At 72.7% G+C, this 112,019-nt stretch carries 103 protein-coding genes, 1 other RNA gene, 3 pseudogenes and 1 riboswitch (2 of these 108 running past the window's edge); of the genes and pseudogenes, 52 read left to right on the top strand and 55 right to left on the bottom strand.

From position 1 onward, the window contains the following. The 9 genes from ACL06G_RS11175 to ACL06G_RS11135 form a co-directional block, all read right to left on the bottom strand. Positions 1-641, bottom strand: partial view of an HAD-IA family hydrolase gene (locus tag ACL06G_RS11175; RefSeq protein WP_412786836.1) — the 5' portion only. It extends 28 nt beyond the left edge of the window; 641 of the gene's 669 nt are visible here — the first part of the coding sequence; it begins with the start codon at positions 639-641; its stop codon lies off the left edge, out of view. Between the two features lie 227 nt (positions 642-868). Next, positions 869-1,201 carry an antibiotic biosynthesis monooxygenase family protein gene (locus tag ACL06G_RS11170; protein WP_412786835.1) on the bottom strand — a complete coding sequence of 111 codons (333 nt, stop codon included), beginning with the start codon at positions 1,199-1,201 and terminating at the stop codon, positions 869-871. Between the two features lie 35 nt (positions 1,202-1,236). Then, the gene (locus ACL06G_RS11165; RefSeq protein WP_412786834.1) at positions 1,237-1,848 is read right to left on the bottom strand and encodes a TMEM175 family protein; all 612 of its coding nucleotides are present in this window, start codon (positions 1,846-1,848) and stop codon (positions 1,237-1,239) included. A gap of 52 nt (positions 1,849-1,900) precedes the next feature. Continuing rightward, positions 1,901-2,788: an ECF transporter S component gene (locus tag ACL06G_RS11160; protein WP_412786833.1), complete on the bottom strand. Its 888-nt coding sequence runs from the start codon at positions 2,786-2,788 to the stop codon at positions 1,901-1,903. Continuing rightward, on the bottom strand, positions 2,785-4,605 hold the full coding sequence (locus ACL06G_RS11155) for an ATP-binding cassette domain-containing protein (RefSeq protein WP_412835810.1): 1,821 nt from the start codon (positions 4,603-4,605) through the stop codon (positions 2,785-2,787). The genes ACL06G_RS11160 and ACL06G_RS11155 overlap by 4 nt, the downstream gene beginning before the upstream one ends. Further along, positions 4,602-5,855, bottom strand: a complete 1,254-nt coding sequence (locus ACL06G_RS11150; RefSeq protein ID WP_412786831.1) for a CbiQ family ECF transporter T component — start codon at positions 5,853-5,855, stop codon at positions 4,602-4,604. The genes ACL06G_RS11155 and ACL06G_RS11150 overlap by 4 nt, the downstream gene beginning before the upstream one ends. Before the next feature lie 13 nt (positions 5,856-5,868). Next, positions 5,869-6,573 (bottom strand): SCO2322 family protein, encoded by a 705-nt coding sequence (locus ACL06G_RS11145; protein ID WP_412835809.1) that lies wholly within the window; start codon positions 6,571-6,573, stop codon positions 5,869-5,871. Next, on the bottom strand, positions 6,573-7,856 hold the full coding sequence (locus ACL06G_RS11140) for an SCO2321 family membrane protein (RefSeq protein WP_412835808.1): 1,284 nt from the start codon (positions 7,854-7,856) through the stop codon (positions 6,573-6,575). Before ACL06G_RS11140 ends, ACL06G_RS11145 begins: the two co-directional genes overlap by 1 nt. Positions 7,857-8,089: 233 nt before the next feature. Next, positions 8,090-8,209, bottom strand: a riboswitch (cobalamin riboswitch). Further along, positions 8,204-8,863 carry a TetR family transcriptional regulator gene (locus tag ACL06G_RS11135; protein ID WP_412786828.1) on the bottom strand — a complete coding sequence of 220 codons (660 nt, stop codon included), beginning with the start codon at positions 8,861-8,863 and terminating at the stop codon, positions 8,204-8,206. (Overlaps the previous riboswitch by 6 nt.) Positions 8,864-9,144: 281 nt before the next feature. On the opposite strand from ACL06G_RS11135, the gene ACL06G_RS11130 reads away from it, so the two are divergent. The 4 genes from ACL06G_RS11130 to ACL06G_RS11115 all read left to right on the top strand — a co-directional run bounded on the left by ACL06G_RS11130 (position 9,145) and on the right by ACL06G_RS11115 (position 13,871). Continuing rightward, a complete protein-coding gene (locus tag ACL06G_RS11130) occupies positions 9,145-10,518 on the top strand; it encodes a glycosyltransferase family 4 protein (protein ID WP_412786827.1) in 1,374 nt (457 codons plus the stop codon). A 57-nt stretch (positions 10,519-10,575) separates the two neighbouring features. Further along, positions 10,576-11,331 (top strand): class I SAM-dependent methyltransferase, encoded by a 756-nt coding sequence (locus tag ACL06G_RS11125; protein ID WP_412786826.1) that lies wholly within the window; start codon positions 10,576-10,578, stop codon positions 11,329-11,331. Then, on the top strand, positions 11,328-12,404 hold the full coding sequence (locus tag ACL06G_RS11120; RefSeq protein ID WP_412786825.1) for a prenyltransferase/squalene oxidase repeat-containing protein: 1,077 nt from the start codon (positions 11,328-11,330) through the stop codon (positions 12,402-12,404). Before ACL06G_RS11125 ends, ACL06G_RS11120 begins: the two co-directional genes overlap by 4 nt. Before the next feature lie 111 nt (positions 12,405-12,515). Beyond that, positions 12,516-13,871, top strand: coding sequence for a NupC/NupG family nucleoside CNT transporter (locus ACL06G_RS11115; RefSeq protein ID WP_412835807.1), 1,356 nt, complete (start codon positions 12,516-12,518; stop codon positions 13,869-13,871). Between the two features lie 19 nt (positions 13,872-13,890). On the opposite strand, the gene ACL06G_RS11110 is transcribed toward ACL06G_RS11115, so the two are convergent. The 7 genes from ACL06G_RS11110 to ACL06G_RS11080 form a co-directional block, all read right to left on the bottom strand. Further along, positions 13,891-15,171, bottom strand: coding sequence for a polysaccharide deacetylase family protein (locus ACL06G_RS11110; protein ID WP_412835806.1), 1,281 nt, complete (start codon positions 15,169-15,171; stop codon positions 13,891-13,893). A 93-nt stretch (positions 15,172-15,264) separates the two neighbouring features. Next, a complete protein-coding gene (locus ACL06G_RS11105; RefSeq protein WP_412785650.1) occupies positions 15,265-15,930 on the bottom strand; it encodes a peptidoglycan recognition protein family protein in 666 nt (221 codons plus the stop codon). Positions 15,931-16,067: 137 nt separating this feature from the next. After that, positions 16,068-16,952: a GH25 family lysozyme gene (locus ACL06G_RS11100; RefSeq protein ID WP_412835805.1), complete on the bottom strand. Its 885-nt coding sequence runs from the start codon at positions 16,950-16,952 to the stop codon at positions 16,068-16,070. A 357-nt stretch (positions 16,953-17,309) separates the two neighbouring features. Then, positions 17,310-17,603: a hypothetical protein gene (locus tag ACL06G_RS11095; protein ID WP_412835804.1), complete on the bottom strand. Its 294-nt coding sequence runs from the start codon at positions 17,601-17,603 to the stop codon at positions 17,310-17,312. 115 nt (positions 17,604-17,718) lie between these two features. Continuing rightward, entirely contained in the window at positions 17,719-18,678 is a 960-nt protein-coding gene (locus ACL06G_RS11090; RefSeq protein ID WP_412785653.1) for a hypothetical protein, read from the bottom strand. 116 nt (positions 18,679-18,794) lie between these two features. After that, positions 18,795-19,691, bottom strand: a complete 897-nt coding sequence (locus ACL06G_RS11085) for an N-acetylmuramoyl-L-alanine amidase (protein WP_412785654.1) — start codon at positions 19,689-19,691, stop codon at positions 18,795-18,797. Continuing rightward, positions 19,688-20,275 carry a class I SAM-dependent methyltransferase gene (locus ACL06G_RS11080; RefSeq protein WP_412785831.1) on the bottom strand — a complete coding sequence of 196 codons (588 nt, stop codon included), beginning with the start codon at positions 20,273-20,275 and terminating at the stop codon, positions 19,688-19,690. The genes ACL06G_RS11085 and ACL06G_RS11080 overlap by 4 nt, the downstream gene beginning before the upstream one ends. A gap of 250 nt (positions 20,276-20,525) precedes the next feature. Here ACL06G_RS11080 and ACL06G_RS11075 point away from each other — a divergent pair, with 250 nt between their 5' ends. From ACL06G_RS11075 to ACL06G_RS11055, 5 genes are all read left to right on the top strand, one after another. Continuing rightward, complete coding sequence (locus tag ACL06G_RS11075) at positions 20,526-20,969, top strand: NUDIX domain-containing protein (protein ID WP_412785832.1); 444 nt, start codon at positions 20,526-20,528, stop codon at positions 20,967-20,969. A 110-nt stretch (positions 20,970-21,079) separates the two neighbouring features. Beyond that, positions 21,080-21,922: a DUF1206 domain-containing protein gene (locus ACL06G_RS11070; RefSeq protein ID WP_412835803.1), complete on the top strand. Its 843-nt coding sequence runs from the start codon at positions 21,080-21,082 to the stop codon at positions 21,920-21,922. Between the two features lie 121 nt (positions 21,923-22,043). Then, complete coding sequence (locus tag ACL06G_RS11065) at positions 22,044-23,507, top strand: MFS transporter (RefSeq protein WP_412835802.1); 1,464 nt, start codon at positions 22,044-22,046, stop codon at positions 23,505-23,507. After that, the gene (locus ACL06G_RS11060) at positions 23,500-24,315 is read left to right on the top strand and encodes an SDR family NAD(P)-dependent oxidoreductase (protein WP_412785657.1); all 816 of its coding nucleotides are present in this window, start codon (positions 23,500-23,502) and stop codon (positions 24,313-24,315) included. The genes ACL06G_RS11065 and ACL06G_RS11060 overlap by 8 nt, the downstream gene beginning before the upstream one ends. A gap of 33 nt (positions 24,316-24,348) precedes the next feature. Further along, entirely contained in the window at positions 24,349-25,206 is an 858-nt protein-coding gene (locus tag ACL06G_RS11055; RefSeq protein ID WP_412835801.1) for a MaoC/PaaZ C-terminal domain-containing protein, read from the top strand. A 58-nt stretch (positions 25,207-25,264) separates the two neighbouring features. On the opposite strand, the gene ACL06G_RS11050 is transcribed toward ACL06G_RS11055, so the two are convergent. Together ACL06G_RS11050 and ACL06G_RS11045 are read right to left on the bottom strand one after the other, a co-directional pair. Beyond that, entirely contained in the window at positions 25,265-25,432 is a 168-nt protein-coding gene (locus tag ACL06G_RS11050) for a hypothetical protein (RefSeq protein ID WP_412785659.1), read from the bottom strand. A 202-nt stretch (positions 25,433-25,634) separates the two neighbouring features. Beyond that, positions 25,635-26,780 (bottom strand): hypothetical protein, encoded by a 1,146-nt coding sequence (locus tag ACL06G_RS11045; protein WP_412835800.1) that lies wholly within the window; start codon positions 26,778-26,780, stop codon positions 25,635-25,637. 230 nt (positions 26,781-27,010) lie between these two features. Here ACL06G_RS11045 and ACL06G_RS11040 point away from each other — a divergent pair, with 230 nt between their 5' ends. The 3 genes from ACL06G_RS11040 to ACL06G_RS11030 are packed head-to-tail and all read left to right on the top strand — an operon-like array spanning position 27,011 to position 29,840. Continuing rightward, on the top strand, positions 27,011-27,901 hold the full coding sequence (locus ACL06G_RS11040) for a Nif3-like dinuclear metal center hexameric protein (protein WP_412785661.1): 891 nt from the start codon (positions 27,011-27,013) through the stop codon (positions 27,899-27,901). After that, positions 27,898-28,641: a zinc ribbon domain-containing protein gene (locus ACL06G_RS11035; protein ID WP_412785833.1), complete on the top strand. Its 744-nt coding sequence runs from the start codon at positions 27,898-27,900 to the stop codon at positions 28,639-28,641. The genes ACL06G_RS11040 and ACL06G_RS11035 overlap by 4 nt, the downstream gene beginning before the upstream one ends. Further along, complete coding sequence (locus ACL06G_RS11030) at positions 28,641-29,840, top strand: bifunctional RNase H/acid phosphatase (RefSeq protein WP_412835799.1); 1,200 nt, start codon at positions 28,641-28,643, stop codon at positions 29,838-29,840. The genes ACL06G_RS11035 and ACL06G_RS11030 overlap by 1 nt, the downstream gene beginning before the upstream one ends. Before the next feature lie 71 nt (positions 29,841-29,911). Here the strand turns inward: ACL06G_RS11030 and yaaA are convergent, their stop codons facing one another. Next, the gene (yaaA, locus tag ACL06G_RS11025; RefSeq protein WP_412835798.1) at positions 29,912-30,709 is read right to left on the bottom strand and encodes a peroxide stress protein YaaA; all 798 of its coding nucleotides are present in this window, start codon (positions 30,707-30,709) and stop codon (positions 29,912-29,914) included. A gap of 175 nt (positions 30,710-30,884) precedes the next feature. Here yaaA and ACL06G_RS11020 point away from each other — a divergent pair. The 4 genes and pseudogenes from ACL06G_RS11020 to ACL06G_RS11005 all read left to right on the top strand — a co-directional run. Beyond that, positions 30,885-31,256: pseudogene (locus tag ACL06G_RS11020) on the top strand (Uma2 family endonuclease); the annotation flags it as partial. 45 nt (positions 31,257-31,301) lie between these two features. Then, positions 31,302-31,714: RNase P RNA component class A (rnpB, locus tag ACL06G_RS11015), an RNA gene on the top strand. Positions 31,715-32,311: 597 nt separating this feature from the next. Beyond that, a complete protein-coding gene (locus ACL06G_RS11010; protein WP_412785664.1) occupies positions 32,312-33,211 on the top strand; it encodes a S1 family peptidase in 900 nt (299 codons plus the stop codon). A gap of 25 nt (positions 33,212-33,236) precedes the next feature. Continuing rightward, positions 33,237-33,812: a putative glycolipid-binding domain-containing protein gene (locus tag ACL06G_RS11005; protein WP_412835797.1), complete on the top strand. Its 576-nt coding sequence runs from the start codon at positions 33,237-33,239 to the stop codon at positions 33,810-33,812. A gap of 125 nt (positions 33,813-33,937) precedes the next feature. Here the strand turns inward: ACL06G_RS11005 and ACL06G_RS11000 are convergent, their stop codons facing one another. The 5 genes from ACL06G_RS11000 to ACL06G_RS10980 form a co-directional block, all read right to left on the bottom strand. Further along, positions 33,938-34,849 carry a MauE/DoxX family redox-associated membrane protein gene (locus tag ACL06G_RS11000; protein WP_412835796.1) on the bottom strand — a complete coding sequence of 304 codons (912 nt, stop codon included), beginning with the start codon at positions 34,847-34,849 and terminating at the stop codon, positions 33,938-33,940. A gap of 18 nt (positions 34,850-34,867) precedes the next feature. Next, positions 34,868-35,482 (bottom strand): cell wall protein, encoded by a 615-nt coding sequence (locus tag ACL06G_RS10995; protein ID WP_412785667.1) that lies wholly within the window; start codon positions 35,480-35,482, stop codon positions 34,868-34,870. A 14-nt stretch (positions 35,483-35,496) separates the two neighbouring features. Then, positions 35,497-35,922: an RlpA-like double-psi beta-barrel domain-containing protein gene (locus ACL06G_RS10990; RefSeq protein WP_412785668.1), complete on the bottom strand. Its 426-nt coding sequence runs from the start codon at positions 35,920-35,922 to the stop codon at positions 35,497-35,499. Positions 35,923-36,238: 316 nt separating this feature from the next. After that, positions 36,239-37,411 carry a lactate 2-monooxygenase gene (locus ACL06G_RS10985; protein ID WP_412785669.1) on the bottom strand — a complete coding sequence of 391 codons (1,173 nt, stop codon included), beginning with the start codon at positions 37,409-37,411 and terminating at the stop codon, positions 36,239-36,241. A gap of 24 nt (positions 37,412-37,435) precedes the next feature. Next, positions 37,436-38,338, bottom strand: coding sequence for a PhzF family phenazine biosynthesis protein (locus tag ACL06G_RS10980; protein WP_412785670.1), 903 nt, complete (start codon positions 38,336-38,338; stop codon positions 37,436-37,438). 162 nt (positions 38,339-38,500) lie between these two features. On the opposite strand from ACL06G_RS10980, the gene ACL06G_RS10975 reads away from it, so the two are divergent. Genes ACL06G_RS10975 through ACL06G_RS10960 form a run of 4 tightly spaced genes read left to right on the top strand, consistent with a single transcriptional unit; the run spans position 38,501 to position 42,859 of the window. Continuing rightward, positions 38,501-39,814 (top strand): multidrug effflux MFS transporter, encoded by a 1,314-nt coding sequence (locus ACL06G_RS10975; protein WP_412785671.1) that lies wholly within the window; start codon positions 38,501-38,503, stop codon positions 39,812-39,814. Beyond that, the gene (locus ACL06G_RS10970; RefSeq protein WP_412785672.1) at positions 39,787-40,938 is read left to right on the top strand and encodes a serine hydrolase domain-containing protein; all 1,152 of its coding nucleotides are present in this window, start codon (positions 39,787-39,789) and stop codon (positions 40,936-40,938) included. The genes ACL06G_RS10975 and ACL06G_RS10970 overlap by 28 nt, the downstream gene beginning before the upstream one ends. A gap of 50 nt (positions 40,939-40,988) precedes the next feature. Continuing rightward, positions 40,989-41,744, top strand: coding sequence for an SAM-dependent methyltransferase (locus ACL06G_RS10965; protein WP_412785673.1), 756 nt, complete (start codon positions 40,989-40,991; stop codon positions 41,742-41,744). 56 nt (positions 41,745-41,800) lie between these two features. Further along, positions 41,801-42,859, top strand: a complete 1,059-nt coding sequence (locus ACL06G_RS10960) for a small ribosomal subunit Rsm22 family protein (RefSeq protein WP_412785674.1) — start codon at positions 41,801-41,803, stop codon at positions 42,857-42,859. A 90-nt stretch (positions 42,860-42,949) separates the two neighbouring features. Here ACL06G_RS10960 and ddaH read toward each other — a convergent pair whose 3' ends face one another. Continuing rightward, entirely contained in the window at positions 42,950-43,807 is an 858-nt protein-coding gene (gene ddaH / locus ACL06G_RS10955; protein WP_412785675.1) for a dimethylargininase, read from the bottom strand. 296 nt (positions 43,808-44,103) lie between these two features. Between ddaH and ACL06G_RS10950 the strand changes: the two genes are divergently transcribed. Continuing rightward, the gene (locus tag ACL06G_RS10950) at positions 44,104-44,847 is read left to right on the top strand and encodes a bifunctional DNA primase/polymerase (protein ID WP_412785676.1); all 744 of its coding nucleotides are present in this window, start codon (positions 44,104-44,106) and stop codon (positions 44,845-44,847) included. Positions 44,848-44,893: 46 nt separating this feature from the next. Here ACL06G_RS10950 and ACL06G_RS10945 read toward each other — a convergent pair whose 3' ends face one another. Continuing rightward, a complete protein-coding gene (locus ACL06G_RS10945) occupies positions 44,894-45,883 on the bottom strand; it encodes an SCO2278 family lipoprotein (RefSeq protein WP_412785677.1) in 990 nt (329 codons plus the stop codon). A 225-nt stretch (positions 45,884-46,108) separates the two neighbouring features. Between ACL06G_RS10945 and ACL06G_RS10940 the strand changes: the two genes are divergently transcribed. Then, positions 46,109-46,873: a CDP-alcohol phosphatidyltransferase family protein gene (locus ACL06G_RS10940; RefSeq protein WP_412785678.1), complete on the top strand. Its 765-nt coding sequence runs from the start codon at positions 46,109-46,111 to the stop codon at positions 46,871-46,873. On the opposite strand, the gene ACL06G_RS10935 is transcribed toward ACL06G_RS10940, so the two are convergent. Further along, a complete protein-coding gene (locus tag ACL06G_RS10935) occupies positions 46,827-47,300 on the bottom strand; it encodes an FAD synthase family protein (protein WP_412785679.1) in 474 nt (157 codons plus the stop codon). The genes ACL06G_RS10940 and ACL06G_RS10935 overlap by 47 nt on opposite strands. A gap of 168 nt (positions 47,301-47,468) precedes the next feature. Here ACL06G_RS10935 and ACL06G_RS10930 point away from each other — a divergent pair, with 168 nt between their 5' ends. From ACL06G_RS10930 to ACL06G_RS10920, 3 genes are read left to right on the top strand one after another with little or no spacing between them, the layout of a single operon-like run. Next, on the top strand, positions 47,469-48,743 hold the full coding sequence (locus tag ACL06G_RS10930) for a glycosyltransferase family 4 protein (protein WP_412785680.1): 1,275 nt from the start codon (positions 47,469-47,471) through the stop codon (positions 48,741-48,743). Next, positions 48,740-50,524 (top strand): lipopolysaccharide biosynthesis protein, encoded by a 1,785-nt coding sequence (locus ACL06G_RS10925; protein WP_412835795.1) that lies wholly within the window; start codon positions 48,740-48,742, stop codon positions 50,522-50,524. The genes ACL06G_RS10930 and ACL06G_RS10925 overlap by 4 nt, the downstream gene beginning before the upstream one ends. After that, entirely contained in the window at positions 50,521-51,795 is a 1,275-nt protein-coding gene (locus ACL06G_RS10920; protein ID WP_412835794.1) for an MATE family efflux transporter, read from the top strand. Before ACL06G_RS10925 ends, ACL06G_RS10920 begins: the two co-directional genes overlap by 4 nt. Here the strand turns inward: ACL06G_RS10920 and ACL06G_RS10915 are convergent. Next, positions 51,755-53,134, bottom strand: a complete 1,380-nt coding sequence (locus tag ACL06G_RS10915; protein ID WP_412785834.1) for a hypothetical protein — start codon at positions 53,132-53,134, stop codon at positions 51,755-51,757. The two genes, ACL06G_RS10920 and ACL06G_RS10915, sit on opposite strands and share 41 nt — an antisense overlap. 243 nt (positions 53,135-53,377) lie before the next feature. Here ACL06G_RS10915 and ACL06G_RS10910 point away from each other — a divergent pair, with 243 nt between their 5' ends. Continuing rightward, on the top strand, positions 53,378-54,535 hold the full coding sequence (locus tag ACL06G_RS10910) for a glycosyltransferase (RefSeq protein ID WP_412835793.1): 1,158 nt from the start codon (positions 53,378-53,380) through the stop codon (positions 54,533-54,535). Here the strand turns inward: ACL06G_RS10910 and ACL06G_RS10905 are convergent. The 4 genes from ACL06G_RS10905 to gmd all read right to left on the bottom strand — a co-directional run bounded on the left by ACL06G_RS10905 (position 54,513) and on the right by gmd (position 59,107). Further along, positions 54,513-55,364, bottom strand: coding sequence for a glycosyltransferase family 2 protein (locus ACL06G_RS10905; RefSeq protein ID WP_412785684.1), 852 nt, complete (start codon positions 55,362-55,364; stop codon positions 54,513-54,515). The two genes, ACL06G_RS10910 and ACL06G_RS10905, sit on opposite strands and share 23 nt — an antisense overlap. A gap of 11 nt (positions 55,365-55,375) precedes the next feature. Next, on the bottom strand, positions 55,376-55,906 hold the full coding sequence (locus ACL06G_RS10900; RefSeq protein WP_412835792.1) for a hypothetical protein: 531 nt from the start codon (positions 55,904-55,906) through the stop codon (positions 55,376-55,378). Next, entirely contained in the window at positions 55,903-58,002 is a 2,100-nt protein-coding gene (locus ACL06G_RS10895) for a CBM96 family carbohydrate-binding protein (RefSeq protein WP_412835791.1), read from the bottom strand. Before ACL06G_RS10895 ends, ACL06G_RS10900 begins: the two co-directional genes overlap by 4 nt. Before the next feature lie 91 nt (positions 58,003-58,093). Then, the gene (gene gmd / locus ACL06G_RS10890) at positions 58,094-59,107 is read right to left on the bottom strand and encodes a GDP-mannose 4,6-dehydratase (protein WP_412785687.1); all 1,014 of its coding nucleotides are present in this window, start codon (positions 59,105-59,107) and stop codon (positions 58,094-58,096) included. Between the two features lie 101 nt (positions 59,108-59,208). Here gmd and ACL06G_RS10885 point away from each other — a divergent pair, with 101 nt between their 5' ends. Continuing rightward, entirely contained in the window at positions 59,209-60,168 is a 960-nt protein-coding gene (locus tag ACL06G_RS10885; protein WP_412835790.1) for a GDP-L-fucose synthase family protein, read from the top strand. 12 nt (positions 60,169-60,180) lie between these two features. Here the strand turns inward: ACL06G_RS10885 and ACL06G_RS10880 are convergent, their stop codons facing one another. Then, positions 60,181-61,671, bottom strand: coding sequence for an exopolysaccharide biosynthesis polyprenyl glycosylphosphotransferase (locus ACL06G_RS10880; protein ID WP_412785689.1), 1,491 nt, complete (start codon positions 61,669-61,671; stop codon positions 60,181-60,183). A gap of 309 nt (positions 61,672-61,980) precedes the next feature. On the opposite strand from ACL06G_RS10880, the gene ACL06G_RS10875 reads away from it, so the two are divergent. After that, a complete protein-coding gene (locus tag ACL06G_RS10875; protein WP_412835789.1) occupies positions 61,981-62,994 on the top strand; it encodes a cation diffusion facilitator family transporter in 1,014 nt (337 codons plus the stop codon). A gap of 32 nt (positions 62,995-63,026) precedes the next feature. Here ACL06G_RS10875 and ACL06G_RS10870 read toward each other — a convergent pair whose 3' ends face one another. From ACL06G_RS10870 to ACL06G_RS10840, 7 genes are all read right to left on the bottom strand, one after another. Next, positions 63,027-64,610 carry an FMN-binding glutamate synthase family protein gene (locus tag ACL06G_RS10870; RefSeq protein ID WP_412835788.1) on the bottom strand — a complete coding sequence of 528 codons (1,584 nt, stop codon included), beginning with the start codon at positions 64,608-64,610 and terminating at the stop codon, positions 63,027-63,029. A 107-nt stretch (positions 64,611-64,717) separates the two neighbouring features. Next, positions 64,718-65,746 (bottom strand): serine/threonine-protein kinase, encoded by a 1,029-nt coding sequence (locus tag ACL06G_RS10865; protein WP_412835787.1) that lies wholly within the window; start codon positions 65,744-65,746, stop codon positions 64,718-64,720. A 123-nt stretch (positions 65,747-65,869) separates the two neighbouring features. Next, the gene (locus tag ACL06G_RS10860; protein WP_412785693.1) at positions 65,870-66,961 is read right to left on the bottom strand and encodes a PP2C family protein-serine/threonine phosphatase; all 1,092 of its coding nucleotides are present in this window, start codon (positions 66,959-66,961) and stop codon (positions 65,870-65,872) included. Positions 66,962-67,092: 131 nt separating this feature from the next. Further along, the gene (locus tag ACL06G_RS10855) at positions 67,093-68,112 is read right to left on the bottom strand and encodes a SpoIIE family protein phosphatase (RefSeq protein ID WP_412785694.1); all 1,020 of its coding nucleotides are present in this window, start codon (positions 68,110-68,112) and stop codon (positions 67,093-67,095) included. Then, on the bottom strand, positions 68,109-68,471 hold the full coding sequence (locus tag ACL06G_RS10850) for an anti-sigma regulatory factor (RefSeq protein WP_412785835.1): 363 nt from the start codon (positions 68,469-68,471) through the stop codon (positions 68,109-68,111). Before ACL06G_RS10850 ends, ACL06G_RS10855 begins: the two co-directional genes overlap by 4 nt. Positions 68,472-68,602: 131 nt before the next feature. Further along, positions 68,603-68,992 (bottom strand): STAS domain-containing protein, encoded by a 390-nt coding sequence (locus ACL06G_RS10845; RefSeq protein ID WP_412785695.1) that lies wholly within the window; start codon positions 68,990-68,992, stop codon positions 68,603-68,605. Further along, positions 68,989-69,900, bottom strand: coding sequence for an STAS domain-containing protein (locus ACL06G_RS10840; protein WP_412785696.1), 912 nt, complete (start codon positions 69,898-69,900; stop codon positions 68,989-68,991). The genes ACL06G_RS10845 and ACL06G_RS10840 overlap by 4 nt, the downstream gene beginning before the upstream one ends. Before the next feature lie 318 nt (positions 69,901-70,218). Between ACL06G_RS10840 and ACL06G_RS10835 the strand changes: the two genes are divergently transcribed. From ACL06G_RS10835 to ACL06G_RS10815, 5 genes are all read left to right on the top strand, one after another. Next, positions 70,219-71,043, top strand: coding sequence for a SigB/SigF/SigG family RNA polymerase sigma factor (locus ACL06G_RS10835; RefSeq protein WP_412835786.1), 825 nt, complete (start codon positions 70,219-70,221; stop codon positions 71,041-71,043). Between the two features lie 50 nt (positions 71,044-71,093). Beyond that, the gene (locus ACL06G_RS10830) at positions 71,094-71,357 is read left to right on the top strand and encodes a DUF5133 domain-containing protein (protein WP_412785836.1); all 264 of its coding nucleotides are present in this window, start codon (positions 71,094-71,096) and stop codon (positions 71,355-71,357) included. A gap of 18 nt (positions 71,358-71,375) precedes the next feature. Continuing rightward, positions 71,376-72,617: an FUSC family protein gene (locus ACL06G_RS10825; RefSeq protein WP_412785698.1), complete on the top strand. Its 1,242-nt coding sequence runs from the start codon at positions 71,376-71,378 to the stop codon at positions 72,615-72,617. A 130-nt stretch (positions 72,618-72,747) separates the two neighbouring features. Beyond that, positions 72,748-73,956, top strand: a complete 1,209-nt coding sequence (locus ACL06G_RS10820) for a PP2C family protein-serine/threonine phosphatase (RefSeq protein ID WP_412835785.1) — start codon at positions 72,748-72,750, stop codon at positions 73,954-73,956. 95 nt (positions 73,957-74,051) lie between these two features. Then, entirely contained in the window at positions 74,052-74,918 is an 867-nt protein-coding gene (locus tag ACL06G_RS10815; protein WP_412785700.1) for an AraC family transcriptional regulator, read from the top strand. 24 nt (positions 74,919-74,942) lie between these two features. On the opposite strand, the gene ACL06G_RS10810 is transcribed toward ACL06G_RS10815, so the two are convergent. Then, positions 74,943-75,458 (bottom strand): MarR family winged helix-turn-helix transcriptional regulator, encoded by a 516-nt coding sequence (locus ACL06G_RS10810; protein ID WP_412785701.1) that lies wholly within the window; start codon positions 75,456-75,458, stop codon positions 74,943-74,945. A 257-nt stretch (positions 75,459-75,715) separates the two neighbouring features. Here ACL06G_RS10810 and ACL06G_RS10805 point away from each other — a divergent pair, with 257 nt between their 5' ends. Then, positions 75,716-76,591, top strand: a complete 876-nt coding sequence (locus ACL06G_RS10805; RefSeq protein WP_412785702.1) for a SigB/SigF/SigG family RNA polymerase sigma factor — start codon at positions 75,716-75,718, stop codon at positions 76,589-76,591. Between the two features lie 70 nt (positions 76,592-76,661). On the opposite strand, the gene ACL06G_RS10800 is transcribed toward ACL06G_RS10805, so the two are convergent. Further along, positions 76,662-77,834, bottom strand: coding sequence for a phospholipase D-like domain-containing protein (locus ACL06G_RS10800; RefSeq protein ID WP_412785703.1), 1,173 nt, complete (start codon positions 77,832-77,834; stop codon positions 76,662-76,664). On the opposite strand from ACL06G_RS10800, the gene ACL06G_RS10795 reads away from it, so the two are divergent. Further along, on the top strand, positions 77,767-78,618 hold the full coding sequence (locus ACL06G_RS10795; RefSeq protein ID WP_412835784.1) for a TerD family protein: 852 nt from the start codon (positions 77,767-77,769) through the stop codon (positions 78,616-78,618). The two genes, ACL06G_RS10800 and ACL06G_RS10795, sit on opposite strands and share 68 nt — an antisense overlap. Before the next feature lie 155 nt (positions 78,619-78,773). Further along, positions 78,774-81,038: a HelD family protein gene (locus tag ACL06G_RS10790; RefSeq protein WP_412835783.1), complete on the top strand. Its 2,265-nt coding sequence runs from the start codon at positions 78,774-78,776 to the stop codon at positions 81,036-81,038. 78 nt (positions 81,039-81,116) lie between these two features. Here the strand turns inward: ACL06G_RS10790 and ACL06G_RS10785 are convergent, their stop codons facing one another. Both ACL06G_RS10785 and map read right to left on the bottom strand, forming a co-directional pair. Continuing rightward, positions 81,117-81,794, bottom strand: a complete 678-nt coding sequence (locus ACL06G_RS10785; RefSeq protein ID WP_412785705.1) for a biliverdin-producing heme oxygenase — start codon at positions 81,792-81,794, stop codon at positions 81,117-81,119. An 83-nt stretch (positions 81,795-81,877) separates the two neighbouring features. Further along, positions 81,878-82,735: a type I methionyl aminopeptidase gene (gene map, locus ACL06G_RS10780; RefSeq protein WP_412785706.1), complete on the bottom strand. Its 858-nt coding sequence runs from the start codon at positions 82,733-82,735 to the stop codon at positions 81,878-81,880. Between the two features lie 53 nt (positions 82,736-82,788). Between map and ACL06G_RS10775 the strand changes: the two genes are divergently transcribed. Further along, positions 82,789-83,022, top strand: a complete 234-nt coding sequence (locus ACL06G_RS10775) for a hypothetical protein (protein WP_412835782.1) — start codon at positions 82,789-82,791, stop codon at positions 83,020-83,022. Between the two features lie 51 nt (positions 83,023-83,073). On the opposite strand, the gene ACL06G_RS10770 is transcribed toward ACL06G_RS10775, so the two are convergent. Together ACL06G_RS10770 and ACL06G_RS10765 are read right to left on the bottom strand one after the other, a co-directional pair. Further along, positions 83,074-84,372: an MFS transporter gene (locus ACL06G_RS10770; RefSeq protein WP_412785708.1), complete on the bottom strand. Its 1,299-nt coding sequence runs from the start codon at positions 84,370-84,372 to the stop codon at positions 83,074-83,076. Positions 84,373-84,457: 85 nt separating this feature from the next. Beyond that, the gene (locus ACL06G_RS10765; RefSeq protein ID WP_412835781.1) at positions 84,458-85,099 is read right to left on the bottom strand and encodes a hypothetical protein; all 642 of its coding nucleotides are present in this window, start codon (positions 85,097-85,099) and stop codon (positions 84,458-84,460) included. Between the two features lie 134 nt (positions 85,100-85,233). Between ACL06G_RS10765 and npdG the strand changes: the two genes are divergently transcribed. Both npdG and ACL06G_RS10755 read left to right on the top strand, forming a co-directional pair. Next, positions 85,234-85,932 (top strand): NADPH-dependent F420 reductase, encoded by a 699-nt coding sequence (gene npdG, locus ACL06G_RS10760; protein ID WP_412835780.1) that lies wholly within the window; start codon positions 85,234-85,236, stop codon positions 85,930-85,932. Positions 85,933-86,069: 137 nt separating this feature from the next. Beyond that, positions 86,070-86,294 carry a hypothetical protein gene (locus ACL06G_RS10755; RefSeq protein ID WP_412785711.1) on the top strand — a complete coding sequence of 75 codons (225 nt, stop codon included), beginning with the start codon at positions 86,070-86,072 and terminating at the stop codon, positions 86,292-86,294. Here the strand turns inward: ACL06G_RS10755 and ACL06G_RS10750 are convergent. After that, a complete protein-coding gene (locus tag ACL06G_RS10750; protein ID WP_412835779.1) occupies positions 86,284-87,096 on the bottom strand; it encodes a site-2 protease family protein in 813 nt (270 codons plus the stop codon). The genes ACL06G_RS10755 and ACL06G_RS10750 overlap by 11 nt on opposite strands. An 83-nt stretch (positions 87,097-87,179) precedes the next feature. Then, on the bottom strand, positions 87,180-88,043 hold the full coding sequence (panB, locus tag ACL06G_RS10745) for a 3-methyl-2-oxobutanoate hydroxymethyltransferase (protein ID WP_412835778.1): 864 nt from the start codon (positions 88,041-88,043) through the stop codon (positions 87,180-87,182). 260 nt (positions 88,044-88,303) lie between these two features. On the opposite strand from panB, the gene ACL06G_RS10740 reads away from it, so the two are divergent. From ACL06G_RS10740 to ACL06G_RS10730, 3 genes are all read left to right on the top strand, one after another. Then, entirely contained in the window at positions 88,304-89,281 is a 978-nt protein-coding gene (locus ACL06G_RS10740; RefSeq protein WP_412785714.1) for an endonuclease/exonuclease/phosphatase family protein, read from the top strand. 132 nt (positions 89,282-89,413) lie between these two features. After that, complete coding sequence (gene glnA2, locus ACL06G_RS10735) at positions 89,414-90,775, top strand: gamma-glutamylpolyamine synthetase GlnA2 (protein WP_412785715.1); 1,362 nt, start codon at positions 89,414-89,416, stop codon at positions 90,773-90,775. 70 nt (positions 90,776-90,845) lie between these two features. Continuing rightward, positions 90,846-93,845, top strand: a complete 3,000-nt coding sequence (locus ACL06G_RS10730; protein ID WP_412785716.1) for a bifunctional [glutamine synthetase] adenylyltransferase/[glutamine synthetase]-adenylyl-L-tyrosine phosphorylase — start codon at positions 90,846-90,848, stop codon at positions 93,843-93,845. Here the strand turns inward: ACL06G_RS10730 and ACL06G_RS10725 are convergent. Together ACL06G_RS10725 and ACL06G_RS10720 are read right to left on the bottom strand one after the other, a co-directional pair. Continuing rightward, complete coding sequence (locus ACL06G_RS10725) at positions 93,796-94,728, bottom strand: phosphatase PAP2 family protein (RefSeq protein ID WP_412785717.1); 933 nt, start codon at positions 94,726-94,728, stop codon at positions 93,796-93,798. The genes ACL06G_RS10730 and ACL06G_RS10725 overlap by 50 nt on opposite strands. A gap of 36 nt (positions 94,729-94,764) precedes the next feature. Then, the gene (locus tag ACL06G_RS10720; RefSeq protein ID WP_412835777.1) at positions 94,765-95,823 is read right to left on the bottom strand and encodes a LacI family DNA-binding transcriptional regulator; all 1,059 of its coding nucleotides are present in this window, start codon (positions 95,821-95,823) and stop codon (positions 94,765-94,767) included. A gap of 187 nt (positions 95,824-96,010) precedes the next feature. On the opposite strand from ACL06G_RS10720, the gene ACL06G_RS10715 reads away from it, so the two are divergent. From ACL06G_RS10715 to ACL06G_RS10695, 5 genes are read left to right on the top strand one after another with little or no spacing between them, the layout of a single operon-like run. After that, positions 96,011-97,282 carry an extracellular solute-binding protein gene (locus ACL06G_RS10715; RefSeq protein WP_412835776.1) on the top strand — a complete coding sequence of 424 codons (1,272 nt, stop codon included), beginning with the start codon at positions 96,011-96,013 and terminating at the stop codon, positions 97,280-97,282. A 14-nt stretch (positions 97,283-97,296) separates the two neighbouring features. Then, positions 97,297-98,325, top strand: coding sequence for a carbohydrate ABC transporter permease (locus ACL06G_RS10710; protein ID WP_412785720.1), 1,029 nt, complete (start codon positions 97,297-97,299; stop codon positions 98,323-98,325). Between the two features lie 2 nt (positions 98,326-98,327). Continuing rightward, positions 98,328-99,158 carry a sugar ABC transporter permease gene (locus ACL06G_RS10705; protein WP_412835775.1) on the top strand — a complete coding sequence of 277 codons (831 nt, stop codon included), beginning with the start codon at positions 98,328-98,330 and terminating at the stop codon, positions 99,156-99,158. Positions 99,159-99,205: 47 nt separating this feature from the next. After that, positions 99,206-100,834, top strand: coding sequence for a glycoside hydrolase family 13 protein (locus ACL06G_RS10700; protein ID WP_412835774.1), 1,629 nt, complete (start codon positions 99,206-99,208; stop codon positions 100,832-100,834). After that, positions 100,819-101,847, top strand: coding sequence for a LacI family DNA-binding transcriptional regulator (locus ACL06G_RS10695; RefSeq protein WP_412785723.1), 1,029 nt, complete (start codon positions 100,819-100,821; stop codon positions 101,845-101,847). Before ACL06G_RS10700 ends, ACL06G_RS10695 begins: the two co-directional genes overlap by 16 nt. Before the next feature lie 56 nt (positions 101,848-101,903). Here the strand turns inward: ACL06G_RS10695 and ACL06G_RS10690 are convergent, their stop codons facing one another. Further along, a complete protein-coding gene (locus tag ACL06G_RS10690; RefSeq protein WP_412785724.1) occupies positions 101,904-102,890 on the bottom strand; it encodes an NAD-dependent epimerase/dehydratase family protein in 987 nt (328 codons plus the stop codon). Positions 102,891-103,252: 362 nt separating this feature from the next. On the opposite strand from ACL06G_RS10690, the gene ACL06G_RS10685 reads away from it, so the two are divergent. Next, complete coding sequence (locus tag ACL06G_RS10685) at positions 103,253-104,584, top strand: alpha-amylase (RefSeq protein ID WP_412785838.1); 1,332 nt, start codon at positions 103,253-103,255, stop codon at positions 104,582-104,584. A 132-nt stretch (positions 104,585-104,716) separates the two neighbouring features. On the opposite strand, the gene ACL06G_RS10680 is transcribed toward ACL06G_RS10685, so the two are convergent. After that, a complete protein-coding gene (locus ACL06G_RS10680; protein ID WP_412835773.1) occupies positions 104,717-105,442 on the bottom strand; it encodes a TetR/AcrR family transcriptional regulator in 726 nt (241 codons plus the stop codon). Positions 105,443-105,810: 368 nt separating this feature from the next. Here ACL06G_RS10680 and ACL06G_RS10675 point away from each other — a divergent pair, with 368 nt between their 5' ends. Together ACL06G_RS10675 and ACL06G_RS10670 are read left to right on the top strand one after the other, a co-directional pair. Beyond that, entirely contained in the window at positions 105,811-106,266 is a 456-nt protein-coding gene (locus tag ACL06G_RS10675; RefSeq protein WP_412785726.1) for an SPW repeat protein, read from the top strand. Positions 106,267-106,390: 124 nt separating this feature from the next. Then, positions 106,391-107,362 (top strand): Gfo/Idh/MocA family protein, encoded by a 972-nt coding sequence (locus tag ACL06G_RS10670; protein ID WP_412785727.1) that lies wholly within the window; start codon positions 106,391-106,393, stop codon positions 107,360-107,362. On the opposite strand, the pseudogene ACL06G_RS10665 reads toward ACL06G_RS10670, so the two are convergent. The 3 genes and pseudogenes from ACL06G_RS10665 to ACL06G_RS10655 form a co-directional block, all read right to left on the bottom strand. Further along, a pseudogene (locus tag ACL06G_RS10665) lies at positions 107,346-107,456 on the bottom strand (LD-carboxypeptidase); the annotation flags it as partial. The gene ACL06G_RS10670 and the pseudogene ACL06G_RS10665 overlap by 17 nt on opposite strands. Before the next feature lie 232 nt (positions 107,457-107,688). Then, entirely contained in the window at positions 107,689-108,048 is a 360-nt protein-coding gene (locus tag ACL06G_RS10660) for an arsenate reductase family protein (RefSeq protein ID WP_412785728.1), read from the bottom strand. Positions 108,049-108,082: 34 nt separating this feature from the next. Next, positions 108,083-109,099, bottom strand: a complete 1,017-nt coding sequence (locus ACL06G_RS10655; protein WP_412785729.1) for a sigma-70 family RNA polymerase sigma factor — start codon at positions 109,097-109,099, stop codon at positions 108,083-108,085. A 305-nt stretch (positions 109,100-109,404) separates the two neighbouring features. On the opposite strand from ACL06G_RS10655, the pseudogene ACL06G_RS10650 reads away from it, so the two are divergent. Further along, positions 109,405-111,063 (top strand): annotated as a pseudogene (locus ACL06G_RS10650) (enoyl-CoA hydratase-related protein); the annotation flags it as partial. A gap of 425 nt (positions 111,064-111,488) precedes the next feature. Beyond that, on the top strand, positions 111,489-112,019 hold the 5' portion of the coding sequence (locus tag ACL06G_RS10645; RefSeq protein WP_412835772.1) for a hydrogenase maturation protease. 42 nt of this gene lie beyond the right edge of the window; only the first 531 of its 573 coding nucleotides appear in the window; its start codon is at positions 111,489-111,491; the stop codon falls past the right edge of the window.

Genomic DNA, 112,019 nt, shown 5'->3' with positions numbered 1-112,019 from the left:
CCCCGGGCGGCGGCCGGTTCGAGGCGGAGGGTCCGCAGATCGGGCACCAGCAGGTCCGGTCGGTGCTCCGCGGCGCGTGGACCGACCCCCACGACACGCAGGCCCGCGGCCTTCGCCGCGGCCACCCCGGCCGCCGAGTCCTCGAAGGCGAGGCAGTCACCGGGCGGGAACCCGAGTTCCGCGGCTCCCTTCAGGAAGCCCTCGGGGTCCGGTTTGCTCGCGCTCACCGATTCCGCCGTTACCCGCACGCCCGGCAGCGGCAGGCCGGCCGCCGCCATGCGGGCGGTGGACAGCGCGGCGTCGGCCGAGGTCACCAGCGCGTGCGGCACCGGTGCCGCACGCACCGCCGCCAGGAACGTCTCGGCTCCCGGCACCGGCACCACGCCGTCCATGTCGGCGGTCTCCTCGGCGAGCAGCGCACGGTTCTCGGCGTGGTTGACCTCGGTCGGACGGTCCGGCAGCAGCGCCGCCATCGTCGCGAAACCCTGCCGTCCGTGGACGACGGACAGCACCTCGGCCGCGTCCAGGCCGTGCCGCTGCGCCCAGCGGCGCCACACCCGTTCGACGACGGCGTCCGAGTCGACCAGTGTCCCGTCCATGTCGAGCAGCAGTGCGCGGAAGGTGAGCGGGGCGGAGGTCATGGAACGCGGACTCCCGTCGGCGGGCGGTGGCGGAGGAGGTGCGGGACACGGAGAAGGGCTGGACAGGAACAGGAACAAGGTGGTTCCGCCCTTTCCCGGTCGAGGACGCCCCCTGGCCTCGTCGGATGGTGCGGGGGCTCGGGCGGAACCACTTTGTTTCTCAAAGATACAAAGAAGTCCGCCCTCCGCGCCAGTCCGGTCCACCGACCGCCGCCAGGAACCGTCCGTCAGTCCGCCTTCGGGCCGGTCTGCTGCACCACCTCGAACGACCACACCTCGGAACCGGAGGCCGCCGGCCGCGGACGCTCCCCGCCCTCACCGCCACCGCCGCCCTGGTGGGCCGCCTTCATCGGTCCCTCCATCCACGCCTGGAAGGACTCCTCGTCGCGCCAGCGGGTGTAGACGAGGTACCGGTCGGTCCCCTCCAGGGGACGCAGCAGTTCGAACCCCTCGAAGCCGTCCGAGCTCTCCACCGTTCCCGCCCGGGAGGCGAACCGCTGCTCGAGGGTCTCCCGCTGCGCGTCCGGGACGGTCAGGACATTGATCTTCACGATGCTCATGCGCCCATCGTGCCCCACCGCGCACCGGCACCCCGTCAGCGACGGGAGCGGTATGCCCTCCGGTTGGCGAGGTGCGACAGCGGGATGCTGGCGAGCCAGCTGTAGAGCGCGGCCGTGGGAGCGACCAGGGCGATACCGATGGAGCCGAGGAAGACCGCCGCCTGCGCCGGCAGCGGGACACGGCGCCGCTCGTCGGCGGCCGTCCGCCGTTCCACGCGCACCTCCATCAGGTAGAGGGCGAGCGCCGCGAGACCGATCACCGCACCGTAGAGCCCCGGCCCCAGCGGCTTGTCGCTGTAGTCCTCCAATACCGACGTGGGGAACGGGATGAGCGACAGCAGGATCAGGAACGCGATGTTGAGCCAGAACAGGGCCGGGTCGATCCGTTCCGCCCGCCGCAGCGCGGCGTGGTGGGCGCGCCAGAACACCGCGATGACCACGGCGCTGATCAGGAACGTCCACACCTGCGCGGCCACATGGCCCAGCGCGTCGTCCAGTTCCCGTCCGTCGAGCCGGGCCGGCAGCCGCACGTCGAGGACCAGGATCGTCATGGCGATGGCGACCACGCCGTCCGTCAGGGCGAGCAGCCGCCCCTTCGGTACGTGCTCCCTCTCCGGACCGCCGCCCCCCGGAACCGTCTCGCGCATGCGCGATTCGTAGCACGTGCACGGTGTGCGCCGTGCGAGCCGGAACGTCGTGTCAGGCGGCCCCGCCCCGTCCGGCAGGAGCCTGCGCCCCGTCCGCCGCGTCGCGGAAGGCGGCCGGGGCGTCGAAGGCGGCGCGCCGGGTCGCGCGGCGCAGCGCCGTGAGGATGCTGCCGCCGAGGGTCAGTGTGAGGGCGACCGTGAGCACCGCGCGGGGGAGGTCCCAGCCCAGGGACGTCGCGAGCACGTAGGCCGTGAAGTGGGACAGGTTGTCCGCAAGGGGGGCGCCGGGTTCGAAGGCGAGAGCCGGTGGCAGGCCCCGGTTGTACAGCGTCCACCCCTGAAGGTTCATCGCTGTGCCGTACAGCAGGGACGCGACGGCGCCGTACACGGCCAGCAGCCACCGCTCGGGGCGTCCGCGCAGCGTCGCAGGACGGGGCAGCAGCCCCGCCCCCATCGCCACCCACCCCATGGAGAGCATCTGGTACGGCAGCCACGGGCCCACGCCGCCCGTCAGCAGGGCGGAGGCGAACATCGACACCGCTCCCAGGACGAAGCCGAACCCCGGGCCCAGCACCCGGCCGGACAGCACCATCAGGAAAAACATCGGTTCCAGGCCGGCCGTTCCGCCGCCGAGGGGCCGCAGCGCCGCCCCGGCCGCGGCCAGCACACCGAGCATCGCGACGGCTTTCGCCTCCAACCCGGTGTCGGCGATCGTCGCGACGACGACGCCGATCAGCAGGGGCAGCAGCGCGGCGAACAGCCACGAGGCGCCGGCGGACGCGGCGGAGGGCGCGGCCCGGGTGTCGGCGAACAGTGGCCAGGAGAGGGCGACCGCTCCGATGGCCGAGATCAGTGCCAGGGCGGTCACCGAGCGGGGCCCGAGCCCGATCGGGCGGGCGAGGCCGTCCGGCGTTCCGCTGCGCGCTCCGCCGCCCGTCATCCGGTCGCCCCCGCGGAGACGGTGAGGGCGTCGCGGACCTGGCCGAGGGTGAGCCAGCGTTGCGGGGCGAGGATCTTCGCGATCTGCGGGGCGTACGCGGGGGAGGCGGTGACGACCTCGGAGGACGGGCCGTCCGCGACCACGTCGCCGTCGGCCAGGATCACCACGCGGTGCGCGAGTTCGGCGGCGAGTTCCACGTCGTGCGTGGCCAGCACGATGGCGTGGCCGTCCGCCGCCAGTCCGCGCAGGAGAGCGACGAGCCGGGTCTTGGCGGCGTAGTCCAGGCCGCGCGTGGGTTCGTCGAGGAGCAGCAGCGGGGGAGCGGCGGTGAGCACGATCGACAGGGCGAGGGCCAGGCGCTGCCCTTCGGAGAGGTCCCGGGGGTGGGCGTCCGCGGGTACCCCGGGGAGCAGCCGTTCCACGACCTCCCGGCAGGTGCCGGCGGCGGCGGAGGCGTCCTTGTCGGCGGCCGCGCACTCCGCAGCGACGGTGTCGGCGTACAGCAGGTCCCGCGGGTCCTGGGGGACGAGCCCGACGTGGTGCAGCAGCGCGGACGGCCGTGTGCGGTGGGGTGCCGCGCCGCCGACGTGGAGTGTTCCGGCTGCGGGTTCGTGCATGCCGACCAGGGCGCGGAGCAGCGTCGATTTCCCGGCGCCGTTGCGGCCCATCAGCGCGACGGTCTCGCCCGCTTCGACCGTGAGGTCGAGCTGCCGGAGCACCTCGGTGCGGCCGCGGCGGACGGCGAGGCCGTGCGCCGCGGCGACGGCGGTGCCTCCGTCGGCCGGCGGAGCGCCCGGGCCGTCTGCGGTGCCCGGGGCCGTCCCGCCGGGGGCGGGGCGTCGCCGGGGCGGCAGCAGGGCGCGCAGCATCCGTCGTGCCGGGCCGGCCGTCGGCGTCGTGCGGGAGGAGGTCCCGCCGCGCTCCGCGACCGGCGCTGTCCGGTGACCGTCCGGTCCGGTGTTTTCGGGTGGTGCGGGCGTGGTCGTGCGGGGGTCGGCGGACACGGCCAGGCGTTGCCGCAGCGGAGCGGCCCGTCGTCGTGCGTCGCGGACGGACAGCGGCAGAGGTGACCAGCCCGCGAGCCGGCCGAGTTCGACGACGGGTGGGCGTACCGGGGCCCGTGCCATCAGGGTCGCGGGGTCGCCCAGCGCGGGTGGCGCTCCGGGCGCGGGCAGCAGCAGCACCTGGTCCGCGTACTGCACCACGCGTTCCAGCCGGTGCTCGGCCATGAGCACCGTGGTGCCCAGGTCGTGGACGAGGCGTTGCAGTACGGCCAGTACCTCCTCCGCCGCGCCGGGGTCGAGGGCGGACGTCGGTTCGTCCAGCACGAGGACCTTCGGGTGGGGGGTGAGGACCGATCCGATGGCGACCCGCTGCTGCTGGCCGCCGGAGAGGGACGCGAGCGGGCGGTCGCGCAGCGCGGCGATGCCGAGCAGGTCGAGAGTCTCCTCGACGCGGCGGCGCATCACGGCGGGGGGAAGTCCCAGGGACTCCATGCCGTAGGCGAGTTCGTCCTCGACGGTGTCGGTCACGAAGTGGGCGAGCGGGTCCTGCCCGACCGTGCCGACGACGTCGGCGAGTTCGCGGGGCCGGTGGGTCCGGGTGTCGCGGCCGTCGACCGTGACCCGGCCGTGCAGGGTGCCTCCGGTGAAGTGGGGCACCAGACCGGAGACGGTGCCCAGCAGGGTCGACTTGCCCACGCCCGAGGGGCCCACCAGGAGGCAGAGTTCGCCCTCCGGGACGGTGAGGTCCACGCCGTGCAGCGTGCGGTGCTCCGCGCCCTGGTAGGTGACGCCGGCCTGCTCGAAGCGGATCACTGCGGTGGCTCCTTGCGGGTGTGCGGTGCGGGGTGCGCGTGGGGGCGGGGAGCGGTGGCCGGCCTGCTGCGGGGTACCGGTCGCCTGTCGGGCGGTGCGGGCGCCACGACGGCGGGCAGCAGTCCGGCGAGCAGCGCGGCCGCCGGCCACAGCGGCAGGGGCGGCACGGACGGCGGGACGACCGGGGGCGCGAGGGCGGCGGGCAGCGCGCCCGCCGCCAGCGTCAGTGCCGTTCCGACGGCTGCGCCGGAGGCGCTGACCAGCCACGCGCGGACACCCCAGGCGTCGGGCCGGTAGTGGCTGCGCACGCTGCGGCGGCCGCCCAGCCACAGCCCGGCGAGTGCGGCGAGCGTTCCGCCGACCAGCAGGGCCGTTCCGTATCCGGTGCCCGTCGCGGAGAGCAGTGCGTAGCTGCCGGCGCAGACGCCGAGCAGTCCGCCGAGGGTGAGTGCTGTGGTGGTGTGCCGGACCGTGCGCGGTACGTGCGCGGTCCGGCCGTACCCGCGGGTGTCCATGGTGGCGGCCAGCGCGACGGAGCGTTCCAGGGCGTCCTCCAGGACGGGCAGCCCGATTCCGATCAGGGCGCGGGGGCCCCGGTCCTCGCGGCCGCGCAGCCGGCGGGCGGCGCGGAGGCGCAGGACGTCGGCTACCAGGTTGGGTGCGAAGGTCATGGCGACCACGACGGCAACGCCGACTTCGTAGAGGGCGCCCGGGAGGGACTTGAGGAGGCGTGCCGGGTTGGCGAGTGCGTTGGCCGCGCCGAGGCAGACCAGGAGTGTCGCGAGCCGCAGCCCTTCGTAGAGGGCGAAGAGCATTCCTTCTGCCGTCACCCTGCCGCCGAGGCGTACTCCCTGCGCCCAGTCCGGCAGCGGTACTTCGGGCAGGTCCACGAGGACATGGGTGCCGGGGACGCCGGTGCCGAGGACGAAGGCGAAGCCCAGCCGGATCGTCAGGACGAGGAGTCCGAGCTTGAGGAAGGCGCTGTAGGAGCGTGCCCACGGCGAGTCCGTGCGGCGTACGGCGACCACGTATCCCGCGACGGCGGCGAGCAGCAGCAGGAGCAGGGGGTTGGTGGTGCGCGACGCGGCGACGGCGAGTCCCAGGGCCCACAGCCACCAGGCTCCGGCGTGCAGGGCGTTGCTCCGGGTGGCCTCCGGCGCCCGCAGGGCGGTGAGGGTGTGGCGCGGCACCACCGCGGGCCGTGGTGCGGCCGGCGCGTGCGGGTGGGGGTGTTCCTGTCGGGCGGACATCGGCGGGCCGGTCTCAGGGCCGCCTGCGGCGGGCCTGCCACGTCGCGGCGCCCGCGACGGCGACGAAGGCGGCGATGCCCGCGGCGACTCCCGCACCGGAGCCCTCGTCGTCCGGGGATTCCGTGTCGCCCCCGGAGGTGTTCGGCGTCGCCGCACCGTCGGGCTTCTTGTTCGACGAGACCTGCTCGCCGCAGCCCTTCTCGGGGTATCCGGCGAGGGCGCAGAGCATCGCCGAGGAGTCGTAGCGCAGCGGTTCGACGACGGTTGCGAGGGCTTCGCCGGCGGTGGCGTCCTCGTCCACGCGGGCGCAGGCCGTCCGGCGTTCCGGTGGCCGCTCGCCCTGCGGGGCGTCCGCTGCGGTGCCGGGGTCGATGCTGAGCGCGATCCGCTTGGTTCCCCCGCGGGGTTCGGTGCTGCCGCATATCGCGGCGAACTCCGTCTCGCCGCGCGGCTTCGCCCCGTCGCCGGAGTCCTCGCTGACGGAGAACCGCAGGCCCAGCACGTCGCCGTCGACGGGGCGCAGTGTCGCGATGCCCTGGGTGGCGTACCGCCAGGAGCCGCTGTCGCGCTCCCAGACGGACCAGTACCGGTATCCGGTGGCCTGGGCGGGCGCGGCGCACAGCACGGCGAGCACGGCGGCGAGCACCGCCCCGGCCAGGACGCGTCCCGTGCCGGGGGCGGTGCTGCGGTGCGGGCCGGTCGGCAGCCGGCCGCGCATCAGGCCTTCTTCCGGCGGCCGCTGAACAGGATGCCGATGCCGACTCCGGCGACGAGGAACGCGCCCACCACCGACAGGGTCTGCCAGGTGCCGTCCGAGTCCTCGCTCTCCTGGGCCTCCTGTGCCTGCTGGGCCCCCGGGGCGGGCTGCTGCTGCGTGGTCCCCGCCGGCTTCGGGCCGGTGGAGTTCAGCCGCTGCACCAGGTCGACGCCGCCGAAGTCGCGGGGGTCGGCTCCGACGGAGTGGGCGGCCAGGACGAGTTGGCCGAGTGCCGCGGGCGAGTCCTGGGACGCGTCCCAGTCGTCGACGTGCTTCTTCAGCCATCCCAGGGCGGAGCGGGCGTCCTCGTCGCGGCCACCTGCGGACAGGGCGATGACCGCGTCGGCGGTGTTGCCGTAGTCGGGCTGGTCCTCGGAGCCGGGCAGCGCGGACGTGAGGTGCCAGTCGTTCTTCCGCAGGACTCCGGCCAGGTAGGCGGTGCCGTGGTCGGCGGCGGCAGCGGGGTCGTCGACGGCGTCCTGGCAGGAGGCCTTCGCCGGCCCGCCGTCGCTCTTCCCGCCGCCCGGCTCCACGACGAAGCCCTCGCCCCGGCCGGCCAGGGCGGCCGCGGCGGTGGCGTCGGCGTTCGGTGCCAGTCCGCCCTTCTTGTCCGGCTGGTAGGCGAACGCGCCCCGGTCGGCCTCGTCAGCGTCGCAGCCCAGGCGGAAGTCGAGCAGCGCGTCGTACGCCGAGGCGCCGTTCTTTCCGCTGGTCACCCCGGCGGGGTCCTCTCCCGCGGCACCGAGGGCGCCGACGACCACGGAGACGGAGTTGGCGTCGGAGGGGCTGCCGGGGTTGAATCCCCAGCCGCCGTCGTCGTTCTGGACGGACTTCAACCAGTCCACGGCCTTGCCGACCCGCTCGTCCTGCCCGCCGAGAGCGGCGAGTGCCTGCACGGCGGCGGCGGTGGCGTTCGTGTCGGCCGGGGTCTTCGGTCCGCACGGCTCGGAGGTGTCGGGGCGGAACGAGGTGAACGACCCGTCGGCGCACTGCTGGTCGTCCAGCCAGTCGACGGCCGTGCCGGACGGTGCGACACCGGCGGTGTCCTGTGCCAGCAGGGCGAGGGACTGCCGCCACACCCCGTCGTAGGTGGGGTCCGCGGTGCCGTGGAGGCCGGGGTCCGTGGCCTTCTTGCTCTTGTCGGCGGCGACGGCGGGACGGGGGACGGCGGTTGCCGCCGGGGCTGCTACCGCACAGAGGACGGTGCCGGCGGCGAGGGCCGCTGCGCTGCGGCGCAGGAACATGACAGTTGCCTTTCGGTGAGCGATCACACGGGCGTGATCACGCGGTGGGCGGTCCACGCAGCCGCGCGCGGCCGCCCGCCGCACGCGTTCCGCACCGTGCGGTGGCACACCGGGCTCAGCTCCGCATACCTCGGCGGTGCCGGGGACGCCGGTACGTCCCGGGGGACGGTCGGCGGCTCCGGGAGCCTTGCCTGCGGCCGGGTGCTCCGGCTCGGGGCCCGTGCCCGTCCTGCGCGTGCTCCGGAGGAGCAGCGGGCCGACGGGCACGGACGCCCTCACGGTTGCGGGTCAGCGCCGGATTTGCACCGGCTTCCCCCGGACCGAAGGCGTTCACTTCCGCGCCCACTCTAGCGGGGCTGTCCAGACGGCCCCGGGGCCGTCCCCGCCGCGTGGCCTGTCTCCGGGGACGGGGACCGCGGCGCGATGAGGGCGCACACCGTTTCGATGTCCGCGGTCACCTGCTCGATCGAGGAGCGGCCGGAGAGCCAGGCGACCAGCGCGGAGTGCCAGGTGTGACCGATGACCCGGACCGCCGACAGCTGCTGCGGCGACGGTCGTTCCGTCGTGCCCATCGCGTCGAGGACGAGCGCCGTGGTGAGGCGCGAGACGGCGTCGACCTCGGTGCACACGGAACGGTCGCCGAAGTTGAGTGCCCGCACCATGGCGTCGGCGAGCAGGGGTTCGCGCTGCAGTTGCCGGAAGGCCCGCATGAGTGTCTCGGTGACGCGCGAAGCGGGGTCCGGTGCCGCGGGGGGATGCCGGTGGAGCGTGGTGTGCAGCTGTGCGAGCTGGTCCTGCATGGTGGCGACGAGCAGGTGCACCTTGGAGGGGAAGTAGCGGTAGAGGGTGCCCAGGGCGACCTCGGACTGCTCGGCGACGGTCCGCATCTGCACGGCGTCGTAGCCGCCGCGGCGGGCGAGTCGTGCCGTCGCCTGCAGGATGCGCCGGCGTCGTTCCGTCTGCCGGGCGGTGTGCGGGGCCGCGCCCGGCTTCGTGTGCTTCGTCAACTGCCCTTCCCCCTCAGCGGGCCTTCCGGTCGCTCCCGCCGCGGGAGGCGACTGTCTCGTCCTGCGTCCGCAACCCGGTCCTCGTGCGGGTTTCCGCCTACCGCCTTCCGGCCCTCGTGGTGCGCATCACGCGGCGACACCGCCTCACACCAAGTGACTCGCCGGTAGATTCAGTCGGGTGCCGGTCCGCCGGTGCTCCGGGATGGTATTCCTGAAACTTGTTCCAGCCTAGCGCGAGCGGATACGCTCCGGCGACGGTGCAGTGAAGAAGGGGGTCGTGAATGACCGCAGAGGCCGTGCACGACGCCAGGAACAGCGCTGTTGCGCTGCCGGCCGCTCCGGTCGCCGCCGACGGCGGCAGGCCCCTGCGGATCGCCCTCCTCAGCTACAAGGGGAACCCGTTCTGCGGCGGCCAAGGGGTCTACGTGCGCCACCTCTCCCGGGAGCTCGCCCGACTCGGGCACAGTGTCGAAGTGATCGGCGCGCAGCCGTACCCGGAACTGGACGAAGGCGTCACGCTGACCGAGCTGCCCAGCCTCGACCTGTACCGGCAGCCCGACCCGTTCCGCACCCCGCGCCGCGAAGAGCTCCGCGACTGGATCGACCTCCTCGAGGTCGGCACCATGTGGACCGGCGGCTTCCCCGAGCCGCTGACCTTCTCGCTCCGCGCGCGCCGGCATCTCGCCGCCCGCCGCCACGAGTTCGACCTCGTCCACGACAACCAGACCCTGGGGTACGGGCTGCTCGGCCTGGACCGGTACGACCTGCCCCTGGTCACCACGGTCCACCACCCCATCACCGTCGACCGGCGCCTCGAACTCGAAGCCGCCGGGAGCCGTCGCCGGCGGTTCTCGGTGCGCCGGTGGTACGGCTTCACCCGCATGCAGCGCCGCGTCGCACGGCGCCTGCCGTCGGTGCTCACCGTCTCCGGCTCCTCCCGCCGGGAGATCGGCGACCACCTGGGAGTGAGCGACGACCGCATCCACGTCGTGCACATCGGCGCCGACACACAGCTGTTCGCACCCGACCCCGCGGTGCCCGAGGTGCCCGGCCGCATCGTGACCACCTCCAGTGCCGACGTACCGCTCAAGGGGCTCGTGCACCTGGTCGAGGCTCTGGCCCGCGTCCGCAACGACACCCCGAGCGCCCACCTCGTCGTCGTCGGACGGCGTCCGGCCGACGGCCCGGTGGCCGAGGCGCTGCGGCGCCACGGACTCGAGGACGCGGTGGAGTTCGTCAAGGGGATCAGCGACGCGGAACTCGCGGACCTGCTCCGCGGCGCCCAGGTCGCCTGCGTCCCGTCGCTGTACGAAGGCTTCTCCCTCCCCGCCGCCGAGGCCATGGCCACCGGCACGCCGCTGGTGGCGACCACGGGAGGCGCGCTGCCCGAAGTGACCGGTGCCGACGGCGACTCCTGCCTCGCGGTGCCGCCCGGGGACTCCGAGGCACTGGCTGCGGCTCTGGGCCGACTCCTCGCCTCGCCCTCCCTCCGCGCCCGGATCGGTGCCGCGGGGCGGCGCCGCGTGCTGCGGAGGTTCACCTGGGAACAGGCGGCCCGCGGCACCGTCGAGCACTACCGGGCCGCGCTGGCCGCCCGTGCGGGCAGCGCAGGGGCCGAACCGTCCGCAGCCGCCTCCCCGGGTACCGTCCGCTGACCCCGCCGCCCTGCGCGGCCCGCTCCGCCCCTCCACCGCCGAAAGCCGAGGCAACCCGTGCTGACCGTCGACTTCTCCCGCTTCCCGCTCGCACCGGGCGACCGGGTCCTTGACCTCGGTTGCGGTGCCGGCCGGCACGCCTTCGAGTGCTACCGGCGCGGTGCACGGGTCGTGGCGCTGGACCGCAGCACGGAGGAAATCCGCGAGGTCGCCGGCTGGTTCGCCGCGATGGAGGAAGCCGGTGAGGCACCGGCAGGCGCCACCGCCACCGCGATGGAGGGCGATGCCCGGGCGCTGCCCTTCCCCGACGACAGTTTCGACGTCGTGATCATCTCGGAGGTGCTGGAGCACATCCACGACGACAAAGGCGTCCTCGCCGAGATGGTGCGCGTGCTGCGCCCCGGGGGACGCATCGCCGTCACCGTGCCGCGCTACGGCCCGGAGAAGGTGTGCTGGGCACTCAGCGACGCCTACCACCAGGTCGAAGGCGGACACATCCGCATCTACCGCGCCACCGACCTCCTCGCGCGCATGCGCGAAGCCGGACTCCGCCCGTACGGGACGCACCACGCGCACGCGCTCCACGCGCCCTATTGGTGGCTCAAGTGCGCGTTCGGCGTGGACAACGAGAGGGCGCTGCCCGTACGCGCCTACCACCGGATGCTGGTGTGGGACATCATGAAGCGCCCCCTGGCCACACGTCTCGCCGAGCGCGCCCTCGACCCGCTGATCGGCAAGAGCTTCGTCGCCTACGCCACCAAACCCCACCGTCCGGCGGGCACGACGGGCACTCCCGGGGGAGCCGAGGCATGACGAGCCCCGAACACACCCGGCGCACCGGGCGCCTCGCGCTTCCGGGAGTCCTGACCGCGGAACAGGCCCGCCGCACGGTGCACGGCATCGCCGCCCATCAGAAGGCCGACGGCGCCATCCCCTGGTTCCGCGGCCACCACCTCGACCCCTGGGACCACGTCGAGGCCGCGATGGCGCTGGACGCGGCGGGCGAGCACGCCCGCGCGGAGGCCGCCTACCGCTGGCTGGCCGACCATCAACTCCCCGACGGGTCCTGGTACGCGGCCTACGCCGACGGCGACGCGGACCGCCCCACGGACACCTCGCGGGAGAGCAACTTCTGCGCCTACGTCGCGGTCGGCACCTGGCACCACTACCTCAGCACCCGCGACGACGCCTTCGCCGACCGCATGTGGCCCGTCGTCTCGCGGGCCATGCGCTTCGTCCTCGGCCTGCAGCAGCCCGGCGGGCAGATCGGCTGGAAACGCGAGGACGACGGCACGCCCGTCGACGACGCCCTTCTCACCGGCTCCTCCTCGGTCCACCATGCGCTGCGGTGCGCCCTGGCGCTGGCCGAGCACCGCGCGGAACCGCAGCCCGACTGGGAACTCGCCGCCGGCTGGCTCGGCCACGCCGTGCGGCGGCATCCCGAACGCTTCCTCGACAAGGACCGCTACTCCATGGACTGGTACTACCCCGTCCTGGCGGGAGCGGTGCGCGGCCGGGAGGCGCACCGGCGCCTCGCGGACGGGTGGGACCGCTTCGTCGTGCCCGGACTGGGTGTCCGCTGCGTGGTGCCGAACCCCTGGGTGACCGGAGGTGAGAGCGCCGAACTCGCGCTCGCCCTCTGGGCGGTGGGGGACACCGGCCGTGCTGTGGACGTGCTGCGCTGGATGGCCCATCTCCGCGCGGACAACGGTCTGTACTGGACGGGGTACGTCTTCGAGGACCGCACCGTCTGGCCGCAGGAGCAGACCACCTGGACCGCCGGCTCCGTGCTGCTCGCCGTGGCCGCGCTCGGAGGCGACCCCGCGACCTCCGCCGTGTTCGGGGCCGACGCCCTCCCCACCGGTCTGGCGCCGAACTGCTGCTGACCCCTTCTCGACGACGCGCCCTGGCGCGCTTCCCCTGCTCACGGCCCCGCGTGGGGCAGTGTCGACTCCGACAGGTCTGCCGCAGACGGGACGACAAGGAGTCGACGAGGCATGGACGTGCTCTGGGGACTCGGTGGGATGGCGGGACTGCTCCTGATCGCGGTGGCGCTGTCCACGGACCGGCGTGCCATCCGTCTGCGGACGGTGGCGGGAGCACTCGGGCTCCAGTTCGGGGTGGCCGCGCTCGTCCTCTACTGGGACGCCGGTGCCCAGGCGCTGGAATGGCTCTCCGCCGGTGTCAATGCCGTGATCGGCACCGCCGGGGACGGCATCGACTTCCTCTTCGGCCGTCTCGTCCAGGGTGAGGGAACGGTCTTCGCGCTGCAGGTGCTCCCGGTCGTCATTTTCGTGGCGTCGCTGGTGGCGGTCCTCTTCCACCTCGGGATCATGCAGAAGATCGTGCAGGTGATCGGTGGGGCGCTGCGGCTGGCCCTGGGGACCAGCCACACCGAGTCGTTGAATGCGGCAGCGAACGTCTTCGTGGGACAGACGGAGGCCCCGCTGCTGGTCCGTCCGTACCTGGCACGGACCACTCCGTCCGAGTTGTTCGCCATCATGGTGGGTGGCCTGGCGACGGTGGCCGGCACCGTGCTCGTGGGGTACTCGCTGCTCGGAGCCCGTCTGGAGTACCTCATCGCGGCGAGTTTCATGGCGGCGCCGGGCGGGCTGCTGATGGCGAAGATCGTGATGCCGGAGACCGAGGAACCGGCACTCGTGACCGGCGCGCGGGCCGACACCGAGGGTGAGGACTGGACCCACCACATGCATCACCACCACGAGGGGCACGCCGCTCCGGAGCACGCCGCGCGCGGAGACCGCAGCGAGGTGGGCGGGGTCACGGCGGCAGCTGTCGCCGCCGGCACAGCGGTGGACGCGTCGGAGGACGAGCACCCGCGTAACGTCATCGACGCCGCCGCGCGGGGTGCGGCGGAAGGCCTGCGGCTGGCGCTGAACATCGCCGCCATGCTGCTGGCCTTCATCTCGCTCATCGCTCTGCTCAACCTGCTGCTCGGTGAGGTGGGAGGCTGGTTCGGTCATCCCGACGCCTCGTTCGAGCAGTTGATCGGTTACGTCTTCGCCCCGGTGATGTCGATGATCGGCGTGCCGTGGGCCGAAGCGGTGGACGCGGGCAGCTTCGTGGGCCAGAAGCTGGTGCTGAACGAGTTCGTCGCGTTCGCCGATTTCGGTCCGCAGGCCGATCGGTTCAGTCCGAAGACGGTGGTCGTCGTCACGTTCGCGCTCACCGGGTTCGCCAACTTCTCGTCCCTGGCGATCCTGCTCGGCGGACTCGGCAGCCTCGTCCCCCGCCGCAGGAGTGACATCGCGCGCTTCGGTGTCCGCGCCGTCCTCGCCGGCACCCTCGCGAACCTGATGAGTGCCGCCATCGCCGGGATCTTCATCGGTTGACGGCTGGGCCCTCCTCCGGTCACCCGCCCGCGAGGAATTCCTCCCAGCCTTCGGCGGGTTTCTCGCCGACTCCGAGGGTGCGGAGCCGGGCGAGGACCTCGGGGTCCTGCGCGTCGAGCCAGTCGACGAGCCGGCGGAAGGAGACGCAGCGGACGTCCTCCAGGGAGCACACCTTCGTGATGACGTCCTCCAGGGCGTCCATGTAGATGCCGCCGTTCCACTGCTCGAAGTGGTTGCCGACGATCATCGGGGCCCGGTTGCCGTCGTAGGCGCGGCGGAAGCCCTGCATCAACCCGTCGTGCCACTGCTTGCGCCACGTCGGCCGGTTCGCCGGCGCACCGTTGACGGTGCCGGACTGGTTGGCCAGGAAGTTGTAGTCCATCGACAGCGTCTCGAACGCACGCCCCGGCACGGGGATGTGCTGGAGCGGCAGGTCCCACAGGCCCTGCTCCTTGTCCGGCCAGACCTGGGTGCCGTTGCCGCTGGAGTCGTAGCGGAAACCCGCCTGCGCGGCGGCGGGCAGCAGGTTCTCCCGCCCCTCCAGGCAGGGCGTGCGGCCGCCGACGAGTTCGGCGTCGTAGTCGAAGGGCAGCGGTGGGGTGCCGGTGAAGCCGGTGGTGGTGCGCCAGTGCTGGACGAACCACTTCGCCTGCCGGATCTCGCTCTTCCACTCGTCGCTCGTCCAGTCCTGTGCGCCGTTGGTGCCGCAGAAGTGGCCGTTGAAGTGGGTGCCGACCTCGCTGCCGTCGAGCCAGGCCAGTCGCAGCTGTTCGAGGGTGGCGCGGATGTGGTCGTCGTTGAGGAATCCGATGTCGGAGGCGCCCGCGGTGTGGCGGGGCGGGTGGTAGCGCTCCCGGGAGTCCTCGGGCAGGACGTAGAGGCCGCTGAGGAAGTAGGTCATCGACGCGTCGTGCTCGGCGGCCAGCCGGCGGAAGCGGGAGAACAGCCGGTTGCCGTCCTCGCCCGCGCCGTCCCAGGAGAACACCACGAACTGCGGGGGTTTCTCGCCGGGGGCCAGGCGGGCGGGGACGGGCTGGTTCGGCTGACGCCCGGTCACCGCGGTCGATCCGTCCCCCAGGACCCTCACCTGCCGCTCCGGCCTGCCCCGCGGCGCCTCGTCGTCCGGTTTCCCCGGCCCGTCGGCGACGGGAGGTTCGGCGTCCCGGTGGCCGGCAGTGCCGGGCGTCGTGGAGCGTTGGGGGCCCGTGCCCGCTCCGACGAGGTCCGTGCCCAACCCGAGTGTCGCGACAACCACGGTCAGTACGGCGGTTCGTGCGGCCCAGCGGGGGATGGCGGACACGTGGGGCACCTTACGTCGGGGTGGCGAGGGCGAGGAATTCCAGGAGTGTAGTGGGCATGCCAGCCATGGGGTGTCCGGGTGCTCGTCCGGGCGCTACTGGGCCATCTGTGCGGCCACTTCGCTGCGCAGCTGCGGCAGCATGTCGTGGATGATCCCGGGACAGAGGGTCTGCCCGAAGTCCTTGTGGCCGTAGAGCTCGTCGGGGGAGATGCCGTACTGCTCGCAGACGAAGGCGCAGAGGACGACCAGGACTTCCCACTGGGCGTCGGGGGGTGTCGCGCCGTCGTGGTAGGCGCCCTCGTTGGCGATCCCGATGGCTTCGGTGTTGTGGCCCGCGGTGTGGGCGCCCTGCACGAAGCTCGTTCCGCCGTAGAGGGTCTCCAGGCTCCGGTGCCTGCCCTCCGTGATCCATCCGCCCCGGCTGACGACGAAGTGGTAGCCGGTGTCGGTCCATCCGTTGTCGTCGATGTGCAGGTCCTGGACCCAGTGGGCGTGGGCGTGGGCCTGAGCACGGGAGAAGTCCGTGGTGTTCTCGCCCACGGTGTGGTGGACGATGATCTTCGTCGGGCGCTTGTTCAGGATGTCGACGCCGTACTGCGCCGGCCTGGCGCCCCATTCCGCGGTGCTGTCGATATCGGGCTCCACGGTGAAGCCGCTGCTCCGGCCGGCGGCCCGGGCGGTACCGGGAAGCGCGGTGGCGGCGGCGAGACCGGCCGCTCCGGCGATCAGCAGGCGGCGGGAGGGCTGAGGCAACGTCATGGTCGCTCCCGAAGGTGTGGGGGGTGGCTGCTGGGGAGGTGTCGTGCGGTGGGGCGGACCGGGGTGTCACGCTGTTCCACCCCGGGGGCCCCGCCCGGTGGTCGGGCCGGGCGGGCTGCCCCCGTCCGGGTGTCAGGTCAGGCCGTGTTGTTCGCCAGGGCCACCAGACGGGACCGGTTCCCGTTGAACTTGTTGCGGTCGACGTTGCCGCTGACTCCCGCGACGCTTCCGGTGCTCGTGTACTGCCACACGGTCCAGGTGGGGAAGCCGTTGGGAATGGTGGGGGAGCTCGCCGTCGTCCAGTGCGCCACCCACAGCGGGCTCTTGCTGGACATCCCGGTCCAGTTGCCGGTGCAGGTGTTCCACCAGCTCGCGGTTGTGTAGATCACCACGTCACGGCTGGTGCGGCTCTTGTAGGTGTTGTAGAAGTTCGAGATCCAGTTGCGCATCTGGGTGGTGGACTTGCCGTAGCACATGGCGCCGTAGGGGTTGTGCTCGATGTCGAGCACCCCGGGCAGTGTGAGGTTGTCCGCCGACCACGCACCGCCGTTCGAGGCGAAGAAGTTGGCCTGGTTGGTGCCGCTGGAGACGTCGGGGCGTGCGAAGTGGTACCCGCCGCGGATGACTCCCGCGTTGTAGGCGTTCGTGTAGTTGGTGTTGAACTGCGAGTCCTCGTAGCTGGACCCTTCCGTGGCCTTGATCCACGCGAAGTCGATGCCCGCGTTGCGCACGGAGTTCCAGTTGATGGAGCCCTGCCAGTGGGAGACGTCGATGCCCTGCACACCGTCGGTCTGCCCGAGGATGCCGCCCGACGGCGCGGAGCTCTCCGGGGCGCCGTGGATCTCCTGGCCCACACCCATGTAGGCCTGCCCCTCCTTGACGGCCGGGGCGCCGCTCGGGCTCGGGACTGCGGATGCCGTGCCCGCCGAGCCGATCAGCAGGGCGAGGAGCGCGCCGAGGGTGCCGGCGACGGTGGCGGTACGGGTGCGACGGCGGGACGAGCCGGGTCTGTACGAGAGCATGTCTGCCTCCTGGAGTGTGTTGACGTGTGCGCGTCACTCAAGGAATGGCATCCATGGCAGTCGTGTAAACGGTTGCCACCGAATTTCTGTGGTCTCCACCTGTGGCTTCCCGTAAAAGCCTTGGCAGGGGAGTGCGGGTGTCGAAAACTTTCAGCACCGGGAAAGCGGCGGATGTGGCCGCAGCGAATCGGAGGTGATCCGTCCGGTTCTGGGGTGCTCCGGGGGTTCCGAGAACGCCACGGACTGTCCGGGATGGCCCGAAGCCGTCCTGACGAGCGACCGCCGGGCCGCGGTGGGGGGTGGGGCGCGGCCCGGCGGTCGGTCGGCCGGGGTGAGTACTCCCGGGGGAGTGCTCTCTCAGGAGCGGAGGCGGACGGCGAGGCCGTGGCCGATCACTAGGTAGGCGACTGCGGCAATGCCGTAGTTCACCAGTACGCGGAGCCAGTCCTGGCCGATCGGGAAGAGGTCGTAGGACCAGCCGGCGAGCCAGTGCGCGGCGTCGTGCAGGGCGGCTACCAGATCGTTCGCCGGGTTGGCGTGCAACAGGTACAGCAGAATCCACAGGCCGATGATCCCGGCGAGGATGTCCGCCAGGACCTGTACCGCGACCCCTGCCGTACCGATGCCGGATCGTCTCTGTGCGGCTGACATAACGAACGGATAACCGGAATCCGCTGTCCCAAACAGGTCCGGACACGCCTGCGTTGACGACGGCGCCCTCCACCCGTGGGTGGAGGGCGCCGTCACGGGGATCGATGCGGCGGCATCAGCCCCGCTGGATGCCGGAGGTGTCCTGCAGGACGCCGCGGCGGCCGTCCTGCGTCTGCGCCACCAGGGCCTGTCCGCGCTGGTCGACGGCCAGGTACCAGGTGCCCGGGGCCAGTTCGGCCACTGGGTTGGGAGAACCGTCCTCCGGGAACAGCGGACGCGCGACCGGAACGGCGAACCAGAACGGCTGGAAGTCCGGGGACGGGGCACCGCCGCCCGCCGTGCCGGGCTGAGCAGCCGGCTGCGGCTGCGGCTGACCGGCCTGCGGCTGGGCACCCCCGTGCGGTTGCGCGGCCTGCGGCTGCGGCATCCCCGGCTGCGGCATCCCCGGCTGGGGCATGCCGGGCTGGCCCTGCTGCGGCATGCCCGGCTGCGGCTGGCCGCCCTGCGGGCCGGGGTAGCCGTAACCCCCCGGCGGCTGCTGCCCGTACGGCTGCGGCTGGCCGCCCTGCATGCCGGGGTAGCCGTAACCGCCCTGCGGCTGCTGCCCGTACGGCGACGGCTTCGGGCCTCCGGCGGGCAGCAGACCCGCCTTCAGGGCAGGCACCTGCTCGGTGAGCACGGCGGCTGCGGCGAGCAGCAGCGTGGCGAGCAGCGCCACGATCGACCCCGCCCCGTAGTCGACGTTGTCGGGCACGACGACGAACGACCAGAGCGAGCTCCAGAACGCCGCCACCGTGAGCGGGACTCCCCACTGGGAGAGTGACAGACCGCCGAACTTCACCTGCGGCATGAGGCGGCCGACGACGATCAGCACGGCGGAGATCACACCGAGCAGGAAGACCGTCGCCAGGATCACTCCCATGCGGTCCGTGTCCCAGGCGTTCGGAACGTTCTGTTCGCAGAGCGAGTTGCCGCCGCAGTCGATTGCGTAGAAGTCGAGGAACGAGGCGATGAGCAGCAGCAGCGCTGCTCCGGCCACCGCACCGTCGCCTCGTGTGAGCGAGCGGATGTTCAACGTGGGGTCCTTAGTCGGTGTGTCGTGTTGCCTGGTACGTCTGCCGGGGCGAGCACCATCGTACGGGCGGGCTCCGGCGCTCCGTGCGCGACTGCCCCGGTCCGCCGCCGCGTGTCTCAGCCGTCCGCGGAGTTCTCGCGAGGGCCGAGGAACCCTGCCAGTCCCTGTACGACGCCGTGCGCCGCACGGGTGCGCCACGCGGGGTCCTTCAGCAGGGCGGCGTCCCGAGGGTCGCGCATGTTGCCGCACTCCAGGAAGACCTTCGGAACCGTACTGAGGTTGAGCCCACCGAGATCGTCGCGCGTCACGAGACCGTCCTCCCCGCCGGCGTACGGCGCCGGCCGGGTTCCGGTCGCGCGGCCGAAGGCGTCCGCGAGTTCCCGGCCGAGTCGCCGGGACGGGCCGACGATCGCCCTGGTGTCCGCCGTCCCCGCACGGACCCGTGCCGGGGCGATGACGTGGAAGCCGCGGTTACCGGCTCCCGCGCCGTCGGCGTGGAGCGACACCGCGGCGTCCGCCCCCGCCTCGTTGCCCTGCGCGGCACGCTCGTCGATGCACGGGCCCCAGGGGCGTGCGCCGTTCTGCGTCAGGCGCACGGTCGCGCCGTGCTTCTCCAGTTCGGTGCGCACCCGGCGCGCCAGGTCGAGGGTGAACGCCGCCTCGGCGTACCCGGACGCCGTGGCCGTACCGGTGGTGTCGCAGCGCTTCCTGCCGGTGCCGATGTCCACGGTCCGTGCCGTCTCGGCGGTGTGCAGCCGGTTGGACGGGTTGTGGCCAGGATCGAGGACGATCACCTTTCCGGCGAGCGGACGCCGGTGCTCGTGCCGGTGCGGCGCGGTCGGTGACGGAACCGCCGACGCGGGTACGGAACGCGGCGCCTGCGCCGGAGAGGTGCTCTCCGGGGCAGGCCCGTGGGACACCAGCCACACCAGTCCCGCGCCCACCGCGAGCGGTACCAGCGCCGCGACGGCGGTCCGCCCGCGTCTCCGGGAGCGCGGGCGGTCCTCGGTCACAGTCCCGGCCCCGTCCGCCGCAGCACCCGCAGCGACCGGGTCGCCGAGACCTCCGTGAAGGCACCGGACTCCAGGGCCCGCCGGTAGATCCGGTACGGCGCCCGGCCGCCGTCCGCCGGGTCCTCGAACACGTCGTGCACGACGAGTAGCCCGCCCACGGCAAGATGGGGCACCCACCCCTCGTAGTCGCCGGTGGCGTGCTCGTCGGTGTGCCCGCCGTCCACGAACACCAGACCCAGCGCGCCGCCCCACAGGGACGCGATCTGCGGCGACCGGCCCACCAGCGCGACCACCCGGTCCTCCAACCCCGCGGCGTGCAGTGTGCGGCGGAACGTGGGCAGCGTGTCCATCCTGCCCACCTCGGGGTCGACCAGGGACGCGTCGTGGTACTCCCACCCGGGCTGCTGCTCCTCGCTGCCCCGGTGGTGGTCGACGGTGAGAACCGTCACGCCCGCGGTGCGCGCCGCGTCGGCGAGCAGCAGCGTCGACCGTCCGCAGTAGGTCCCCACTTCCAGCAGCGGAAGGCCGAGTGCGCCCGCCTCGCCGGCGGCCGCGTGGAGGGCCAGCCCCTCGTCGACGGGCATGAAGCCCTTGGCGGCCTCGAAGGCCGTCCTGACGTCCGGTGCGGGCCCGGACTCCCGTCCGGGAGCGGCGCGGTGTGCGGCGTGCATGCACTCATGGTGCCGCACCTGCGTGCGCGCCCGTGCGCCGCCCCGCCCGCCGTGGGCCGCGCGGGCGGGGCCCCACGAATTCGGGTGCGTGCGTCCCGGCCGGTGCGGAACACTGTCCGGTGTGACCGAACCGCCCTCCTCCCTGCCTCCTGCCGTCGATTCCATGACCCTCCTGGTGGGGGCGGTGATCGTGCACGACCGCCGACGGAACCGGGTGCTGCTCCTGCAGCGCGGTCCGCGGGCGAAGTTCGCCCGCGGCCGGTGGGACCTGCCGGTGGGGAAGACGGATCCAGGGGAGGCCGTCACCGACACCGCGGTACGCGAACTGCGCGAGGAGACCGGCCTGGTCGTCGCACCAGAGGACCTCCGCGTGGCGCATGTCGTGCACGGCAGGCAGGGCGTGGAGTCCCCGAACGGCTTCCTCACCGTGGTCTTCGCCACCCAGCGATGGGCCGGCGAACCGGAGAACCGCGAGCCCCACAAGCACGCGGCCGTGCGGTGGTGGGACGCGGAACGCCTGCCCGAGGAGAGCGTGCCCAGCATGCGTGAGGCGGTGGCCGGCTACCTCACGGGCGGTGTGGGCGTCACCGAACGGGGATGGGCGTGACGCCCCTCGGGCCGAAGGCCTGAGAGCGGCCTCCGGCCGCCGCGGGCGGACAGCCGGGGCGTTTCCTCCACGCCGCCCCGGGCACATGGCTGCGCGCGAGGAGGTGGGGCATGAAGGCGTTGTCGAAGGCCCGCAGACGCACGGCCCGCCGGGCCGCACGGAAGGTCGCGGACAGCACGGTGATGGAAGCCGCCGCCCGCTGGGGCTTCGCCGCCCGCGGCGTGGTCTACCTGCTGGTCGGAACGCTCGCGTGGCAGGTGGCCCTCGGCGATGCGCAGCAGCAGGCCGACAGGGGCGGCGCCCTGCACCAACTGTCCGGCGGGCCGTTCGGCGCCACCGTGATCTGGGCCCTGGGCGCCGGATTCGCGGGCATGGCGGTGTGGCGGCTCTCCGAAGCCGCCGTCGGGGCCTCCGGGCACGACGGCCGCAAGGTCACCAAACGCCTCCAGGCCGCAGCGCGGTGCCTCGTGTACTCCAGCATCGCGGTGTCCGTGCTCGCCTATGCGAGCGGCCGGCGGGACGGCAGCGAATCCAGCGACCGCACCTCGCAGGACCTCACCGCGCGGGTCATGGAACTGCCGGGCGGCCGCTGGGCGGTGGCCTGCGCGGGAGCCGGCCTGGCGGTGGGAGGGGCCTGGATCGCCGTACGCGCGCTGCGCCGCAAGTTCCGCAAGCACCTGGACCTGTCCGGCATGCGCCGGCGCGCACGCCGGGCCGTCGATGTGCTCGGCGTCGTGGGCGGCACCAGCCGGGGAGCGGTCTTCGCGGGCGCCGGAGTCTTCGCCGTCCGGGCCGCCCTCGCCTACGACCCGGACCGGGCCAAGGGTGTCGACGACACGCTGCGTTCCTTCGCCCACACCCCCGCCGGCCCCTGGCTGCTCGCCGCCGTCGCCGCGGGCCTCGTGCTGTTCGGTGCCTTCTCCCTCGCCCTGGCCCGCTGGCGCACCGTCTGAGGGCTCTCCCGCCCTCGCGCACAGCGCCGTTCCGTTCCCCGGCCCCTCCGGCCCAGGACCCGGGACCGAGACCGGGATCGGCCGGATATCCGAGTGTGTCGTTCCGGAGAAGGGTGCGACGATGGCCCGCATGGTCCAGACCCCTTCCACCGAGGTGACTGCCGCCCGGAACCCCGCACGACGCCCGCCGCACGTGTGGGCCGTCGTGCTCGCCGCCTGCGCGGGCCAGTTCCTGGTGGTCCTCGATGTCTCCGTGGTGAACGTCGCCCTGCCGTCCATGCGGCAGGACCTCGGGCTGAGTGCGGTGGGCCTGCAGTGGGTGCTCAACGCCTACACCCTCACCTTCGCCGGATTCATGCTGCTGGGCGGGCGTGCCGGGGACCTCTTCGGACGCAAACGGATGTTCCTCGTCGGCCTCGGCGTCTTCGTGGCCGCCAGCCTGGCCGGCGGACTCGCCCAGGACGGCTGGCAGTTGCTCGCGGCCCGGGCCGCCCAGGGCATCGGTGCCGCCGTGCTCGCTCCGTCGACGCTCACCATCCTCACCACCTCGTTCCCGGAGGGCGCGGCCCGCACCCGTGCCATCGCCACCTGGACGGCTGTCGGGGCCGGCGGGGGAGCAGCGGGCGCACTGGTCGGCGGGGTCCTCACCGATGTGCTCTCCTGGCGCTGGGTACTGCTGATCAACGTTCCCGTGGGCGCCCTGGTGCTCCTCGCCGCCGCGCTGTGGGTGACGGAGAAGCGGCTGGGCGGCCGCCGGCGCCTCGACCTCCCCGGAGCCCTGCTCGTCACCGGCGGCCTCTCCACGGTGGCGTACGGCATCGTGCAGACGGAGACCAGCGGCTGGGCCTCCCCGCACGCGCTCGGCCCCCTCGCCGGGGGGCTCCTCGTGCTGGGCCTGTTCCTCGTCCTGGAGGCCCGCACGCGCGTCCCTCTGGTGCCGCTGCAGCTGTTCCGCCTCCGTTCGGTGTCCGCGGCGAACCTCGCCATGTTCGTCAACGGTGCCGCGATGTTCTGCATGTGGTACTTCATGTCCCTCTACATGCAGAACGTTCTGGGCTACACGCCGCTGCGCGCGGGCCTGGCCTTCGTGCCGCAGTCGCTCAGCATCGTCGTCGGTTCGAAGCTGGCCCCCGTGGTGATGCACCGGATCGGGGCACGCCGCCTCGCCGTGACCGGTGCGCTCGTCGCCGCGGTGGGCTATTTCTGGCAGACCGGCATGCACGCCGACGGCACCTATGCCTCCACCGTGCTCGGGCCCGGTGTGCTGATGGCGCTGGGAGCCGGTCTCTCCGCGACTCCGCTCGCCACCGTGGCCACCGCGGGTGCCGACCCGCGGGATGCCGGGCTCGTCTCCGGACTCATCACCACCTCGCGCACCATGGGCGGCGCCCTCGGGCTCGCAGCCCTCTCGACCGTCGCCGCGTCCCGCAGCCACGGCGGTGGCCCGGCCCGCCTGGCGGAGGGCTACGCGCTGGCCTTCGGCACCGGCGGCTGCCTGCTGGTGGCGAGCGCGATCCTCATGATCGCGGTACTGCCCGAAGCGGAGCACGCGAAGCAGGCCGGCGCGGGGGTGCGGAGTGCCTGAGACCTCCGCGGGCCGGGACACGGCAGGGGCCGGAGCGCGGAACCCGTTCCCCGCCACCGGCCGGCGGGTGGTGATCAGCGGGGCGGCACGCGGGCTCGGGCGGGCCCTGTCCCAGGTCTTCGCGGCGGGCGGCGACCGGGTCGCCGTCCACTACAGCACCCGCCGCGCCGAGGCGGAGCGGACGCTGCGCTCCCTGCCCGGCGAGGGGCACACGCTCCTCGGAGCGGACCTGGCCGTCCCCGAGGCGGCGCAGCAGTTGGCGGACGAGGCGGCGGAAGCGCTCGGCGGCCTGGACGTGCTGGTCAACAACGCTGCCGTGAACACCCCGCATCCGCCCGTGGACACCCCGTTCGACGCCTGGGTGGCCGCCTGGCGGCAGCACACCGACGTCAACCTGCTGGGCACGGCTCACCTGTCGCACGCTGCGGCCCGCCACATGATCGCCGGCGGTCGTGGTGGCCGCATCGTCAACATCGGCTCGCGGGGCGCGTTCCGGGGCGAGCCCGATCACCCGGCGTACGCGGCGACGAAGGCTGCGGTGCACGCCCTCGGCCAGTCCCTCGCCGTGGCGCTCGCGCCGCACGGCATCGCGGTCGCGTCGGTGGCGCCGGGCTTCTTCGCCACCGAGCGCGTCGCGCACCGCCTGGCAGGCGCCGAGGGCGAGGCGATCCGCGGCCAGAGCCCGTTCGGCCGTGTCGCCGATCCCGAGGAGATCGCCGCGGCAGTCCGCTGGCTGGCCTCGCCCGGGGCGGAGTGGAGCTCGGGAACCGTCCTGGACCTCAACGGCGCTTCCCACCTGCGTACCTGACACCGCCCCAGCTGCCACCGAGGAGCCGAGCCCATGCCCGTCGACGCCGTCCGTGCCCTGCAGGCCGAGCCCCGTCGCAGCCGTGTCGCCTGGGACCGCGGGGACGTGATGCTCTACCACCTCGGAATCGGGGCGGGGGTGCCCGCCACGGACCCGGCGGAACTGCGCTACACCCTCGAGAACCGACTGCACGTGCTGCCGAGTTTCGCCACGGTCGCCGGTGGGGCGATGGACTGGGCGGACGCCGTGTCCGCCCCGGGGATCGAATCCGACCTGTCGGGTGTGCTCCACGGCACGCAGAGCCTCATCCTGCACCGCCCCGTTCCCGTACGAGGCGACGCCACCCGGACCACCGCCGTGACCGCCGTGCACGACAAGGGGACAGCGGCCGTCGTCGCCCTGCGCAGCGAGCTCGCCGACGCCGGGGGCCCGCTGTGGACCGGTGAGGCCCGCATCTTCCTCCGCGGACAGGGCGGGTTCGGCGGCGAGCGCGGGGCGTCCCCCCGGCCGCCCGCTCCCGGTGGCCGCCCCGCTCTGGTGCTGGAGCGCACCCTCCGCGAGGACCAGGCCCTGCTCTACCGGCTGTGCGGTGACCGGAACCCGCTGCACGCCGATCCGGACGTCGCCCGGCGGGCCGGGTACGACCGTCCGATCCTGCACGGGCTGTGCAGTTACGGCGTGGTCCTCAAGGCCCTCGTCGACACGGAGCTGAACGGTGACGTGACGCGCGTCCGCGGCTACGACGCGCGCTTCACCGGGGTCGTGTTCCCCGGCGAGACGCTGCGCCTCTCGGTGTGGCGCACCGCGCGGGACGCACGGGTGGTGACGGCGTCGGTGGTCGAGCGGGACGATGCCCCGGTCCTCACCGCGACGGTCCACTGCGACCGGTGAGGGGCGCGGGGGGCCGGCGCCGAACACCATTGTCCCCGGAGCCGCCCCGGCGCTTCCGTCAGCTCTCCCCGTTCTGGTGCGGGGCGCGGCGATGGCGGCCCGGCCCGGGGTTCTTGGTCTTCCGTTCCCCCTCGGCGGCCGGCCCGCGGTGCCTGCCGTGTCCGGCGGCGGGGGAGTCGGGCGCGGCATCGGCGGCTTCCGGCGTTTCCGTTGCGGCGTCGGACATGAAGAAACTGAACTCCGTGGCATGACGATCTGTGCAGGGGACGCGCGCCGGATCGGTTCCCGTTCCCCCGGTGGGTCCCGGAGGTCGGCGTACCCGAGGGCGCGGTACGTCGAGAGGCGCCGATCTTCTCACGTCGCGGGCACGTCAGCGGCAGGGGGGCGGCCCTGGTGATCTTGTTCTTCCGGGCCGCTCCGGCTGGTGGTCAGGGAGTCCGCAACGCCATCGGCGCCTGCTGGAGCGGCACCGGGCGCGGCGGGGTGCCCGCAGCCGCCGCCGGGGGCCCGTCGGTTCCGGCCGCGGGGACGGCGCCGCGCGGTACCGGCCCGGAGCGGAGGTCGAGCGCCACCGCGGCCAGCCCGCACGGCGTCTCCTGCGTCGCGTACGGCAGGCGGAGTTCGCCGTCCGCAGTCCACCGTCCGCTCCCGGGCAGCCACCCCTGCGGTGCCGCGACATGCCGCAGCCGACGCTGCGCCGGCTGCCAGACGGCCACCCAGGTGCCGTTCGGGCCGTCCGCCCGCAGCGCGACGGCGCAGGTCTCCGGCGTCAGCACCTTTCCCGGCTGGACGGCGAAGGGGGCGAGCCGCACGCCGTCCGGGCACAGCGAATCCGGGAACCGCACCGGCAGGCTGCTCCCGAGCACGCCCCAGCCCAGGCGCATCCCACCCGGTGCGTCGGACCGCAGCAGCAGCAGACCGCTGTCCGGGTCGGCGAGCAGCAGCCGGTCCTCGCTGTCGTCGGTGATCTGCAGCAGCGGGGAGACGCGGCCCGCGAGGCCGAGGTCCACGACCACCGTCTTCGTGGTGCCGTTCCCGGGGTCGGTGCGATCCAGCGCGAGCAGCCGGGCCTCACGGTCCAGCCACGCGCCGCCCGTGCAGCGCCCCGCGACCTCCGCGACCCGCCGCGGGGCGTCCGCCTCGCCGCTCACCAGCCACACCTGCGAACGTTCCGCGGACGCCACGAGAGCGTACGCCCGCCGCCCGCCGGGGGCGGGCGGAAGAAGGGCCAGCCATTCGGAGTCGACCGTCCCCACGGCGGCCTCCCCGGTGGACGGGCCGCTGGGGTACAGCAGCGCCAGGCGGTGCGCGCCGGTCTCGCGGCGGGCGACCAGCACCCGTCCGTCGGCCAGTGGTTGGACCTGGGTCGCGGGCTCCTCCGGTCGGCCGCAGGGCAGCGGGACCGCGTACGGTTCCGGGCCGTCGAGCGTCCACCGCTCCGGGCGCCATCCTCCGGAGTCCCCTGCTTCCTGCGCGAGCCGGGCACCGTAGGAACCGTCCGCCGTGATCACGAATCCGGCGCGACCCAAGGTCCCGCCGTCCCCCGCAGGGACCTCCACGGCACAAGCAGTCATGGCACGATCACCTCCGGCGACGAAGCTATGCCTCGCACTTCCGCCCGAACAACGTGAGACGTCCGCCTTCACGCATAAGGGTGGACGAGGGTGATTCCGGTGAAACAGCCCTCGGCGTCGAGGTAATGAGTCTCCCGCGCGCGGTGCGGCCGACGCGTCGCACGCACCGGCCGGTGCACGGCCCGGCGGCGGCCGGACACAGGGCCGCCGGTGGAAGGTAGCCTTTCCCCGTGCCCGTACTATCCGACGTCATCGCCGCGCTCGACGACCTCTGGCCCCGCGAGCGAGCCGAACAGTGGGACGCCGTCGGCACGGTCTGCGGCGACCCGGACACCCGGGTGAGCCGGGTCCTCTTCGCCGTCGACCCGGTGCAGGAGATCGCCGACGAAGCGGTCGCTCTCGGCGCCGAGCTGCTGGTCACCCACCACCCGCTCTACCTCCGCGGCACCACCACCGTCGCCGCCGACACCTTCAAGGGCCGGGTCGTGCACACATTGATCCGCCACGGCGTGGCTCTGCACGTCGCGCACACCAACGCGGACCGCGCCGACCCCGGCGTCTCCGACGCCCTCGCCGGCGCGCTCGGCCTGCGCGTGGTGCGGCCCCTGGTGCCCGACCCCGATGATCCCGCAGGACGCCGCGGCCTGGGCCGGGTCTGCGCGCTCGACCGCCCCGTGCCGCTGCGGGAATTCGCCGCACTGGCAGCCGCACGGCTGCCCGCCACCGCGCAGGGCGTCCGCGCCGCCGGTGACGACGACGCCATGGTCCGCACCGTCGCCGTGTGCGGCGGCTCCGGCGACAGCCTCTTCGACCATGTGCGGGCCGCGGACGTGGACGCCTTCGTCACCGCGGACCTGCGCCACCACCCGGCCTCCGAGGCGCGCGAGCAGTCGCCCCTCGCACTCGTCGACGCGGCGCACTTCGCCACCGAGTGGCCCTGGTGCGAGCAGGCTGCCGCCGAGCTCGACGCCGTATCCGACCGCAACGGCTGGGGCCTGCGCACGCACGTCTCCCGCACGGTCACCGACCCCTGGACCGCCCACGCGGTGTCCACCCCATCCGCCTCGGCGGCCCCCGACGGGGAGGCCGCCGCACCGACGATCCCTGGAGCCCCCAACTGAACGCCGCGCCCGCCGACCAGATCCGACTCCTCGACCTGCAGGACCTCGACACCCGCCTGGCGCAGCTCGCGCACCGGCGGAAGAGCCTCCCCGAGCACGAGGAGATCCAGACCCTGGAGGCCGACCTCAACCAGCTCCGCGACCTCCTCGTCGCCGCGCGGACCGAGGAGAGCGACACCGCCCGCGAGCAGACCAAGGCCGAGCAGGACGTCGACCAGGTGCGCCAGCGCGCCGCCCGCGACCAGAAGCGCCTCGACTCGGGCATGGTCACCAACCCCAAGGACCTGGAGAGCCTCCAGAGCGAGATCGCCTCGCTCGCCAAGCGCCAGGGCGACCTGGAGGACGTCGTCCTCGAGGTGATGGAACGCCGCGAGTCCGCGCAGGCACGCGCCGCCGAACTCGGGGACCGCGTGGAGGCCGTCGAAGGGAAGGTGCGCGACGCCACCGACCGCCGCGACGAAGCGCTCCGTGAGCTCGACGACGAAGCCGGGACGGTGCGCAAGCAGCGCGGGACGGTAGCCGGTTCGGTCCCCGACGACCTGCTCGCGCTGTACGAGAAGATCCGCGAGCAGCAGGGCGGCGTCGGCGCCGCCAAGCTCTACCAGCGCCGCTGCGAGGGCTGCCGTCTGGAGCTCAACATCACCGAGCTCAACGAGGTGCGGGAGGCCGCGGCGGACAGCGTCGTCCGCTGCGAGAACTGCCGCCGCATCCTGGTCCGCACGCCCGAATCCGGTCTCTGATGGCTCCGGCGAGCCACGGAGACGGACGCACCTTCGTCGTCGAGGCGGACGGCGGGTCGCGGGGCAACCCCGGACCCGCCGGGTACGGCGCGGTCGTCCGCGACGCGGACACCGGCGAAACCCTCCTCGAACGCGCCGAGTTCATCGGCCGCGCCACCAACAACGTCGCGGAGTACCGCGGGTTGGTCGCCGGTCTGCGGGCCGCCCGCGAGCTGGACCCGACCGCGCGGGTACGGGTGCGCATGGACTCCAAGCTGGTCGTGGAGCAGATGTCCGGCCGCTGGAAGATCAAGCACGACGCCATGCGCGCCCTGGCCACCGAGGCCCGCGACGTCTTCCCGCCGCAGGCGGTCTCCTACGAATGGATCCCCCGCGCGAAGAACAAGCACGCGGACCGGCTCGCCAACGAGGCCATGGACGCGGGCAGGCGCGGCGGCCAGTGGTCGCCGTCCCGTTCCACCGCGGAACTGGACACCGGCCCGCCGGAGACCTCCCCGGCCACCGGCCCGGACGGCGAGGACGAGGCGGTGCCGGCGACACCGAAGGTCCCCTCGGCAGGCTGGGGACCCGACCTCGGCCCGCCCACCACGTTCCTGCTGCTCCGCCACGGCGAGACACCGATGACGCCGCAGAAGCGCTTCTCGGGCAGCGGCGGCGACGACCCCGCCCTCTCGGAGACCGGACGCGCCCAGGCCCGGGCCGTCGCCGCCTCCCTCGCCGTGCAGGGCACGGTCCAGGCGATCGTCAGCTCGCCGCTGCGCCGCTGCCGCGAGACGGCCGAGACCGTCGCCGCCCGTCTGGGGCTGGACGTCCGTGTCGACGAGGGGCTGCGGGAGACCGACTTCGGTGCCTGGGACGGCCTCACCTACGCGGAGGTGCGGGAGCGCTTCCCGGACGACCTGGAGAAGTGGCTGGCCTCCCCGGAGGCCGAACCGACGGGCGGCGGCGAGAGTTTCGCCGCGGTCGCCCGCCGCGTGTCCGTGGCCCGCGACAAGCTGCTCGCCCGCTACCCGGGCCGGACGGTGCTGCTCGTCACGCACGTGACGCCCGTCAAGACGCTCGCCCGCCTGGCGCTCGGAGCACCGCCGGAGTCCCTGTTCCGCATGGAGCTGTCCGCGGGCTCGCTGACGTCGGTGGCCTACTACGCGGACGGCAACGCCTCGCTGCGGCTGCTCAACGACACCGCGCACCTGCGGTAGTCCGTTCCCGGGCCGGGTCGGGCCGGGCCGCCGCCCGGCCCGGGAACGGGGCCTTCCGGACGTGCCGCAGGTCAGACCTGACCGACAACGACGTCGAATCGCTGCGGTCTTCCCGCCGCCACCGGCTTCGAGGTCTCCACGGAGTAGCCCAATGCGCCCAGAACGCGGTGAAGTTCCTCCAGCGTTGCGGGCGCCGCCCCGGCCTCCAGCAGGTCGCGGACGATCCGGCCCTTCGTCGCCTTGTTGAAGTGCGAGACCACGGTGCGCTTCTCGACCCCGTCCACCACCCTCGACTGCAGCACCCGGACGGTGGCGGTGCGTTCGGCGAGAGCCCCCTTGGGCTTCCACATCGAGGCGTACGCCGACGACCGCAGGTCGAGCACCGGACCGTCCCCCGCCGCCCGCGGCAGCTCCTCGGCCAGCACGTCGCGCCAGTGCGCCGCAAGGCCCCCGATGCCGGGCAGCTTCACGCCGCCGGAGAGACGGTACGCGGGGATGGGGTCGTCGAACCCGACGGCGCCCCACAGGGCGGAGAAGACGAGCAGGGAGGCGGAGGCCCGCCGTCGCGCGTCCGCACTCAACGAGGCCGGACCGAGGTTGTCGTAGAGCACGCCGGTGTAGATCTCGGCCGCGGGCCGGGCAGGAGCGTCGCGCAGCCGCGCGTTCTTCCCCACCTCGTCCCGCAGCCCCGGGCTGAGGCCGAGCACCTCGCGGGCCTTCTCGGCGTCCCCCGAGCACAGGTCCACCAGCTCTGCCAGCACCGCCTCCCGCGCGGGTGTCAGCCCGGGCAGCGACAGCGCTCCCAGGTCGAGCCCGGGGCCGCGGTCCACCGTGGCCTTGCCCTCCGACGGCGGCAGCAGCACCAGCACGTGTTCCTCCTGATCTTTCTCGCACGTCGCAGCGGTCCCGCCCGAGCCTACGGGGCGCGTGCGCGCGGATTCCGCGCAGGAGAGCTCAGCTGTGCCACGATCGAGTGAGCAGCCCCTGTTCGCCGGAGTGCCGTCCCCCTCGGCACTCGATCATGGTCGTGACCGAGGGCGTGACATGACCGTCATGGCACATGAGCCGCTTTCGCAGGAAGACATCCTGCACGAGGGTTTCTTGGCCCTGGGGACACCGGAGGGCTTCCGGGCCTTGGCCGAACAGGACGTGTTCCCCGGGGCCGAGCCGTGGATGCCCGTCGACGGTGTGGTGAGGGTGGGGGAGGTGACCTCCGGCAGAGCGGACCGGGACTGCGAGGCCAAGAGACGCTGCTATGCCCAAGGGCTGCTGCCGCTGTACCTGCTCGTCGACCGGGATCGGAGCACGGCCACCCTCTTCAGTCGGCCCGAGGACGGTGACTACATCCAGGCACGTCGGTATCCCTTCGGGAAAGAGGTCCCGCTGCCCGAGCCCTTCGGCTTCGAACTGGACACCTCCGGCCTCACCCGACCACGCCGGGTACCATGGCCGTACGGCAGACGAGTCGTGCGGGCGGTCGCGTCGGGACCTTCACCGGTCCCGCCGAGGAACGTCCGGGCTCCGCAGGGCAGGGTGGTAGGTAACGCCTACCTGGGGCGACCCACGGGAAAGTGCCACAGAAAGCAGACCGCCGGGGCCGTACGGCCCCGGTAAGGGTGAAACGGTGGTGTAAGAGACCACCAGCGGCCGGGGTGACCCGGCCGGCTCGGTAAACCCCACCCGGAGCAAGGTCAAGAGGAGCCGCCGTCCCCCGGGGACGACGGCTCTGCGCGGATGATCGAGGGCTGCCCGCCCGAGTCCGCGGGTAGACCGCTGGAGGTCGTCGGCGACGGCGACCCTAGATGGATGGCCGCCTCCGGGCGGACCGCGAGGTCCGTTCGAGACAGGACCCGGCGTACAGCACGACTCGTCTGCCGGCCGGTTCAACCGGGTGCCGGGTGGGTTCGAAGCAGTCCGGTGCTCAGGCGAGAGCCAGGGGGCGGAGGGGCTGTGCTCGGTGGCGGCCGGGGCCAGGACCAGGCCGCCGACGGTTGCTTCCTGACTCAGGCCGGGTTCGCGACATATGTGAGCTGTTCGCACTCGTGGCCGGGCGTTCGCCACAGTGTGTCGCAGGGGCTGCCGGGTGCTGGACCCGGGCGGGGGACGGCCACACCTCTCTCTGTCGGATGTGGACGAGCGGGCGGTCGGGGACCTGAAGTCCCGAAGCCCGGCGCCGCGACTCGCACCGGCCACATGGGCCGCGCGGGCGGCCGACCTGGCCGGAGCCAGGAGTCGTGCCGGCGGAGCCGTCGCGGTACGTGGACCGTCCTGCGACGAGACTGCCCCGGAGCAGCAGGTCGATGAGGCGCCCCGGGCTCTCCTCCTCCGCAAGCCGGGGCGTGCCGGTCGGGTGGCAGGGCGTGGCGGTGGAGCGGTGCCGGGCGGGGCGAGGGGATACGGCTGTTCCGCGGGGCACCTCTCCCTGCTGCCGGGGCACTCCCGGAGGACCACGCACTCCTGATGGAGGAACAGTGAGCGAGCGCACCCCCCGCACCACCGGCTCCCGCACCGTCGGCCGCCGCATAGCCGTGGCTGCCGTGGCTGCCGCAGCCGTGGCAGCCGTGCTTCCGGCGGCGGCGCGTGCGGAGGCCCCCACGCCCCCCACCGTCGCCGACTTCGCCCAGGCGAGTGATGCGCTGCTCCAGGCGGACGTGGCGGGGACGGCCTGGCACGTCGACCAGGACACCCGGAAGCTCGTCGTGACTGCCGACAGCACCGTCACCGACGAGGAACTCGCCTCGCTCCGGCAGGCCGTCGGGCCCACGATGTCCGGTGCGCTCCGGGTCGAACGCACGACAGGGCGGTTCCGGCCCTACGTCACGGGAGGCGACGCCGTCCTCGACGGCCGGGCGCGCTGCTCCCTCGGATTCAACGTGCGCCGGGGCACGGAGCGCTTCTTCCTCACCGCCGGGCACTGCACGCAGAACGCCGGACGGTGGACGGACGCCGCGCAGCAGGACCTGGGGCCGACCGAGGACTCCCGCTTCCCCGGCGACGACTTCGGCCTGGTCCGGTACGCGGACCAGGACGTGCGCCGTCCCGGGATGGTGGGCGACCAGGACATCCGGCGGTCCGGTGAGGCCGCCGTCGGCAACCGGGTGGAGCGCCGGGGGAGCACTACGGGCGTGCACGACGGGCGGGTCACCGGGCTGGACGCGACGGTCAACTACGGCGGCGGCGACATCGTCAGCGGACTGATCCGTACCGATGTCTGCGCCGAACCGGGCGACAGCGGCGGCCCGTTGTACGCGGGGGCGACCGCGCTCGGCCTGACCTCGGGCGGCAGCGGCGACTGCAGCGGCGGACCGGCCACCACGTTCTTCCAGCCGGTCGGCGAGGCGCTGGACCGCTACGGCGTCGAGGTCTACTGACGGCGGCGCGGAGGAGTGAGCGCGCATGGGTTCTCGACGCCGGGTGCTGACCTGGGAGGTTCCGGCCGGTTCCGTCGGCTGGGAGACGGCGTGGGTGGAAGTGGACGGCACGACGCTGCGCGCCCGCGGGCGCGCGTTCGGCCTGCGGCCGGACCCGTACTGGCTCCGCTACGCCCTCCGCACCGGCCCCGGACGGGTGACGCGGTCCCTCGAGGTCACAGTGGAGTCGGAACTCGCCGTTCGGAAGCTGGAGTTGGCTCGTGACGTGTACGGGGTCTGGCGCGCGGACGGGGAGCCGGTTGCCGGGCTGGAGGACGCGCTCGACTGCGATCTGGGGCTCAGCCCGCTCACCAGCACCCTCCCCGTGCTGCGCCACCGGCTGCACGAGAGTCCCGGCGAACGGGCCCTGGTGGCCGCGTGGGTGTCGGTCCCGGAACTGGTGGTCCGCCCCTCCCGGCAGCACTACACGCATCTGGGGGAGTGGCCCGGCCGGGGGCGGGTCCGCTATGTCTCGGGGGCCTTCCGCAGTGACCTCACCGTCGACCGGGACGGCTTCGTCGTGGACTGCCCGGGGCTGGCCCGGCGGGTGTCGGTGGCCTGAGCCGGGCGCACCGGCACGGCCGCGGGCGCGGCTGCTGCGCCACGCGGACGAGACCCCGGAGGGGAGGGCCGGGGTCTCGTCCGCGGTCGTACGTCGCCGTCCGCCGTAGCCCGCCGCCGTCGTGGCTACGTGACCAGCGGCAGCGGCCGGCGCCCGCTCAGGTCGGGCAGTGCGTCCGGTACCGGGCGCCCGGTCACGTCGTCGACGACCGTGACGCGTACGGCCGGAACTGCCGTGGCGTCGACCGTCGCCGTGGCGTCCAGGGCGAACAGCACCGAGGCCGCCGTCCCGTCCCGGAAGCCGGTGTAGAGCAGGAACCGCCAGCCGTCCTCGTCCCAGTGCTCCTGGAGCCCGGACCGTACGATCCCGGAGGCGGCCTCCCAGGCCAGCGAGCGTTCCAGCAGCTCCACCGAGGCCTCCACCGGCACGTGGCCCGGATCGCCGTCACCGCCCAGCGGGTGACCGAGCAGGTGCAGTCGGAACCGGCGCAGCGGCAGCAGGTAGCTGTCGGGTTCGGTGAACAGCAGGGCCGCTGCCGCCGCACAGACCGCCAGCACGACGGCGGAGGTGAGCGGTGCCGCGGGGATCGCCCGCCACCACGGTGGTCCCGCCGTGCCGGTCACCACCGCTCCGCCCGCCAGGACCAGGCCCGCCCGCAGGAAGGCGCGCGGGCCGATGGGCCGGTCCTCCCGCGCGGTGCAGCCGCAGGAGGATTCGGGGGCCGTGGCCTTCGCCCAGCACAGGTAGCCCACGAAGCCGGCGCCCAGGCATCCGGCTGCCGCTCCGGCCACCGGTTGCCCGGGCAGGGCCAGCAGGGCGCCGGCCACCGCCAGTTCGGCGGTGCCGACGGCCCGCAGCGCACGGACCGCGTTGCGGAGTCCGCCGCATGCGCGTTCCAGCGCCGTTCCCGCCGCCTGCCGTTCGGGGGAGCGGCCCAGCAGCTTCTCCGCCCCGCTCCAGGCCAGCAGCACGCCCAGCGCGAGCGGCACCATCGCGGCGGCGGTTCCGGCCCCGGCCGTCGAGATCACCGTGGTCATCGAGGGTCAACCTCCGTCTCAGTGCCCGACGCTGACGCGGACGACGTCGATGGAGTCGTCGCTCGGCCGCCAGGCGCCCAGGATCTGCGCGTACTGGCCGATGCGCAGCCTCGACAGGTCCGAGGTCAGCGCGGCTCCCGCGTACGACGCCGCCGTGGTGTCCTTGAGCAGACGGCCGACCGTCTCGTGCCCGTTGTGGGACAGGTGGAGCCGGTCCCTGGCGATGCCGCGGATGGTGCAGGGGAGGTTGACGATGTTCACCCACACCGCGTCGGCGGCGATGCTGCCGTCCGGCATGCGCACGCCCCGGGCGTACAGGCCGTCGCCCGGCTCGACCGCGTCGGCCGTGGTGGGGTGGACCTTCCAGATGCTGGTGGCGTTGGTGAGCTGGATGCGGTGGCTCTCGCCCTGTGAGCCCGCCACTTCCAGCATGCTGCCGTTGCGCCCCATCACCCGGCCCTCGGCGAACGAGCTCTCCTTGACGGCCGGGTCGAGCGGCGGGGTGGGTGCGGCGAAGGCCGCGTCCGCGTCGAGGGCCCCCAGCGCGGAGGCGCCGACGATCGTGGCTCCGCCGAGTGCCGCGCCGGTCAGGAAGCGGCGCCGTCCGACGCCCTGTTCGGTGTGCTTGCCCATGCCGGTTCCCCTCCTCACTCGTAGATCCAGACCGGCAGCTTGCCGGAGCTGAGGCTGCCGATCGCCGAGTAGGCGGCCGGTGTCAGGTCGAGGATCCGGTTGACCCGGCACTCGCCGTTGCAGCAGGCGGTCTCGCCGCAGAAGCTCTTGGTGCGCGGTCCGCAGTCCGCGATGGAGATGCAGACGGCGGCGCCGGTGCACTGGTGCTTGACGTTCATGACGCTGCCGCAGCCTCTCTGCGGGAGGTTGCCTTCGCCGCAGAGGTCGGGGCGGGTGATGTCCCAGCAGGCCTGGGAGGCGTACGGCCAGGCGCCGTGGTAGGCGGACGACTGGCAGTTGCCGCAGGCCCCGCCGCCGGCGGAGCTGCAGGGGCCCCAGGCGCTGCCGCAGCAGAACCAGGTGGCTTCACCGCGCCAGAGGTAGGTGGATCCGCATGCCATGGATGGTGCTCCTTTCCCGTCGTGTCCGCCGCCTGCCATGCGTGGCGCGTGCATGACAAACCGACGTCGGACTGCGCTGGTTCGGGACACTCCGCAGGAGACGGACCGGGCGGTGGCCGTGGGCGCAGAGATGGTGCAGGTGTGCCACGGCGAACCGCAGAGGGGTGCGCCGCGGTGGGGCGGGCTGTGCGGTCGAGCAACGCCATGATGCCGCGACGGGCGTGGCACCGGAAGAGGGCGCGCACACGTCCGTCGCGCCACCGGCCCACCGCGCGCCTCGGCGCGGCGGGGTCACGGCGTCACAGCGACGCGCGCGTCACGGCGTCCCGGACGTCAGCGAGTCCGGACCCAGGTGGGAGACCGAGGGGTGCCCCGAGAGGCCGAGCGTCAGCTCCAGATCGGCCAGCAGGCAGCGCAGCACGTGCCGCACCCCCTCCTCGCCGCCGTGCGCCAGCCCGTAGGCGTAGGTCCGGCCGACCAGGACGGCGCGCGCCCCCAGTGCGAGGGCCTTGAGCACGTCCGCGCCCGTCCGCACGCCCGAGTCGAACAGCACCTCCAGCCGGTCGCCGACGGCCTCCACGATCCGGGGCAGCACGTCCAGCGACGCCACCGCCCCGTCCACCTGCCGCCCGCCGTGGTTGGAGACCACGATCCCGTCCATGCCGGCGTCGGCCGCCCGCCGCGCGTCGTCCGGGTGCTGGATGCCCTTGAGCACGATCGGACCTTCCCAGTGCTCCCGCAGGAACGGCAACCGGTCCCACGTCCTGTCCGTGCCCGTGAACATCGGCACCCAGCGCAGCACGGCTGCCACCAGGTCCTCCTCGGGCGGCGCGGTGAGGCCCGCGAGGAACGCCGGGTCGGAGAACGGGATGGCGGTACCCACGCCCCGGATGAAGGGCAGGTACGCGCGGTCCAGGTCGTTCGGTCGCCAGGCCAGCGTCCAGGTGTCCAGGGTGACGACCAGTGTGGAGAACCCCGCGGCACGGGCGCGCTCCAGGATGCTGACGCACACCTCGTCGTCGTTCGGCCAGTACAGCTGGAACCAGCGCGGGCCGTCGCCGCTCGCCTCGGCCACCTCCTCCAGGGTGTGGGAGGAAGCCGTCGACAGCACCGTCGGCAGCCCGAGGGCGGAAGCCGCGCGGGCGGTGGCCAGTTCGCCGTCCGGATGCACGATGGACTGCACCCCCACGGGTGCCAGGAGCACCGGGGCCGGCAGGTCCTGGCCGAGGACGGTCGTGCGCAGATCGCGCTCCGTCGCACCCGTGAGCATCCGCGGCACCAGGCGGTGCCGCTCGAACGCCTCGCGGTTCGCCCGTGCCGTCGAGCCGGACCCCGCGGCGCCGGCCACGTACCGGAACGGGCCGTCCTCCAGCCGCTCCCGGGCCGACTCCTCCAGGGCCGTCAGGTCGGTGGTGAAGGGCGGCAGCCGGCCCTCGAGGCCGTGCAGGTAGATCTCGTTCTGGTAGGTGCCGAAGCCGGATCCACTCACGATGCGGTTTCCTCCACGTCGCCGTCAGTCCATGCGGGCCGCGGTTCCCGAGACGTGCACGCGGGCGTCCCCCTCGCGGAGTTCCACGGTCAGCACCCCCGGCCGGCCCATGTCCTCCCCCTGATGGAGAGTGAGCGTACTACCGGCGCCGACGAGACCGAGTTCGCGGGCGTAGCCCCCGAACGCCGCCGCCGCCGCGCCCGTCGCGGGATCCTCCACCACCCCACCCACCGGGAAAGGATCCCGCACGTGGAAGGTGCGCTCGTCGGTCTCGGACCGCCGGACGAGCTGCAGCGTGGTGAGGCCGCGGCGGGTCATGAACGCCCGGAGCCGCTCGAAGTCGTAGTCCAGCGATGCCAGGCGCTCCCGGCTCGCGGCCGCCAGGACGAGGTGGTGGGCGCCCGCGAACGCGATCCGCGGCGGGATGCGGCCGTCGAGCTCCGAGGCATCCCAGCCCAGCGCGGCCAGCGCCTCGGCGAGGTCCTCCTCGCCGACGGACTCGCTGTGCGGCTCCACGCTGCTCAGCGTCGCCCGCAGCACGGGCCCGTCACGGGCGACGCTCACGGGGATCACTCCCGCCGGCGACGCGAACAGCATCTCGCCGGGCCCGATCCGTTCCGCCAGGGCGACACCGGTGGCCACCGTGGCGTGCCCGCAGAACGGGACCTCGGTCTCCGGGCTGAAGTACCGGATGCCGAAGGCCCGTCCCGTACCGGAGGGGTCCAGTCCGGCGGGCGGCGCCGTGACGAACGCCGTCTCGGAGTAGCCGACATCGGCCGCCACGGCGAGCATCCGCTCCTCGGACAGCCCCTCGGCGTCGAGGACGACACCCGCCGGGTTTCCGCCGTCCGGTGTCGTCGAGAACGCGGTGTACCGCAGGACGTTCACAGGGCGGTGGGGCGCGGGGACGCGCGTCGTCGAAGCCATGCCCCGGTGAACGGGGCGTCCGGCGCGGTTGTTCCGCCCCGGGTGTGCCGGAGAGCGACGACGCCCTGACGTGCCCTGTTCCGGTCCGTGGGACACCGACTGTGCGGTAGCAGAAATCCCTGGAAGACTGTCCGGGCCGTTGACCGTCCCATGGAGAGGTGCATGACCGAGCCCGGCTCCTCCGCCCAGGCCGCCCCACCCGCCGGCCCCGCCGCCGGACAGCACGCCGCCCCCGCCGGGCAGCAGCCGCCCGCAGCGGGCGGGCAGCTCACCCGCCGGCAGCGTGCGGGGCTCCTGTTCACCCTCATCCTCGGCAGCCTCACCGCGCTTCCGGCGCTGTCGATGGACATGTACCTTCCCGCGCTTCCCGCAGTGGGCGGCGACCTGCACACCCCTGCCGCCAGCGTGCAGCTCACCCTGACCACCTGCCTGCTCGGGCTCGCGGTGGGGCAGCTGGTGGTCGGGCCCATGAGCGACCAGTTCGGGCGCCGCCGCCCGTTGCTCACCGGCATGGCCGTGTACGTCCTCGCGTCCGCCGCCTGCGCGGTGGCCCCCAGCATCGGCACGCTCACCGGGTTCCGCCTCCTCCAGGGACTCGCGGGGGCCTCCGGCATCGTCATCGCCCGCGCCGTCGTCCGCGACCTGTACGACGGCCTCGCCATGGCGCGGTTCTTCTCCACCCTCATGCTGATCTCGGGCACCGCGCCGATCCTCGCGCCCGTCCTGGGCGGCCAGATCCTCCGCGTCACCGACTGGCGCGGCGTCTTCCTCGTGCTTGCCGGCATCGGCACACTCCTCCTGCTGATCGTGGCCGGCAAACTCCCCGAGACGCTGCCGCCCGGCGACCGGCACAGCGGCGGCGTGCCCGACGCGCTGCGCACCATGCGGGGCCTCTTCGCCGACCGGGCATTCACCGGGTACCTGCTCGCCGGGAGCTTCGCCTTCGCCGCCCTCTTCGCGTACGTCGCCGCCTCGCCGTTCGTGGTGCAGGAGATCTACGGCGCCTCCCCGCAGACGTTCAGCCTGCTCTTCATGGCGAACTCCATCGGCCTGGTGGGCTTCGGCCAGATCAACGGCCGGCTCCTCGTCGGCAGGGTCCCTCTCGACCGCGTGATGGCGGTGGGCCTGCTGCAGACCTTCTCCGCGGCCGCCGCGCTGCTGCTCATGACCGGCGGCGTGTTCGGCCGGGTCGGTCTGCTGCCTGTGGCCGCCGGACTGTTCGTGCTGATGTCCGGTATGGCGCTCATCCTGCCGAACGCCAACAGCCAGGCGCTCATGCGCGCCCCGCACGCCGCGGGGTCCGCCTCGGCGCTGCTGGGCACCTCGCAGTTCCTCGTCGGCGCGGTCGCCTCTCCGCTCGTCGGCATCGCCGGCGAGCACACCGCCGTCCCCATGGCTCTCGTGCAGCTCGGCGCCCTGACCGTCGCCGGAACCTGCTTCCTGGGGTTGTGCAGACCGTGGCGTACGCGAGACTGAGGCGTGCGGTCTCGCCCGGACGGGCCGGGCTGCGCGCCGAAGAACTGGACGCCCTCGTGGCCCATGTCGACTCCCTGCCGGGGAGGTGGTGCGCCGGAGCGGTGATCCTCGCGGGACGCGGCCCCTACGTCGCCGTGCAGCACGCGGCCGGCTGGGCCGTCCGCTACTCCTCCTACGACGCCCGGACCGACCGGGGCACCGAACTGCCGCGGCGCCGCTGGGTCCCCGCGGAGACCGGCACCGTCTTCGACCTGGCCTCCCTCACCAAACCCTTCACCGCCCTCGCCGTCCTGCAGCAGGTGGAGCGGGGCACCCTCGACCTGGACACCGAGATCCGGCACTACGCCGGCGCCCACCCGGTGCCGGAGCACGGCATCACGCTGCGGCACCTGCTCACGCACACCTCGGGCCTCCGCCCCGAGATCCCGCTGTACGGTTGCGGCAGTCGCGAGGAGCGGACCGCCCTGCTGTGGCAGGAGCAGCCGGAGACCCGGCCCGGGACGGCCACCCGCTACTCGGACATCAACCTGCTGCTCGCCCAGCAGGTGCTGGAGACGGTCACCGGGCGCAGCCTCGACGTGCTGCTGCGCGACGGCGTGTTCGGGCCGCTGGGCATGGCCGACACCCGTTTCCGCCCTCCGTCGGGATGGCGCCGGCGCATCGCCGCCACCGAGGACCAGCGCACTCCCTGGGCGAAACTCGACCGCGGCATGCTGCGCGGCAGCGTCCACGACGAGAACGCCCATGCGATGGGCGGCGTCGCCGGGCACGCGGGCCTGTTCTCCACGGCCGGTGATCTGGCGGTGCTCTGCCGCACGCTGCTCTCGGGCGGCGCGTACGGCACGGCCCGCATCCTCGCCCCCGCGTCGGTGGCGGCGCTGCTGGCTCCGCCGGGACTGGGCTTCGCGATCGACCAGCCGTGGTTCATGGGCGAGTTCGCCGGACCGCTCAGCGAGGGCCGTGCCGCGGGCCACACCGGGTTCACGGGCACCAGCCTGATGCTCGACCCGACGAACGACGCGTACCTCGTCCTGCTCGCGAACACGGTGCACCCGGTGCGGCGGCCGCCGGACTCGCGGCCCCGGGCCGAGGCGGCCACGCATTTGGCGCGTGCGCTGCGCTGACACGGAAATCCGGTGGACGGTCCGCAGCCCGCCGCTGCACCATGCGCGCCATGGACCGCCGCCGGATCAGCGCCCTCGCCCATCGCCACCACCCGATCGCCGCCCCGCTGCACGACACATCCGTGACCGCACTCCTGGAACGGGCTCTGCCCCGCTCGGGAGGGCGGGTGCTCGACCTCGGCTGCGGCAGCGGGGCGTGGCTGCGGCAGGCACTGCGCCTGCGGCCCGAACTCCGCGCCGAGGGCGTCGACGACGACACCGCCACCATCGAGTGCGCCCGTGCGGAACTCGCCGCCCTTCCGCAGGCTGACCGGGTCGTGCTCCACGCCTGTGACGCCGCCGGGTTCCGCGCGCAGACCCCTGCCGACACCGTGCTGTGCGTGGGGGCCACGCACGCGTTCGGCGGCCTGCTGCCCACTCTGGACGCCGTGCGTCCGCAGCTCGCCGACGGCGGGACCGTCCTGGTCGGCGACGGCTTCTGGGAGCGGGAGCCCGGCCGGGAGACCCTCGACGTGGGGTTCGCGGCGGACGAGTTCACCGATCTCGCCACCACCGTCGACCGGGTGGTCGCGGCCGGCTGGGCCCCGGTGTACGCCCGCACCAGCACCCTCGACGAGTGGGACGACTACGAATGGTCGTGGACCGGCAGCCTTTCCGCATGGGCGCTGGACAACCCGGGGGATCCGGGCGCCGAGGACGCGCTGCACGCGGCAGCCCGGCACCGCGAGGACTGGCTCCGCGGATACCGCGGGACGCTCGGTTTCGTCACCCTCCTGCTGCGCGACCGCACCCCACCGGCGTCCTGACCCCGGCGGGCCGCCTCCCGGTGAGGGCACCCCGCAGGGCACCGTAGACTGCGGCGGTGCACCACCCCAGTCCGCCCCGGAAGGCAGAGTCACTGCGCGCCGCGCTCGACGCCCTCGTGGCGGGCCTGCCGCCGCGGCAGGCCGCCGCTGCCGTGGAACGCCTCATCACGCACTACCGCGGCACCACACCGACCGACGCACCGATCCTGCGCGACCGCGCGGACGTGGCCGCCTACGCCGCCTACCGGATGCCGGCCACCTTCGAGGCCGCCACCGCCGCCCTCCGGGCCTTCGCCGCCCGGACGCCCGGTTGGTCACCGGCCACGCACCTGGACCTCGGGGGCGGCACGGGAGCCGCCGTCTGGGCCGCCGACGGCGTGTGGGGCGACGGGCCGCAGGGAGCCGGGACCCGGAGCACCACCGTGCTCGACTGGTCCGAGCCCGCACTGGCACTGGGCCGGGACCTCGCCGCCTCCGGCGGCACCCCCGCACTCACCGCGGCCGGCTGGCACTCCCGCAGGCTCACCGCGGGCCCGGAACTCCCCCGCGCGGAACTCGTCACCGTCTCGTACGTGCTGAACGAGCTGGCCGCCGAGGACCGTCCGGCCGTTGCGGAGGCCGCCCTGGCGGCGGCGGAGGGCGCGGTCGTGTTCGTCGAACCGGGAACGCCCGACGGCTACCTCCGCATCCTCGACGTCCGCAGCCGCCTCGTGGCGGCGGGGCTGACCCTGCTCGCCCCCTGCCCCCACAACGCCGCCTGCCCCATCGAACCCGGACGGGACTGGTGCCACTTCTCCGCCCGGGTCAGCCGGTCCTCGCTGCACCGCAGGGTCAAGGGCGGTTCCCTGCCCTACGAGGACGAGAAGTTCTCCTACGTCGCGGCGGTCACTCCCGCACTCCTGGAACGCCTCGGGGCGGCGCCGGCGCCCGCCCGGATCGTGCGCCGGCCACAACTGCGCAAGGGGCAGGTCCTGCTCGACCTGTGCGCCGCGGACGACGGGCTGCGCCGCACCACAGTGACCAAGCGCCACGGCGCCCGGTACCGGACCGCGCGCCGGGCGGAGTGGGGCGACGTCTGGCCGCCCGAGGAGCCGGGCCCGACCGCGGACCCCTGAGCGTTCCCGGTGCCGGAGGGCGGCCCGCGGGGCTCCGGCCGTTGTCCGGGACGGCGGGAGGGCCCGTCCCGGACAACGCCCGGCCGCGGTCTACGGCCGCAGTTCCGCGGTGCAGCACTTCACGCTGCCACCGCCCTTCAGCAGTTCGCCGAGGTCGATCGCGATCGGCTCGTAGCCCCGTTCCCGCAGGGGTGCGAAGAGGCCGGTGGCCGCCTGCGGCACCAGCACGTGGTGCCCGTCGCTCACGCAGTTCATGCCGAAGGCGCGTGCGTCCGCCTCGGTGGCGATCACCGCGTTCGGGAACAGCCTCTCCAGCACGGCGAGGCTGCCGCGCGAGAACGCACCGGGGTAGTACATGACCTCGCTGTCGCCGCCGTCGTCCAGCACGCACAGTGCCGTGTCGAGGTGGTAGAAGTGCGGGTCCACCAGATCCAGCCCGATCACCGGACGTCCGAAGAACTCCTGCACCTCGCCGTGCGAGAGCGGACTGCTGCGGAAGCCGCGACCCGCCAGCAGCCAGGACGCCGTGACGGCGAAGTCCCCCTCGCCCTCGTTGACGTGCTCCGGCTCGCCGAAATCCGTGAAGCCGTGCTGCCGGTACCACTCGGCGTGCGCGGCGGCCTCCCGCTCGCGCTCCGGATGCGCGAACCGCGCGCCCAGCACCCGCCCGTCCACGACGAGCGCGCCGTTCGCGGCGTACACCATGTCGGGAAGGTCCGGGTCCGGCGTCAGTTCCTCGACGGTGTGCCCGAGCGCGCGGAACCGGTCCCGCAGGTCCTCCCACTGGGCCACGGCCAGCGGAAGGTCCACCGGCTTGTCCGGATCCATCCAGGGATTGATGGAGTAGGTCACACGGAAGTGCTCGGGTGGGCACATCAGGTAGCGGCGGGCTCTGAACAATTCCTGCTCCTCACGGGATCGCCGTGCACTGGTGCGACCATGGTCCACGTCCCGGGCCGCTTCTGCCGAGTCTTCGGCAAACTTCCGCGGATTGTCACGTTCCGTTCCGCCGCCGGCGGTGCCCGCGCCGCGCCGCAGGCACCCCACTGCGCGCCGGCCCGTCCCGGAGGGCAGGATGGGAGCAGGCATCCGCAGTCCGTCCCCCGATGGTCGTGCGATCCACGGATTGCGCATCGCGGCGGCCCGCCGCTGCGTACCCTCGGTCTTCCGGGGAGCGTCGGGCGTCCGAGGGACGGGCCCGGCGCCACGGCAGACGTTCGCGTGAGTGAGACGGTGGGCGGTAGATGGAACGCGAGAGCAGGTTCTCCCAGTGGTTGCGCCGGCGAGTCCGCAGCACCGCGCGCGACGCCGCCGCAGGGGAGGCCGCCCGCGCGCGCACCGCACTGCTCCTCCGGGCCGCCGAGGCGGACTTTCCGCTGGCGCCCGCGGCCCACCCCTCCGGGTACGGCTGTTCGTGCGTCCGGATCGGCTGCCCGACTCCCGGCCGGCACCCCGTGTCCTTCGCCTGGCAGACCCAGGCGACTACCGATCCGCAGCAGATCGAACGCTGGGCCGCGACACAGCCGCAGGCGAACTTCGTCACACCGACGGGCCGCACCCACGACGTCCTGGACGTGCCGCTGGAAGCGGGACGGATGGCGCTCGAGCGGCTGGACGAGGAGGGCGACGACGCGGCCGCCGGTCCGGTGGCCGTCTCCGACGGTGCCCGGATGCTCTTCTTCACCACCACCCGGGGCACGCCCGAGGACGAGGACGAGTGGTGGCCCTGCGAACTCGACTGCCACCCCGAGACCATGGACGAGCATCCGGGACTCCGCTGGCACTGCCGCGGCAGCTACGTCCTGGTGCCGCCCGCCACCCTCCCCGGGGAGCACGACGCGGCGGACGTCCACTGGCTCAGGCCGCCGGTCCCGGGGGAGCCGCTGCCCGAGCCGCTGTCGCTGCTCGAGGCTCTGACCGACGCCTGCGCGCTCCATGCCGACGCGCGGCCCGAGGAGGAACCGAGCGCGTCCTGGCCCTCGCGGTAGTCCTGCGGGCGGCCGTGGCGCGGTGCCCCTTCGGCCCGGCCCGGCCTCAGGAGCCCTTGACCTCCACCGGCCAGGCGACCCGGCTGAGGAACTCCGCGTCGCCGCCGTCGGCTGCCGACGGAACCAGCACCGCCTGCTCCGAGAGCTGGAGGTAGGTCACGGACTGGCCGGGATCGCCCTGGAGTATCGCCTTGAGGTACGGGTCGTCGATCTTGGGGCTGTAGCCCTTGGCGACCGTCTGCTTCTTGTGGTGCTGCGAGGCGAAGAAGACCAGCGCGCCGCCGTCCCGGGTGCGCAGCGCGAAGGGCTCGAACCGCGGCGGCTCGGCGGGGACGTCCGCCCATTCGGTGCGCAGGCCCGGCTTCTCCGCGTTCGCCTCCCGCTCGGAGCGCCAACCGCTGGTGTGGGGGCCGTCGGCCCAGCCGCTGCCGCCGTTCTGCAGATAGTCGGTGTACGCCTCGCTCATGGCACCGGGGGCGATGGCCGTCCCGGGCTTCGAGGACTTTCCGCCCGGAGTGCCCTCCAGCGGCACGTCCTCGACGTGGCCCTTGCTGTCGAACCGGAATTCCGGCGCCTTTTCCTCGGCCACCACCGCCAGGTAGGTGACCTTCCAGTCCTCGTCGACCGCGTTCCGCTGGAACACCAGGTACCAGCGGCCGCCGTTCCCCCGGTTGCTCTCGGTGTCGGCGACGAAGGACTTGGGCCAGCCGGCCTGCTTCGGAATGAGGAAGCGGGCGTCGGTCAGCTCCAGCGGGGTGAAGTCCTGGTTGCCCTCGGGGTGCACCTTCTTGTGCGCGCGGAGCCCCGACTGGTCGATCGCGCCGATCGCGCCCGCCTCGATGGTGGCGTTGAGCTCGGCGTCGTAGGTCCGGTTCGCCTCGTTGTTGACCTCGGTGAAGTTGTCCAGGACCTTCTTCGCCTCGGCCCTGCCGATGGCGGGCACCACGGCGGTCTCGCCGTGCACCGTGATGCAGCCCGACAGCGTCGCCGCCAGGACCGTCGCGGACATCGCCGCCGCCAGCAACCGGGACCTCATTCCTGGGCTCCTCCCCATGCACTGCCGTCGCAGCGGCACCCTACCGGTGCCGGGACGGGCACCCGCGCGCGGATCCCGGGTGGAGTGTGCGCCCGCTCCCGCGTTCGAATGTCGCGACGGGGGTCGCGCGCCCGCGGGGCCTGCCGTCCGTAAGGCCTGCGCCGACCGTCGTCCGGCTGACACGATGGGGCGACACGGTCGGGGCGGGCTGCGAAAGGGCCATCGATGGGGCGGACCACGGTGCATGCGGAAGCGGGGACAACCGGAGGCGACACCTTCGGCGGCGCCCTGGAGCAGCTGCGCGCGGCGCAGAAGACCGCGAAGGGTGTTTCGCTGTACTCGCGCTGGGTGAACCGGCCCGCGGGCAAGGTGCTGGCCGCGGCGGCCCACCGTGCCGGACTCGCACCCAACGCCGTCACGCTCGCGAGCGGTGCCCTCAGCTTCACCGGCATCGCCGCCGTCGCCCTCGCCGAACCCTCCTGGCCGCTCGCCCTCGCGGTGTACGCGGCCCTCGCCCTCGGCTTCGCCCTCGACGCGGCGGACGGCCAGCTGGCCCGGCTGCAGCGGGTCAGTTCCGCCGCCGGCGAGTGGCTGGACCATGTGGTGGACTGCGGAAAGATCACTGCCCTGCACGCAGCCGTGCTGATCGCCTTCCACCGGTTCTTCGACCTGCCGTCTCCCGGCTGGCTGCTGCTGCCGCTCGCCTTCCAGTTCGCAGCCGTCGTGATCTTCTTCGGCGGTCTTCTGGCCGACAAGCTGCGCCCCCGGACGAGTCCGAGGGCTCCGGCCGCCGGGCCCTCGCGGGCACGAGCCTTCGCCCTGCTGCCCGTCGACTACGGCGTGTTCTGCGGCGTCTTCCTGCTGCTGGGCGACCGGACGGCGTTCCTGTGGGGATACACCGCGCTGTTCCTCGCCCATGCCCTCTTCCTGGTGCTGTTCCTCGTCAAGTGGTTCCGGGAGTTGAGCGCGCAGCCGCCGCCGGCGACGTGACGCCCGCAGGGGCCAGCGCGTCCAGGGCGCGGCGCAACTGCGTGCTGGAGGTGTGGACCGTGTACGGGAAGTAGACGACGTCCACCCCGACCGTGCGGAAGTCCGCCTCCAGCCGCTGCCCCTTCGGAGTCCCCCGCCAGTCGTCGCCCTTGAACAGCACGTGGAACCGGATCTGCTGCCAGGTCTCGAGCTTGTCCGGAACGGTCTCGACGAACGCGGCATCCACGAAGCGGATACTGCGGACGATCTCCAGCCGTTCCACGAGCGGCACCACCGGCGGCCGCCCCTTCGCCCGCTCCGCCATCTCGTCCGAGACCACCCCGGCGACCAGGTAGTCGCACCGATCGCGCGCGTGGCGCAGCAGATTCAGGTGGCCGACGTGGAACAGGTCGTACGCCCCCGGTGCGTAACCGACGGTGTGCGTCATCGATCCCCCACGGATTTCCGTTGCCGAAACCGGCCGCGGTCCCTCCCCCGTCCGCGGACCCGGCGGAACGATCCTTGCACAAGTCGAGGAAATCGGGAGCTTGTTGTGCAGATGATGTGTCCGTGACGCTAGGGTGCATCCCGGATGCCGAGGGGGAGGGGAACACGCATGCCGAGGCTTGCCGGGGCGCACGGGCTGCGCGGTCGCAGACTGCTGCTGGTCTCCACCAACTACGCGCCGGAACAGGCGGGCATCGCGCCGTACGCCACCCAGACCGCCGAGCACTGGGCCGCGCAGGGCGCGGTGACGCACGTGCTCACCGGGATGCCGCACTACCCGGCCTGGCGGGTCGATCCGGACTACCGCGGGGTGTGGCGCAGGACCGAGGCCCGCGGCGGCGTCCGCGTCCACCGGCGCCGCCACACCGTTCCCGCCCGGCAGACCGCATCGCGGCGGGCACTGTACGAGGCGTCGATCCTGGCCCACGCGCTGACCGCCCCGCCGCGCATGGGCAGACCCGACGCGGTCGTCGCCCAACTGCCCAGCCTCGCGGGGGGCCTCGTCGGCGCCCTGCTGGCCCGCCGTTACGGAGTGCCGTTCGTGCCGGTGGTGCAGGACCTGATGGGGGCCGCTGCCTCGCAGAGCGGCATCCGCGGCGGCGACCGGGCGGCTGCCGCGGCCGCCGCAGCCGAGCGCCGCGTACTGCGAGCGGCCCGGCTCGTGGGAGTCATCCACGAGACGTTCGTGGAACGGGTCGCGGCGGCCGGAGTACCGCGCGACCGCATCCGGCTGGTGCCCAACTGGTCCCATGTCGGCGCCCCGTCGCAGTCCCGTGAGGCGACCCGCGCCCGTCTGGACTGGCCCGGCGACCGTCCGGTGGTCCTCCACTCCGGGAACATGGGCCTCAAACAGGGGCTCGAGGTACTCCTCGACACGGCCCGCACGGCACCGGAACTTCTCGTCGTCCTGATGGGAGACGGCAACCAGCGGGCGCACCTCGCCCGGCTGGCCGCGTCGCTGCCCAACGTGCGCTTCCTGCCACCCGCGGAGGACGCCGAGTTCCCCGACATCCTCGCCGCGGCCGACGTGCTGACGGTGACCCAGCGGGCGTCCGTACTCGACATGAGCGTTCCGTCCAAGCTGACGTCGTACTTCGCGGCGGGGCGACCCGTCCTCGCCTCCGTCGCCGCTGCCGGCGGAACCGCGCAGGAGGTGCGCCGCTCCGGGGCGGGCGTGCTCGTGCCCCCGGAGGACCCCGCCGCTCTCGCCGGGGCCGTGCGGCAGCTCGCAGCGGACCCGGACCGTGCCGAGGAGCTCGGGGCGCGCGGTCCCGCCTACGTCGACGGCCGGCTCAGCCGCACCGCGGGACTCGCCCGCATGACGGAACTGCTCGAGGAAGCACTGACGGCGGACGGTTCCGCCGCGAGGGAGGCACGCCCGTGAGGGACGGCGGACCCGGCGACGCGGCAGGACGTGTCGTGCACCCCTACGACGAACCGGACCTGCTGCGGGAACAGTTCCGACAACTGCTCCGCTACCGCCTGATCATCACCCTCGGCGTGGTGCTCGGCGTCCTCGGAGGCGGCTGGCTGGCCGTCTCCCGCGGCGATTCCTACACCGCCGTGACCGAGGTCGCCCTGCGCTCCGACACCAAGGCGCTCCAGGAGACCGGCAGCGGAGGCGACGTCAGCATGGCCTCGGAACGCCGCACGGCGCTCAGCAAGATCGTCTCCCGCCGGGCGGCCCGGAAGCTCGGAGCGACTGCCGACCGGTCCGAGGAGCTGGCGAAGGACCTCCAGGTGACGAATCCGCCCAACACCTTCGTGCTGGAGTTCTCCAGCACCGCCGACTCGCCGGCCGCCGCCGCCCGCCGGTCGGACGCCTTCGCCCGGGCCTACCTCGCCCACCGCAAGCAGGAGACCGACGACCGCCTCGCCCACATGGTGCGCGCCTACCAGGAACAGCGGAAACCGCTCATCACCGAACGGGACCGCCTCGCGGACCAGTTGGACTCCCTCGGCTCCGGCGACGGATACGACTCCGTCGTGGCCTCGCACACCTCCCTCGTGGGGCGCATCGCCGACATCGACGGGGAGATCAACCATCTCCGCGCACTGGACACCACGCCCGGCAGCATCGTGTCGGAGGCGACTCCGCCCGAGGCACCGTCGGGACCGGGCCTTCCCGCGCTGGTCGGGCTGGGAGCGATCGTCGGTGTCGGGCTCGGTCTGCTCGCGGCATGGGTCCGGCTGGTGTTCGACCCCACCGTGCGGTCCTCCGGCGATGTCGTTCGGGCACTGCGGGCACCGGTCCTGGGGGTGCTGCCGCGGCGCCGGCGCGGAGCGCCGGTACCGCTGCTCGCGGAGGGCCGGCTGGCCGAGGAGTACCGTTCCGTCGCCTTCCGGCTCGCGTACGACGAGACCTTCGCCCGCCGCAGGCGGCTGCTGGTCGTGGCTCCCCGCGGGGGCATCGGCACGGTGCTGGGGGCCGCGGTGAACCTCTCCGCGTCGTTCGCCGAGATGGGCAAGGACGTCCTGCTGGTCGAGGCCAACCTGCGGACCCCGGTGCTGAGCGAGGAACTCCAGCACGTCGAAGGCATGCGGCCCGCCTGGTCGCAGCACGAGGGCGACGGGCCCGCCGACTGGCCGACGGGCAGGCGGGTCCCCATCGACGCGGGCGAGTCCGGCGTGTTCGACCTGGTGCCGGGACGCCGGGTGCGCAACGTCCCGCGTGCCCTCACCTCGTCCCCCGCGACCCGTCTGATCGGCCAGGCGGACGCCCGCAACGCGGTCCTCGTCGTGGTCGCCCCGGCCGTCCTGTCGTACGCGGACGCGATAGCCCTCACGGACCGGGTGGACGCGGTGCTGGTGGTGTGCGATCCCCGCGAGGTGCGCCGGGACGACCTCAACCGGGTCCGTGAACTGGTCGTCGGCGCCGGGGGCGTGCTGCTCGGCGCCGTGCTCCACTCGGAGGGCACCGGTGCCCGGGAGACCGCACCGGACGCCGCGCGCCGCTCCGGACGGCGGCGCAGCCCCGACGGCCCCGCCACCCCCCGCCCGGCCCCGGACCGTCAGCCCTCGGTCACCCGCGAATGGGACCGCAGGCAGCGCGGCGAGGACCCCGGCGGACGGGAACCGCTGTCCGCGCGGGAGGTCGGCGTCGACACCGTCGGCCTGCGGGTCGTCGACCGCGCGGACGTCGAGGACCGCGCCCCGCGCGGGTGAGCGCGTCCTCCGGGCCGGGCCCCCGCGGCACCCGGACCGCCCTGGTGTGTTCGGTCGCGGACCAGGGCGTCACGGCACTCACGAACATCGCCGTCCTGCTGGTGGCGGCCCGCCGGTCCACCGCCGACGGGTTCGCCGTGTTCTCCGTGGTCTACCTGGTCTTCACCGTCCTGCTCGGCCTGACCACCGCCTACGTCGGGCAGGCCCTTGTGCTGGAACGGGGCTCCGCGCAGGGCGTGCGCACGGCCTGCCGGTCCGCGGTCTCCTTCACCGGCCGGGCCGCGGTCGCCGTGGCGATCCCGGCCGCGGTCCTGCTGTTCCCGGCCGTTGGCCCGGGGCGGCCGCTGGCCGGGGGACTGCTCGGCCTCGCCCTGGTGCTGCCCGTCGTCCTGCTGCAGGACTCCCTCCGGTACGCCTTCTCCGCCCTCCGCCTGCCGCACCTCGCCCTCACCGCCGATCTGCTGCGGCTGCTCGCCGCCCTCGCGGTGCTCACCGCCCAGCCCCACCGGCCGGAACCGTTCCGGCTGGTGACGGCCTGGGGACTCTCCGCCCTTCCCGCACTCGTCGTCGGACTTCTGCTCCTCGCCCCGCGACTGAAGGGGGCCGCTGCCGAACCCTCGCGCCACCTGCGCCGCGGGCACCTCGGAAAACGGTTCGCCGTGGAGTTCGCCGTCGGCAACGCGGGCACCCAACTGGCCGTCGTGGGGCTCGGCCTGTGGGCCGACGCGCTCGCCGTCGGGGCGCTGCGCGGCGCCACCGCGCTCTTCGGCCCGCTCAACGTCCTGTTCAACGCGGCGAACGGATTCGGCCCGCCCCTGCTGTCGCGGGTCGGCGGGGAAGGCCGGACGGCACGCGTGGCGGCAGCCACCGGGGCCGTGTTCGCCTGTACCGCCGCCGCCTGGGCGGTGGTGCTCGCGATACTGCCGGACACCGTCGGGGAGATGCTGCTCGGCGCCACCTGGGCCGCGTCCTCCTCGCTGCTGCCCGCCACCGGGAGCCAGTACGCCGTGATGGGGCTGGGTACCTGCGCCCTGTTGTCGCTGCGGGTGCTCCGCCCCCGGGCGACGCTGCCGCTGCAGGTGGTCTTCTCCACGCTCTCCGTCGGCCTGCTGCTGGGCGGCTATCTGCTGGGCGGTGTGACGGGGGCCGCCTGGGGCCTGTGCGCGGGCTCCGCCGCCAAGGCGCTGGCCGGGTGGTCGCGCACGCACCGGGTGGTGCGCGCGGCATCCCTCAGCGCAACGACCGGCGCGGGGACGGGCGGAAGGTCGTGACCAGGGCGAGGCACAGCACCGCGACGGCGATGCGCCCGGCGGCCTGCAGCAGCGGCCCGCGCAGCAGGATGAAGCTGTAGCCGGCGAGGAGCGGGACCACCACGGCCGTCACGTTCCCCGGCCGGGTGTCCTCCACGGTCGCGGCGACGTAGCGGCGGTCCGTCCTTGCAGCCGCGTACCCCAGGCCGAGAAAGCCCAGGCCCATGCCCGGAGGGCCGAAGTCCAGCCACAGTTCGGACCAGAGAGGGGCGGAGAGGTTGGTGTTGTCCATCCCCATCCACTCGCCGACCCGCACCCCGGAGTCCTCCGGCTTCCCCTCCCAGGCCGACCGGGGGACGAAGAAGAGCAGGGTCCCCGCCAGCTGCCGGCCATAGCTGTGCCCCTCGCCGGACTCGGCGAACGACACCGTGTTCGCGAACATGCCGGTCTGGTCGTAGTCCTTCAGCGTCAACGGGGCCAGTACGGAGGCCGTTTCCCGTTGCGGCCCGCTCTCGGCGTAGCGGAACCGGTCCGCGAACGGGAACAGCACCAGAGCCGTCACCGCACCCAGCGCCAGCGCATTCCGGTACATCACGGGGCTGCGGGGGAACGCCGTGAACAGCAGCGCGAACAGCACCGTGAGGAACCAGTAGCGGGGGTTGGAGACGGGGTTGTTGACGACGGCGTTCACGCCCAGCATGAGCGTCCACAGCAGCGGCACCAGCGGGGTCCGCCGGGCCGGGCGGGACGTGACGAGCCAGCGGGTGAGGAGCAGCAGTGCCAGCAGCGCCGGAACGGTGCCGAAACCGCGCAGCAGCGCCGAACCGGCCTGCGACGGGGCTGCCGATCCGGCAGCAGGGGCGACGGCCTGCGCCAGGCTGTCGCCGATCTCCTCGCGGCTGCTGAAGAACACGCCGGGGCCGCCCAGTTGCATCACGAACAGGGCACTCGCGGCGCACGCGAACCCCACCAGGAGCCAGAGGCGTCCGCGGTGCACCGACGCTTCCGGCCGGGGCGCCGTGGCACGGAGCGACGGCCTGTGCCGCGCCAGCAGGGCACCGAGGTCGAAGGCGACCACCCCGACCAGCACCAGCGCGATGGCGAGCACGGTGTGCGCCCTCGGTCCCACGACGGGAGTCGGCGTGCGGTCCAGCACGAGCTGGGCGAGCGGCGCGATGCCCATCGCGATGTACACGAACAGCCAGAACGCCCCCTGTACCAGCCGTCTGCGGCTCGCCAGGACCATCGCGGTCAGCCGGGAGCCGGCGTAGGCGCAGAGTGTCAGCTGCAGCCAGAACGCCTCGTCGTGCGGGCCTGGCCCGGTCTGCGCCGCTACCCAGCCGGGCAGCACCACGACCATGGCGAGGGCGAACGGGACCGCGAGCGCGCGGGACAGTGCCGCTCTCGGCCCGGCCGGAGCGGTAGCCCGTCCCGGATCGCTCCGTGCCTCGACGGCCACGACGCCCCCCCTCCGCCCCGTCCTGTCCGGTCCTGTCCGCAGTGTAGTGATCCGCTGACGGAGTGCGTGCGCCGTGACTAAGCTGCAACGGACGGACGCGGCACCGGCCTTCGGGCCGAGCCGCACTGGGGGAGGGGAGTCCCGTTGAGGGTTCTGCACGTCGTCACACTGCACACGCCCACGCACGACTTCGGCGGCCCGACACGGGTGGCGCTCAACCTCTCGCGCGGGCTGCGGCAGCGCGGTGTGCACAGCGCGATGGTGGCCCTCGGCGAGGGGTTCGACGGCGCCATGCCCCGGGTCGTGGACGGCGTGCCGGCCCGCCTTTTCCCTGCGCGGCACGTGCTGCCGCGGTTCGAGGTCAGCGGCATCACCTCGCCGACCATGCTGGCACGCGCCGGCAGCCTCGTGCGCTCGGCGGACGTGGTGCACGTCCACCTGATGCGCGACCTGGTCACGCTTCCTTTCGCGCTGGCCGCGCTGGCCTGCGGCCGTCCGCTGGTGCTCCAGACGCACGGCATGGTCGATCCGGGGCGCAACAGGGTGGCGCGGCTGGTGGACGTCCTCGGACTGCGGCGCGTCCTCGAACGGGCCGACGCGGTGCTGCACCTGACCGAGCAGGAACGGCGCGACACCGCTGCGGTGGTCCCCGGGGGGCGCATGGGGCCGGCGTACCGGCTCGTGAACGGCGTGCCGCTGCAGGAACGGCGCCCGGTGCGGGAGGGCGGGCCGGCGACGGTGCTCTACCTGGCGCGGATCCAGGAGCGCAAGCGCCCGCAGGACTTCGTCTCGGCCATCCCCACCGTCCTCGCCGCCCGCCCGGACACCCGCTTCGTCATGGCCGGCCCCGACACCGGCGCGATGGCGGACGACCTGCTGGCCCTCGCCCGGAAACAGGGAGTGGCGCACGCCCTGGAGTACGTGGGCCCGCTGGACCACGAAGCGGTGAAGGCACAACTGCGGGCCTCCGACGTGTACGTGCTGCCGTCGATCGTCGAGCCCTTCGCGGTCTCCGTGCTGGAGGCGATGTCGATCGGCGTGCCGGTCGTCGTCACCCGCACCGGCGGCCTCTCCCCGGACGTGGAAGCGGCGGGCGCCGGGCGTCTGGTGGACAGCAGCCCCCGGGCCGACAACGGGGAGCGTGTGGGGAAGGCGATCCTCGATCTGCTGGAGCCGGCCGCGAACGCGCGGGCGTCGGCCGCGGCGCACACGCTCGTGCGGGACAGTTTCACCCTGGAGGGTGTCGTCGACACCCTCCAGGATGTCTACGCCCGTGCACTCACCCGGGCCGGGCGCCGCTGACGCGCCGGAACTCCCGGGCCTTCACTCCGATCTGCCAGCGGTAGAAACTCATCGCCAACGCGTAGTCGAGCCCGGCCCGGCCGTCGAGGAAGCCGCCCTTGCAGAGGTATCCGTAGGCGAACGACAGGAACGGTTTGAACGGGGCACGGTGGAACAGCTGCCCCTGACGCGTCTTCGCCCGGCGGATCTGCTCCCGCACGTCGGGACGGACCTCCAGCCACGCTTCCCAGTCCGCGTAGCGGTTGTGGCGCGTGAACCAGGTGTGCACAGGGTCCCTGTCGTGGTGCTCCAGAGTGCCGCGGAGCCTGGCGACCGGATCGGCGAGGGCCTGGTAGTGGCCCTCCACCTCGCCCATGCCGGGTGCCGCGAGGTCGTCCGGTTCCGGGAAGCGGCAGCGTGTGCGGTCCAGCAGCGCCCGCTTGACGATGGTGTAGCCGTGCCGGAGGCGCCGGCCGGCGAACCAGTACCCGAGCGGGATGTCGAACGCCGCGGGACGCAGCGTCTTCCCCGGCGGCACGGCGAAGACCTGCCGGAGCTCCGCGAGCAGTTCCCGGCTGACCCGTTCGTCGCCGTCGAGGTGGAGCAGCCAGTCGATGTCGGGCCGGACGTTGTCCAGGCACCACTGCTTCTTCTTCGGGTACCTCCCGTCCCAGGTGTAGGGGACCACCTCCGCGCCCGCCTTCTCGGCCAGGGCACAGGTGTCGTCCGTGCTCCCGGAGTCGACGACGACGACCGCACGGAAGTGGTCCACGACGGAGCGGACCGCCGCCGTGATGTTCTCGGCCTCGTTCAACGTCGGTATCGCCACGACGACGGGCAGTCTGTCCACGGGGTCCCTCCTCATCGGCCGGTGAGGCCGGCGGCCTCGAGCAGCGGTTCGTGTTCCGGGCAGAGCTGGACGACGGCGTCCACCGGGTCGGCGATCTCTCCGGACCTCAGGGCCGAGACGGCGGCCTGGCGGTCCACCTCCACGGTCCGGGTGATCCGGTCGCACACGGCCTGTCCGGCCTCCAGCACTGCCGCGGGATCCGTGCCCCGCGGCACCCGGTCGACGAGGTACTTCTTCTCCTTCCGCGTGAAGCTGCCCGTTGCGGGGGTCAGTTCGGACTTCGGTACGGAAGGCGGGTCCTTCGAACCGTCCCCGGACGACGGGGTCCCGGTCGGCGCGGCCCCGGGACCGGTCGACGGATCCCGGCTGCCGCCCCCGGCCCCTCCGGAAGGTCCGTGGGTGCTGACCGGACCGGTTCCCGTGCTCGGGGCCCGCTCCGGGGCGGGTGCCGCAGTGTCGGCGCCGCACGCTGTTCCGGATGCCGCCACGGCGGCGGTCAGGACGGCGGCCGCCACGGCGTTCCGGATTCCCCGCCCGGTCATGACTTCTCGAAGGTCAGCGTGAGCCGGGGACCGCGGGGGCTGCCGGCCTCGTGCGCCCACAGCCACAGGCTGTCGGTGCCGGTACTGGTCAGTGCCAGGTCCGCCGGGCCGTCCAGCGATTCGGAGAGGCCGCCGGGCGCCAGCTCCACCGGGTTGGCGGTCTGCAGCTCCGAGGGCGATGCGAGGGTGCCGAGCACCGTGCTGCCCAGCGCGGGCCGGGACGCGTACGTGGTGCCGGTCTCGGACCAGTCGCCCGTGACGGGAACGACGGTGTGGGTCGACGCCGATCCCGCATAGGAGTCGCCGCTGGTGGTGACGGTGAGCGTGGCGCCGGTCAGCTCCATGCCGTCCGGGGCCGCGGGCAGGTCGAACCGCAGGTACGTCTCGTACGGCGAGTCGCCGCGGACCGCGAGCTGCTGGTGCGTGCCGTAGTCGGAGGAGGTGGCGGCCCCGTTCACGTACGTGTCCGCGGTCGCCTCCACCTCGACGGTGAGCTGCGAGGGGCTGCCCGGTGTGGTGACCGAGGCGCCCTGCGAGGTGTTGCTGACGTTGGCGTCGTCCGCGTCGGCCGCGGTCACCCGGTAGGTGTAGCTGGTGCCCGAGTCCACTCCGGTGTCGGTGAACGACAGGGTCGGGCGGTCCCAGAACAGCGAGTCCGCCGTCTCCGTGTGGACGGGGGTGGCGGAGCCGTTGCGGTAGACCCGGTACGTCAGTGCACTGTCGTCCTCGTCGAGCGAGGCTCGCCAGCTCACCTCGACCCCGTCCGCGGTGTTCCGTGCGCTGACCTCGTCCGGCACCGAGGGAGCGCCGGTGTCGGGTCCCGAGGCGAAGCGCACCAGACCCTGCTGCTTCATGTTGCCGTGCGTGACGATGCGCGTGAACTCGCCGCCCACCCACATGTAGTCGGTGCCGCCGGAGGAGGAGACGACCATGGCGCGGGGACCGATCTGTTCTGTCCCCGCCGGACCGTCGTCGGTGTCCGGGAACCAGCTGAGCAGCGGAGCCGGATCGTGCACCGACTCGGCCAGCAGGTGCTGCCGCTCGTGCAGTTCGTCGAACTCGCCCATGCTGCTGCAGTCGTGCGCGTGGGAGGAGCTGTACAGCACCTCGCGGTGCACGACGACGGACTGTGTCGCGCCCAGGCAGGTGTCCCGCCAGCGCTGCCCGAAGTCGTCGAGGTCGAGGGCGATGCGTCCGTCGAAGACGCCGCTGCCCGTCCCCTCGTTGGCGGTGTAGATCCCGTTCGGGTCGGCGGCCAGACCCTTCACCACCGACGTGCGCGGGAGGAAGCCCCAGCCGTACCGCTTCGTCAGTTCCCCGGTCGCCGCGTCGACCACGGCCAGGGCGTGGGAATAGCGGTTCTGCACGTAGAAGAAGTCGCCGCCCAGGACGACGTCTTCGCCGTCCGGTGTGACCTGCAGTGCTCTGCCCACCTCGTCGGCGTCCGGGTCCCAGGGCTCGAGCCCGCCCGAGGTGCCGACCGCTGCGTAGAAGCCCCGGTCCCGGTTCTCCACGGAGGTGAAGTCGCCGCCCAGGTAGACGGTGTCTCCGGTGACGGCCAGGGCCCGCACGGTCGCGGAGACCGCCACCTTGAAATCGGTCCGGACCGAGCAGTCCGAGAGGTCCACCGCGGCGAGGTTGCTGACGGACTCGCCGTTCACCGCCCCGAACCGGCCGCCCGCGTAGAGGGTGCGGCCGTCCGGGGACACGGCAAGGGCGCGGACGGTCGCGGTGCCGCTCCCGATGGTGAACGACAGGTCGCAGCCCGCGGCGGGTGCGCCCGTCGCGGCGTCCAGGGCGACGAAGTTGAGCGCCCCCTGCTCCTGCTGCCCGGGCTCCGCACCCGGTGGCCGGACCGCGGAGAACGTGCCGCCCGCGTAGACCACCCCGTGCGACTGGGCCAGGGCCCACACCACGCCGTTGGTCTGCCACGTCGGCAGATCGTCCGCGGTGAACGCCACGGGCGGGGTGACGGCCTCCGCCTCCGGCGCGCCCCCCGCCTGGGCGCCCGTCCACAGCGCCGCCGTCAGGACCAGCAGCGTCCCGAGCGCGGTCCGCCGCCGGCGTCCGCCGCCGCGTCGTCTCCGACTGTCCATCGCCTGCACCTCGTTCGTGGTTCCGTCGTGTGTAGGTACGCGGGTGCGACTGCGCGCCCGCGGGGGCCGGAGTGACACCCCGGCCCTCGGTTCAACGATCGATGCGGACCGTCTCGCCGGAGAGTTCCGCCTCCAGGGCGCTGATGTCCGCCTCGACCATCACCCGTGCCAGTTCGTGCCACAGCACCTGCGGCTTCCAGCCCAGGGCCTCCTCCGCGCTGCGGGGGTCGCCGATCAGCGCGTCGACCTCGGTGGGGCGTTCGTAGGTGGGGTCGAAGCGCACGTACTCCTGCCACTCCAGTCCCGCGGCGCCGAAGGCGGCGCCGAGGAAGTCGCGCACCGACGCCGCCTCGCCGGTCGCCACCACGTAGTCGCCGGGTTCGTCGTGCTGGAGCATGCGCCACATGGCCTCGACGTACTCCGGTGCGTACCCCCAGTCGCGCACCGCCTCCAGGTTCCCCAGGTACAGGTGCTCCTGGAGACCTGCGCGGATGCGGGCCACGGCGCGGCTGATCTTCCGTGTCACGAAGGTCTCACCGCGGCGCGGGGACTCGTGGTTGAAGAGGATGCCGTTCACGGCGAACAGGTCATAGGCCTCGCGGTAGTTGACCGTTGACCAGTAGCCGAACACCTTCGCGCAGCCGTACGGGCTGCGCGGGTGGAAGGGCGTCCGCTCGTTCTGCGGAGGAGGGGCCGAGCCGAACATCTCGGAGGAGGATGCCTGGTAGATGCGGGTCTCGATGCGGCTGGCGCGGATCGACTCGAGCAGGCGCAGCGTGCCCATGCCGGTCGCGTCACCGGTGTACAGCGGCGCGTCGAACGAGACCCGTACGTGCGACTGCGCCCCCAGGTTGTACACCTCGTCCGGCTGTATGTCCCGCAGCAGGTTGACCAGGGCGACGCCGTCGGTGAGGTCGGCGTGGTGCAGGACCAGGCGTCGGCCCGCGTCGTGCGGGTCCTGGTAGAAGTGGTCCAGCCGGGCCGTGTTGAAGGAGGAGGAGCGGCGCATCAGGCCGTGCACCGTGTAGCCCTTCGACAGCAGCAGTTCGGCGAGGTACGAGCCGTCCTGGCCGGTGATCCCGGTGATCAGCGCGCTCTTCGACATGGGCTCCCCTTGGTGGGTGGTGAAGCGGTGGAGTGGTGGAAAACGGGGTGATCCGTCAGTAGTCCGGCATACGGGGCGAGGGCCTGGCACAATCCCGTGCCATGACGCCTTCGATACCGCTGCTTCCGGCCCGCGCCCGGGTCTTCGTCGCCGGACACCGCGGGCTGGTCGGCTCCGCCGTGGCCCGCCGGCTCGCCGCCGAGGGACACGAGGTGCTCACCCGCCCCCGTTCCGCACTCGATCTCCGCGACGCCGAACGGACGGAACGTCATCTGCGGGACCTCCGCCCCGACGCGGTGGTGCTGGCGGCGGCCAAGGTGGGCGGCATCCTGGCGAACCGCGACCAGCCGGTGCCCTTCCTGGAGGACAACCTGCGCATCCAGTTGAGCGTGATCGCCGGGGCGCACGCGGCGGGGGTGCCGCGCCTGCTGTTCCTCGGCTCGTCGTGCATCTACCCGAAGCACGCGCCGCAGCCGATCACCGAGGACGCGCTGCTCACCGGCCCGCTGGAGCCGACGAACGAGCCCTACGCCCTCGCCAAGATCGCCGGGATCACCCAGGTGCGCGGCTACCGTCAGCAGTACGGTGCGTCGTACGTGAGCGCCATGCCGACCAACCTGTACGGGCCGGGCGACAACTTCGACCCGTCGACCTCGCACGTACTGCCCGCACTGATCCGGCGTTTCCACGAGGCTCGTGCGGCCGGCCGCAGCGAGGTGGTCCTCTGGGGCACCGGAACACCGCGACGGGAGTTCCTGCACGTGGACGACCTGGCGCGGGCGTGCACCCTCCTGCTGCGGGAGTACGACGACGACGCGCCGGTCAACATCGGCTGCGGAGAGGACCTCACGATCCGCGAACTCGCGGAAACCGTACGGGAGGTCGTCGGTTTCGAGGGCGGGATCGCGTTCGACTCGGACAAGCCCGACGGCACCCCGCGGAAGCTGCTGGACGTCTCCCGCCTGCACCGGCTCGGTTTCCGGCCGCGGATCCCGCTCGCGGAGGGCATCCGGGACACCTACGCGTGGTGGCTGGGCCGGCAGGGCCACGCCGGGGGATGAGGGTCGCACGGTCTAGTACGCTCCGCGTCCGGCGAGCACGGCGCGGAACGTACGGGCCAGCACGTCCAGGTCGGTCGTCAGGGACCAGTTGTCGGCGTACCGCAGGTCGAGTGCGAGGCCCTCGTCCCACGAGAGGTCCGAACGCCCGCTCACCTGCCAGGGGCCGGTCATGCCGGGCTTCACACCGAGGCGGCGGAGTTCGACCGCGCCGTAGGAGTCGACCTCGCCGGGCAGCGGTGGACGGGGGCCGACCAGGGACATCTCCCCGCGCAGGACGTTCAGCAGTTGCGGCAACTCGTCCAGCGAGGTGCGGCGCAGCACCCGGCCGACGCGGGTGACGCGCGGATCGCGGCGGATCTTGAACAGCGGGCCGTCCTGCTCGTCCGCGGCGGCAAGGGCGGGGCGCAGTTCCTCGGCCAGCGGCACCATCGACCGGAACTTCCACATCACGAAGCGGCGGCCCCCCTGGCCCACCCGGACCTGGCGGTACAGGGCCGGTCCCGGCGAGTCCAGCCGGACGACGGCGGCGACCAGGGCGAGCAGGGGCGCCAGCAGCAGCAGGCCCAGCGCCGCGCATGCCCTGTCCGCCAGGTTCTTCACGGCCGACTGCAGGCCGTCCCGGACGGGAGGAGCGATGTGGAGCAGGTTCAGCCCCGCGACGGCTGCGGTCCTGACCCTGCGCAGTGCCACCTCGGTCAGTCCCGAGGCGACGACGAGCGGAAGCCCGGCATCCTGCACGGCCCAGGTGAGCCGCCGCAGCCGTTCACCCGTGAGTGCAGTCCCCGGCACGACCAGCACCGTCTCGGCAGCGTGCCGGTCCACCGCCGCCAGGACCGCTTCGCCGTCGCCGGACCCGTCGTCGTGGAGGCGCCCCGCGCGCGGGACGCCGCTCGGCAGTTCCGCCACGCCGCCTGCCGTGACCGCTCCCACCACCACGTAGGCGTGGTCGGTGCCGCCCGCCAACTGCTCGACGACGCGGTCCACCGGCCCGGCCTCGCCCACCACCAGGGCGCGGTGCAGCGCCTGCGCCGCGCGCCGCCGGGCCTTCAGGTGGCGATGCGTCAGCGTGCCGCACAGGCCGGTCAGCACGGGCGCCGGGGCCAGTGCGAGCAGGGCCGTGCCGGGAGCCGGGCCCTCCTCCGTGAGCACCTGCAGCACGGCGAGCAGGCCGAGCAGCGTGAGCCAGTCCTGGAGTGCGAGGAGCACGCCCCGCGACTCGCCGACCGACTCCCGGGCGTAGCGGCGTCGGGCGGCCCTCACCGCCGGCCAGATCGCCGTGGTGAGCAGGGCGGCGGCCACGGGCCGCGGCTGCCCGGTGCCACCGAGGACGAGGAGGACCGGCAACGCGGTCCCGGACACGTCGGTGGTCAGGGCGGCGGGCACGTACCAGCGTGCCTTCCGCCGTTCCCCGCGGAAGCCGCTTCTTCGGCGTCCCGCCCCTCGCGGAGCGGGTCTGTTCGTCCGGCGTCCGCCTTCGGAAAGACCCAGCGCGTCGCGCTGCATGTACCCCCCACGTCCTGGACCGTCGACGTCGGTGCGCCGCCTGCTTCCCCGACAGGCGGCGCACCAACGCGGTACAACGGCAGTGACCTTAAGTCATATGAGCGCCGTGTCTCCGGCGTTTGCGGAAGATTCTCTTCGATGTCCGAAAACGCGCGTTCCTGTTCCTTCCGTTGCGGGCGGCCCCATCCGTCCCACTGGTCCCGGCGGCGGCCCGCCCCACCCCGCCGGCACGCCGGATCGAGCGGATACGCCGGCCGGTTCCGGGTACTCCGGTCGCCGTCCCCCGCACGACGTCAGGAGAGGCCCGGCATGTCGCTGTCCCCGTCCCGTTCCGCAGCACCTCCCGAAGCCACGCCGGCGACCGGCCCGCCCGGGGGAGAGGAGGAGACGCGCGGCACGGTGTACGTCGCGCTGGCCGCCAACCTCGCGATCGCGGCGGCGAAGGTCGTGGGCGGCGTCCTGAGCGGTTCCTCGGCCCTGCTGTCGGAAGCGGCCCACTCCGTCGCCGACAGCCTCAACGAGGTCTTCCTTCTCGCCTCGCTGCGGCGCAGCCGCAAACGCCCCGACCGGAAACACCCGTTCGGCTACGGCAAGGAGCGGTACTTCTGGTCGCTGCTGGCCGCCGTGGGCATCTTCGTGACGGGCGGTTGCTTCTCGTTCTACCAGGGCGTCGAGGCCCTCGGCAGCACCTCGGACAGCCCCTCCGGCGGCTACGCCGTCGCCCTCGCGGTCCTGACCGTCGCCGGGCTCGTGGAAGGCGCCTCACTCGCCAGGGCGCTGTGGCAGGTCCGGCGCGAAGCCGCGGCGAACGGGCGCAGGTTCGTCCGCCAACTGCGCCTCACCGACGACCCGGCGCTCCGCACCGTCCTCGGGGAGGACGGTGCGGCCGTGGCCGGTGTCGTCATGGCCCTGGTGGGCGTGCTCGGGCACCTGATCACCGGCGACGCGGCATGGGAGGGCGGGGCCTCCCTGGGGATCGCCGCGCTCCTCGTCTACGTCGCCCACCGCCTGGGGAAGGAGGCCCGCGGCCAGCTCATCGGAGAGGCACTCGGACACCGGACCCAGCAGGAGATCCACGACTTCCTCACCCGGCAACCCGAGATCGACGAGGTCACCGCACTCCTCACGATGCGCCTCGGCCCCGGAGCCGCGCTGCTCGCGGCCCGCGTCGACCTGGTCGGTGGCACCGACAGCGAAGAGGTCGAGGACGTCTGCGTCCGCATCAAACGGGAGCTCGCCCACCGGTGGAGCGAACTCGACCACGTGTTCCTCGACATCACCGACGCCCGGTCGGCCCGCCGCTCCGGCCCGACCCAAGCCTGACCCCGGGGACCGGCCGGCCCGGTCCCCGGCGACTACGCGGTGAAGGAGTCCGGGTCCGCCGCCTTCCAGTCGGACGCCCAGTCCTCGGGAGGAGTGCCGAGCAACTCCCCCGGAGCGAGGCGCGGATACACCTCGTCGCTCGCGCGGACGGTGACCGCGTCGACCCTGCGGCGCAGCATGTGCGGCCGCAACTCGTCGGGGTGCCGGACCCCCATCGCGCCCATGATCCGCAGCGCGGAACGCACGGTCGCCTCGTGGTAGCGCCGGACCCGGGCGGACTTGTCCGCCACGTCGAGGGCGCGGGCGCGCCGCGGATCCTGCGTCGCGACGCCCACCGGGCAGGCGTTCGTGTGGCAGCGCTGCGCCTGGATGCACCCCACGGCGAACATCATCGCGCGGGCCGCGTTCGTGAAGTCGGCGCCGTGGATGAGGCGTTTCACGATGTCCGCACCGGTGGCGACCTTTCCCGAGGCGCCGATCCGGATACAGTCCCGCAGCCCCGTCCCCACCAGCGCGTTGTGCACCGTCAGCAGCCCCTCGGTGAGGGGGTACCCGACGTGGTCGGCGAACTCCGGCGGAGCCGCGCCCGTCCCGCCCTCCGCGCCGTCGACCACGATGAAGTCGGGGGTGACGTCCTCCTCCCGCATGGCCTTGCAGACGGCCAGCACCTCCCGGCGCGAGCCGACGCAGAGCTTGAAGCCGGTGGGCTTGCCGCCCGCCAGTTCCCGCATGCGGGCGACGAAGCGTACGAGTTCCCGGGGAGTGGAGTAGACGCGGTGGTACGGCGGGGAGACCACGGTCCGCCCCTCCGGGACGTCCCGCACCCGCGCGATCTCCGCGTTGACCTTGCTGCTGGGCAGCACACCGCCGATGCCCGGCTTGGCGCCCTGCGAGATCTTCAGCAGGACGCAGCGCACGCTGTCCTGGGACGCCTTGCGGCGGAACTCCTCCTCGTCGAAGCCGCCGTCGTCCGTCCGGCAGCCGAAGTAGCCGGTGCCGATCTCCCAGACGAGGTCGCCGCCGTGCCGGAGATGGTGGTCGGAGATGCCGCCCTCACCGGTGTCGTGTGCGAATCCGCCCTCCGCCGCACCCTGGTTCAGGGCGAGAACGGCATTGGCGGACAGCGAGCCGAAGCTCATGGCGGAGATGTTGAGGAGCGACATGTCGTACGGACGGGTGCAGCCGGGGCCCCCGACGCGCACGGTCGGCGGGGTCTCGGGCGCCTCGACAGGCGCCATGGAGGGGACGAGATACTCGTACCCCTCCTGGTGCACGGCGAGTTCCGTGCCGAACGGGTCCTCGGAGGACGTGCCCTTGGCCCGCTGGTACACCAGGCTCCGCACGTCGCGGGTGAACGGGCGTCCGTCGTAGTCGTGCTCGACGAAGTACTGCTGGATCTCCGGGCGGATGCTCTCCAGCAGGAACCGCAGATGCCCCACCACCGGGTAGTTCCGCAGCACCGAGTGCCGGCGTTGCACCAGATCGTGCACGCCGACACCGGCGAGCGACGCAAGGGGCACGGCGGCGCACAGCCACCACGGGGACACGAACAGCGCCGCGGCGACCGTACCGGCGGCCACCGCGGCGAGCCCTGCCACACATGCCTTTCTGATCACGAAGAAGACTCCTCGAAGGGTTCGCGCACTCCCGGCGCCCGAACGGTCGTTCTGCTGCACGGGTCCGCGTGCCCCGCGGTGCCGAGCGCACACGTGGAGCCGCGCGGTCAGGGAACGGGAGGCATCGGCCTCGTGGTGCGGGACGCCCGCCAACGGGAGGCCCGGTTCCCGTCGGCGCGCACGGTCCCCCGGGCGCGGGGGACGAAGAGGGGTGCGGTGACCTGCCGTGGCCCCGAGGGCGGCGCGGCAGGCCGCTTCCGGCGCCGTTGCGGCGCGACCGTTCCGTGGCCGGTGCCCGCCGGGCCGGACCGGAGGCGTTCGGCGCAGGCACGGGCGGTGGGGCGGTTCCGGGGAGCCGTGCCGGTCATCTCCGTCAGCAGCCCCCGCAGCGCGCCGGAGAGCCCGTCCGGCACCGCGGGAGCACGGTGCAGCCGTGCGACGGCGGACTCGAGAGGCGTCCCGGTGTAGGCCAGTTCACCCGTGAGGCACTCCAGCAGGACCAGGCCCAGGGACCAGACGTCCGACGGCGGGCCCGGTGGATCGCCGTTCACCTGCTCGGGAGACATGTAGGCCGCGGTTCCGCTCAGCACCCCGGCCCCGCCCGCCGGGTGCGGGGCTCCGATCCGGCGTGCGATGCCGAAGTCGACCAGATGCGGATGTCCGCGGCGGTCCAGCAGGATGTTCGACGGCTTCACGTCGAGGTGCACGATCCCCGCCCCGTGGACATGCGCCAGCACGCTTGCGAGCTGCTCCCCCAGACGCACCACTGCACCGGGGTGCAGCACCCCGTCCCGGAGCCGTTCGTCGAGGGTGACGCCGTCCACCAGGCCCATCACGACGTACGGTCGCCCCTCGTACAGCCCCGCGCCGTGCACGCCGACCAGCCCGGGATGGTCCAACCGGGCCAGCAGATCCGCCTCGTCCTCCACGCCCCGACGCAGCTGCGGTCCGCCGTCCGGCCGGAAGACCTTGACGGCGACGCTGCGGCCGAGGACGGTGTCGACGGCGCGCAGCACGTCCGCCGCGCCGCCGGAGCCGATGCGTTCCCCCACCAGGTACCGGCCGGCCAGCGTTCTGCCGGTCAGCTCGTCGCCGGACCGGCCGGAGGAGGGCCGTTCACCGGCAGGGGATGTCATGGAAAACCTCCGTACGGGCCGGACAAGTGCCGCGGTACGTCTCCGCGTTCTCTCGTGTGCCCGCCTTCGGCCCGGGCATCCGCCGGTTTCCGGCCATGCGCGGGCGCGGTCCGCCCTCCGGTGTCAACCCGGCCTGCGGAGCGTCAGGGCGAGGGTGTCGTCGGCGTGCAGCACCACCGACCGCATGTCCTCGGCGATGGCGCCGGGCACCTCGCGGATGGGGCGTCCGGAGTGGCGGCGGGCGGAAGCCGCAAGTCTCCGCTCGCCCTCCAGCGGATCGCGCCGGCTCTCGGTGAGGCCGTCCGTGTACAGCACGAGCAGGTCGCCCTCCCCGAGATGCGTGCGCAGCACGCTCTCGCTCCCCGGCATCGGGAACCCGATGCCGCGGCCCCGTACTTCCAGGAAGTCGGCCGCACCGTCGGACCGGACCACCAGGGCGGGCGGATGGCTGCCGTTGGCCAGCAGCACTTCGCCGCCCGCGGGATCGATGCGGACGATGAGCACCGTGGCCATCGCCTGGGCGTCCATGGCGCTCACGATCTCTCCGGCGCGCTCCACGAGCGTCTTCGGAGGATGCCCCTCGAGCGCGAGTGTCCGGACCGCATGGGTGACGTCGAGTGCGCTGCGGGTGCTGCGCACCCCGTGGCCGAGAGCATCGACGACGGTCACGTGGACGCTGCCGTCGGGGAGCACGAACCAGTCGTAGAGGTCGCCGCCGGTGGGCGCGTGGACGTCCGCCGGGACGTAGTGCACGGCGAGCTCCAGCCCCGGAACCGCAGGCGGGGCGGGGCGCAGCGCGTCCTCGAGCTCCTGCAGGATGCGTCCGTGCGCGCGCCGCAGTTGCTCGTCCCGCTCCTCCAGTTCGACGTAGAGCGCCACGACACCGCTGTTGGTCTCGGCCAGTTCGTCGGTGAGGCGGCGGTGCTCCGAGCCGAGCGCGTCCAGGCGGCGCAGCACCTCCCGCACCTCCTCCTCCGCCGCTTCCGTTCCGTCCCGGGGAGTCCGCGCGACCGCTCCCTCGGGCCCGGGGGAGTCCGGGAGCCCCAGGTGCCAGGAGCACGAGCCGTCGGGGTGGTGCCGCACGGGCAGTGGGAGGTCGGTGACCGGGTCGGAGGCAGCGGCGGGTTGCGGGCTCAGCGTGAGCGTCAGGCCCGCCTTCGCCGCCGGATCCCCGGTCCGTTCCGCGGTGAGCAGGAACGCGTGCCCACGGTCCATGCGAGCACCGCACATCAGCGCGGCAGACGCGGTGAGCCTGGCTCTCGTCTCGGTCGGAAGACCATGCTCGGCGGACAACCTGCGTACGGCGGCGCGCAGTTCGCTCGGTGTACGGAAGGGGCCGTCGGTGATCATCGTGGTCCTGACAGGCTGAGTGCGGTGGCGTCGTCGCGGTGACGGCGGTGGTGGTGGGTCAGTGCGGCGGGGAGCAGCGGCGGTGGCAGGCGCAGCAGGAACCCGTCCGTCCGGCGTGCCCACCGGGACTCGATGCCGTCGCTGTGCATCACGGTGACCTGCCCGGACGCCAGCGGGAGGGTGTGGGTCCGCGGGGTCGGCATGTTCCAGCCCACGATGCCGGGCCTGCCGTCCACGCTGCGTTCGATCTCGTGGGCAGAGAGCAGGCACAGGCGGATGTTGCCGACCCCGCAGTACTCCGCACGGCCCGGGGAGAGGCGGAGCAGGCCGACCGCCGCTCCCCGGGTGTGGCGCAGCGCCCGGTGCAGCGTCTGCATGATCCCGGTCAGCGGCTGGTCGTGGACGCCCCGCAGGGCACGCAGCGCGAGCCGGGCCGCCTGCGCGGCGTCCGCGCCGTGGCCCAGCCCGTCCACGACTGCTGCGGTGCAGCCGCCCTGGTCCGCCGGGTGCACGGCGTAGCCGTCTCCGCAGACGTCCTCGCCGCGGGCCGGCAGGCACACCGCCCCCGCCCGGTCCCCGGCCCCGGTGGGGGAGGGGACGCCGGGGCGGGTGATGCGGGCACCGGCGACCGTGCCGTGCCCCGGTCGGCTGCGGAGGGAGAAGCGGTCTGCGATCCGCCGTACGGCGCCGAGGCCGGTACCCAGCGTGCCGGTCGTGGAATAGCCGTCGACCAGGCAGCGTTCGGGCTCGGCCATGCCGGGCCCCCGGTCCACCGCGAGCACCTCGACGCCGACGGCGTCGGGCAGAGGCTGGACGTACACCACGCCGTCCACGGCGTGCTTGTCGAGATTGCTCGCCAACTCGCTGGCCACGGTGGCGGCCTGGTCGGGCAACGAGCCCGGCAGGCCGCAGTCCAGAGCTGCCCCCCGCGCCGTCGTGGCGGCGAGGTGCACGGCGCTGCGGTGGTCTATCGGCACGGCCGCGGTGACCGGGGGCGCGGTGGGCCTCCCGGTCACCGGGTCGCCCAACGCACCGCGGTGACGACCGTTCCGTCGCCGGGCGTGGAGTGCACCTCGAAGTCGTGCATGAGCCGTCGCGCCCCGCCCAGACCGTGCCCGAGGCCGGCGCCGGTGGTGAATCCGTCGGTGAGCGCGTCCTCGAGGTCGGGGATGCCCGGTCCGCGGTCGCGGGCGATCAGCCGCAGTCCCGCGGCGCCGTGCCGGCCCAGCCGCTCCACCGTCAGGGTTCCGCCGCCGCCGTGGATGTAGGTGTTGCGGGCCAGCTCGCTCGCGGCCGTCACCACGCGGGTCTGGTCGACCAGCGAGAAGCCGATGTCGACGGTGGCCGCCCGCACGGCGTGCCGAACCGTCAGCAGGTCCTGCTCGGTGCGGACCGGGAGGGTCTCGGGGCCGGTCCGCCCCCGAACGTGATGTTCTCCGCCGGCGGTGAGTCGTCCGCCGCCTCCTTCGCCCCTGGCCGGTTGCGGCGAGAGGGTCCCGTGGGACGTCACGCCGACGGCCCTCCGGCGGTGTTGACGGACTGCCGCCATCCCAGGGCGGCCATCCCCTGCTCCGCGTTCAAGGCCGTCTCCACTCCGTTCAGCTCGATGCCGAGTTCCACCAGTGTGATGGCGACGGTCGGCCGCATGCCGGCAACGATGACGCGCGCGCCGAGCAACTGTGCCATGCCGCTGAGCTCCATCAGGGTGCGTGCCACGAAGGAGTCGATGATCTCCACCCGTGAGATGTCGATCAGTACGCCGCTCGCACGTTCGGACGTGATGCGTGCCGTCAGCTCGTCGGCGAGGGCGAGGGCGGAGGTGTCGTCCAGTTCGTTGAGCAGGCCCGTGAGCAGCGTGCTGCCGAGCCGCAGGATGGGTACGGCCGACGGCGTCATGGGACCTCCTGCGAACCGTTGTTCTCACCGCCGGCGGCGGGGTCGGTCTCCGAGGGGCCGTCGTCGGACGGTGTGATTCTCAGCGCCGTCGCCAGCGCATCCGCCAGGTTGGCGCGTGTTGCCGTGTCCGAAAGGTCGATGCCCAGTTGCACGATGGTCTGCGCGATCGCCGGCCGGATCCCGCTGATGATGCATTCGGCGCCCATCAGCCGTACGGCCTTCACCGTCTGCATGAGGTGCTGTGCCACGGAGGTGTCCACCGTCGGCACGCCCGTGATGTCGATGATCGCCACGGCCGCTTCGTGCCGCTGGATGGCTTCCAGCAGGCTCTCCATCACCACCTGGCTCCGCGCGGTGTCCAGCGTGCCGATGAGCGGCACGGCGAGCACGTGGCGCCACAGGCGGACGACCGGGGTGGAGACCTCCAGGAGCTGCCTGCTCTGCCGCCGGATGATCTCCTCACGGCCCTCGACATAGGTCTCGAAGACGAGCGCCCCCGCGGAGTCCAGCAGCCGGTTGACCGTGAGCGTGGTCGCGAACATCTCGCGGGTCTGGAGTCCCTCCTCCTGCACGGCCTCGAGCAGGACCTCCTTCAGGGAGAGGATCGCGAGGGAGGTGGCCGTGGGCGCGCCTCCCGCCCGCGCGCGACGCAGCGACATCTCCGTGACCGCATCGGCCAGTCCGCGGTGCTCGCGGACGATCCGTTCGGCGGGGACCTGCAGCGACAGGCTGTCGGCGAGGGCGCCCACCAGGGCGTCCGACTCCTCCCGCAGATCCGCTTCCGCGAGGCCGCCGTCCACCACTTCCCGTCGGGACTGCAGTGCGACCCAGCGGTCCGCGATCTCCGCGCTGCGCTGCCGCAGCACCTCCAGCAGTTTCGCCCTCACCGTAGCCTCGTCGCTCCTCATCGCCGGCCTTTCGCCGTGACCCGCGCCAAACACTTGCCTCGCGGACACCTTTGCAGTCCTGGGAGATGGTAGCTGCGAGGCCTCGGCAGGGCGACCACGGGCCGACCAGCGGCCTTTCCGCCCGGCCGCGCCCGACCGGCGCGGGGAGTCCGCGGCGACTTCGTTGTTTGCCCTCCTTCCGGCGGGACACCAGGAGGATCAGTGCTTCGGACCAGGAGGCACCCCACGCGCCGTCGCGCGCACCCTCCGGGCCCGGGGTGCGCCGTGGCGGCTTTCGGTACCTGTCCGGATACGAGATGTGCGAGGAGAGCCTTCCCGATGACCGCCGTGCGCCTGCCTGCCGGGCCCCGACGCCGCCACGAGAACACCCCCGACACCGCCCCGCTGTTCGCCCGCCTCTCCGGCCTTCCCGCGGGGCCGCGGCGGGAGGCACTGGTCGACGAGCTGGTACGCGCCTGGCTCCCCCTGGCACACCGGCTGGCCCGCCGGTTCCGCGACCGCGGGGAGACCCTGGAGGACCTCCGGCAGGTGGCTGCGCTCGGGCTGGTGAGGGCCGTCGAGCGGTTCGACCCGGCACGGGGAAGCACGTTCGAGCAGTACGCCGTGCCGACGATCGTCGGCGAGATCAAGCGCCACTTCCGCGACCACACCTGGGACGTCCACGTGCCCCGTCGGGTGCAGGAGTTGCGCAGGCGGGTCCGCACGGCCCTGGGAGAGCTCGCCGTCTCCGTCGACGACCGTGTGCCGGATGTCGCCCGGATCGCCCGGCAGGCCGGTATCAGTGAGGACGAGGTGGTCACCGGGCTGGGGGCCATGGGCAGCTTCCGTGTCCTGTCCCTGGAAGCCGCGGTGGGAAGCCCGGGACAGGACGAGCACTACACCCTCGCGGACACCCTGGGAGAGCCCGAGCACCGGTACGACGTCGTACTCGCCCGTGTGGCGGTGCAACCCCACCTCGCCGGGCTGCCCGAGCGCGAGAGGCGCGTCCTGGCGATGCGCTTCTTCCACGGCATGACGCAGGCCCGCATCGGCGCGGAACTCGGGCTCTCGCAGATGCAGGTCTCACGTCTGCTGTCCCGCAGCTGCGCCCGGATCCGTGCCGCTGTCGAGTCCCCCGCGGCCGACGTGCCGGCCGCCGCCTGACCTCCCGCCCCGTCGGTCGAACACCGAAGCGAAAGGACGATCCCGTGCTCATGGCACACCCGGCGGTTCTCGCCGATCTGCTCGAGCAGTACGAGACCCTGGTCTCCCTCGGTGCCGCGGAGGGCGGCCCCGAGGCTCGCAGACGCCTGCACGACGTTGCCCGCTCCCTCTGCGTGGCCACCGGCACCGCCGACGTCCGCGCGGCCGCGGTGGCCGCCCGGTACGGACTGCCCGGAGCCCGCACGGAGGACGACTCCGTCCTTGCCGGGCGGCGGTCACCGGCCGCTGCCGCACCCGAACCCGCACGCCCCTGAGCAACGAGGAACACCCGCATGACCGAGAAGAACACCGAGACCGGCGCCTCCGGCCCACGGCGGGCGGCCGCCCTGGGCCACCGTGCCCGGACCGTCCAGTGGGTGCATCGGGCCGTCGGCGCCGACGGCCACGAACGACACACCGTGCTGATGGTGGTCAAGAGCGCACTGGCCGCAGTGGTGGCCTGGTGGATCGCCCATCGACTGATGGCCGCGGGGTCACCGTCCTTCGCCCCCTTCTCCGCCGTGTTGATCATGCAGGTCACGGTGTACCAGTCGATGATCCAGACGCTGCGCTACATCGGGGCCGTCTCCGCCGGCGTGGCGGTGCAGGGCGTGCTGGGCTACCTGGTCGGGCCCGATCTGTTGACCTTCGCGCTGGTGGCCGTGATCGCCCTGGTCATCGGCCGATGGCGCGCTCTCGGCTCCCAGGGCTCGCAGGTCGCCACCGCGGCGTTCTTCGCGTTCTCGACCTACATCGCCGCCACCAGCTCCGGCGAGCGCTGGAGCCGGCTGGGGGAGATCGTGCTCCTCGTGCTCGTGGGGTGCGGCGTGGGCGTGCTGGTGAACACCCTCGTGGCGCCGCCGCTGCGCCACCGCAGTGCGGAGAGCGGCGTGCACACCCTCGCCCACTCGTTGTGCAACCTGGTCGGGGACATGTATCCGGCGTTGCGCGAGGGGCAGCTGCAGGAGGAGCGGACCACCCAGTGGCGCCGGCGCGCCTCCCAGCTCAGGCCCATCGCCGAACAGGCCCAGTCCGCCGTGAGTACTGCGTGGGAGAGCACCTACTACAACCCGCGGAAGCTGCTGAACCGCCACCGCGAGATCCGGTTCGACGGCTACCACGCCGTCGTGGACGCTCTCGAACGTGTGGCGTACCAGGTGGGGTCGATGACCCGGAGTTTCGACCAGGCCCGCGAGGACGACACCGACGTCTCGGCCCAGCGCGTGTTCCTGCGCCACTACGGCGACCTGCTGGCGGCACTGGCGCACATCGCCGATCTCTTCGCCCAGGTCGACGAGCGCCGCATCGAGGAGCAGTCGCGGGAGTTGTGCTCTGCGGCCGAGGACGCCCAGCGGGAGAAACGGGAGCTGACCCGCTCCGCCGAGGAGGCGGACCTGCCGCTGTCCGACCCCTCGCGTCCGTACGGCATCCTGCTTGCCGAGGCCGTCCGGCTGACGGACGAACTGCAGTACAGCTGCGATGTGCTGCAGGACGCCGTGCGGACACGGCCGGCCCGCACGACGTCGGCGGCATGACCGCCTGAACGGTCCTGCTGCCGGGAGCGCCGCCCGGGAGCAGGACCGGCCGCCGGTCACCGCGGGTGACAGGCGTGCGGAGCAACGGTACGGTGAAGGAAATCCTGCTCTGAAGTGGAGAAACGGCGCAGTGGACGGGAATGCCTCGGTGGAGCACGCCCTGCGCGGCGCCGCCCCGCACCAGTTGGTGGATGTCGTCACGGCGGCGTTGAAGGAGCAGTACGGCGCGTCCAGCGTGGAGCTGTACATCGCCGACTACGCGATGCGATCCCTCCAGCCCGTCGGGGCGCCGCAGGGCGAGGCGACGTCACTGGCCCTCCACGACAGTCCCGAGGGCCGGGCCTTCGGGGCGCAGGAACCGCACGTCGTTCCCTGCCCGCCGGGCCGGGTGACCGTGCACCTGCCGGTGACCGTCCGTGGCGACCGTACGGGAGTGCTGTCGGTCGCCGTGCCGGAGGACCGCCTCACCGACGAGGTGCTGGGCGACCTGGACATCCTGTGCACCGCCCTCGGCCACGAGATCCAGGTGGCCGAGCGCGACACCGACCTCTTCCAGATGGCCCGGCGAGCCACGCGGCTCACCCTGGCGGCCGAGATGCAGTGGCAGCTCCTGCCCGGACGGGCCTGCTCCCGGAGTGAGTTCACCCTGGGCGGCCACCTGGAACCGGCATATGCGATCTTCGGCGACAACTTCGACTGGGCGGTGTCCCCCGAGACGCTCACGCTCTCCGTGACCAACGGCATGGGCGACGGCATCGAAGCTGCCCTGCTGACCAGCCTCGCGGTCAACGCCCTGCGCAACGCCCGCCGCGCGGGTCTGGGCATCGCGGACCAGGCGGCATTGGCCGACCAGGCTCTGTACGGGCAGTACGGCGGTTCCCGCTACCTCTCGGTCCTGCTGATGGAACTCCATCTCGGGACCGGGGAGATGGACGTGGTCGAGGCCGGGTCGCCATGGGTGCTGCGCATGCGCGACGGCGCCGTCGAACCCCTCGCGTTCGACGCCCAACTGCCGTTGGGGATGTTCGAGGAGACCCCGTACGTGACGGAGCGCCTCTCCCTGCGGGCCGGGGACCGGCTCCTCATCACCAGCGACGGGGTCGACGGCGCGGTCTCGCCCACGGGCGAGACGTACGGCGAGCAGGCACTGGCCCGCTCACTCGCCGCGTCCCGCATGCTGCCCGCCCCCCAGGTGCCGGGCGCACTCCTCCACGCGCTGACGGGACACCGGGGCAGCGGTCCCCTGGAGGACGATGCCCTCGTGGTCTGCCTCGACTGGCACGGGCGCGTCGACCATGGCGCGCACCCGCAGCCCGCCCCCGTCCGATCCCTCGGGTGACTGCCACGTACCCGACCGGATCGGGCACAGGATGTCGGGCGGAGCGTGCGGCTGCTTCCTAGCGTGGTGAACGCGCAACAGGAAGGAGACGGGGCATGCTCGAGCGCCTCAACCGGGCTCTGGACCACATCGAGTGCCACCTCGACCAGCAGCTCGATGCAGGAGAACTGGCCCGTATCGCGGCCACCTCGGAGTACCACCTGCGCCGGATGTTCTCCACGCTCGCGGGCATGCCGCTGTCGGAGTACGTGCGCCGGCGCCGGCTCACCGTCGCCGGGGCCGAGGTGCTCGCGGGGCGGGAGCCCCTGCTGGCGATCGCGGTGCGCTACGGCTACGGCTCGGGGGAAGCGTTCGCGCGAGCGTTCCGGATCCTGCACGGAGTCGGACCGGGCGAGGCACGGCGTACCGGTGCCGCGCTCGTCACCCAGCCCCGGTTGGCCTTCCACCTCACCGTCGAAGGGAACAGAAGCATGCGGTTTCGCGTCGTCGACAGGCCGGATTTCCGCGTCGTCGGGCTCATGTCCCGGGTGCCGTTGGTGCACGAGGGGCCGAATCGGGCGATCGTCGATTTCGTCCGCGGGATCGACCCGCGGATGCTGAACCATCTGGAGAGCCTGTCGGACCAGGAACCACGGGGCATCGTCGCGGTGTGCGACGATCTGGATCCGAGCCGGGTCGAGGGCACCGAACTCGACTACTACCACGGGGTGATCACGTCGGCGGCCGCTCCCGACGGCACCACGGTGCTCCCTGTTCCGGCCGGCGCCTGGGCCGTCTTCGGCGTCCGCGGCCCCGCGCCGCAGGCCATCCAGGACCTGTGGCGGGACGTGTTCACCCAGTGGTTCCCCTCCACCCCGTACCGCAGCCGACCCGGTCCCGAGATCCTGCGGAGCCGTCCGTCCGCCGACGGGACCGAGATCGACGCCGAACTGTGGCTCCCGGTGGAACAGGAAGAAGGCTGAACCACGTCCCGTGCCCGGAGGGCCTCAGGCGGAGCGGGAATCCGACGACCGGGTGTCCTCCGCGCCGGGGGCCATCAGGACGGCGTCCTGTTCCTGCGCGGCGAAACGCAGGGCCTGCAGGCCTTTCGTGAGGTCCTTCCGGGCCCGTGCAGGCATGCGGTCCAGAACCGTCAGCAGCGCTTCCTCGCGGCGCGCGCGGAGATCGACGAGGTACCGCTTGGCCTTGCGCGTCAGGTGGAGTTCCAGTTCTCTGCGGCTGACAGGGCTCGGCGTGCGCTCCAGCAGGCCCATGGCCTGCAGCCGGTCACACAGTCTGCTCACCGAGGAGGGGGCGGAGTCCAGGAGCTCCCCCAGGCGGCGCAGGTTCATGCCCTCCTCGCGGTCGAGGCTGTACAGGACCCGCAGCTGGGACGGCGAGACCGGCGCGGTGGGCACCGTGTCGCGCCCCCGTTCCCAGAGCACCTCGAGGAGTTCGATGACGTCGGAGGCGGCCTGCGCCGTGTCGTCGGGAGGCAGCTGAGAGTGGGGGTGCGCGCCCATGTCCCTGACCCTCCGAAACGTACGCCCTACGAGCCTGCGCGGGCCCGTTGCCGGTAGGCCGCCGGGCCGTCACCGCACGACTTTATCTCTCGGTCCTCGGTTGCCCCGCATCCGTGTCGCCATACGTGTCGGTAGTGGGGGAGACAGTGCTGCGCGGCTCTCGGGAGATCGGTCGCGATTTCGCAGGTGTAAGGCGATCGCTCCTGGGCAGGCGCACGTCTGTCAGGAGGAAACAGTTTCCTAGAGGGGAGTGTCTGATGAGCGGCGCCATCCGGGAGTGGGCCGAGGCAGATGTCGAGAACCAGCGCCGGACACCGGAGGACGACGGGTTCGCCCTTCCGCACATACCGGAACCGTCCGCCGTCGCGCCGCAGGATGCCCGCGAGCTCTCCCAGATCTTCTTCCGCCGGCTCCAGGTGCTCGAGGAGGGAACCCACGAGTACCAGTACGCGCGGAACACTCTCATCGAGATGAATCTGACCCTCGTCCGCTTCGCGGCCGCGCGCTTCCGGCACCGCAGCGAGCCGGAGGAGGACATCGTGCAGGTCGGCACCATCGGGCTGATCAAGGCCATCGACCGGTACGACACCGAGCGCGGGGTCGAGTTCGCCTCGTTCGCCGTGCCGTACATCGTCGGTGAGATGAAGCGTTTCTTCCGCGACCACACCTGGGCGGTGCACGTGCCGCGGCGGTTGCAGGAGCTGCGGATCCGACTGGCCATGGCGACCGAGGAGCTGACCGGGGAGTTCGGGCGTTCCGTCACCCCCCGTGAGCTCGCGGACCATCTCGGACTCTCCGTGGAGGAGGTGGTCGAGGGGCAGATGGCGGCCAACGGCTACGCCGCCGAATCACTGGACCTCGCCGTCGACGACTCGGACGACCGGAAGGGCCAGAGCCTCGTCGACCGCATCGGGTTCCTCGACCCCTCCTTCGAGGCCGTCGAGGGACTCGAAGCGCTCAAGCCCCTGGTGGAGAACCTGGGAGAGCGGGATCGCCGGATCCTCGAACTCCGCTTCGGCGCGGAGATGACCCAGGCCCAGATCGGGGCCGAGCTCGGCATCTCCCAGATGCACGTCTCCCGGCTGCTCTCCGGCTGCCTCCGGAGGCTGCGCACGGCCATGTCGGAGGACTGACCCTTCTCGGGATCCCGGGGCACGGCAGGTGCCCCGGGATCCCGAGTCCGTGCGCTCGGTCCGGCCCGGTTCACAGGAACCGGCGGATCGGTGCGACGGCTGCTTCCTTGGCCCGCTGCACGACGGCCCGCCGGCGCCAACGCCCGGGCCTGATCCGTTCGCTGTGGCGCAGGTCCTCCGCGAAGTGCTCGTCCAGGACCGAGGTCAGCGACGCGTCCATCACGGCCATCATGACCTCCTCGTCGTGGTCCAGCGAGCGGCGGTTGAAGTTGCTGGAGCCGATCAACGAGGTCTCGCCGTCCACCGTGATCACCTTCGCGTGCAGCATCGTCGGCTGGTACTGCCAGATCTCCACTCCGCAGGCCAGCAGTTCGTCGTAGTGGTACTGCCCCGCCAGTCGGCACACCCGTTTGTCGGTGTGGGGGCCGGGCAGCAGGATCTCCACCGTCACCCCGCGCCGGGCCGCGGCGCACAGCAATTCCACGAAGTCGTCGTCCGGAGAGAAGTAGGCCGTCGTCAGCCTGAAGTTCTCCCGGGCGGATTCGAGCATCACGCGGATGAGGGTCTGCATGTCCTGCCATCCGAAGCCGGCCGATCCGCGGACGACCTGGATCACGGTTTCGCCCGCCGGGTCGGCTTCGACGAACCGGTCGCGTGCGTCGAAGAGGGTGTCGTGCGACTCCGCCCAGTTCTGCGCGAACGCCGCCGCGAGGCCGTCGACCGCCGGTCCCCTGACCTCGACGTGGGTGTCGCGCCATTCTCCGGGGTGGCGTGCGTTGCCGCACCATTCCTCGGCGATGCCGACACCGCCGGTGAACGCGAGACGTTCGTCCACCACGAGCACCTTCCGGTGGCAGCGGTGGTTCTGCTTGAAGGGGGAGAGCCGCGTCGGCTCGCGGAACCAGACCACGTCGACACCCGCACGCCGCATGAGGGCGAGCTGATCCTCCTCGATGGGGCGGCTGCCGAAACCGTCGAGCAGCACCCGCACCCGCACTCCGGACTCGGCACGCTCGGCGAGTGCCTCCGCGAAGCGGCGGGCGACGTCCCCCCGCCAGTAGACGAAGGTCATGAGGTCCACGGTGTGCTCCGCGGCTGCGATCGCGTCCAGCATCGCGGGGAAGATCTCGTCGCCGTTGCGGAGCGGACGCACCGCGTTGCCCTCGGTTGCGGGTATGCCGATGAGGCGTTCCAGGCGGCGCCGTATGCGTTGTTGGTCCTGGGTCAGGGGCGTCGTCGTCACGTCGGTCCTCGGGGTGGTGGCGCGGACGCCGTGGGGAGGCGCCCGGTCGTGGGCTGCTGGGTGGTGTGCCCGGATGCTGCGGCGGGTGTCGTACTTGTGCCCATTGCATCGGGCGGGATGCCTGCCGCACAGAGGGTCTGCGTCACACCCGCGCGGGCGCCGGCGATTGGCCTGTAAGTCCCGGGTGGCGGAGGCGGGCCGCCGTTTACAGTGGGCGGGAGTGATCTCTCCACCGAACCGTTTTCCGGGGGGAAGGACAAGCGACATGAGTGGTCTGAACAAGGGGCTCGGCACGATCCAGGCGCGACTGCGGTGGGACCCGAGCCCGATGGGGGAGCCGGACCACGATCTGGACCTCGTCGCTGCCGTCTTCCGGCGCGACGGCGAACTCGCCCACCTCGTCCACTTCGACAGCCGCTCGCCCGACGGGACCATCATGCTGGACCGGGACAGTCGCACCGGCCAGGGCCTGGGAACCGACGAGGCCATGACACTGGAGCTCGAACGGATGCCCTCCTCCAGCACCCGCGTCGTGGTGGGGGTGGTCGTTCAGCAGACCGACGGCCGCAAGACGTTCGGGCAGGTGCCGAACGCCGCGGTGCAGATCGTCGAGGAGTACGACACGCTGGCCGATCACACTCTGGGCGCACTCGAGGGTGACACGGTCGCCGTGATCGCGGAGTGCGTGCGCCGTGCGGATTCCGGAGTGTGGGAGTTCCACCCGGCGTTGCGCGGTTTCGACGCCGATCCGGAATCCTTCGTCCGGCTGGCGGCACACGACTGACCGCACGGCACCAGGGATACGGCGCGGAAACGCGAACACCCGGCACGCCTCCGTTTGACTGCGGGGGCGTGCCCGCGCGTATATTGGTCTTTTCTGTCGCGGCACAGAAAAAGCCCTCAAAAAGGGCTTGTAGGAATCACGATAACGCGCAGGGAGTGGCATTGTCAAACGGGGTCGAGGAGAACGGAAACCCGGAACTCGCGGCGGAGCAGGAATTCGTCTCCCGGCTCTATCGGCGTGTCGACGCGTTGCGCGGCCGGACGGAGTCCACCGTGCGGCGGACCCTGGCGGAGACCGGTACCGGGCAGCAGGCCCGCCTGGAGCGGGACATCACGGTCCACGAGCAGGGCAACCTGCTGGCCGCGCTCAATGCCGTGGACTCCGGACTGTGCTTCGGGCGCATCGACTTCAGCGCCGGCGGGCACCACCACATCGGCAGGCTCGGCATCCGGGAGGACGACGACGACCGCACCCCGCTGCTGATCGACTGGCGTGCCCCGGTGGCACGGCCCTTCTACCTCGCCACCGGCCACACGCCGATGGGCCTGCGCCGCCGTCGGCACCTGAGCACCGACGGCCGTGACGTGGTCGGACTCCACGACGAGATCCTCGACCTCGACGACACCGAGCGCACGGGGTACGAGTCCCACGACGCCGACGCGGTGCTGCTGGCGGCACTCGATGCCGCCCGCACGGGTCGCATGCACGACATCGTGCAGACCATCCAGGCCGAGCAGGACGAGATCATCCGGGCCCCGCACCGCGGCGTCAGGGTGGTCGAAGGAGGTCCCGGAACCGGCAAGACCGCGGTGGCCCTGCACCGGGCCGCCTACCTGCTGTACGAGTACCGGGAACTCCTGGCCCGCCGCGCGGTTCTCATCGTCGGACCCAACCCCGCGTTCCTGGGCTACATCGGCGAGGTCTTGCCCTCGCTGGGCGAGACCGGGGTCCTGCTCGCCACGGTCGGGGAACTCTTCCCGGGAGTGACGGCGACCGGGACCGACAGCGAGGAGGCCGCGGAGATCAAGGGCCGCGCCGGGATGGCCGATGTCGTCGCCCGTGCCGTGCGCGACCGCCAGGCCCTCCCCGAACCCACCCTGGAGATCGACCACGAGGGCGACGTCCTGGTGGTGGACCGGGAGACCGCCGCTGCCGCCCGTGACAAGGCACGCGCCACCGGCCTCCGCCACAACCCGGCGCGGGAGCACTTCGAGGGGCATCTCCTCAACGCCCTCACCGACCAGCTCGCCGAACGCATCGGCGCGGACCCCTTCGGCGGTCCGAACCTCCTCGACGAGAGCGACGTCTCGCAGCTCCGCAGCGAGTTGGACGCCAACCCCGGGGTGCACGCCGCGATCTCCGCGCTGTGGCCCGAGCTGACGCCGCAGCGCCTCGTGGCGGACCTGCTCGAGGATCCGTCGGGGTACCTGTGCGAGGAGGACGCCCGCGCGGTCCGCCGCCCCGTCCCGCCCGTCCCGGGCACCGCGGAGTGGACACCGGCCGATGTGCCGCTGCTGGACGAGGCAGCGGAACTGCTGGGCGAGGACGACCGCGCCGCGCAGGCCGCGGCGGCGGCCGAGCGGCTGCAGCAGGTCGAGTACGCGCAGGGTGTCCTGGACGTCGCGTACGCCTCCCGCACCTACGAGTTCGAGGACATCGACGAGGAGGAGGCCGAAATCCTCGGGGTGCAGGACATCATCGACGCCGAGGGCATGGCGGAGCGGCACGAGGAGGCCGACCACCGCAGTGCCGCCGAGCGTGCCGCCGCCGACCGCACCTGGGCGTTCGGGCACATCGTCGTCGACGAGGCCCAGGAGGTCTCGCCGATGGCCTGGCGCCTGCTGATGCGGCGCTGCCCGACACGCTCCATGACGCTGGTGGGAGACCCGGCGCAGAGCTCCGGCACCACACGGCGCTGGGAGGAGATCCTCGCGCCGTACGTGGGGGAGCGCTACGAGCACATCCGTCTCGGCCTCAACTACCGCACACCGGCCGAAATCATGGCCTACGCGGCGGAGGCCAGGCGGGTCGAGGATCCGGACTTCGTGCCCCCTCGGTCGGTGCGGTCCACCGGGGCGGAGCCCTGGGAGCGCACGGTGCCGCCCGCCGAGCTGCCGCGCACCGTCGCGGAGGCGGTCGCGCAGCAGGCGCCCGCGGATGAGGGACGTCTCGCCGTGATCGCGCCCCGCGCGCTGCACCCCGGCCTGGCCGCCGTGCTGCCCGAGGCGGCACGGGGCGCCAACCCGGATCTCACCCGTCCGGTGGTGCTGCTGGACGCCCGGCAGGCCAAGGGACTGGAATTCGACACGGTGCTGGTGGTGGAACCCGAACGCTTCCCGGTGAACGACCGCTACGTGGCGCTGACCCGGGCGACACAGCGGTTGGGCGTGGTGCGGTGCGCCCCCGCGGTCACGGACTGAACGCCGGGCGGCCGCCGCCCCGTCCGGGACCCGCCGTCGTGCACGCGGGGGCGGGCAGGAAGGCGCCGGAACGGGGCGTCAGGCCGTCACCGCGGTGCGGTCGGCGAGCTCGGCGAACATTGCGGTGTTGAGACGGAACGCCCTCCGGCACTCGTCCACGATCCGCTGCCGCTCCGGACCGTCGGCCGGCAGGGCATCGAGCCGCTCGCGGTACGCGCGCTTGAACGCGGCGGGGTTCCCGATGCCCTCGAACACGTAGAACCGCACGCCGTCGCCCTTCCGCGGCAGTCGCCACAACCGCTCCGCACGGCCGCGGATCACTTGGCCCCCGGACAGGTCACCGAGGTACCGCGTGTAGTGGTGGGCCACATAGCCGCCGGGCCAGCTCCGCCCGACCTCGGTGATCCGCTCCGCGTAGGCCCGGGTGGCCGGCAGCGGGCGCGCGCCCGTCCGCCAGCCGTCACCGCCGTGCAGGTGATCCAGGTCGCGGCGGAGCGCCGGCCGGCGCAGCAGTGCCGGGTCGAGGAACGCGCCCGCGAGCGGGTCGTCCGCCAGCGCACTCGCCGCCTCCTCCAGCGCCTCGTACACGAACCAGAGCTGCTCGGTGTAGAGCCGGTACGCGGTCACGGGCAGCGCGCCGCCGAGCAGATCGGTCATGAAGCGGGAACTCTCCGCCTCGGAGTGCTGCTGCTGGGAGGCGGTGCGGAGCAGCACGGAGAACGGTGTGCTGCCGATCGATTGCCGGGACACGGCCATACGCGGGCCTCCGTGGGGGAGGGACGGTGGTGTGCCGACACCGTGTCGGCAACCTCACCCTTCCCTTCCCGCGCTCGGGGCAATCACGGCAGGGTGAGGATGTCGGCGCCGTCGTCGGTCACGACCAGGGTGTGCTCGAACTGTGCCGTGCGCCGGCGGTCCTTGGTGACGACCGTCCAGCCGTCCTCCCACATGTCCCACTCGTGCGTACCCAGCGTCAGCATGGGCTCGATGGTGAAGGTCATGCCCGGCTTCATCACGGTGGTGGCGCGCTCGTCGTCGTAGTGCGGGATGATCAGGCCCGAGTGGAACGAGGTGTTGATGCCGTGGCCGGTGAAGTCGCGGACGACTCCGTAGCCGAAGCGGCGGGCGTAGGACTCGATGACCCGGCCGATGATGTTGATCTGCCGGCCCGGCCTGACGGCCTTGATCGCGCGGCGCAGCGCCTCCCGGGTGCGCTCGACGAGCAGCGTCGACTCCTCGTCGACGTCCCCGACGAGGTAGGTGGCGTTGTTGTCCCCGTGGACGCCGCCGATGTAGGCCGTCACGTCCAGGTTCACGATGTCGCCGTCGTGCAGCACCGTGGAGTCGGGGATGCCGTGGCAGATCACCTCGTTGACCGAGGTGCACAGCGATTTGGGGAACTTCCGGTAGCCCAGGGTGGACGGGTAGGCGCCGTGATCGCACATGTAGGTGTGCGCGACCTCGTCCAGCTTGTCCGTGGTCACGCCCGGTGCGATGTGGCGGGCCGCCTCCTCCATGGCGCGGGCCGCGATGCGGCCGGCCGTCCGCATGCGCTCGATCGTCTCGGGGTCCTGCACCTCGGGGCCGGTGTACGGCGTGGGTGAGGGCTTGCCCACGTACTCGGGGCGGGCGATCGAGGACGGAACGGCGCGCTGCGGGGAGAGCGTGCCGGGAACGAGAAGCGACTGGCCAGACATGTGCGCGAGTCTAACCGGGGTGCGTTCCCCGGCACTGGGGCAGCATGGAGTGCATGGCACTGTTCAGGAAGAAGACCGCAGGCAGGCCCGGCGAATGGTTCTACTGCCTCGAGCACCGGAAGGTCGAGGAGGGTCCCCAGTGCCCGGGCAGGGACCGCATGGGGCCCTACGCGAGCCCCGAGGAGGCGGCGGAGGCGATGGAGACGGCGCACGAGCGGAACGCCGAGTGGGAGAACGATCCGCGGTGGTCCGACCCGTCCTCCCGGGGCGCGGCGGACGACGGCTGAACGCCGTGCCGTCCCCTTTCCGTCGCACGCCCGGCGGAAAGGGGACGGGGGTCAGGCCGGTGCCGGATTCTCCTCCGGCGGCGGGGTGGTGCCGGATCGGCGCTTGGCCTGTGCATGGGGGTTCGTGCGTGCGTCGTAGGCCATCAGCGCCGGCAGGGCCACCATCAGTGCGCCCACCGCTGCCACGCAGAGCAGGCCGCCGCCCCACACCGATGTGCGGACGGAGGTGAGGGCGGCCATGCCGCCCGATCGCAGCTGGCCCAGTTGGGGGCCCGCGGAGAACGACAGCAGTTCGATCCCGGCGAGTCGCCCGCGCAGCCCGTCGGGAATGGTCTGGTTCCACAGCGTGCTCCGGAAGATGCCGCTGACCATGTCGCAGGCTCCGGCCAGGGTGAGGAGGAGCAGGACGAGCCAGATGTTGTCGGCCGCCCCCGCGAGCGCCACGGCAACGCCCCACCCGAGGGCCGCGACCGCGACCATGCGCCCGTGCCGGTGCATCCGTCCCGTCCAGCCGCTGGTGGCGCTGACCAGCAGGCCGCCCAGGGGCAGCGCGGCGTACATCATGCCCAGCGCCCACCGGGCGTCCAGCCGGTCGGCGAGGAAGGGGAACAGGGCGAGCGGGAAGGCGAACAGCATGGCCGTCACATCCACCACGTACGTGCCGAGAAGCTCCTTCCGGCTCCAGGCGTACCGTGCGCCCTCCAGGATGCGGCGCAGCGACGGGCGGTCCGCGTCGTGTCCGGCGGGACAGGCGCTCAGCCGCAGCGCCAGCAGGAGCGACAGGGCGAAGCTGGCCGCGTCCAGGGCGTAGGCGGTCGCCACGCCGCTGTAGGCGATGAGCACTCCGGCGAGGGCGGGGCCGGCGACGCCGCCGAACTGCCAGCGGAGCGAGTTGAGCGCGGCGGCGGCCCCGAGCTGCTCGTGCGGGACGATCCGGGGGACGACGGCGTCCAGCGCGGGCCGTTGCAGTCCGACCAGGGAGCTCGTCAGGGCGCCGGCGGCGTACAACGGCCAGACGGCGGGGTGCGGGAGCAGTGCGTTCCCCAGCAGCCCCAGAGCCACCAGCCCGAGGGCTGCCTCCGTCCACACGATCACCGTGCGGCGGTCGACGGCGTCGGCGAGCGCGCCGCCGTAGAGGCCGAAGAGAATGAGGGGCACCAGTTCGGCCGCGCCGAGGGCTCCCACCGCCACGGGGGAGTCGGTGAGTTCCTTGAGCTGGAACGGCAGGGCGACGTAGGACAGGAAGCTTCCGAAGAGCGTGACGGCGCCCGACCACCACAGGGTGCGGAAGTCGCGGGACGATCGCCAGGGACTCAGGTCGGGGAGCAGGGCGCGCGGGTCGAGGGACACGGCAGGTCATGTTCCGCCGGGGCGGTGGCGGCGACAACCGGTTTTCCGCAGGGGGCGCCCCGTCCGCCGGGACGGCCGTTCCGGCTCACCAGCGGGGCGGTGGCGGGGAGGTGAGCTGGTCGGCGAGCCGGGAGAGTCGGTCGCGGAACCGCCGTGTGCGGTGTGCGGTGGGCAGGTGCGGTGTGCCGGAGTGCCCTCCCGGGCCCGGTCCGGCCTCGCCCGCGGCGGCACTCACCAGGTGCTGGAGTGTGTCCAGGTCCAGTTCCCCGGGGTTCGCGGTGAGCGCGTCGTGCGCCATGTCGCGCAGTTCGGAGGGCTCGGCACGGGCCTGCTCCAGCGTCAGCACGGTGGCCCCCTCGCGGCGGGCGTCGTGCACGCGTTCCAGCAGACCTGTGCCGGGTGTGTCCGGCGCGACGACCAGCAGTGTCTCGTTCCGTCCGGCGGCCTCCAGCCGGCGCAGACCGTAGGAGAGGTGTGCCGGAGCCCCGTGCGGCACCCGGTGGCGCACGAGGGTCGGGGAGAGTTCCGTCATGCCCGACCAGGCGGCCTCGTCGTCCAGGTGGGCCGCCAGGTGCCACGGTTCGTGCCGTTCCGTGCCGACCAGCAGCAGCCCACCGCCGCGCGGGGTGACCGAGGCGCGCAGTGATCCCGCGAACCGGCGGGTCGAGGGCAGCCACTCGGTGCCCGAGAGGACGTCACGCAGCAGGGCCACACGAACCGCATCCATGGCACCGCATGGTGCCGCAACCGGCGCGGTTCCGGCGGTGGTTTCCGGGGATGTCGCCCGATGGGGGGAGGGTGCCCGGGAGTGGGGCTACTGATCAGTAGCATCGAGAGGGCGCAGGTCGTAGGATCGCCCGCATGACTTCTCCTGCTGCACCCGCCGCCAAGAAGGACCCCTGGGAACTCCCGGACGTCTCCGGGCGCGTCGTCGGCGTGCTCGGCGGAACCGGCGATCAGGGGCGCGGTCTCGCCCACCGGCTGGCCCGTGCCGGCCAGACGGTGATCATCGGCTCCCGCTCCGCCGAACGCGCCCGGCAGGCCGCCGACGAACTGGGAGCGGGGATCGAGGGCGCCGACAACGCCGCGTGCGCCCGGCGCTCCGACATCGTGATCGTCGCCGTGCCGTGGGACGGTCACGCCGCCACCCTGGAGGCGCTCCGCGAGGACCTGGACGGCAAGCTCGTCGTCGACTGCGTCAACCCGCTCGGCTTCGACAAGAAGGGGGCCTATGCGCTGACGCCGGAGGAGGGGAGCGCGGCCGAGCAGGCCGCCGCCCTGCTGCCCGGGTCCCGGGTCACCGCCGCCTTCCACCACCTCTCGGCGACCCTGCTGTCCGACCCGCGGATCGACGCGATCGAGACGGACGTCATGGTCCTGGGCGAGGTGCGCGCGGACTGCGAGATCGTGCAGGCGCTGGCTTCGCGAATCCCGGGCATGCGCGGTGTGTTCGCCGGCCGGTTGCGCAACGCCCATCAGGTCGAGTCGCTCGTGGCGAACCTGATCTCGGTGAATCGGCGCTACCGGGCCCATGCCGGAGTGCGGCTGACCGACATCTGACCGCCGCACCGTCCCCGGGCAGCGCCCGCGGGGCCCTCCCGCAGGCACGGGGACCTCCGGGAGAGGGCCCCGTGCCCGTGAGGGACAATGGTCCGGTCCGTCCGCCCGCTCGTCCCCGACGGGAGTCACCCGGCCCGATGCCCGCTCCGCGCTCCACCCGTCCCTCCCGGGCGATCGCCCTGACCGCCACTCTGCTCTGCCTGCTCGCCGTCGCGGCCGCGGTCGTCTCCTTCCTCGACGGAAGCTGGTTCGGACTCGTCTGGCTGCTGCTCGCCGGTGTCACCTCGAACATGGCCTGGTACCACTGGCGCCGGCTGCGCGCGCTCTCCGACCGACGACCCCCGGACGACGTCAGCCGCTGAGGCCCCGCCCGGGGCTGCCGAAGGCGCCGTCCCAGAACCGGAAGAGCTCCCAGCCGGTCCAGGACTCCGCGGGCGCGACGTCCAGGGCCGCGAGCCCGGTGTGCACCACCGACCAGAAGACCCCCGAGACCGCGGGAATCCAGAGGCAGGCGAACACGATCAGCAGGCCGAACGGTGCGAACGGCTGCGCCTGCCGCCGCACCGCCTGCGGCAGCCACGGTTCGACGACGCCGTAGCCGTCGAGTCCCGGCACCGGGAGCAGGTTCAGGACCGCCGCCGTCACCTGGAGGAGCGCCAGGAACGCCAGCGCCGCACGGAACGCCAAGGGCGCGCCGTCGATCCCCCCGAGCCACCAGGGGGCCGTCAGGGTCACGGCGAGGAAGGCGTTCGTCAGCGGACCGGCCACCGAGACCAGGCTGTGCCGCCACCGCCCGCGGATGCGCCCGCGTTCGACGAACACCGCCCCGCCCGGCAGGCCGATCCCGCCCATGATCAGGAAGAGGACCGGCAGCACGACGCTGAGCAGGGCGTGCGAGTACCGCCGCGGGTCGAGTGTCAGGTAGCCCTTCGCCTCGACGGAGGTGTCGCCGCTGTGCAGCGCGGAGCGGGCGTGGGCGTACTCGTGCAGGCAGAGCGAGACGACCCATCCCGAGACCACCAGGACGAACACCGCGGGACCCGTGGCCGCTCCCGCGGCTCCCGACCACACCGACCATCCCGATGCGGCGGCCACCGCCAGCAGACCGAGGAAGACGGGACTCGGTCGGCGGTGCGCGCGGGAGCGGGCTGCGGCGGACGTCATGGAGCCCGACGGTACCGCCTCTCCGTGCGGGTGCGGCGTGGCCCGCGCATCCGCGGCCGCGCCGCACCCGGGGCGCTCCTGGGTCAGGAGAAGGTGTGCTCCGCCTGCGGGAACGACCCGCCGGCGACGTCCTCGGCGAACGCCGCGGCGGCGTCACCGAGCGTCTCGCGCATCCGGGCGTACTGCTTGGCGAAGCGCGGCATCCGGCCGGGGGTGAGCCCGGCCATGTCCGTCCACACCAGGACCTGCGCGTCGGTGTCCGGGCCGGCGCCGATGCCCACGGTGGGGATGTGCAGGGATCGGGTCACCTCGGCCGCCAGCTGCGCCGGGACCAGCTCCAGCACCACGGCGAAAGCCCCCGCGTCCTGGGCCGCCTTGGCGTCGCGCAGGAGGGTGTGGGCGTCCTCCTCGGACCGTCCCTGGACCCGGTAGCCCATGGCGTTGACGGACTGCGGTGTCAGCCCGAGGTGGGACATGACGGGAATGCCGGCGGAGACCAGCAACTCGGTCTGGGGCAGCGAGCGTTCGCCGCCCTCGAGTTTGACCGCCCCGACCCCCGCCTCCTTCACCAGCCGGGTCGCGTGGCGCAGCGCCTGCGCGGGGCCCTCCTGGTAGGAGCCGAACGGCAGGTCCCCGACCACCAGCGCCCGTTCGGTGCCGCGCACGACAGCGGCGGACAGCATGGCGACCTCGTCCATCGTCACGGGCACGGTCGTCTCGTACCCGAGGTGGCAGTTGCCCATCGAGTCGCCGACGAGGAGCACCGGGATGCCGGACTCGTCGAAGACGGAGGCGGTCATGGCGTCGTAGGCGGTGAGCATCGGCCACTTCTCGCCGCGTCGCTTGGCCGCCGCGAGGTCGCGGACGGTGACGCGACGGTTCCGCGAGCCGCCGTACAGCGACGTGGGCTCTTTCGGTGCTGACTGTGCAGACTGGGCAGGCGTCATCGCACTGGCTCCCGTGTGTCGTCGTCTCGAGGCGCCCTGACGGCGTCCCCGGATCCGCAACCCATGCTGGCACGGCCGCAGGACGGGGGAAAGCCCGAGGGAGCATGACGTCCCGCACGCGATGCCCCCGTCCCCGGGGCCGTCGCGGCGGAGAGCCGGGAACCCTGCGGACCGCCGGGCTCGTCCTCCCTCCGGAAAACGATCAACGGTCCGCGGCATCCCGTAGGGTCGCGGACAGGTGAAACGAGTGAGGAAGGTGCATGGGACCGGCGTTCTCGGCTCCGACAGGTGGGAGCGGGCGATGGAGCTCCCCGGGCCTCTGGCGTCGCGGCCTCGTGACGGCGGCCGCCGCCCTCGGGCTCGGGGCCGCTTTCCTGCTGCACTCCCGGGTGCCCAACGCAGTGGGGAACCTCGGATCGCTCTGGGAGACCTTCCTTCCCTGGGGCGGCCTGCTGATACCCGTGCTGCTCGCCACGGCGCTGCTGCGCAGGTCGGTGACCGCGCTCGTCGCCCTGCTGGTGCCCGCGTTCGCCTGGTGGAGCCTCTTCGGCGGTCTCCTCGGCGACAGGTCGGGAGCGGGTGGGGACCTGACGGTGGTCACGCACAACGTGAGCGCGGCCAATCCGGACCCGGCCGCGGCCGCCGCGGAGCTGGCGGACACCGGCGCGGACGTGATCGCACTGCAGGAGATCGCGGGCGACCGCATCCCCGTGTACGAGCGGGAGCTGTCGGACGCCTACCCGTACCACGCCGTCCAGGGCACCGTCGGCCTGTGGAGCACCGAACCGCTCCGGGACACCCGGCACGTCGAGATGGACGTCGGCTGGAAGCGGGCGCTGCGCAGCACCGTGAGGACCCCGAAGGGCGACGTCGCCGTGTACGTGGCGCACCTGCCGTCGGTGCGGGTGCAGTTCCGCTCCGGGTTCACCGCGGGGCAGCGTGACGACGCCGCCCGCCTGCTCGGGAGGGAGATCGCCGGCGACCCCGTGGGCCGTGTCGTGCTCCTCGGAGACCTCAACGGCACCATGAACGATCGAGCCCTGGCCCCGATCACCGCCCAGCTGCGCTCCACCCAGGGGGCGGCGGGCGACGGCATGGGGTTCAGCTGGCCCGCGTCCTTCCCGATGGCGCGCATCGACCAGATCATGACCAAGGGTCTGCATCCGGAGTCCTCCTGGACCCTGCCGAGTACGGGCAGCGACCACCTGCCCCTGGCTGCGTCCGTGCGGATCCCCTGAGCCCGGGAGGGCGCCCGGCGGCAGGTGCCGCGTGTGGCGGGCGACACCGCGGAAACACTGTGGTGGGATGATCGTGGTACCCGGTGTTGCCGGCGGCGCAGGAAGGGCTCTGAACAGCGAGGATGGGTGGCTATGGACAAGCAGCAGGAATTCGTGCTCCGCACGCTCGAGGAGCGTGACATCCGGTTCGTCCGCCTCTGGTTCACGGACGTCCTCGGCTTCCTGAAGTCCGTGGCGGTCGCCCCGGCGGAACTCGAGCAGGCTTTCGACGAGGGGATCGGGTTCGACGGTTCCGCCATCGAGGGCTTCGCACGCGTCTACGAGTCGGACATGATCGCCAAGCCCGATCCGGGGACCTTCCAGATCCTCCCGTGGCGCGCCGAGGCACCGGGCACGGCGCGCATGTTCTGCGACATCCTCATGCCGGACGGCTCCTCCTCGTACGCCGATCCGCGCTACGTGCTCAAGCGCACCCTGGCGAGGGCCTCGGACCTCGGCTTCACCTTCTACACCCACCCGGAGATCGAGTTCTTCCTCCTCAAGGACAAGCCCGTGGACGGCCGGCGGCCGGTCCCCGCGGACTCCTCCGGCTACTTCGACCACACGCCGCAGCACGTGGGGCACGACTTCCGCCGCCAGGCCATCACCATGCTCGAGAACATGGGCATCTCCGTGGAGTTCTCCCACCACGAAGGCGCGCCCGGCCAGCAGGAGATCGACCTCAGGTACGCGGACGCGCTGTCCACGGCCGACAACATCATGACCTTCCGCCTGGTCATGAAGCAGGTCGCGCTGGAGCAGGGCGTGCAGGCGACGTTCATGCCCAAGCCGTTCTCGGAGTACCCGGGCTCGGGCATGCACACCCACCTGTCGCTGTTCGAGGGCGACCGCAACGCCTTCTACGAATCCGGTGCGCCGTACCAACTGTCCAAGGTGGGCCGCTCGTTCATCGCCGGACTACTGCGTCACGCGGGTGACGTCTCCGCCGTGACGAACCAGTGGGTGAACTCGTACAAAAGGATCTGGGGCGGCGCGCAGCGCACCGCCGGCGAGGGCGGCGAATCCCCGTCGTACATCTGCTGGGGCCACAACAACCGGTCCGCACTGATCCGGGTGCCGATGTACAAGCCGGGGAAGACGGGGTCCACCCGCATCGAGGTGCGGTCGCTCGACTCCGGCGCCAACCCCTACCTGGCGTACGCGGTGCTCCTGGCAGCCGGACTCAAGGGCGTCGAGGAGGGGTACGACCTTCCCGAGGGTGCCGACGACGACGTCTGGGCGCTGTCGGACGCGGAGCGGCGCGCGATGGGCATCGAGCCGCTGCCGCAGAACCTCGGTGAGGCGATCGCCCTGATGGAACGCAGCGAACTCGTCGCGGAGACTCTCGGGGAGCACGTGTTCGACTTCTTCCTCCGCAACAAGAAGCAGGAGTGGGAGGAGTACCGGTCGGAGGTCACGGCCTTCGAGCTCCGCAAGTCCCTCCCGGTGCTGTAGCAGTGGGTCCCCGTGTCGTGAGAGGCCGGCCGGCGACGTTGCAGGACGGACGACGGAAGGGCGGAGTGCAGTGACGACGCAGGGCGGCCGGCGCGACACCCGGTTCGGACGACTGCTCCGGCGCGGGTTCACCGACCCGACGACCGCCGGGCGGTTCCTGGACGTACCGGAGATGGCTCCGGTACGCGACGACACGCTGTTCCTGGACGCACTGGCCGCCACGGCCGATCCCGACCAGGCGCTCCGCAGCCTGGTGCGGCTGGTGGAGAGGCTCGACGCGCACGGGGGCGACGGCAACGGCGCCCGCACACTGCTCGACACCCTCCTCACGGCCAAGCCGCTGCGCGACCGGCTGCTCGGCGTGCTCGGCGCGTCCGAGGCACTCGGCGACCACCTGACCGGGCACCCGCAGGAGTGGGAGGCACTCGTCACCTACGAGGCAGCCGACCTCCACCCCGGGCTGCCGGAGTTCGAGCAGGAGATGGCCGGGGTCACCGACCCGGACGGGCTGCGCGTCGCCTACCGGCGCTGCCTGCTGTCGGTGGCCGCACGCGACGTGTGCGGCACCACCGGACTCGCCGAGACCGCCGCGGAACTCGCCGACCTGGCCACCGCGACGCTCCGGGCGGCACTCGACATCGCCGCACGCGAGGAGCCCTCGGACGCGGCCGCCTGCCGCCTCGCCGTGATCGGCCTGGGCAAGTGCGGCGGCCGGGAGCTGAACTACGTCTCCGACGTCGACGTGGTGTTCGTGGCCGAGCCGGCCGACGGGAACGAGGACAAGGCGCTCCAGGCCGCCACCCGCCTGGCTTCCCGCATGATGCGCATCTGCTCCGACACCACCAACGAGGGCACCATCTGGCCCGTCGACGCCAACCTCCGCCCGGAGGGCCGCAACGGCCCGCTCGTCCGCACGCTCTCCAGCCACCTCGCCTACTACCAGCGCTGGGCCAAGACGTGGGAATTCCAGGCGCTCCTCAAGGCCCGGCCGGTGGCGGGGGACAGGGCGCTGGGCGAGGAATACTGCGAAGCCGTCGAGCCGATGGTCTGGCAGGCTGCCGACAGGGAGAACTTCGTGCCCGACGTGCAGCAGATGCGCCGCCGCGTGGAGGCCGCCATCCCTGCCGCGCATCTGGACCGGGAGCTCAAGCTGGGGCCGGGCGGCCTGCGGGACGTCGAGTTCGCCGTCCAGCTGCTCCAGCTCGTGCACGGCCGCTCGGACCGCAGCCTGCGCAGCTCCACCACGCTGGACGCCCTGGACGCGCTCGCCACCGGCGGATACGTCGGACGGCGGGACGCCGCCGCACTCGACGCCTCGTACCGGTTCCTGCGCACCATGGAGCACCGCATCCAGTTGCACCGGATGCGCCGCACGCACCTGATGCCCGAGGACGAGGCCGACCGGCGTCGGCTCGGCCGCTCGATGGGCTTCCGGACCGAGCCGGTCAGCGAACTCGACACGGCCTGGCGGCGACACGCGGCCTCCGTGCGGCGCCTGCACGAGAAGCTCTTCTACCGGCCGCTGCTGGACGCCGTGGCCCAGCTCGCGCCGGGCGAGATCCGGCTGTCCACCCGGGCCGCGACCCAGCGCCTGGAAGCCCTGGGATACGCCGACCCGGGCGCGGCGCTGCGGCATCTGGAGGCGCTGGCCAGCGGCGTGAGCAGAAAGGCCGCCATCCAGCGGACCCTGCTGCCGGTGCTGCTCGGCTGGTTCGCCGACTCCGCCGACCCCGACGCCGGACTCCTGGGATTCCGGCAGGTCTCCGACGCTCTGGGGCAGACCCCGTGGTACCTCAGGCTGCTGCGGGACGAGGGTGCTGCGGCCGAGAACCTGGCCCGGGTGCTCTCCGCGGGCCGCATGGCACCCGACCTCCTCATGCGGGCCCCGGAGGCGGTCGCGCTGCTCGCCTCCCCGGAACGCCTCGAACCCCGCGGCCGCGAGGCGCTGACGCAGGAGGTGCTCGCCGCCGTGAACCGGGCGGACGACCCCGAGCAGGCCGTCGCGGCAGCCCGCGGCGTGCGGCGGCGCGAGCTGTTCCGCACGGCCGCGGCCGACATCATCGGCGCCTACGGCACGGAGGAGGCGCCCGTGGTCGAGGACCGCGGGCAGGCCGTGGACCGGGTGGGCCTGGCGCTGTCCGACCTGAATGCCGCCACACTGGCGGGGGCCCTGCGCGCCGCCGTGCGCGCCCGCTGGGGGGACGAGCTCCCGACGCGCTTCGCCGTCATCGGCATGGGGCGCTTCGGCGGCAGGGAACTGGGCTACGGTTCGGACGCCGACGTGCTGTTCGTCCACGAGCCGCGGGAAGGAGTCGCGGACGAGGAGGCGTCCCAGGCGGCCTTCGCGGTGGCCAACGAGATGCGGCGGCTGCTGCAGCTCCCCTCCACCGACCCGCCCCTGCTGGTCGACGCCGACCTGCGGCCCGAGGGCAAGACCGGCCCGCTGGTGCGCTCACTCGCCTCCTACGCCACCTACTACCGGCGCTGGTCGCTGACCTGGGAGAGCCAGGCGCTGCTCCGCGCCGAGCCGGTGGCGGGCGATGCGGACCTCGGACGCCGGTTCATCGAGCTGGTCGATCCGCTGCGGTACCCGGAGGAAGGACTCGCGTCCGACGCGGAACGGGAGATCCGGCGACTCAAGGCCCGTATGGAGGCGGAGCGGCTGCCGCGCGGCGCCGACCCGACGACGCACACCAAGCTCGGCCGCGGTGGACTGTCCGACGTGGAGTGGACCGTGCAGTTGCTGCAGCTCCGTCATGCCGGCGAGCGGTCGGCGCTGCGCACCACCCGCACCCGGGAAGCACTGACCGCCGCCCGCGACGCCGGCCTGGTGGAGAGGGAGGACGCCGCGGTCCTCGACGAGGCCTGGCTGCTGGCCACCCGGGTGCGGAATGCGGGCATGCTGGTGCGCGGACGCCCCTCGGACACCTTCCCCTCCGACCCCCGGGAACTCGGTGCCGTCGGACGCTACCTGGGCTACGAGGGCGGCACCGGCGAGATGCTCGACGACTACCGGCGTGTCACACGCAGGGCCCGCGCCGTGATGGAGCGGCTGTTCTACGGCGAGTGAGCGCGGGTCGGTTCCGGGAGGGGAGCGGCTTCGCCACCGGGGCCCCGGCGACGCGGCGCGGCATGCTGTGGGGGGAGCCGCCGTACCAGGCGTAGGCGAGACCGTAGCCGAAGCCCAGGCACAATATGCCGCCGAGCGCGTCCAGCCAGAAGTGGTTGGCGGTTCCCACGATCACCGCCAGGGTCGCCACCGGGTACAGCGCGCCCAGCACCCGGGCCCACACGGGCCTCGCCAGCACGGCGATCGTGACCCCGCACCACACGGACCAGCCGATGTGCATCGAGGGCATCGCCGCGTACTGGTTGGACATGTCCGCCAGGTTGCCGGAGGCCATCGAGCCCCATGTCCCGTGCACCCGGACGGTGTCGATGAAACCGCCGTCCATGAGCCGCGGCGGGGCGAGGGGGAAGAGATAGTAGCCCACCAGGGCCACGCCCGTCGTGGCGAAGATGACGGTCCGGGTCGCCCCGTACCGGCCGGGATGCTTGCGGAAGAGCCACACCAGCACGCCGATCGTCACCACGAAGTGCAGGGTCGCGTAGTAGTAGTTCATGGAGACGATCAGCCACGTCACACCGTTCGCCGCGTGGTTGACGGTCCGCTCCACCGCGATGCCCAGCGCGTGCTCGGCCTGCCACACCCAGTCTGCGTGGCGCAGGGCGGCAGCTCGCTGCTCGGGCACCGCGTTGCGGATGAGGGAGTACGTGAAGTAGCTGACCGCGATGAGCGCGATCTCGAACCAGAACCGGGGACTTCGGGGGGCGCGTTGCCGACGGACGGATCCCTGCTTCTCCTCGGGCGGACCGGTGGTGCGTCTGTCACCGGTGGACGTCGTTGCGGCCGACGGGCCGAGGTCATTGATCTTTGTTGACGGTGCCCCCATGCAACGACAGTCTGCCAGAAACGCCCCCTTCGTCGATCATCCCCCGGGCGGGTCGTCGTGCCTTTCGCTCCTGCCCGAGGAGGAGGGCGCCGCCGCGGTCGAGCCGCGTACCACCAGTTCGGGAAGGAAGACGAACTCGCTGTGGGGCGCCGGCGTCCCCTCGATCTCCTCCAGCAGCGCACGCACCGCGGCCTGGCCCATCGCCTGGACGGGTTGCCTGACGGTGGTCAGCGGCGGGTCGGTGAAGGCGATGAGCGGAGAGTCGTCGAAGCCGATCACCGAAACGTCCGTGGGAACCCGGGCGCCGCGTTCCCGCGCGGCCCGGATGGCGCCGAGCGCCATCATGTCGCCTGCGCACACCACCGCGGTGCAGCCGCGGTCGAGCAGTGCCGAAGCTGCGGCCTGGCCGCCCTCCACGGTGAACAACGAGTGCTCCACGAGGCGCTCGGCGTCCCCGCTCGACAGCCCGATCCGTTCCTCGACCGCGCGGAGAAAGCCCTCCGTCTTCCGCTGCACCGGGACGAACCGCCGAGGACCGAGTGCCAGCCCGATCGAGCGATGCCCCAGCGACGTCAGGTGGGTGACGGCGAGTCGCATCGCCGCCCGGTCGTCGGGGGAGACGAACGGGGCCCGCACCTCGGGGCAGAAACCGTTGATGAGGACGAACGGCACGCCCTGGCCGCGCAGCCGCTCGTACCGCTGCGGGTCGGCCGAGGTGTCGGCATGCAGCCCCGAGACGAACACGATGCCGGCGACGCCGCGTTCCACGAGCATCTCCGTGAGCTCGTCCTCGGTGGAGCCGCCCGGAGTCTGGGTGGCGAGGACCGGGGTGTACCCCTGACGTGTCAGAGCCTGTGCGATCACCTGCGCGAAGGCGGGGAAGATCGGGTTCTCCAGTTCGGGCGTGATCAGCCCCACCAGCCCGGCGCTGCGCTGCCGGAGCCGGACCGGTCGCTCGTAGCCGAGCACGTCGAGGGCGGCGAGGACGGTCTCGCGGGTGGCGGAGGACACGCCCGGCCTGCCGTTGAGCACCCGGCTGACCGTAGCCTCGCTGACACCCGCATGGGCTGCGATGTCGGCGAGGCGTGCGGTCACGCGTCCGCACTCTACCGGCCGTGCCGCACCCTGCCCAGGAGGCTCCCGGAGCGCCGCAGGTCTCCGGCGCATCACGACTTGCGGAAAAGTGTCGCAAACTCTTTCGCAAGGACTTGCACGCTGTTACGTTCCTCCGCAGCCGGCGGCCGCTGCAGGCGGCCGGGACATCCATGCAGGGAGGAACGACATGCGGCGTGGCATAGGGGCCACTGCGCTGGTCGCGGTGCTCGCGCTTGCGGCAACGGCTTGCGGCGGGAGCGACAGCGACGACACGAAGGGTGCGGACGGGGAGATCTCCGGCACCGTCACCTACTGGGACACCTCCAACGATGCCGAGAAGGGCGTCTACAAGAAGATCGCCGAGGACTTCGAGAAGAAGCACCCGAAGGTGGATGTGGAGTACGTCCACGTCAACTTCGGTGACGCCAACGCCAAGTTCAAGAACGCGGCCGGCAGCAACTCCGGCGGTGCCCCCGACGTGATGCGCACCGAGGTCGCCTGGGTCGCCGACTTCGCCAATCTCGGCTACCTCGCGCCGCTCGACGACACCCCGGCCCTGAAGGACACCGGCGACTACCTCGATGCCCCGGTCGGCAGCACCCGGTTCGAGGGGAAGACCTACGCGGTGCCGCAGGTCACCGACACCCTCGGCCTCTTCTACAACGAGAAGCTCCTCGACGAGGCCGGCGTCGAGGTGCCGACGACCTTCGACGAGTTGAAGAAGGCCTCCCTGACCGTCCGGCGGAAGACCGACGCCGAGGGGTTCTACCTGCGCGGCGACGACCCGTACTGGTTCCTGCCCTACCTCTACGGCGAGGGCGGCGACATGGTCGACGCCGAGAACAAGAAGATCACCGTCGACGACGGCGGCGCCGCCCGTGCCTTCGCCACGATGAAGGACCTGCTGGACTCCGGGGCCGCGATCAGCGATGCCACCGGCGGCCAGGACAACGGCCTGAAGAGCTTCCAGGACGGCGACGTCGCCATGATGATCGACGGTCCCTGGGACATCGCGGGTGCCCTTGAGGGGAAGGCGTTCTCCGACCCCGGCAACCTCGGTGTGGCCGCGGTCCCCGGCAACGGTGAGACGCAGGGAGCGCCGCAGGGCGGCTGGAACCTCTCCGTCTACGCCGGCTCCGAGAACCTCGACGCGTCCTACGCCTTCGCCGCCTACATGAGCTCGGCCGAGGTCCAGCAGCGCACCACCGAGGAGCTCAGCCTGCTCCCCACCCGTGTGTCGGTCTACCAGGAGCCGTCCGTCCAGAAGGACGAGATGGTCCAGTTCTTCAAGCCGGCCGTGGACAAGGCCCATCAGCGTCCGTGGATCCCCGAGGCCAACTCGCTCTTCGAGCCCATCCGCGTCCAGATGAACAAGGTGCTCTTCGGTGACACCGCACCGAAGGCCGCAGGACAGAAGATCGGCGACGAGTACGCCGAACTGCTCGAGGACTACAAGTAGAGGCTGAACCACTCATGGCTGTGGAAACCGGCCGGTCGGTGGTGAAGGTCGCGGGCGGAGAGGACTCCGCCCGCGACCGCAGCCGCGGGACCGGGACGAACAACCCCGGGAGCGCCCCCGGGCCGCTGCGCCGTGCCGCGGCACGGCACTGGTACGCCTGGGCCATGATTGCGCCGGTGGTCACCGTCATCACGGTGATCATCGGCTACCCGCTGGCCCGGGGCCTGTACCTGTCGCTCACCAACGCCGACGACGCCAATGTGGAGCGCCATATCGGTGTCAACACCATTCCGGCCACCTACGAGTTCGTCGGCCTGGACAACTACGCCGACATCCTGTCCGGCAGTGTCTTCTGGGACCGCCTCGGCTGGACCCTGGTGTGGACCGTCGGGTGCGTCGGCGTCACCTTCCTGCTGGGCCTGACCCTCGCCAACCTGCTGAACCGGAAGGTGAGGGGCCGCACCTTCTACCGCATCGCCATGATCGTCCCCTGGGGCGTGCCGGCCTTCGTGTCGGTCTTCGCCTGGCGCATGCTCTACAACGAGAGGTACGGCATCCTCAACCGGATCCTGCAGGGCGGAGGCGTCGACGCCCTGCCCTGGCTGTCGGATCCGACCTGGGCCAAGCTGTCCGTCATCGCCGTCAACGTCTGGCTCGGCGTGCCCTTCATGATCGTCGCCATGCTGGGCGCGCTCCAGTCCATTCCCGGCGAGCTGTACGAGGCGGCCGAGATGGACGGCGCCAACGCCTGGCAGCGCTTCACCCACATCACGCTCCCCGGCGTACGCTCCGTCAGCACCACCGTCGTGCTGCTCAGCACCATCTGGACCTTCAACATGTTCCCCGTGATCTTCCTCCTCACGAGGGGCGGCCCGGGCGACTCGACCGAGATCCTGGTGACCTACGCCTACCGGCTCTCCTTCATGAACAGCCCGCGCGACTTCGCGACCTCCGCGGCCTGGGGCGTCCTCATCCTCCTGCTGCTCTCGCTGTTCACCGTCCTCTACCGCCGTACGCTCCGCAGGCAGGGAGAGGTGTGGTGAGCATGCGCACCCACAACAGGAGCCCGCTCGCCTCCGTCGGCCTGCACGCCGCGCTGCTGCTGGGCACCGTGATCGCCCTGTTCCCCCCGCTCTGGCTGCTGGTGACGTCCTTCAAACCGAAGAGCGCCGCCTTCACCACCGCGCTGGTGGAGGACTTCACCCTCGAGAACTACCGGCACGTGATCGCCGGGACCCACTTCCTCGACTGGTTCGGCAACTCGCTGCTCGTCGTCCTCGGCACGACGCTCATCGGCGTGCTCATCGCCTCCACCACCGGCTACGCCCTGAGCCGCTTCCGCTTCCCCGGCCTGCGGCCGCTGATGTGGACGCTGCTCATCACGCAGATGTTCCCCATGGCGGTGCTCATCGTGCCGCTCTACAACACTCTCGGGAACCTCGGGCTGCTCAACCAGCCGGTCGGCCTGGTCATCACCTACCTGACCATCGCCGTACCGTTCTGCGCGTGGATGATGAAGGGCTTCTTCGACACCGTGCCGACGTCGATCGACGAGTCGGGCAGGGTCGACGGCCTCTCACCGTTCGGCACGTTCTGGCGCCTCATCATGCCGCTGGCCAAGCCCGGCCTCGCGGTCACCGGCTTCTACACCTTCGTCACCGCCTGGGCCGAGGTCGCCTACGCGACGGCCTTCATGACCGGCGAGGAGAACATGACGCTGGCCGGCGGCCTGCAGACCTTCGTCAACCAGTACGGCTCCGACTGGGGTTCGATGACCGCCGCCGCCGTCGTGATCGCCGTGCCCGCAGCGCTGGTCTTCGGCTTCGCGCAGCGCTACCTCGTCTCGGGGATGACCGCCGGAGCGGTGAAGTCCTGAACCCCCCCGCTCCGCCCCCGGACCACGCTTTCGAACCCAGGGAAGACATGACCCAGCTTTCACCGGCCACGACGACCACCCCCACCGGCGGTGCGCCCGGCGCCGAGACCGGCTGGTGGCGCGACGCCGTCATCTACCAGGTGTACCCGCGCTCCTTCGCCGACGGGAACGGCGACGGCATGGGGGACCTCGCCGGCATACGGCAGCGCCTGCCCTACCTTGCGGAGCTCGGCGTCGACGCCGTCTGGCTCAGCCCCTTCTACGCCTCGCCGCAGGCCGACGCCGGGTACGACGTCTCCGACTACCGCGTCATCGACCCCATGTTCGGCGAACTGGCCGATGCCGAGACGCTCATCCGCGACGCCCACGGTCTCGGTCTGCGCGTCATCGTCGACCTGGTGCCCAACCACTCCTCCGACCAGCACGCATGGTTCCGGCGGGCCCTGTGCGAGGGGCCCGGCTCGCCGCTGCGCGACCGCTACCACTTCCGCCCCGGCAAGGGCGCCCACGGCGAGGAACCCCCGAACGACTGGGAGTCCGTCTTCGGCGGCCCCGCCTGGACCCGCACCAGCAACCCCGACGGCACGCCCGGCGAGTGGTACCTCCACCTGTTCGCCCCCGAACAGCCCGACTTCAACTGGGAGTGCCCGGCCGTCCGGGACGAGTTCCGCACCGTGCTCCGCTTCTGGCTCGACATGGGCGTGGACGGCTTCCGCATCGACGTGGCGCACGGCATGGTCAAGGCCGAGGGCCTGCCCGACATGGGCCGCGGCGGGCAGCTCGAACTCCTCGGCAGCCAGGTGCTCCCGTTCTTCGACCAGGACGGCGTGCACGAGATCTACCGCGACTGGCGGGCGATTCTCGAGGAGTACGGCGGCGACCGCATCGGCGTCGCCGAGGCCTGGACGCCCAGCGCCGACCGCACCGCGCTCTACCTGCGTCCCGACGAGCTCCACCAGGCGTTCAACTTCCACTACCTGGGCGCCGACTGGGACGCGGGGCAACTGCGCCGCGTCATCGACGAGTCCCTGGACGCCATGCGACCCGTCGGCGCCGCGACCACCTGGGTGCTCTCCAACCACGACGTGGTGCGGCACCGCACCCGGCTGGGCGGCGGACTCGACCGCGCACACGCCGCGACCCTGCTGATGCTCGCGCTGCCCGGATCGGCGTACGTCTACCAGGGCGAGGAGCTCGGACTGCCCGAGGTGGAGGACCTGCCGGACGAGGTGCGGCAGGACCCTTCCTTCTTCAAGGCCGACGGCCAGAAGGGCCTCCGCGACGGCTGCCGTGTGCCGTTGCCGTGGACCGCGGGAGGCGCGTCGTACGGCTTCGGCGGGGGCGGCGCCTGGCTCCCGCAGCCGCGGGGCTGGGCGGACCTGAGCGTCGAGGCGCAGACCGGCGACCCGGAGTCGACGCTGGAGCTGTACCGCCGCGCCCTGCGGGTGCGGCACGACCACCCCGACCTGGGCGCGGGCGACGCCGTGCAGTGGCTGCCCGCTCCGGAGGGGGTGCTGGCGTTCCGGCGGGGCAGCTTCGTGTGCACCGCGAACACCACCGAGGACGCGGTGGACCTGCCCGCCGCGCCGGGGCGAGCCCTGCTCTCCAGCAGGACCACCGAGTCCGCCGGCACCCTGCTGCCGGGGGACACCACCGTCTGGTGGACGACCTCGTGACCACGCTCCCGACGGCCCGCCTCGCGGACCTGGCCGTGCAGGCGAACGTCAGCGAGGCCACTGTCAGCCGCGTGCTCAACGGCAAGTCCGGCGTCGCGGCGGCCACCCGGCAGCGGGTGCTGGCCGCGCTGGACGTCCTCGGCTACGAACGACCGGTACGGCTGCGCCGACGCAGCGCCGGGCTGGTCGGGTTGGTGATCCCGGAACTCACCAACCCGATCTTCCCCGCCTTCGCCCAGGTCATCGAGCAGGCACTCAGCGGCTACGGCTACACGCCGGTCCTGGGCACCCAGATGCCCGGCGGAGTGACGGAGGACGAACTGGTCGACCAACTGGTCGAGCGCGGAGTGTCCGGCATCATCTTCCTCTCCGGGCTGCACGCCGACCTCTCCGCAGATCCCGAACGCTACGCCCGGCTCACCGGCCGTGGCGTGCCGCACGTCCTGATCAACGGGTACAACGAGCGGGTGAGCGCCCCCTTCGTCTCGCCGGACGACCGGGCCGCCGCGCGCATGGCCGTGCAGCACCTCGCCGAGCTGGGGCACCGGCGCGTGGGCCTCGCGGTGGGCCCGGCCCGGTTCGTCCCCTCGCTGCGCAAGACGGAGGGGTTCACCCGGGCCGTCGCCGGGGCCGACGGAGTGGAAGGGCACGTCCAGCACACCCTGTTCACCGTCGAGGGGGGACACGCGGCGGCCGGTGCGCTGCTCGACCAGGGGTGCACGGGCATCGTCTGCGGCAGCGACCTGATGGCGCTGGGCGTGGTACGGGCGGCGCGGCAGCGCGGGCTGCAGGTGCCCCGCGAGGTTTCGGTCGTCGGCTACGACGACTCCCGACTCAACGCCTTCACCGATCCGCCGCTCACCACTGTCCGCCAGCCGGTGCGGTCCATGGCCAACGCCGCCGTCCACACCCTGCTGGAGGAGATCGGCGGCAATCCGGTGCAGCGCACCGAGTTCGTCTTCCAGCCCGAGCTCGTGGTCCGCGGCTCCACCGGTGCGGCTCCGGCCGTCTGACATTTCGGCGTCGGAGCGGAGGGCGTGCCGCGGTCCGGTGTGCCGCGGGCCCGCCGTCAGCGGAGCGCGCCGAGCAACACCTCCTCGCGAGGGGCGCTGAGGCCGGCACGCCGGATCCGGTCGAGGCCCTCCGTGCGCTCCCAGGCCAGGGTGTCGCGGAGCAGCTCCGCACGGGGCCGGTGGTGGAGACCGGCGGCGCGGGCCGCAGCCCCGGACCGGGCGGACCACCCCTCCCAGCCCGGCTTCACCAGCCACATCGGCAGGGACTCGTGGCCCATGTACTGCGCCACGCCCTGTTCCAGGAGCCACTGCGAGGGTGCGGCGACCACAGGACCGGTGTGACCGCCCACCGCACGGGAGAGGGCGATCCAGTCCTGGAAGGCGAGCGTGGGGCCCACGGCGTCGTAGGTGCCGGTGAGCGAACCCTCCGCCGCGTCGATCAGCCACGTCACGAGATCCCGCACGTCGACGGTCTGGGTCGGCGCGGCGGGTGTGCCGGGCACCAGCAACGGTTCTTCGGGTGCGCGGGCGGCGCGGGCGACCCAGTAGCCGGAACGGCCGCTGCCGTCCCCGGGGCCGCCGATGAGGCCCGCACGGGCGACGAGGAGACGGCCGTTCACGGCAGCGCGGGACGCGTCCTCGCAAGCCACCTTCGCGCCGCCGTACGAGGACCGGTCCACCGTCGGGAGATCGGTCGGCGGCAGCAGGGCGGCCGACTCGTCGGCCTCGGGGGCCGCGTGCGCAGCGTAGGCGTTGATCGAGGAGAGGTAGGTCCAGTGCCGGGCCCGGGTGCCGAGTGCCTCGAGCGCCTCCCGCACGAAGCCCGGTTGCCACGACACCTCGATGACGGCGTCCCATTCCCGACGGCGCACCGGTTCGTAGGCCGCCGGGGCGCTGCGGTCCGCGACGATCAGTTCCGCGCCGTCGGCGACGGTGCCGCTCTCGCCACGGGCGAGGCACGTCACGCGGTGGCCGCGGGCAAGCGCCTGCCGCGACACCTCGCGCCCCACCCAGGCTGTTCCACCGAGAACCAGGACGTCCATGGCCGAATTCGAGCAGGAGCACCTGCCCGTGCGTGGACGCTTCGCGGAGAGCGGAACGCGGGCGGGCACGGGCAGCCGATGAACGGCATGGTCGCGACGGGCGCCCGTGCGCAAGGACTTCCGCAACTTTCAGCAAGCTGTTACGTTCTCGTTCCGTCCGGCCCGGTCGGCCGGGGCTCCTCGTCGGGGTCCACGCGCTCGGCCGGCCGGGCCGGGTCGACGAACGTCGCCCCGGCAACGGCCTCACGGGCTGTGGCGCGTGGTCCGAGGCCCCACCCGCATCCGCTTCCTCTCCAGGAGCCAACGTGGCCAGAAAACGGACTTTCGCGGCGCTGACGACGGCCGCCGCGACCCTCGCCGGCATGCTGACCCTCGCGCCCGCGCCTGCGGCACAGGCCTCACCCCCGGGTGCCGAGGACGTCACCGCCGTCCTCTTCGAGTGGGACTTCGACTCGATCGCCCATGAGTGCACCGACACCCTCGGCCCTGCCGGCTACGGCTTCGTGCAGGTCTCGCCGCCGCAGGAACACATCCGGGGCAGCCAGTGGTGGACCTCCTACCAGCCGGTCAGCTACCGGATCGCCGGACGGCTGGGCGACCGCGCACAGTTCGCGAACATGGTGGACGCCTGCCACGGCGCGGGCGTGAAGGTCGTCGTCGATTCCGTCGTCAACCACATGACCGCCGGTTCCGGCACCGGCACCGGCGGCTCGTCGTACACGCACTACGACTATCCCGGTACCTATTCCGGGGCCGACATGGACGACTGCCGGTCCGACATCTCCGACTACACCGACCGCTGGCAGGTGCAGCACTGCGAACTGCTGGGCCTCGCCGATCTGGACACGGGGGAGTCCTACGTCCGGGACCGCATCGCCGCCTACCTGAACGACCTGCTCTCGCTCGGCGTCGACGGCTTCCGCATCGATGCTGCCAAGCACATACCGGCCGGTGATCTGTCGCAGATCAAGGCCCGGCTGAGCGACCCGAACGCCTACCTGAAGCAGGAGGTGATCAGGGCGGCCGGCGAGCCCATCACCCCGGAGGAGTACACCGGCGTCGGCGATGTCCAGGAGTTCCAGTACGCCAGGGACCTCAAGCGCGTCTTCGAGAACGAGAAGCTCGCCTACCTGAACAACTTCGGCGAGGACTGGGGCTACCTGCCCGACGGCTCGGCAGGGGTGTTCGTGGACAACCACGACACCGAGCGCAACGGTGAGACCCTGAACTACCGGAGCGGGGCGAACTACACCCTGGCCAACGTGTTCATGCTCTCCTGGCCCTACGGCGCACCCGACATCAACTCCGGCTACGAGTGGTCCGACAAGGACGCCGGACCTCCCAACGGCGGCCGCGTGGACGCCTGCTGGCAGGACGGCTGGAAGTGCCAGCACGCCTGGCCGGAGATCGAGTCCATGGTGGCCTTCCGCAACACCACCCGGGGTGAGCCGGTGACCGGCTGGTGGGACAACGGCAACGACCTGATCGCCTTCGGGCGCGGCAGCAAGGGCTATGTGGTGATCAACCACGAGAGTTCCTCGGTGAGCCGGTCCTACGACACCGCGCTCCCCGGGGGCACGTACTGCGACGTGCAGAGCGGTACGACGGTGACGGTCGACGGCGACGGGTGGTTCACCGCAACCCTCGGCCCGAACACCGCGCTGGCCCTGCACACCGGCGCCCGCAGCTGCTGAGGCAGGTCCGCCCGTTCCCGGACCGCCCGGCGATGCACGTCCTCGCCGGGCGGTCGGCGCACTTCCGCTCCGCCTTCCGGCCCGCCTTCCGGTCCGCGTGAGGGCCCGCCCGTGGTCGGTACGCGGCGGAGGTCAGGTGCGCGGCATCCCGAGGGGGTGCGGCAGCAGGGCGAGCAGCCCGGAGACGAGATCGCCGAGCGGCCCGTCGTGGGGCTCGCTGTCGACGATGCCGCGGACCACCTCGGCCGTCTCCTCGTCGTGCACCGCGGTCACCGCCGCCAGTGCCATGAATTCGTGCACCAGTTGGGTCTCCAGCGCCCGGCGCGGCAGCGAGCGTTCCTCCAGCCAGGCCAGCGCCGTCGTCTCGGCCAGCCCCACCCAGGAACGCACCACCAGCCGCAGTTGCGGGCCCGGTGCGTCGGCGGCGAGCTGGGCCAGGACCTCGTCCTGGGCGGTCTGCCGCACCTCGTCGATCACCGCGCCTGCCTGCGGCGAGCCCACGGTGGAGCCGCCGCGGAGAAGGGCGGAGAAACCCGGCCCGTGGTCGGCGACGAAGTCGAAGTAGCGGTGCATCACCCGCAGCAGACGCCTGCTCAGCGGTCCTTCCCGCGGCTCGACGAAGCGGGAGGCGAGCTCCCGGGCCGCGATGCTGACGGCCGCTTCGTACAGGCTCTGCTTCCCCGGGAAGTAGTGGTAGACCAGCGGGCGGGAGATCCCGGCGGCGCTCGCGATGTCGTCGATGGAGACATCGTCCGGAGGGTTGCGGCTGAACAACTCCAGTGCCACCGCCGTCAGCTGTCTTCGTCGTTCCTCGACGCCCATTCTTCGGCGGGCACGGGTGGTCGGGGGAGTGGTCATGCCCCTCAGCCTAGGCGGCGCCCCTCCGGTTGACTGATGTTCCGTCAGGCCGCCCGGCGCCCGCGGAGCCCGCAGGGGAGTGCCGCACCGGCCCCGGTGTCACCGACGGTGCACGGGCCGGTCCTTTCGGTCGTCGGGTGCCGTCGCTCGGCGGTTTTCGGGACGGACGGCTGCCCTGCTCGGCCCTTCCGTCCGACGGCGCCGGATGGTGTCGGCAGTGACCCGGAAAATCCTTATGCTCTATTTATCCGATATGCCTACCGATGCGGCTTCTGTGCGCGCACAATGAAGACGCGGCATGCAGAGAAGTGCCGTGCGACTGGATGACAGCGCGGTCGGACTTGCGCACAGAACAGGAGGCGAGTCACATGGCCGACGTGTCTCACCGGGGTGACATAACGGGTCACCCCGACGCGATGGAGATGCGGGAACGCTACTCCCGAATGCTCCACGGGCGGGACGTGGCCCTGGTGGACGGTCCGATCTTCCTGGTCGGCCTCTACCTCGCGGTGTCCCCCTGGGTGGTCGACTACACGACCACGCAGCCCGCGCTCACCGTGCACGCGCTCGTCGTGGGCATCGCGATCGGGCTGCTCGCCCTCGGATTCACCGCGAGGCCGGAGCGCATGGCCGGCCTGAGCCTGGCGATGAGCCTGGTGGGTGTGTGGGTGATCATCTCGACCTGGGTGGTGGGCAGCGGTCCCACCGCGAGCATCATCGTGAGCAACTGCATCATCGGCGGCCTCACCTTCGTACTGGGACTTCTGGGGACAGGCGCGTCCGTGAGGAGTGCTCGGAAGAAAGCTTCGGCGTCTTCCGGCTGAGGCAACCGTACCGACTGAGGAGGACCCGTCCGGCGCGTCACCGCCCGAGAGGTGACGCGCCGGACGACGTCCGTGCCGACCCCGCCCAGGATCGGATGCGCGCCCCCCGTTCTAGGGTGGCGGCATGCCACACCGCAGCGACGCAGCGCGCCACCCCTCCCCGGACGCCGGTCCCCTCCGCTTCGGCCTGCTCGGCACCGGGCCGTGGGCGGCCTCCACCCACGCGCCCGCACTGCGGGCGCACCCGGACGTCGAGTTCGTCGGCGTCTGGGGCCGTCGCGCCGAGGCCGCGGACGTCTTGGCCGAGCGGTTCGGCACCCGGCGCTACGACGAGGTCGACGCGCTGCTGGACGACTGCGACGCCGTGGCCGTCGCCCTGCCCCCGGACGTCCAGGCGCCGCTCGCCGTACGCGCCGCGGAGGCCGGCTGCCACCTGCTGCTCGACAAGCCCGTCGCCACCGAACCGCGGGCGGCCGCCCACATCGCGGACGCCGCCGAACGGAACCGGGTGGCGTCCGTCGTCTTCTTCACCCTGCGCTTCGCCACCGCCACCGCAGACTGGATCGACGCCCGCGCCGCCGCGGACGGCTGGCTGCTGGGCCGTGCCGACTGGCTCTCACCCGTCTTCGGCGGCGCCGACTCGCCGTACTCCGCCTCACCCTGGCGTCAGGAGAAGGGTGCGCTGTGGGATGTCGGCCCGCACGCGCTCTCCGTCCTCCTCCCGGTACTCGGCGACGTCACGGAGGTCGCCGCCGCGGCGGGCCCCGGCGACACCGTCCACCTGACACTGCGCCACGAGGGCGGTGCCTCCAGCACCGTCTCCGTCAGCCACACCGTGCCGCCCGAGGCCGCCGGAGTCACCGCCGAGGTGCGCGGGCCCGCAGGCGTCGCCACCCTCCCGGAGCGGGACGCACCGCCCACCGAGGCGTTCGCGAACGCCGTCGACGCCCTGCGGGACGCGGCGCGCACCGGGGTGCCGCACGACTGCGACGTGCACATGGGACGCCGGGTCACCGAGATCCTCGCCCGCGCCGAGGCCGAGCTCGACACCCCCGGCCGTGCCGCCGGCGCCCGCCCCGTCAGTACCGGACGGTGACCCTTCCGGCGATGCCGTCCACCCGCACCCGGCCGCCGTACGGGATCACCTGCTGCGGGTCGGTGTGGCCCAGGTCCACGTCGAAGACCGCCAGCCCGAAGTCCTCGCGAAGCCGCCGCAGCCCCAGCTCGTAGGGCAGCGGCGAGACTTCGGGCAGGCCACCGGACGGCGAGACGACCGCGACACGGTCGCCCGGTACCGGTTTGGGCGGATACAGGGGCGCGGTGGCTGACATGCCCGGGACGCTACTGGTCCCGCACCGCAGATGCACCCGCATTCCGTCACGGCCGGGCCCCGCGGCCGCCCGCCCACCGGGGCCCCGAGCGTCAGCGGGACAGGGCGTCCTCGACCGCTTCCTCGGTGCGGGCCACCACGGCCGAGCCGTCCCCGGCGGTGATGATCGGGCGCTGGAGGAGCTTCGGGTGCTCTGCCAGCGCCGCGACCCACCGGTCGCGTGCGCCGTCGTTGCGGGGCCAGTCCTTCATGCCGAGGTCCTTCGCCGCCGCCTCCTGGAGGCGCGTGATGTCCCACGGTTCCAGCCCGAGCCGGTCCAGCACGGAACGCACTTCCGCCTCGGACGGCGGGTCGTCGAGATAGCGGCGGACGGTGTACTCCACGCCCGCCGCGTCGAGCAGCCCAAGCGCACTGCGGCACTTCGAGCAGGCCGGATTGATCCAGATCTCCATGCCGGGCAGCGTATCCGGACCGCCCCGGCGCCCCTCAGGACCGGGCGAAGCGCCTCTGCGCCGGCCCGGTGTCGGCGGGCAGGTGGTCGGGGAGGCCGAAGGTGGCGAACAGCCGCCGGTCGAAGAACGCGACCGCGTGCGACACCCGCGAGCCCGACAGCGTCAGCGCCACCATGTTGAAGGGCAGGAACCGGCGGTCCTCCCCGCGCATGTAGAGGCCGAACGCGGGCCGGCCGTTGAGCGCGATCGGCACCAGCCGCATGTCGTCGGGACCGCCGGGGCACCGGGTGTCGATCAGCACGCCGATGTCCTCCGGTCCCCGGTACCAGCCGGTGAACGGCGGCATCTCCCAGACCGCGTCCTCGGTGAAGAGGCCGACGATCGCCGCCATGTCCTTCTTCTCGAACGCCGCGACGTAGCGGTCCAGCAGTTCCCGCTGCCCGGCATCCTCCGGCTCGGTCACCGCGTTCTCGGACGGCGCCACCCGGCCCAACTGCGCGCGTGCACGCTGCAGGGCGCTGTTCACCGAGGCGGTGCTGGTGCCCAGCAGGTCGGCCGCCTCCGCGGCCTTCCACCTCAGCACCTCGCAGAGCAGCAGTACCGCCCGCTGCCGCGGCGGCAGATGCTGCAGGGCGGCGACGAAGGCCAGCCGGATGCTCTCCCGCGAGGTCACGATGGCCGCCGGGTCGGCACCGTCCGCGCCCACCATGGCGTCCGGGACGGGTTCGAGCCACGGCACCTCGTGCTGCTCCACCAGCTCGTCCGACGGGTCAGCGTTCGGCGCCCCCAGCCCCGTCGGCAGCGGCCGCCTGCCGCGGCTCTCCAACGCGTCCAGGCAGGTGTTCGTCGCGATCCGGTGCAGCCACGTCCGCAACGAGGAGCGGCCCTCGAACTTCTCGTACGCCCGCCAGGCCCGCAGATAGGTCTCCTGCACCAGATCCTCCGCCTCGTGCACCGAGCCCAGCATCCGGTAGCAGTGCGCCAACAGCTCCCGCCGGAACGGATTCGTGAGCGCCGGGAAATCCTCGACCGCCGAACCGCCTGCCATCATCCACGCCCTCTCCGACGCCGAACCCCGAGAACTCCGGGAGATGCCGTCATCCTGGCACCCGCCACCGACAAGCGCTCCGCGGAACACCCCCGGGCCCTCGCCCCCTTCCCCTCCTCCCACCGTCCGCCCTTCCGCCCCGCTCCGCAACGGCGGCGTCTCGTACAGCCCGACGGCGGTACCGCCGCCCCGCGATCGGGTGACCCGCGGCGGGCCCTCCGGGAGGGCGCGGGCCTCTCGGGGCAGGGTCGCCACGGAACCGGGACCGGAGGCCTCCCGGGCAGTGCGCGACCACCGGGAGGGTCACGATGCGCATCCTGCTGGTGGCGACGGCGTTCAACAGCCTGACCCAGCGCGTCTTCGCGGAACTCTGCGACAGGGGCCACCGGGCAGCGGTGGAGCCCGTCGCCGACGGTGCCGCGATCCGCGCCGCCGTGCACCGCCACGCACCGGACCTCGTGCTCGCGCCCATGCTCCGCACCGCCATCCCCCGGGACGTGTGGCGTGCGCACACCTGCCTCGTCGTCCACCCCGGACCTCCGGGGGACCGCGGTCCGTCCTCGCTCGACCGGGCCGTGGGCGAGGGAGCCGGCACCTGGGGCGTGACCGTGCTCCAGGCCGAGGAGGAGATGGACGCAGGACCGGTGTGGGCGTGGGAACCGTGCGCGCTGCCCCCGGCAGGGAAGAGCGACCTGTACCGCGGCGAGGTCGCCGACGCCGCCCTCGCCGCCGTGCTGCGCGCCGTCGACCGGTACGCCTCGGGCCGCCACACGCCGCAGACGCAGCACGCCACCGCTCCCGATGTCCGCATCCGCACCCGTCCGGCCCTGCGGCAGGCGGACCGGTGCATCGACTGGCGGCACGACAGCACCGCGACGGTGCTCCGCGCACTGCGCGCCGCCGACTCCCAGCCCGGCGTACGCGACGAACTACTGGGCGGGGAGTGGTTCCTCCACGGCGGGCACCCCGAGCCGGACCTGCGCGGACGCCCGGGCGAGCTGCTGGCCACCCGCGACGGCGCGGTGTGCCGCGCCACCACCGACGGCGCGGTGTGGCTGCCGGTCCTGCGGGAACGCCGGACCGACGGCCGTCGCGGCATCGCCCTCCCGGCGACCACCGCACTCGGCTCCCTGCTGCCCCGGCTGCCCGCGGCGGACCTGCCGCCGTCCCCGGACACCGACCCGCGCGCCTGGACGCCGTTCCGCTACCGGGAGACCGGGAGCGTCGGCTTCCTGGAGTTCACCCTGCCCGGCGGTGCGCTGTCGGCCGTCCACTGCCGCCGGCTGCTGCACGCCTACCGGTACGCGTGCAGCCGCCCCACATCCGTTCTGGTGCTCGGCGGCACCCGCGACTTCTTCTGCAACGGCATCCATCTCGGCGTCATCGAGGCCGCGGCCGACCCGGCCGCCGAGTCCTGGGACACCATCGTCGCCATGAACGACCTGGTCGAAGCGGTGCTCACCACGACGGACCGGCTCACCGTCGCCGCACTCGGCGGCAACGCGGCGGCCGGGGGAGCGATGCTGGCGATCGCGGCCGACGAGGTGTGGTGCCGCACCGGTGTGGTCCTCAACCCCCACTACCGCTTGATGGGGCTCCCGGGCTCCGAGTACTGGACGGCGACGCTGCCCCGGCGCGTGGGCGCAGAGACCGCACGGTCCCTCACGGAACGCGCCCTCCCGGTGAGCGCCGCGACCGGGCAGCGCCTCGGTCTGGTGGACCGGCTCGTGGCGTGCGTTCCGCAGCGGTTCCGCGAGGAGGTCGCCGCACGCGCCGCCGATCTCGCCACCGACCCCGGGACGCAGCGGCGGATCGCGGGGAAGAAGGCCGCCCTGGAGGCGCGCGAGGCGCGGCACCCGCTCGCCGCCCACCGCCAGGAGGAACTGGCCCGCATGCGAGCGGTCTTCACCGACCCCGAAGCCCCCTACCACCGGCTGCGCCGGGCCTTCGTGCGCAAGGAGCCTCCCCCCGTGGACGCACCGCGGCCCCGCTTCCCCGACACCCTCCCCGAACGACGCCTCCGACCGCACGCGACCGCACCACGGAAGGAAGGACCGCCGATGGCGAGCACGGAACCGACGACGGGCGACACCCCCTGGTGGCATCCCGAGGCCGAAGCGGCCGTCGACCCCGCGACGGACCGCGTCACGGTCGAAGGCGTTCCCGTGGGTGCCGGCGACCGGGTGGTCCTCCGCCCGGGGAGCCGCCGGACGGACGCCCAGGACGCCTTCCTCCACGACCGCCCGGCCGTCGTGGAGGAGGTCCTGCACGACGTGGACGGCGGAATCCACCTCGCCGTCACGGTCGAGGGCGATCCGGCCACGGAACTGCGCCGCGAGCAACGGCGCTTCTGGTACTTCCAGCCCGACGAACTGGCCCTTCCGGAGGAGGAGTGACGGCCGCGGCGGCCGGAGCCGCCGCCGGAACGGACCGCGACGTGCTGGTCGCCGGTATCGGCAACATCTTCCTCGGCGACGACGGCTTCGGCGTGGAGGTCGCGCGCCGCCTGGCCGAGTGGGAGGTGCCCCCGGGAGTCGAGGTGCAGGACACCGGAGTCCGCGGAGTCCACCTCGCCTACCAGCTGCTGGACGGCTACCGGGCCGTCGTGCTCGTCGACGCGGTGCCCGGCGACGAACCGCCCGGCACGCTGCGGGTCCTCGAACCGGACCTCGCGCAGCAGCAGCCGGACGCCGGAGCGGCCGTCGACGGGCACCGCATGACGCCCGACGCGGTGCTGGGCCTGCTCGGCACCCTCACCGAGGGTGTCGGCGGCACCGGGCCGCGCCGCGTCCTGATCGTCGGCTGCGTCCCCGCTTCCCTGGAGGAGGGAATCGGCCTCTCCGTCCCCGTCGCCGCCGCTGTCGAGGACGCTGCCCACCTCGTGCGGGGACTCGTGGACGACCTCGTGGCCCCCCGGGACGGA

This window comes from Streptomyces callyspongiae (assembly GCF_047200695.1).
In the GTDB taxonomy this organism is placed as follows: domain Bacteria; phylum Actinomycetota; class Actinomycetes; order Streptomycetales; family Streptomycetaceae; genus Streptomyces.
Note: the sequence above shows the minus strand (reverse complement) of the source record. Positions and strands in the feature narration are given on the sequence as shown.

Coding starts and splice junctions, on each gene's coding strand:
- ACL06G_RS10980 (WP_412785670.1), bottom strand. CDS start 38,338: ATGGCTTCGACGACGCGCGTCCCCGCGCCCCACCGCCCTGTGAACGTC.
- ACL06G_RS11145 (WP_412835809.1), bottom strand. CDS start 6,573: ATGCGCGGCCGGCTGCCGACCGGCCCGCACCGCAGCACCGCCCCCGGC.
- ACL06G_RS10815 (WP_412785700.1), top strand. CDS start 74,052: ATGCTCGAGCGCCTCAACCGGGCTCTGGACCACATCGAGTGCCACCTC.
- ACL06G_RS11095 (WP_412835804.1), bottom strand. CDS start 17,603: ATGTCAGCCGCACAGAGACGATCCGGCATCGGTACGGCAGGGGTCGCG.
- ACL06G_RS11005 (WP_412835797.1), top strand. CDS start 33,237: ATGGGTTCTCGACGCCGGGTGCTGACCTGGGAGGTTCCGGCCGGTTCC.
- ACL06G_RS10825 (WP_412785698.1), top strand. CDS start 71,376: ATGACCGAGAAGAACACCGAGACCGGCGCCTCCGGCCCACGGCGGGCG.
- ACL06G_RS11160 (WP_412786833.1), bottom strand. CDS start 2,788: ATGACGGGCGGCGGAGCGCGCAGCGGAACGCCGGACGGCCTCGCCCGC.
- ACL06G_RS11030 (WP_412835799.1), top strand. CDS start 28,641: ATGGCTCCGGCGAGCCACGGAGACGGACGCACCTTCGTCGTCGAGGCG.
- ACL06G_RS11115 (WP_412835807.1), top strand. CDS start 12,516: ATGGACGTGCTCTGGGGACTCGGTGGGATGGCGGGACTGCTCCTGATC.
- ACL06G_RS10700 (WP_412835774.1), top strand. CDS start 99,206: ATGACCCAGCTTTCACCGGCCACGACGACCACCCCCACCGGCGGTGCG.
- ACL06G_RS10915 (WP_412785834.1), bottom strand. CDS start 53,134: ATGGTCGTGGTGCTGCCCGGCTGGGTAGCGGCGCAGACCGGGCCAGGC.
- ACL06G_RS10860 (WP_412785693.1), bottom strand. CDS start 66,961: ATGGACCGTGGGCACGCGTTCCTGCTCACCGCGGAACGGACCGGGGAT.
- ACL06G_RS11105 (WP_412785650.1), bottom strand. CDS start 15,930: ATGACGTTGCCTCAGCCCTCCCGCCGCCTGCTGATCGCCGGAGCGGCC.
- map (WP_412785706.1), bottom strand. CDS start 82,735: ATGTCTGGCCAGTCGCTTCTCGTTCCCGGCACGCTCTCCCCGCAGCGC.
- ACL06G_RS10840 (WP_412785696.1), bottom strand. CDS start 69,900: ATGAGGAGCGACGAGGCTACGGTGAGGGCGAAACTGCTGGAGGTGCTG.
- ACL06G_RS11080 (WP_412785831.1), bottom strand. CDS start 20,275: ATGCCCGTCGACGAGGGGCTGGCCCTCCACGCGGCCGCCGGCGAGGCG.
- gmd (WP_412785687.1), bottom strand. CDS start 59,107: ATGTCGAAGAGCGCGCTGATCACCGGGATCACCGGCCAGGACGGCTCG.
- ACL06G_RS10935 (WP_412785679.1), bottom strand. CDS start 47,300: ATGACGCACACCGTCGGTTACGCACCGGGGGCGTACGACCTGTTCCAC.
- ACL06G_RS11075 (WP_412785832.1), top strand. CDS start 20,526: ATGACCCTCCTGGTGGGGGCGGTGATCGTGCACGACCGCCGACGGAAC.
- ACL06G_RS10895 (WP_412835791.1), bottom strand. CDS start 58,002: ATGGACAGTCGGAGACGACGCGGCGGCGGACGCCGGCGGCGGACCGCG.
- ACL06G_RS10675 (WP_412785726.1), top strand. CDS start 105,811: ATGGCCGACGTGTCTCACCGGGGTGACATAACGGGTCACCCCGACGCG.
- ACL06G_RS11065 (WP_412835802.1), top strand. CDS start 22,044: ATGGCCCGCATGGTCCAGACCCCTTCCACCGAGGTGACTGCCGCCCGG.
- glnA2 (WP_412785715.1), top strand. CDS start 89,414: ATGGACAAGCAGCAGGAATTCGTGCTCCGCACGCTCGAGGAGCGTGAC.
- ACL06G_RS10835 (WP_412835786.1), top strand. CDS start 70,219: ATGACCGCCGTGCGCCTGCCTGCCGGGCCCCGACGCCGCCACGAGAAC.
- ACL06G_RS10765 (WP_412835781.1), bottom strand. CDS start 85,099: ATGGATGCGGTTCGTGTGGCCCTGCTGCGTGACGTCCTCTCGGGCACC.
- ACL06G_RS11100 (WP_412835805.1), bottom strand. CDS start 16,952: ATGCTCTCGTACAGACCCGGCTCGTCCCGCCGTCGCACCCGTACCGCC.
- ACL06G_RS10775 (WP_412835782.1), top strand. CDS start 82,789: ATGGCACTGTTCAGGAAGAAGACCGCAGGCAGGCCCGGCGAATGGTTC.
- ACL06G_RS11140 (WP_412835808.1), bottom strand. CDS start 7,856: ATGTTCCTGCGCCGCAGCGCAGCGGCCCTCGCCGCCGGCACCGTCCTC.
- ACL06G_RS11130 (WP_412786827.1), top strand. CDS start 9,145: ATGACCGCAGAGGCCGTGCACGACGCCAGGAACAGCGCTGTTGCGCTG.
- ACL06G_RS10660 (WP_412785728.1), bottom strand. CDS start 108,048: ATGGAGATCTGGATCAATCCGGCCTGCTCGAAGTGCCGCAGTGCGCTT.
- ACL06G_RS10810 (WP_412785701.1), bottom strand. CDS start 75,458: ATGGGCGCGCACCCCCACTCTCAGCTGCCTCCCGACGACACGGCGCAG.
- ACL06G_RS10900 (WP_412835792.1), bottom strand. CDS start 55,906: ATGACCGGGCGGGGAATCCGGAACGCCGTGGCGGCCGCCGTCCTGACC.
- ACL06G_RS10750 (WP_412835779.1), bottom strand. CDS start 87,096: ATGACGTCCGCCGCAGCCCGCTCCCGCGCGCACCGCCGACCGAGTCCC.
- ACL06G_RS10880 (WP_412785689.1), bottom strand. CDS start 61,671: ATGCAGCGCGACGCGCTGGGTCTTTCCGAAGGCGGACGCCGGACGAAC.
- ACL06G_RS11045 (WP_412835800.1), bottom strand. CDS start 26,780: ATGACTGCTTGTGCCGTGGAGGTCCCTGCGGGGGACGGCGGGACCTTG.
- ACL06G_RS10655 (WP_412785729.1), bottom strand. CDS start 109,099: ATGATGGCAGGCGGTTCGGCGGTCGAGGATTTCCCGGCGCTCACGAAT.
- ACL06G_RS10875 (WP_412835789.1), top strand. CDS start 61,981: ATGTCGCTGTCCCCGTCCCGTTCCGCAGCACCTCCCGAAGCCACGCCG.
- ACL06G_RS10755 (WP_412785711.1), top strand. CDS start 86,070: ATGCCCGCTCCGCGCTCCACCCGTCCCTCCCGGGCGATCGCCCTGACC.
- ACL06G_RS11055 (WP_412835801.1), top strand. CDS start 24,349: ATGCCCGTCGACGCCGTCCGTGCCCTGCAGGCCGAGCCCCGTCGCAGC.
- ACL06G_RS10670 (WP_412785727.1), top strand. CDS start 106,391: ATGCCACACCGCAGCGACGCAGCGCGCCACCCCTCCCCGGACGCCGGT.
- ACL06G_RS10680 (WP_412835773.1), bottom strand. CDS start 105,442: ATGACCACTCCCCCGACCACCCGTGCCCGCCGAAGAATGGGCGTCGAG.
- ACL06G_RS11000 (WP_412835796.1), bottom strand. CDS start 34,849: ATGACCACGGTGATCTCGACGGCCGGGGCCGGAACCGCCGCCGCGATG.
- ACL06G_RS10845 (WP_412785695.1), bottom strand. CDS start 68,992: ATGACGCCGTCGGCCGTACCCATCCTGCGGCTCGGCAGCACGCTGCTC.
- ACL06G_RS10995 (WP_412785667.1), bottom strand. CDS start 35,482: ATGGGCAAGCACACCGAACAGGGCGTCGGACGGCGCCGCTTCCTGACC.
- ACL06G_RS10865 (WP_412835787.1), bottom strand. CDS start 65,746: ATGACATCCCCTGCCGGTGAACGGCCCTCCTCCGGCCGGTCCGGCGAC.
- ACL06G_RS10950 (WP_412785676.1), top strand. CDS start 44,104: ATGGAACGCGAGAGCAGGTTCTCCCAGTGGTTGCGCCGGCGAGTCCGC.
- npdG (WP_412835780.1), top strand. CDS start 85,234: ATGACTTCTCCTGCTGCACCCGCCGCCAAGAAGGACCCCTGGGAACTC.
- ACL06G_RS10940 (WP_412785678.1), top strand. CDS start 46,109: ATGGGGCGGACCACGGTGCATGCGGAAGCGGGGACAACCGGAGGCGAC.
- ACL06G_RS11150 (WP_412786831.1), bottom strand. CDS start 5,855: ATGTCCGCCCGACAGGAACACCCCCACCCGCACGCGCCGGCCGCACCA.
- ACL06G_RS10975 (WP_412785671.1), top strand. CDS start 38,501: ATGACCGAGCCCGGCTCCTCCGCCCAGGCCGCCCCACCCGCCGGCCCC.
- ACL06G_RS10690 (WP_412785724.1), bottom strand. CDS start 102,890: ATGGACGTCCTGGTTCTCGGTGGAACAGCCTGGGTGGGGCGCGAGGTG.
- ACL06G_RS10725 (WP_412785717.1), bottom strand. CDS start 94,728: ATGGGGGCACCGTCAACAAAGATCAATGACCTCGGCCCGTCGGCCGCA.
- ACL06G_RS11170 (WP_412786835.1), bottom strand. CDS start 1,201: ATGAGCATCGTGAAGATCAATGTCCTGACCGTCCCGGACGCGCAGCGG.
- ACL06G_RS11165 (WP_412786834.1), bottom strand. CDS start 1,848: ATGCGCGAGACGGTTCCGGGGGGCGGCGGTCCGGAGAGGGAGCACGTA.
- ACL06G_RS10705 (WP_412835775.1), top strand. CDS start 98,328: ATGCGCACCCACAACAGGAGCCCGCTCGCCTCCGTCGGCCTGCACGCC.
- ACL06G_RS10945 (WP_412785677.1), bottom strand. CDS start 45,883: ATGAGGTCCCGGTTGCTGGCGGCGGCGATGTCCGCGACGGTCCTGGCG.
- ACL06G_RS10830 (WP_412785836.1), top strand. CDS start 71,094: ATGGCACACCCGGCGGTTCTCGCCGATCTGCTCGAGCAGTACGAGACC.
- ACL06G_RS10740 (WP_412785714.1), top strand. CDS start 88,304: ATGGGACCGGCGTTCTCGGCTCCGACAGGTGGGAGCGGGCGATGGAGC.
- panB (WP_412835778.1), bottom strand. CDS start 88,043: ATGACGCCTGCCCAGTCTGCACAGTCAGCACCGAAAGAGCCCACGTCG.
- ACL06G_RS10930 (WP_412785680.1), top strand. CDS start 47,469: ATGCCGAGGCTTGCCGGGGCGCACGGGCTGCGCGGTCGCAGACTGCTG.
- ACL06G_RS11120 (WP_412786825.1), top strand. CDS start 11,328: ATGACGAGCCCCGAACACACCCGGCGCACCGGGCGCCTCGCGCTTCCG.
- ACL06G_RS10990 (WP_412785668.1), bottom strand. CDS start 35,922: ATGGCATGCGGATCCACCTACCTCTGGCGCGGTGAAGCCACCTGGTTC.
- ACL06G_RS11070 (WP_412835803.1), top strand. CDS start 21,080: ATGAAGGCGTTGTCGAAGGCCCGCAGACGCACGGCCCGCCGGGCCGCA.
- ACL06G_RS10715 (WP_412835776.1), top strand. CDS start 96,011: ATGCGGCGTGGCATAGGGGCCACTGCGCTGGTCGCGGTGCTCGCGCTT.
- ACL06G_RS11050 (WP_412785659.1), bottom strand. CDS start 25,432: ATGTCCGACGCCGCAACGGAAACGCCGGAAGCCGCCGATGCCGCGCCC.
- ACL06G_RS10710 (WP_412785720.1), top strand. CDS start 97,297: ATGGCTGTGGAAACCGGCCGGTCGGTGGTGAAGGTCGCGGGCGGAGAG.
- ACL06G_RS10685 (WP_412785838.1), top strand. CDS start 103,253: ATGCTGACCCTCGCGCCCGCGCCTGCGGCACAGGCCTCACCCCCGGGT.
- ACL06G_RS10885 (WP_412835790.1), top strand. CDS start 59,209: ATGACGCCTTCGATACCGCTGCTTCCGGCCCGCGCCCGGGTCTTCGTC.
- ACL06G_RS10965 (WP_412785673.1), top strand. CDS start 40,989: ATGGACCGCCGCCGGATCAGCGCCCTCGCCCATCGCCACCACCCGATC.
- ACL06G_RS10795 (WP_412835784.1), top strand. CDS start 77,767: ATGCCGATGAGGCGTTCCAGGCGGCGCCGTATGCGTTGTTGGTCCTGG.
- ACL06G_RS10785 (WP_412785705.1), bottom strand. CDS start 81,794: ATGGCCGTGTCCCGGCAATCGATCGGCAGCACACCGTTCTCCGTGCTG.
- ACL06G_RS10805 (WP_412785702.1), top strand. CDS start 75,716: ATGAGCGGCGCCATCCGGGAGTGGGCCGAGGCAGATGTCGAGAACCAG.